General features: G+C 73.0%; 86 protein-coding genes, 7 pseudogenes and 1 riboswitch (2 of these 94 only partly in view). Of the genes and pseudogenes, 57 read left to right on the top strand and 36 right to left on the bottom strand.

All coding sequences use genetic code 11. From position 1 onward, the window contains the following. Positions 1-217: the 3' portion of a PLP-dependent cysteine synthase family protein gene (locus OHS17_RS03435; RefSeq protein WP_330310996.1), read on the top strand. The gene continues 920 nt to the left of window position 1, outside the view; the window shows 217 of its 1,137 coding nt (coding positions 921-1,137); its start codon lies beyond the left edge, outside the window; it ends in the stop codon at positions 215-217. A 4-nt stretch (positions 218-221) separates the two neighbouring features. On the opposite strand, the gene OHS17_RS03430 is transcribed toward OHS17_RS03435, so the two are convergent. Together OHS17_RS03430 and OHS17_RS03425 are read right to left on the bottom strand one after the other, a co-directional pair. Then, a complete protein-coding gene (locus OHS17_RS03430; protein ID WP_330310995.1) occupies positions 222-674 on the bottom strand; it encodes an SRPBCC family protein in 453 nt (150 codons plus the stop codon). A gap of 48 nt (positions 675-722) precedes the next feature. Further along, positions 723-1,556: a DeoR/GlpR family DNA-binding transcription regulator gene (locus tag OHS17_RS03425; protein WP_330310994.1), complete on the bottom strand. Its 834-nt coding sequence runs from the start codon at positions 1,554-1,556 to the stop codon at positions 723-725. Between the two features lie 240 nt (positions 1,557-1,796). Between OHS17_RS03425 and OHS17_RS03420 the strand changes: the two are divergent. Then, positions 1,797-4,069: pseudogene (locus OHS17_RS03420) on the top strand (hypothetical protein); the annotation flags it as partial. Here OHS17_RS03420 and OHS17_RS03415 read toward each other — a convergent pair. The 3 genes from OHS17_RS03415 to OHS17_RS03405 form a co-directional block, all read right to left on the bottom strand. After that, entirely contained in the window at positions 4,042-6,465 is a 2,424-nt protein-coding gene (locus tag OHS17_RS03415; protein WP_330310993.1) for a right-handed parallel beta-helix repeat-containing protein, read from the bottom strand. The pseudogene OHS17_RS03420 and the gene OHS17_RS03415 sit on opposite strands and share 28 nt — an antisense overlap. 174 nt (positions 6,466-6,639) lie before the next feature. Next, positions 6,640-7,239, bottom strand: a complete 600-nt coding sequence (locus tag OHS17_RS03410; RefSeq protein ID WP_073865593.1) for an Rv1733c family protein — start codon at positions 7,237-7,239, stop codon at positions 6,640-6,642. A gap of 224 nt (positions 7,240-7,463) precedes the next feature. Then, a complete protein-coding gene (locus OHS17_RS03405; protein ID WP_330310992.1) occupies positions 7,464-7,940 on the bottom strand; it encodes a DUF6643 family protein in 477 nt (158 codons plus the stop codon). Positions 7,941-8,306: 366 nt separating this feature from the next. Here OHS17_RS03405 and OHS17_RS03400 point away from each other — a divergent pair, with 366 nt between their 5' ends. After that, complete coding sequence (locus OHS17_RS03400) at positions 8,307-9,416, top strand: DUF5954 family protein (protein WP_330310991.1); 1,110 nt, start codon at positions 8,307-8,309, stop codon at positions 9,414-9,416. A 111-nt stretch (positions 9,417-9,527) separates the two neighbouring features. Continuing rightward, entirely contained in the window at positions 9,528-10,883 is a 1,356-nt protein-coding gene (locus OHS17_RS03395) for a TerD family protein (protein WP_330310990.1), read from the top strand. Between the two features lie 21 nt (positions 10,884-10,904). On the opposite strand, the gene OHS17_RS03390 is transcribed toward OHS17_RS03395, so the two are convergent. Then, the gene (locus OHS17_RS03390; protein ID WP_330310989.1) at positions 10,905-12,077 is read right to left on the bottom strand and encodes a glycosyltransferase; all 1,173 of its coding nucleotides are present in this window, start codon (positions 12,075-12,077) and stop codon (positions 10,905-10,907) included. Between the two features lie 58 nt (positions 12,078-12,135). Between OHS17_RS03390 and OHS17_RS03385 the strand changes: the two genes are divergently transcribed. Further along, the gene (locus OHS17_RS03385) at positions 12,136-12,918 is read left to right on the top strand and encodes a glutamate racemase (protein ID WP_330310988.1); all 783 of its coding nucleotides are present in this window, start codon (positions 12,136-12,138) and stop codon (positions 12,916-12,918) included. A gap of 69 nt (positions 12,919-12,987) precedes the next feature. Beyond that, complete coding sequence (locus OHS17_RS03380) at positions 12,988-13,551, top strand: hypothetical protein (protein ID WP_018102770.1); 564 nt, start codon at positions 12,988-12,990, stop codon at positions 13,549-13,551. Here OHS17_RS03380 and OHS17_RS03375 read toward each other — a convergent pair. After that, positions 13,499-14,611, bottom strand: a complete 1,113-nt coding sequence (locus tag OHS17_RS03375; protein WP_330310987.1) for an O-antigen ligase family protein — start codon at positions 14,609-14,611, stop codon at positions 13,499-13,501. The two genes, OHS17_RS03380 and OHS17_RS03375, sit on opposite strands and share 53 nt — an antisense overlap. Positions 14,612-14,805: 194 nt before the next feature. Here OHS17_RS03375 and lnt point away from each other — a divergent pair, with 194 nt between their 5' ends. Together lnt and OHS17_RS03365 are read left to right on the top strand one after the other, a co-directional pair. After that, positions 14,806-16,401 (top strand): apolipoprotein N-acyltransferase, encoded by a 1,596-nt coding sequence (gene lnt, locus OHS17_RS03370; RefSeq protein WP_330310986.1) that lies wholly within the window; start codon positions 14,806-14,808, stop codon positions 16,399-16,401. A gap of 29 nt (positions 16,402-16,430) precedes the next feature. Further along, positions 16,431-16,913: an NUDIX hydrolase gene (locus OHS17_RS03365; protein WP_330310985.1), complete on the top strand. Its 483-nt coding sequence runs from the start codon at positions 16,431-16,433 to the stop codon at positions 16,911-16,913. Positions 16,914-16,985: 72 nt separating this feature from the next. On the opposite strand, the gene OHS17_RS03360 is transcribed toward OHS17_RS03365, so the two are convergent. Both OHS17_RS03360 and OHS17_RS03355 read right to left on the bottom strand, forming a co-directional pair. Beyond that, positions 16,986-18,377 (bottom strand): MFS transporter, encoded by a 1,392-nt coding sequence (locus OHS17_RS03360; RefSeq protein ID WP_330310984.1) that lies wholly within the window; start codon positions 18,375-18,377, stop codon positions 16,986-16,988. Between the two features lie 159 nt (positions 18,378-18,536). Next, entirely contained in the window at positions 18,537-19,133 is a 597-nt protein-coding gene (locus OHS17_RS03355) for a TetR/AcrR family transcriptional regulator (RefSeq protein WP_330310983.1), read from the bottom strand. A gap of 256 nt (positions 19,134-19,389) precedes the next feature. Between OHS17_RS03355 and OHS17_RS03350 the strand changes: the two genes are divergently transcribed. From OHS17_RS03350 to OHS17_RS03340, 3 genes are all read left to right on the top strand, one after another. Beyond that, positions 19,390-20,880 carry a DHA2 family efflux MFS transporter permease subunit gene (locus OHS17_RS03350; protein ID WP_330310982.1) on the top strand — a complete coding sequence of 497 codons (1,491 nt, stop codon included), beginning with the start codon at positions 19,390-19,392 and terminating at the stop codon, positions 20,878-20,880. Between the two features lie 302 nt (positions 20,881-21,182). Next, a complete protein-coding gene (locus tag OHS17_RS03345; RefSeq protein ID WP_330310981.1) occupies positions 21,183-22,370 on the top strand; it encodes a DNA gyrase subunit B in 1,188 nt (395 codons plus the stop codon). Positions 22,371-22,398: 28 nt separating this feature from the next. Then, positions 22,399-24,354, top strand: coding sequence for an acyl-CoA dehydrogenase family protein (locus OHS17_RS03340; protein WP_330310980.1), 1,956 nt, complete (start codon positions 22,399-22,401; stop codon positions 24,352-24,354). 41 nt (positions 24,355-24,395) lie between these two features. Here OHS17_RS03340 and OHS17_RS03335 read toward each other — a convergent pair. Beyond that, positions 24,396-24,506 (bottom strand): annotated as a pseudogene (locus OHS17_RS03335) (SAM-dependent methyltransferase); the annotation flags it as partial. 1 nt (position 24,507) lies between these two features. Between OHS17_RS03335 and OHS17_RS03330 the strand changes: the two are divergent. Next, positions 24,508-24,591, top strand: a pseudogene (locus tag OHS17_RS03330) (acyl-CoA dehydrogenase); the annotation flags it as partial. Positions 24,592-24,632: 41 nt separating this feature from the next. Here the strand turns inward: OHS17_RS03330 and OHS17_RS03325 are convergent. Then, a complete protein-coding gene (locus OHS17_RS03325) occupies positions 24,633-25,457 on the bottom strand; it encodes a class I SAM-dependent methyltransferase (protein ID WP_330310978.1) in 825 nt (274 codons plus the stop codon). Between the two features lie 73 nt (positions 25,458-25,530). On the opposite strand from OHS17_RS03325, the gene OHS17_RS03320 reads away from it, so the two are divergent. After that, positions 25,531-26,127, top strand: coding sequence for a TetR/AcrR family transcriptional regulator (locus OHS17_RS03320; RefSeq protein ID WP_330310977.1), 597 nt, complete (start codon positions 25,531-25,533; stop codon positions 26,125-26,127). Positions 26,128-26,240: 113 nt separating this feature from the next. Beyond that, positions 26,241-26,904 (top strand): annotated as a pseudogene (locus tag OHS17_RS03315) (lysophospholipid acyltransferase family protein). Between the two features lie 9 nt (positions 26,905-26,913). Here OHS17_RS03315 and OHS17_RS03310 read toward each other — a convergent pair. Further along, a pseudogene (locus tag OHS17_RS03310) lies at positions 26,914-27,171 on the bottom strand (chorismate-binding protein); the annotation flags it as partial. A 137-nt stretch (positions 27,172-27,308) separates the two neighbouring features. Here OHS17_RS03310 and OHS17_RS33855 point away from each other — a divergent pair. Continuing rightward, positions 27,309-28,030 (top strand): annotated as a pseudogene (locus OHS17_RS33855) (condensation domain-containing protein); the annotation flags it as partial. After that, a pseudogene (locus OHS17_RS03300) lies at positions 28,027-29,216 on the top strand (MFS transporter). The pseudogenes OHS17_RS33855 and OHS17_RS03300, both read left to right, overlap by 4 nt. Positions 29,217-29,278: 62 nt before the next feature. Here OHS17_RS03300 and OHS17_RS03295 read toward each other — a convergent pair. Next, entirely contained in the window at positions 29,279-30,226 is a 948-nt protein-coding gene (locus tag OHS17_RS03295) for a methionyl-tRNA formyltransferase (protein WP_330310975.1), read from the bottom strand. Positions 30,227-30,474: 248 nt separating this feature from the next. Here OHS17_RS03295 and OHS17_RS03290 point away from each other — a divergent pair, with 248 nt between their 5' ends. The 8 genes from OHS17_RS03290 (at position 30,475) to OHS17_RS03255 (ending at position 50,436) form a co-directional block, all read left to right on the top strand. Continuing rightward, positions 30,475-31,821: a lysine N(6)-hydroxylase/L-ornithine N(5)-oxygenase family protein gene (locus OHS17_RS03290; protein ID WP_330310974.1), complete on the top strand. Its 1,347-nt coding sequence runs from the start codon at positions 30,475-30,477 to the stop codon at positions 31,819-31,821. Between the two features lie 53 nt (positions 31,822-31,874). Next, the gene (locus OHS17_RS03285) at positions 31,875-32,933 is read left to right on the top strand and encodes a FecCD family ABC transporter permease (RefSeq protein ID WP_330310973.1); all 1,059 of its coding nucleotides are present in this window, start codon (positions 31,875-31,877) and stop codon (positions 32,931-32,933) included. Further along, positions 32,930-33,991, top strand: coding sequence for a FecCD family ABC transporter permease (locus tag OHS17_RS03280; RefSeq protein WP_330310972.1), 1,062 nt, complete (start codon positions 32,930-32,932; stop codon positions 33,989-33,991). The genes OHS17_RS03285 and OHS17_RS03280 overlap by 4 nt, the downstream gene beginning before the upstream one ends. Positions 33,992-34,030: 39 nt before the next feature. Next, positions 34,031-34,873 (top strand): ABC transporter ATP-binding protein, encoded by an 843-nt coding sequence (locus OHS17_RS03275; protein ID WP_330310971.1) that lies wholly within the window; start codon positions 34,031-34,033, stop codon positions 34,871-34,873. A gap of 113 nt (positions 34,874-34,986) precedes the next feature. Next, on the top strand, positions 34,987-36,045 hold the full coding sequence (locus OHS17_RS03270) for an iron-siderophore ABC transporter substrate-binding protein (RefSeq protein ID WP_330310970.1): 1,059 nt from the start codon (positions 34,987-34,989) through the stop codon (positions 36,043-36,045). After that, positions 36,042-37,814, top strand: a complete 1,773-nt coding sequence (locus tag OHS17_RS03265) for an ABC transporter ATP-binding protein (protein WP_330310969.1) — start codon at positions 36,042-36,044, stop codon at positions 37,812-37,814. Before OHS17_RS03270 ends, OHS17_RS03265 begins: the two co-directional genes overlap by 4 nt. A 57-nt stretch (positions 37,815-37,871) precedes the next feature. Then, positions 37,872-48,749 carry an amino acid adenylation domain-containing protein gene (locus OHS17_RS03260; RefSeq protein WP_330310968.1) on the top strand — a complete coding sequence of 3,626 codons (10,878 nt, stop codon included), beginning with the start codon at positions 37,872-37,874 and terminating at the stop codon, positions 48,747-48,749. Further along, positions 48,736-50,436, top strand: a complete 1,701-nt coding sequence (locus OHS17_RS03255) for an ABC transporter ATP-binding protein (protein WP_330310967.1) — start codon at positions 48,736-48,738, stop codon at positions 50,434-50,436. The genes OHS17_RS03260 and OHS17_RS03255 overlap by 14 nt, the downstream gene beginning before the upstream one ends. 12 nt (positions 50,437-50,448) lie before the next feature. On the opposite strand, the gene OHS17_RS03250 is transcribed toward OHS17_RS03255, so the two are convergent. Further along, on the bottom strand, positions 50,449-51,570 hold the full coding sequence (locus OHS17_RS03250) for an alpha/beta hydrolase-fold protein (RefSeq protein WP_330310966.1): 1,122 nt from the start codon (positions 51,568-51,570) through the stop codon (positions 50,449-50,451). 103 nt (positions 51,571-51,673) lie between these two features. Between OHS17_RS03250 and OHS17_RS03245 the strand changes: the two genes are divergently transcribed. Both OHS17_RS03245 and OHS17_RS03240 read left to right on the top strand, forming a co-directional pair. Further along, positions 51,674-51,886, top strand: a complete 213-nt coding sequence (locus OHS17_RS03245) for an MbtH family protein (protein WP_018102801.1) — start codon at positions 51,674-51,676, stop codon at positions 51,884-51,886. A 5-nt stretch (positions 51,887-51,891) separates the two neighbouring features. Further along, on the top strand, positions 51,892-52,401 hold the full coding sequence (locus tag OHS17_RS03240) for a GNAT family N-acetyltransferase (protein ID WP_330310965.1): 510 nt from the start codon (positions 51,892-51,894) through the stop codon (positions 52,399-52,401). 45 nt (positions 52,402-52,446) lie between these two features. Here OHS17_RS03240 and argB read toward each other — a convergent pair whose 3' ends face one another. After that, positions 52,447-53,289, bottom strand: coding sequence for an acetylglutamate kinase (gene argB / locus OHS17_RS03235; protein WP_330310964.1), 843 nt, complete (start codon positions 53,287-53,289; stop codon positions 52,447-52,449). 96 nt (positions 53,290-53,385) lie between these two features. Next, positions 53,386-56,760, bottom strand: a complete 3,375-nt coding sequence (locus tag OHS17_RS03230) for a pyruvate carboxylase (RefSeq protein ID WP_330310963.1) — start codon at positions 56,758-56,760, stop codon at positions 53,386-53,388. 265 nt (positions 56,761-57,025) lie between these two features. Here OHS17_RS03230 and OHS17_RS03225 point away from each other — a divergent pair, with 265 nt between their 5' ends. Then, positions 57,026-57,775 carry an IclR family transcriptional regulator gene (locus OHS17_RS03225; RefSeq protein ID WP_330310962.1) on the top strand — a complete coding sequence of 250 codons (750 nt, stop codon included), beginning with the start codon at positions 57,026-57,028 and terminating at the stop codon, positions 57,773-57,775. Between the two features lie 15 nt (positions 57,776-57,790). Here OHS17_RS03225 and ligD read toward each other — a convergent pair whose 3' ends face one another. From ligD to OHS17_RS03190, 7 genes are all read right to left on the bottom strand, one after another. Next, a complete protein-coding gene (gene ligD, locus OHS17_RS03220) occupies positions 57,791-58,759 on the bottom strand; it encodes a non-homologous end-joining DNA ligase (RefSeq protein WP_330310961.1) in 969 nt (322 codons plus the stop codon). A 44-nt stretch (positions 58,760-58,803) separates the two neighbouring features. After that, entirely contained in the window at positions 58,804-59,379 is a 576-nt protein-coding gene (locus tag OHS17_RS03215) for a hypothetical protein (RefSeq protein ID WP_330310960.1), read from the bottom strand. Positions 59,380-59,382: 3 nt separating this feature from the next. Further along, positions 59,383-59,649, bottom strand: coding sequence for a hypothetical protein (locus OHS17_RS03210; RefSeq protein WP_330310959.1), 267 nt, complete (start codon positions 59,647-59,649; stop codon positions 59,383-59,385). Between the two features lie 128 nt (positions 59,650-59,777). After that, positions 59,778-60,410, bottom strand: coding sequence for a class I SAM-dependent methyltransferase (locus tag OHS17_RS03205; protein ID WP_330310958.1), 633 nt, complete (start codon positions 60,408-60,410; stop codon positions 59,778-59,780). A gap of 98 nt (positions 60,411-60,508) precedes the next feature. Next, a complete protein-coding gene (locus OHS17_RS03200) occupies positions 60,509-61,027 on the bottom strand; it encodes an HAD domain-containing protein (protein ID WP_330310957.1) in 519 nt (172 codons plus the stop codon). Between the two features lie 22 nt (positions 61,028-61,049). Next, positions 61,050-61,784, bottom strand: coding sequence for an SDR family NAD(P)-dependent oxidoreductase (locus OHS17_RS03195; protein ID WP_330310956.1), 735 nt, complete (start codon positions 61,782-61,784; stop codon positions 61,050-61,052). Positions 61,785-61,928: 144 nt separating this feature from the next. Further along, on the bottom strand, positions 61,929-62,096 hold the full coding sequence (locus tag OHS17_RS03190) for a DUF6381 family protein (RefSeq protein ID WP_158071815.1): 168 nt from the start codon (positions 62,094-62,096) through the stop codon (positions 61,929-61,931). Between the two features lie 150 nt (positions 62,097-62,246). Here OHS17_RS03190 and OHS17_RS03185 point away from each other — a divergent pair, with 150 nt between their 5' ends. Next, complete coding sequence (locus tag OHS17_RS03185) at positions 62,247-62,933, top strand: ribonuclease H family protein (protein ID WP_330310955.1); 687 nt, start codon at positions 62,247-62,249, stop codon at positions 62,931-62,933. 152 nt (positions 62,934-63,085) lie between these two features. Beyond that, positions 63,086-63,814: a CDP-alcohol phosphatidyltransferase family protein gene (locus OHS17_RS03180; protein WP_330310954.1), complete on the top strand. Its 729-nt coding sequence runs from the start codon at positions 63,086-63,088 to the stop codon at positions 63,812-63,814. Here the strand turns inward: OHS17_RS03180 and OHS17_RS03175 are convergent. Beyond that, positions 63,783-64,229 carry an adenylyltransferase/cytidyltransferase family protein gene (locus tag OHS17_RS03175; RefSeq protein ID WP_073865561.1) on the bottom strand — a complete coding sequence of 149 codons (447 nt, stop codon included), beginning with the start codon at positions 64,227-64,229 and terminating at the stop codon, positions 63,783-63,785. The genes OHS17_RS03180 and OHS17_RS03175 overlap by 32 nt on opposite strands. A 165-nt stretch (positions 64,230-64,394) precedes the next feature. Here OHS17_RS03175 and OHS17_RS03170 point away from each other — a divergent pair, with 165 nt between their 5' ends. The 3 genes from OHS17_RS03170 to OHS17_RS03160 are packed head-to-tail and all read left to right on the top strand — an operon-like array spanning position 64,395 to position 68,622. Then, positions 64,395-65,657 carry a glycosyltransferase gene (locus OHS17_RS03170; RefSeq protein ID WP_330310953.1) on the top strand — a complete coding sequence of 421 codons (1,263 nt, stop codon included), beginning with the start codon at positions 64,395-64,397 and terminating at the stop codon, positions 65,655-65,657. Next, positions 65,654-67,387 (top strand): lipopolysaccharide biosynthesis protein, encoded by a 1,734-nt coding sequence (locus OHS17_RS03165; RefSeq protein WP_330310952.1) that lies wholly within the window; start codon positions 65,654-65,656, stop codon positions 67,385-67,387. Before OHS17_RS03170 ends, OHS17_RS03165 begins: the two co-directional genes overlap by 4 nt. Continuing rightward, positions 67,384-68,622, top strand: coding sequence for a hypothetical protein (locus OHS17_RS03160; RefSeq protein ID WP_330310951.1), 1,239 nt, complete (start codon positions 67,384-67,386; stop codon positions 68,620-68,622). Before OHS17_RS03165 ends, OHS17_RS03160 begins: the two co-directional genes overlap by 4 nt. Here OHS17_RS03160 and OHS17_RS03155 read toward each other — a convergent pair. Beyond that, the gene (locus OHS17_RS03155; RefSeq protein WP_330310950.1) at positions 68,597-70,066 is read right to left on the bottom strand and encodes a hypothetical protein; all 1,470 of its coding nucleotides are present in this window, start codon (positions 70,064-70,066) and stop codon (positions 68,597-68,599) included. The two genes, OHS17_RS03160 and OHS17_RS03155, sit on opposite strands and share 26 nt — an antisense overlap. 114 nt (positions 70,067-70,180) lie before the next feature. Here OHS17_RS03155 and OHS17_RS03150 point away from each other — a divergent pair, with 114 nt between their 5' ends. Further along, a complete protein-coding gene (locus tag OHS17_RS03150) occupies positions 70,181-71,371 on the top strand; it encodes a glycosyltransferase (protein ID WP_330310949.1) in 1,191 nt (396 codons plus the stop codon). On the opposite strand, the gene OHS17_RS03145 is transcribed toward OHS17_RS03150, so the two are convergent. From OHS17_RS03145 to gmd, 4 genes are all read right to left on the bottom strand, one after another. Beyond that, a complete protein-coding gene (locus OHS17_RS03145) occupies positions 71,343-72,170 on the bottom strand; it encodes a glycosyltransferase family 2 protein (protein ID WP_330310948.1) in 828 nt (275 codons plus the stop codon). The genes OHS17_RS03150 and OHS17_RS03145 overlap by 29 nt on opposite strands. Further along, positions 72,167-72,886 (bottom strand): hypothetical protein, encoded by a 720-nt coding sequence (locus OHS17_RS03140; protein WP_330310947.1) that lies wholly within the window; start codon positions 72,884-72,886, stop codon positions 72,167-72,169. Before OHS17_RS03140 ends, OHS17_RS03145 begins: the two co-directional genes overlap by 4 nt. Continuing rightward, a complete protein-coding gene (locus OHS17_RS03135; protein WP_330310946.1) occupies positions 72,883-75,129 on the bottom strand; it encodes a LamG-like jellyroll fold domain-containing protein in 2,247 nt (748 codons plus the stop codon). The genes OHS17_RS03140 and OHS17_RS03135 overlap by 4 nt, the downstream gene beginning before the upstream one ends. Positions 75,130-75,265: 136 nt before the next feature. After that, positions 75,266-76,279, bottom strand: coding sequence for a GDP-mannose 4,6-dehydratase (gene gmd / locus OHS17_RS03130; protein WP_073865552.1), 1,014 nt, complete (start codon positions 76,277-76,279; stop codon positions 75,266-75,268). A gap of 112 nt (positions 76,280-76,391) precedes the next feature. Here gmd and OHS17_RS03125 point away from each other — a divergent pair, with 112 nt between their 5' ends. Next, positions 76,392-77,369, top strand: a complete 978-nt coding sequence (locus OHS17_RS03125) for a GDP-L-fucose synthase family protein (RefSeq protein ID WP_330310945.1) — start codon at positions 76,392-76,394, stop codon at positions 77,367-77,369. A gap of 87 nt (positions 77,370-77,456) precedes the next feature. Here the strand turns inward: OHS17_RS03125 and OHS17_RS03120 are convergent, their stop codons facing one another. Beyond that, on the bottom strand, positions 77,457-78,911 hold the full coding sequence (locus tag OHS17_RS03120; RefSeq protein WP_330310944.1) for a sugar transferase: 1,455 nt from the start codon (positions 78,909-78,911) through the stop codon (positions 77,457-77,459). 465 nt (positions 78,912-79,376) lie between these two features. Between OHS17_RS03120 and OHS17_RS03115 the strand changes: the two genes are divergently transcribed. Continuing rightward, entirely contained in the window at positions 79,377-80,639 is a 1,263-nt protein-coding gene (locus tag OHS17_RS03115; RefSeq protein WP_330310943.1) for a D-arabinono-1,4-lactone oxidase, read from the top strand. Positions 80,640-80,648: 9 nt separating this feature from the next. On the opposite strand, the gene OHS17_RS03110 is transcribed toward OHS17_RS03115, so the two are convergent. Next, positions 80,649-81,644, bottom strand: a complete 996-nt coding sequence (locus OHS17_RS03110; RefSeq protein ID WP_330310942.1) for an MASE1 domain-containing protein — start codon at positions 81,642-81,644, stop codon at positions 80,649-80,651. Positions 81,645-81,717: 73 nt separating this feature from the next. After that, positions 81,718-82,545 (bottom strand): PP2C family protein-serine/threonine phosphatase, encoded by an 828-nt coding sequence (locus tag OHS17_RS03105; RefSeq protein ID WP_330310941.1) that lies wholly within the window; start codon positions 82,543-82,545, stop codon positions 81,718-81,720. Between the two features lie 166 nt (positions 82,546-82,711). Here OHS17_RS03105 and OHS17_RS03100 point away from each other — a divergent pair, with 166 nt between their 5' ends. Both OHS17_RS03100 and OHS17_RS03095 read left to right on the top strand, forming a co-directional pair. Beyond that, the gene (locus OHS17_RS03100; RefSeq protein WP_018102830.1) at positions 82,712-83,011 is read left to right on the top strand and encodes a DUF1876 domain-containing protein; all 300 of its coding nucleotides are present in this window, start codon (positions 82,712-82,714) and stop codon (positions 83,009-83,011) included. 404 nt (positions 83,012-83,415) lie between these two features. Beyond that, a complete protein-coding gene (locus tag OHS17_RS03095; protein WP_330310940.1) occupies positions 83,416-83,907 on the top strand; it encodes a lamin tail domain-containing protein in 492 nt (163 codons plus the stop codon). Between the two features lie 102 nt (positions 83,908-84,009). Here the strand turns inward: OHS17_RS03095 and OHS17_RS03090 are convergent, their stop codons facing one another. Then, complete coding sequence (locus OHS17_RS03090; protein ID WP_330310939.1) at positions 84,010-86,082, bottom strand: SpoIIE family protein phosphatase; 2,073 nt, start codon at positions 86,080-86,082, stop codon at positions 84,010-84,012. Positions 86,083-86,299: 217 nt separating this feature from the next. Between OHS17_RS03090 and OHS17_RS03085 the strand changes: the two genes are divergently transcribed. Next, the gene (locus OHS17_RS03085; protein WP_330310938.1) at positions 86,300-88,189 is read left to right on the top strand and encodes a rhamnogalacturonan lyase; all 1,890 of its coding nucleotides are present in this window, start codon (positions 86,300-86,302) and stop codon (positions 88,187-88,189) included. Positions 88,190-88,243: 54 nt separating this feature from the next. Here the strand turns inward: OHS17_RS03085 and pgm are convergent, their stop codons facing one another. Then, complete coding sequence (gene pgm / locus OHS17_RS03080; RefSeq protein ID WP_330310937.1) at positions 88,244-89,884, bottom strand: phosphoglucomutase (alpha-D-glucose-1,6-bisphosphate-dependent); 1,641 nt, start codon at positions 89,882-89,884, stop codon at positions 88,244-88,246. Positions 89,885-89,930: 46 nt separating this feature from the next. Next, positions 89,931-90,665: a 4'-phosphopantetheinyl transferase family protein gene (locus tag OHS17_RS03075; protein WP_330310936.1), complete on the bottom strand. Its 735-nt coding sequence runs from the start codon at positions 90,663-90,665 to the stop codon at positions 89,931-89,933. A gap of 158 nt (positions 90,666-90,823) precedes the next feature. On the opposite strand from OHS17_RS03075, the gene OHS17_RS03070 reads away from it, so the two are divergent. The 17 genes from OHS17_RS03070 (at position 90,824) to OHS17_RS02990 (ending at position 112,626) form a co-directional block, all read left to right on the top strand. Next, positions 90,824-91,303: a GNAT family N-acetyltransferase gene (locus OHS17_RS03070; protein WP_330310935.1), complete on the top strand. Its 480-nt coding sequence runs from the start codon at positions 90,824-90,826 to the stop codon at positions 91,301-91,303. Between the two features lie 399 nt (positions 91,304-91,702). Next, positions 91,703-95,977, top strand: a complete 4,275-nt coding sequence (locus OHS17_RS03065; protein WP_330310934.1) for a discoidin domain-containing protein — start codon at positions 91,703-91,705, stop codon at positions 95,975-95,977. A 214-nt stretch (positions 95,978-96,191) separates the two neighbouring features. Next, entirely contained in the window at positions 96,192-97,616 is a 1,425-nt protein-coding gene (locus OHS17_RS03060; protein WP_330310933.1) for an extracellular solute-binding protein, read from the top strand. A 91-nt stretch (positions 97,617-97,707) separates the two neighbouring features. Beyond that, positions 97,708-98,667 (top strand): carbohydrate ABC transporter permease, encoded by a 960-nt coding sequence (locus OHS17_RS03055; protein ID WP_330310932.1) that lies wholly within the window; start codon positions 97,708-97,710, stop codon positions 98,665-98,667. 16 nt (positions 98,668-98,683) lie between these two features. Next, positions 98,684-99,643, top strand: coding sequence for a carbohydrate ABC transporter permease (locus OHS17_RS03050; protein ID WP_330310931.1), 960 nt, complete (start codon positions 98,684-98,686; stop codon positions 99,641-99,643). Positions 99,644-99,750: 107 nt separating this feature from the next. Beyond that, complete coding sequence (locus OHS17_RS03045) at positions 99,751-101,376, top strand: glycoside hydrolase family 13 protein (RefSeq protein WP_330310930.1); 1,626 nt, start codon at positions 99,751-99,753, stop codon at positions 101,374-101,376. A gap of 110 nt (positions 101,377-101,486) precedes the next feature. Next, positions 101,487-101,813 carry a cupin gene (locus OHS17_RS03040; protein WP_020207421.1) on the top strand — a complete coding sequence of 109 codons (327 nt, stop codon included), beginning with the start codon at positions 101,487-101,489 and terminating at the stop codon, positions 101,811-101,813. Between the two features lie 41 nt (positions 101,814-101,854). Further along, positions 101,855-102,481 carry a GNAT family N-acetyltransferase gene (locus OHS17_RS03035; RefSeq protein WP_330310929.1) on the top strand — a complete coding sequence of 209 codons (627 nt, stop codon included), beginning with the start codon at positions 101,855-101,857 and terminating at the stop codon, positions 102,479-102,481. Positions 102,482-102,579: 98 nt separating this feature from the next. Next, the gene (locus OHS17_RS03030; RefSeq protein ID WP_330310928.1) at positions 102,580-103,464 is read left to right on the top strand and encodes an ABC transporter substrate-binding protein; all 885 of its coding nucleotides are present in this window, start codon (positions 102,580-102,582) and stop codon (positions 103,462-103,464) included. A gap of 88 nt (positions 103,465-103,552) precedes the next feature. Beyond that, the gene (locus tag OHS17_RS03025; protein WP_330310927.1) at positions 103,553-104,485 is read left to right on the top strand and encodes a carbohydrate kinase family protein; all 933 of its coding nucleotides are present in this window, start codon (positions 103,553-103,555) and stop codon (positions 104,483-104,485) included. 81 nt (positions 104,486-104,566) lie between these two features. After that, the gene (locus tag OHS17_RS03020) at positions 104,567-105,814 is read left to right on the top strand and encodes a beta-ketoacyl-[acyl-carrier-protein] synthase family protein (RefSeq protein ID WP_330310926.1); all 1,248 of its coding nucleotides are present in this window, start codon (positions 104,567-104,569) and stop codon (positions 105,812-105,814) included. Between the two features lie 52 nt (positions 105,815-105,866). Beyond that, positions 105,867-107,711 (top strand): acyl-CoA dehydrogenase family protein, encoded by a 1,845-nt coding sequence (locus OHS17_RS03015; protein WP_330310925.1) that lies wholly within the window; start codon positions 105,867-105,869, stop codon positions 107,709-107,711. Between the two features lie 242 nt (positions 107,712-107,953). Then, positions 107,954-108,193, top strand: a complete 240-nt coding sequence (locus OHS17_RS03010) for an acyl carrier protein (protein WP_018102848.1) — start codon at positions 107,954-107,956, stop codon at positions 108,191-108,193. After that, a complete protein-coding gene (locus OHS17_RS03005) occupies positions 108,190-109,413 on the top strand; it encodes a beta-ketoacyl-[acyl-carrier-protein] synthase family protein (protein ID WP_330310924.1) in 1,224 nt (407 codons plus the stop codon). The genes OHS17_RS03010 and OHS17_RS03005 overlap by 4 nt, the downstream gene beginning before the upstream one ends. Before the next feature lie 37 nt (positions 109,414-109,450). After that, positions 109,451-109,637, top strand: a riboswitch (cobalamin riboswitch). Between the two features lie 60 nt (positions 109,638-109,697). Next, a complete protein-coding gene (locus tag OHS17_RS03000) occupies positions 109,698-110,738 on the top strand; it encodes an ABC transporter substrate-binding protein (RefSeq protein WP_330310923.1) in 1,041 nt (346 codons plus the stop codon). After that, complete coding sequence (locus tag OHS17_RS02995; protein ID WP_383165349.1) at positions 110,735-111,844, top strand: FecCD family ABC transporter permease; 1,110 nt, start codon at positions 110,735-110,737, stop codon at positions 111,842-111,844. Before OHS17_RS03000 ends, OHS17_RS02995 begins: the two co-directional genes overlap by 4 nt. After that, positions 111,841-112,626 carry an ABC transporter ATP-binding protein gene (locus OHS17_RS02990; RefSeq protein WP_330310922.1) on the top strand — a complete coding sequence of 262 codons (786 nt, stop codon included), beginning with the start codon at positions 111,841-111,843 and terminating at the stop codon, positions 112,624-112,626. The genes OHS17_RS02995 and OHS17_RS02990 overlap by 4 nt, the downstream gene beginning before the upstream one ends. 85 nt (positions 112,627-112,711) lie before the next feature. Here the strand turns inward: OHS17_RS02990 and OHS17_RS02985 are convergent, their stop codons facing one another. After that, a complete protein-coding gene (locus tag OHS17_RS02985; RefSeq protein WP_330310921.1) occupies positions 112,712-113,725 on the bottom strand; it encodes a PRC and DUF2382 domain-containing protein in 1,014 nt (337 codons plus the stop codon). A gap of 305 nt (positions 113,726-114,030) precedes the next feature. On the opposite strand from OHS17_RS02985, the gene OHS17_RS02980 reads away from it, so the two are divergent. Both OHS17_RS02980 and OHS17_RS02975 read left to right on the top strand, forming a co-directional pair. Then, positions 114,031-114,690, top strand: coding sequence for an adenosylcobinamide amidohydrolase (locus tag OHS17_RS02980; RefSeq protein ID WP_443066162.1), 660 nt, complete (start codon positions 114,031-114,033; stop codon positions 114,688-114,690). A 50-nt stretch (positions 114,691-114,740) separates the two neighbouring features. Beyond that, positions 114,741-115,343 carry the 5' portion of an NAD(P)-dependent oxidoreductase gene (locus OHS17_RS02975; protein ID WP_330310920.1) on the top strand. 303 nt of this gene lie beyond the right edge of the window, so 603 of the gene's 906 nt are visible here — the first part of the coding sequence; the start codon lies at positions 114,741-114,743; the stop codon falls past the right edge of the window.

Below are 115,343 nucleotides of genomic sequence, written 5' to 3'. Positions count from 1 at the left end.
CACCGGCACCGGGCTGTGGAGCGCCTTCAAGCTGATCGCCGAGATGGTCGCCCGGGGCGAGCGGGGCAGCGTCGTCACCCTGATCTGCGACCCCGGCGACCGCTACCTCGACAAGTACTACTCCGACTCCTGGCTGACCGCGCAGGGCCTCGACATCACCCCGTACACCCGGACCATCGACCGGTTCCTGGCCACCGGCGACTGGCCGGAGGCGTGAGACCTCAGCCGTACCGGCCCGCCGGGCGGTCCAGCATGGCGTCGAGCACCCGGCCGAACACCCGCTTCCCGGCACCGGCCAGCACCGGGTCCGCCCAGCGCGGCAGCAGCCGTACGCTCAGCTCCTCCACCCACACCACGTGCGAGCCGGACCGGTTCGGATACACGTCGATCGACGCACGGCCCAGAACCACCCGGCCGCGCTTCTCCAGCCGGCACATCCCCGCCCGGCTCCCGGCCGGCGGCGACCAGCGGACCACTTCCATCGGATCGTCGAACGCCAGCGGACCCACCCCGGTGCGCGCCACGAACACCGTCCCGACCCGGGTCGGCAGCCCCGTCGGCACCGTGATCACGGTCAGCGGCACCTGCGCGGCATGCCGCTCCCAGTCCGTCACCCGGCGCCAGGACTCGGCTGCGGGCAAGGAGGTGAAACGCTCGATCCGGAACACGGCCACACCGAGATCCTAGGGCGTGAACGCCCTGCCGCGAGCGGAGCGGAATGCTCAGCCCTCGGCGGGCCCGGCGTCGCCCGCCACCAGCAGCCCCGGCAGATACTCCTCGATCTCCGCCCGGGCAGCCGCCGGCAGCCCCGCGTCCGTGACGAACGTGCTCACCTCGTCCAGCGAGGCGAACGAGCTGAGACCGACCGTGCCCCACTTGGTGTGGTCGGCGACCACCACCACCCGGCGCGCCGACTGCACGAACCGGCGGTTCGTCTCCGCCTCCGCCAGATTCGGCGTGGACAGCCCCGCCTCCACCGAGATCCCGTGGACCCCGAGGAACAGCACGTCGAAGTGGAGCGCCGCGATGGCCCGGTCCGCGACCGGGCCGACCAGCGAGTCGGAGGGCGTACGCACCCCGCCGGTGAGAACGACCGTCGCCGCACCCGGCCGGCCGCCCGGAGTACCGGGCCGCTGCGCCGCGTGGAACACGTCCGCGACCCGCACCGAATTCGTCACGACCGTCAGGTCCGGCACGTCCAGCAGATGCTGGGCCAGCGCATACGTCGTGGTGCCTCCGGACAGGGCGATCGCACTGCCGGGCACCGCCATCGCGGCGGCGGCCCGGGCGATGTCCTCCTTGGCGGTCAGCTCCAGCGTCGACTTCGCCTCGAAACCGGGCTCGTGCGTGCTCGCCTCGACCACCGGCACGGCACCGCCGTGCACCTTCTCGATCACGCCCTGCCGGGCCAGCGCGTCCAGATCCCGGCGGACGGTCATGTCCGAGACGTTCAGCTTCCGGGTCAGCTCGTTGACCCGTACCCCGCCGCGCCGGCGCACCTCGTCAAGGATCAGCGCGCGCCGCTGCTCCGCGAGCAGGTTCTGATTCTCGCTCAACGCCGGGCCTCGCCCTTCCCTCTGGCCGTACAGGAGTCCGTATCGACGGAGTCATCCTGCCACGCCCGGTGTCGCGGACCCCTGCCCGGGGGACATTCGTCAGTAACGGTGACCGGCCATCAGCCGCCTTCCCCCTGCGAGAGCGAGACGCACGTGCCCCCTCCCACCCCTGCCCCGCGCAGCCCCGGCCCCGCGCTGGAATTACTGGTCCACGGGGTGGGCGGGACCACCCCCCAGGACATGCTGACCGACCCGCGCACGGTCCGGGTCACCGGCGACACCACCGCGGCCATCTACCGGCGCTCCGCCGACGTCGACGCCGAACAGCACCCCGAGCGGTACCGCGACAAGCCCATCGCCGAGGCGTACTGCTGGTCCAACCTCACGTCCGGCAACGGCTCCCGCGCGCTGTGGCTGGTGCTCCTCCCGTTCATGGTGATCAACCTCGCCCACTGGATGCGCCCCACCGCCCGGCGCCGCCCCCGCGCGATCCGGCTGTACGGAGTCCTCGTGCGGCTCATCGCGCTCAGCCTCACCGTGCTGCTGACCGCCGCCGCCTGCGAGGTCGCCCTCGACCTCACCGCCTGGCAGTGCGCGGGCGTCGCCGCCTGCTCCGAGAAGCGCTCCTGGCTCGGCTTCCTCTCCGCCGAGCAGGGCGGCTGGTGGTCCCAGCCCGGCCGCCGCCTCGCCCTGGCCGCGCTGGTCCCGGCCGCGCTCGTCGGGCTGCTCTGGTTCCTGTCCAACCGCACCTGGAGCGCCTACGAGTCCCAGCGCCCGCTGACCGAGGCGGACCCGGACGACGACGGCCCCGCACCGGCCCCCGAACCCGTCCGTCCCGCACTCGGACGGCCCGGATTCTGGTACGGGCGCCGCCTCGTCGCCCGGCTGCGCGCGGCCCACACCGCGGCCGGTTTCCTCACCGTCGCCGCGGCCGTCTCGGAGGCCGCCGCCCGCCACGACCGCGCCGTCACCGGACCGGTCGCCCCGCTCCTGGGCCGGCTCATCGAGGGGGCCCTCGCCCTCGGGCTCGTCGTCGTGCTCTGGGTGGTCTGCCGCCGGGGCCGCAGCGAACGGCGCCTCGACAACCGGCTCGACCGGGCCGTCATCACCTGGCTGCCCGGTGCCGCGCTGGCCCTCCTCGTCCTCGCCGCCGTCCACGCCGCCTGGTCGCGCCCCGGCTGGACCTCCTCCGGGAGACTCCCCGGCGACACCACGCTGTTCCGGGCGGTCAGCGTCACCGAGGGCGTCCTGGTGGTGCTCCTCGCGGCGATCTCCCGCTACCTGTACCGGCGGTGCCCGGAGCCGCGCACCGTCCTGCGCGGCCTCGGCGGACCGGCCGTCGCGATGCTCGCGTGCGCGCTCGGCGGCGTGATGACCGGCGGCGTCGCCCAGCGCGTCGCCGACTGGCTCGACGGACCCGGCAGCCCGGGCATGGGGCGCAGCGCGCTGATAGAGGGACCGCCGGTGCTGCTCAGCTGGCAGGCGTCGGTCATCCCCGTCCTCCTCGCGCTGCTCCTGGTGCCGGGCGCCGTGCTCGGCCTGCGGACCTGGCTGGCGGCCCGGCGGCTGGAACCCGTGGTCGACGCGGAGTACGGCGAACGCTTCCCGGATCCCTCGCGGACCAAGCGGATCGCCCGCATCCGGGCCACGGCCGCGCTCACCGACGCGGCGCCCCGCGTGGTGGGGATCGTCTCCGGCGCCACCCTGTTCCTGGGCGCCGGGGCGGTCGCCGGGTCCTGGGCCACCGGCGAGGTCCCCGGACTCGCGCTGGACGGCAGCGGCCCGTTCCTCGAATCGGTGGCCGAGGCGGCGCAGTCCACCGGCTCCTGGCTGATCGGCTTCGGCTTCCTCGTCTTCGTCGCCTGCGGCAGGCGGGCCTACCGGGACGCGTCCGCCCGGCGCACGATCGGCATCCTCTGGGACGTCGGTACGTTCTGGCCGCGCGCCGCCCACCCCTTCGCCCCGCCCTGCTACGCGGAGCGCGCCGTGCCCGACCTGGCCTCCCGCATGTCCGGCTGGACCGGCCGCACCCGGGGCCGGCTCGTCATCTCCGGCCACTCCCAGGGCAGCGTCCTCGCGGCCTCCGCGGTCTGGCAGCTGCCCGCCCGCACCCGCTCCCGGGTCGCCCTGCTCACGTACGGATCGCCGATCGAACGGCTCTACGGCCGCTGGTTCCCGGCCTACTTCGGGGCCGGGCAGCTCCACGGGCTGCACCGCTCCGTGCACTGCTGGCGCAATCTGTGGCGGGCCACCGACCCCATCGGCGGCGAGATCCGGCTCGGTGAGGAATCCGGCCCGGAGGTCGACCGGGGCCCGCTCAGGGACCCGCTGGTCTACGGGCGGACACCCGAACACCCGCTGCCCGAGCCGGTGCTCGGCCACTCCGACTACCAGGCCGACCCCGTCTTCGCCGAGGAGCGGGCCGCCCTCCTGGAACGGCTCGACCCCGTCCTGCCCCAGCAGGCGGAGCCCGTCGGCGAGGACGTCAGGGCAGTTCCGGGAGGTCCTCCGGATACAGCAGGGTGAGGTCGTCCGTGCTCGGATCGGCGAGCTGGGCGACCCGGCCGGCGTGCCGCTCGACCATCGACTCGAAGGTCTGGCGAGCGGTGCGCCCATTGCCGAAGGCGGGCCCCTTGGGCAGCTCCGTGAAGTACTTCACCAGCGCCTCGCCGGTGCCCGACGCCAGGCTGTACTCGTGCTCCTGCGACTGCTGCTCCACGATCCGCAGCAGCTCGGCCGGTTCGTAGTCGCTGAAGGTGATGGTCCGCGAGAAGCGGGACGCGACCCCGGGGTTGACGGTCAGGAACCGCTCCATCTCCTGGGTGTACCCGGCGACGATGACCACCACCGCGTCCCGGTGGTCCTCCATCAGCTTCACCAGCGTGTCGATCGCCTCCCGGCCGAAGTCCCGGCCGGAGTCCTCGGGCGACAGCGCGTACGCCTCGTCCACGAACAGCACCCCGCCGCGCGCCCGGTCGAACGCCTCCTGCGTACGGATCGCGGTCGAGCCGATGTGCTCACCGACCAGGTCGACCCGGGACACCTCGACCAGATGGCCCCGCTCCAGCACGCCGAGCGCGGCCAGGATCTCCCCGTACAGCCGGGCCACCGTGGTCTTTCCGGTGCCCGGGGAACCGGTGAAGACGAGATGGCGGCGGACCGACGCGGCCTTGAGGCCCGCCTCCCGGCGCCTGCGCCCCACCTCGATCATGTCCGTGAGCGCCCGCACCTCCCGCTTGACGCTGTCCAGGCCGACCAGCGCGTCGAGCTCGCCCAGGACCTCCCCGGAGGTGCGCGCGGGCTCGGCGGGCGGCTCCGCTTCCACGGGGCGCGGGGCGGGGACCGCGCCGAGCAGCCCGGGCGAGGCCTGGGTGGCCGTCAGGACCGGGGCCGGCGGGGGAGTGGCGGTGCGCAGCCCGCTCTCGTCGCTCGTGCAGTCCTCCACGACCGGCCCGCTTCCCGCGCCGTTCCCGGATCCGGTGCCCTCCGGGAACTCGTAACCACCGCGCGCGCACCGCTCCGTGCGGCACCGGGTGAGCGTCGTCCGGCAGCCCTCCATCACATGGAAGCCGTAGCCTTCGCTGCCCGTGACCCGGCAGCCGTTGAACGTCCCCCGGCCCTCGGCGGACACGTAGAACCCGGCCTCGGCGGGGGAGGTCACCGTGCACCGCTCGATCACCGGGTCGGCGCCCTTGGTGACGATCACGCCCGTCTGCACGGCGTCGACGGTGCAGTTGTTCAGCGTGCCCCCGCTGCCGTGGTCCCGGAACCAGGCGCCGGTCGACGCCTCCCGGATGCGGCAGTCGTCCAGCTGCGCGGTCGCCCCGTCGCTGACCGAGACCGCGGTGTTGCGGACCTGGGAGAGATCGCTGTCCACGACATCGGCCCGCGAGCCCCGGTCCAGGACGAACAGGGCGTCCGGCACGTCGTGGACCCGGCAGGAATCCAGTATCACCGTGGCCCCGTCGCTGACCCAGACCGCCGGGTAGTCGCCCGTACTGTCGTGGATCTCGCACTGGTTGGCGTCCACCCGGGTGCCCGGGTCCCACACCGAGAGCCCGTTGCGGCCGAAGCGGCGCACCGTCGAGCGGGTCAGCGTCAGCACCGCCCGCGAACGCAGGTCCACCGCGTTCTCCGGGATGTCGTGGATGTCGCAGTCGGCGAGCGTGAGCACCGCGTCGGTGTCCAGTGTGACGCCGTCCGCCGAGGTGCGGTGCACCGTGCAGTCGGTGAGATGGGCGGAGCCGCGGGCGGTCACCTGGATCCCGCTGCCCTTGATCTCGTACACCTCGCAGCCCAGCGCCTCCAGGCCGCTGCCCTCGCCGGTGACGGACAGGCCCGCGCCCGAGGCGTGGTGGACCCGGCAGCGGTCGAGGCGGGGGTGTCCGCCGTCGCGCACGGCGACCCCGGACTGCCCGGCCGAGACGATCTCGCACTCCTCGAACACCCCGCCCGCGCCGTCGAGCACGGCGATGCCGACGCCGGCCGGATTGTCGACGGTGCACCGGCGCACGGTGGGCCGGGCCGCGCCGCGCACCTCGACACCGGCCGCCGAGCGGGTCACGATCCGTACGTCCGCTATCTCCGGCGCGCCGTCCTCGACCAGCACCGCCGGGGCCGCCGAGTCCTGCCCCTCCACATGGAGGTCCTGGACGACGGCGGAGGCGCGCAGCGTCAGCGGCACCCCGTCGGCCGGGGCGATGCGCACGGAGCCGACGGACCCCTCGGGGCCGCGCAGCGTGACCGCGCGGGCGATGACCAGGTTCTCCCGGTAGGTGCCGGGCGCGACGGTGAGCACATCACCGTCCGCCGCCGCTTCGAGCGCCGCGGTGAGGGAGGCGTATTCGCCCGTGCGGCGCCGCCACCGCGATGTGCCGGTGTGCGTCACCTGGACCGTGCCCTGTGCCATGGCGCTGTCGTGCCCCCGCCTCGTGCGTGTGTGGTGCCCGTGTCACCGGCCTCGCGGCAGCGACCAGCCGGGGTCCGCCTGCCGGAGAGCGACGGGCGGGCCGGTCCACCGTAGCGCGCGCGGACGCCGGGAGTTGACCCGATGCGCAGGTCCCGGCGGCTGCCCGGACACGCCTCAGCTGCTGCCGGTGCCCGTCCTGCCCCAGTCCGGGCCGACCGCCGCCCAGGCCCGGTCGAGCCGTTGGTACCGCCGCCAGGTCATGCGGCGGAGGATGAGGCGCCGGACGCACTCGATCAGCAGGGCGGACAGCATCGCGGCGCCGAAGCCGGCGAGCGCGGCATGCGTGTGCGCCGTCGGCAGGTCCATCGGCCGGAGCGCCGGGGCGCCTCGGCCGTCGGTCCAGATCCGGACCCGGGCCCCCGGCGACGCGTTGCGCGAGGCCGTCGTCACCCTCGCCGTGCGGGCCGCGCCGTCCGGGGTGTGCCACCGGGCCACCACCTCGGTCCGCCTCATGGAGCCGCCGGATATCTCGGGATCGGAGGCATAACGGGCGCCGGCCACCCGCCGCACCACGACGGCCGCGGTGAGGTGACGGTCCGCCCGCTGGGCGCGCACCGCCGCCTGGAGCGCCGCGTCCGTCCGGGCCCCGCAGAGCCAGCCCACCGCCGGGACCGCCAGCATCAGCATCAGGAACGCGGCCAGGGCCAGCCACGCCTCGCAGCGGTCCGTCGCCCGGCGCAGCGGATTGCGCCGCCAACGCCAGACGCCCGCCATCGCTCGCACAGTCCCCGCACCCCCTTCCGCACCCGTGCCCGCCCGGTACGGTGCCGCCCGAGCGCCGGAGCCGCGCGGTACGGGCGGCCCACCGTGCTCAACGCGCGGCCCGCCCCCGTGAGTTCCCGGCACCCCCGGACCGGTCACGCGGAACGCGGAACGGCGCACGGACCCGTGTTGCCGGGCACCCCGCCCCGGGCCGTGCGCCGCCTGATCCGAAGGGTCTAGTAGCCCCGGCCGCCCTGGTAGGGCCGGCCGTACGGGTCCTCGTAGGGGGACTGCGCCGGGACGGGCCGGGACGCGGCGGGGCGCATCGACTCGTAGCCCGAAGCGGGCGCCGGGCGCTGCTGCTGCGGCGGGGGCGCCTGGTACATGCCGCGGCCGCCGGCGGGCTGCTGTGGGATGTACGGCGCCGGCGCGTGCTGGAGCTGCGCGGGCTGCATCGGTGTGTAGCCCTGCTGCGCCGCCGGCTGGGGGTAGCCGTAGGACTGCTGGGGCTGGGAGGGGGCCGCGGGAAGCGCCGGCAGGGCCGACGGGAGCGCCGGCAGGTAGCTGTTGCCGGTGTCGTAGGCGGCGGGCACTCGGATCGGTGCGATCTGAGGGGTGCCCCGCTCCGCGACGAGGGAGTCGTAGATCGGGGTGTCGGCAAACGACGGCGCGGCGTAGTAGCCGCCGCCGTAGGTGGAGCGGGGGGAGGTCATGACACCTAAGTTAAGCCCACGATGTGCAGATTGGGGAGTCCCAATTTTGTGGTCATCGGATTTACCTTCGTCCTACCTGCCTGACCTGCTGAAACATCGTTGTCATCCCGGGCCCGTACTCCGGGGGAATCGCCCCTCGATTCACTGCCGATCTTGCGCGCTTCGGGTGCCTCGCCGATTTCCAGAGCGCAATTCCGGTGAGCGCCCCCACCGGGCGGCAATGGGATGCGGAGAGGGCCGGGGCCCGGCCCGGGCCTTACCGGCTGTTGGCCGATGGCGGCAACACTTCTGATGGAGACGGCACTTACGGTGGATGATCCGGCGAAAGCCGCGTACAGCGCCGTCCGTTGACGCCAGGATGACGCCATGAAGGAACACGGTGTGCCCCCCGCTGCCCGGCCGGTGCTGGTGAGGATTCCGGTGGAGCCCGTCGAGGCCGCGATCGAGGCCGACGCCTTCGACGCGGCCTCGCGCAACAAACTGGCCGTCCGCGGACCGCTGTTCGGGCTGGCCGCGCAGTCCGAGGCCGACGGACAGCGGTGGCGGGTGATCGGCGCGATCACGAACGGCTGCCCCCAGCAGGCCAGGGACGAACTGCAGTCCAAGCTGTGGTTCCGGGCCAAGGACGAGACGGAGACCGAGGCGGAGCGGCGGGCCCTGCTCGGCGCGGTCGCCCGGCTGGAGACCGGAAAGCCGTCCGAGGTCACCGTCCTCGGCACGCGCTACCGCGTGGTGCGCGCCGAGGAGTACGCGGGCCTGGCCCCCGACGGGGGCGTCGAGCTGCCGCGCCCCACCGACCCCGAGCCGGTCCTGCCCGAGTGGACCCGCACCTCGGAGACCGCCGCGGTCGACGACGGACTGGTCCTGGACCCGGACGCGCCCGTCACGCCCCTCCAGGCGGCGGAGATGCTCACGATGCGCTCCTTCGCGTACAAGGGGAGCCGGTACCCCGGCAACGTCCTGCGCGACTCCGCGCGCGCCGTGCACACCCACCCCGACGTCCTGCTCCTGCCGACCTCCTTCGTCGTCGTGGAACGGACCGGCGACGAGCGGTGGGGCATCGGCGGCGGCCTGCACGCCACCCCGCAGGACGCCCGGCGCGCCCTCGACTTCTCACTGACCTGGTTCCGGCCCCGGCAGGCGGGCGTCATCGAGGTCACCGCCGGGCCGGACGTGGACGCGCGCAGCGTCGTCGCCGAGGGCACTCACCCCGACCTCGCCGAGATGAAGGTCCTGGCCGACGCGGCCGACCGGCTGCGCGCGGGGCGGCTCAACGAGGTCGAGGTCGGTGACACCGTCTGCCGGATCGCCCGCTCGCGGCGCCTGGTGCGCTGGGGGCCCGACGGCCCGGAGAGCCAACGGCCGTCCGACGTCACCATGGTGGAGCCGATGGCCCTCCACCCCCGCCTGGACGCGTACGGCGTCATCCACAACGGCGAGGAGGGCACGCGGCCGGAGGACACCGACGCCGCCTGATCCGGCGAAGAGGCGGCGGGCGCCGCGTCCACGGGTCCGGGCGCCCTCGGTGGGTCCCGCGGCGGGCCTGGCATTAGGTTGACCCGGAAAGGTCTCGGAAGCGGACTCGTGATGGGGGCGAGCATGACCATGCAAAAGGGAACCAATGTCCCAGTGGCGGCCCAGGCCGTGCGTGTCGAAATGGGGTGGCGCACCGCCCCGGGGACACCCGATGTGGACGCCTCCGCGCTTCTTCTCCTCGGCTCGGGCAAGGTGCGCAACGACGGCGACTTCGTCTTCTACAACCAGCCGGCCCACTCCTCCGGCGCCGTGCGCCACGAGGGCAAGCGCAACGCCGGCGGCGCGGCGACCGACACCCTCGCGGTCGACCTGGCACGGGTGGAGCCGGCCATCGACCGCGTGGTGCTGGCCGCCTCGGCGGACGGCGGCACCTTCGGCCGGGTGAGCGGACTGCACGTACGCGTCCTTGACGCGGCGAACGGTGCCGAACTGGCCCGCTTCGACAGCTCGGACGCCACCGTGGAGACGGCCTTCATCCTCGGTGAGCTCTACCGGCGCCAGGGCGCCTGGAAGTTCCGGGCGGTCGGCCAGGGCTACGGCTCCGGGCTCGAAGGGCTCGCCACGGACTTCGGGATCTCCGTGGACGAACCCCAGCAGCCGCAGCCGGCCGCCCCCGCCCCCCAGCCCCACGCGGCCCCCCGGGTCACCGCCACCCCGCCGCCTCCGCAGTACCCGCAGCCGCAGCAGCCGACGCTCGCGGCGCCCCTGGCGTCCCCGATGGCTCCGCCGGTCCCCCCGGCCCCTCCGGCACCGCCCGTCACCCAGCCCGTCCGGCTGAGCAAGGTGACGCTCACCAAGGAGGCGCCGTCCGTCTCCCTCACCAAGCAGGGCGGCACGTCCGGCGCCATGCGCGTCAACCTCAACTGGGAGGTGCGCAAGCAGTTCAAGGGCTGGGGCAGCAAGCTCGGCCGCGCCGTGGCCAACCACTCGGACCTCGACCTCGATCTCTGCGCCCTGTACGAGCTGACCGACGGCCGCAAGGGAGTCGTCCAGGCCCTGGGGAACGCCTTCGGCGCGCTGAACCAGCCGCCGTTCATCCACCTCGACGGCGACGACCGCACCGGTGCCGTCTCCACCGGCGAGAACCTGACGATCAATCTCGACCACAAGGCGCAGCTCCGCCGGGTCCTGATCTTCGTCACCATCTACGAGGGCGCCCGCAGCTTCGCCGACCTGCACGCCACCGTCACCCTCCAGCCGCAGCACGGCGCGCCGATCGACTTCTCGCTGGACGAGTGCACGGTCCCCTCGACCGTCTGCGCGCTCGCGCTCATCACCAACACGGGGAACGACCTCACCGTGCAGCGCGAGGCCCGCTACCTGGTGCCGCAGCGCGGGGTCAGCCCCCAGCGCACCATCGACCACGCCTACGGCTGGGGCATGAACTGGACCCCGGGCCGCAAGTGACCCGGCCCGGGTGCGGCTGAGTCACTGATCCGGTGCGGCCTCGGGACGGGCGTACGTACGCCCCTTCCAGGCCGCACCGCGCCCGCGGTAGTGCTGCACCGCCGAATCGACGGTCATCAGCAGATAGAGCAGCGCGGTGAACGGCAGCAGCGGGGCGAGCCACAGCGACTGCCGGTAGTAGCCCAGCATCGGCATGTACGTCCCCGCCATGACGGCCCACGCGACGCCCCCGGCCCACGCCGCGACCGCGCTCCCGCCGAGCACCCCGGCGACCAGCGTCACCGGCGGCGCGAGGTAGACCAGCGCAAGGCCGAGGACCGTGCCGAGCAGCACCAGCGGATTGTGCCGCAGCTGGGCGTACGCGCTCCGCGAGACCATCCGCCACAGATCGGCCAGGCACGGATACGGGCGCACACTGTCCACCCGGTCCGCGAGCCCCAGCCAGATCCGGCCCCCCGAGCGCCGCACCGCCCGGGCCAGCGACACGTCGTCGATCACCGCCTGCCGGATCGAGTCCGGCACCCCCGCCCGTACCGCCGCCTCCGTCCGCAGCAGCACACAGCCCCCCGCCGCGGCGGCCGTCCGCCCCCGCTTCCGGTTGATCCACCGGAACGGATAGAGCTGCGAGAAGAAGTAGACGAAGGCCGGTACGACGAGCCGTTCCCAGAAGCTCGCCACCCGCAGCCGCGCCATCTGCGAGACCAGGTCGAAGCCGCCCGACTCCGCCGCCGCCACCAGCTCCCGCAGGCTGTCCGGCTCATGCGCGATGTCGGCGTCCGTGAGCAGCAGATACTCCGGCTCCCGGGCCCGGGCCAGCGCGATCCCGTGGCGTACGGCCCAGAGCTTGCCCGTCCAGCCGGGCTCCGGCTCGCCCGGCGACACCACGGTCACCGGCAGGCCCCCGAACCGCACGGACAGGGCGCGGGCGACGTCCCCCGTGCCGTCCTTGCTGCAGTCGTCCACGAGGAAGACCTCGGCGGCCCCCGGATAGTCCTGCGCCAGCAGCGACCGCAGGCTCACCGGCAGCATCGCGGCCTCGTCGCGCGCCGGGACGACGACGGCGACCGAGGGCCAGCGCTGCGGGGCCGCCCGGCTCGGCAGCCGCTGGTCGGTGCGCCAGAAGAAACCCTGGCCCAGCAGCAGCCACACCCATGCGACAAGCGAACCCACGGCGATCCAGGCAACGGCGCTCATTGGCGGAAGTCTGCACCACTGAGCGGGGACCGCAAGGGCGGTCGACTATGGTGACCGGGTGAAGATCGCGCTCATGGACTCCGGAATCGGACTGCTCGCCGCCGCCGCCGCAGTACGCCGGCTGAGGCCGGACGCCGATCTGGTCCTCTCGTCCGACCCGGACAACATGCCCTGGGGCCGCGCCCCCGAGGGCGTGCAGGCCCACGCGCTCACGGTGGCCCGCGCCGCCGCCGCGCACCGGCCCGACGCGCTGATCGTCGCCTGCAACACCGCCTCCGTGCACGCGCTGGAACTGCTGCGGGCCGAGCTCGAACCGGGCCTGCCCGTCATCGGCACCGTCCCCGCCATCAAGCCCGCCGCGGCGGGCGGCGGCTCCGTCGCGATCTGGGCGACCCCGGCCACCACCGGCAGCCCTTACCAGCGCGGACTGATCGGCGCGTTCGCCGGGTCCGCCGCCGTCACCGAGGTGCCCTGCCCCGGCCTCGCCGACGCCGTGCAGTACGCGGACGAGGACGCCATCGAGAAGACGATCGCCGCCGCCGCCGCGCTCACCCCGCCCGACGTGCGGGCCGTGGTCCTCGGCTGCACCCACTACGAACTCGTCGCCGAGCGCATCCGCGAGGCCGTCGGCGGCCCCGCCCGGCGCCACGTCGATCTGTACGGGTCCGCCGAGGCCGTCGCCGCCCAGGCGCTGCGCCGGATCGGTGCCGAACCCGCTCCGTCGGCCGAACCCTCCTCGTCCGTCGCGGTCATCCTCAGCGGACGCGCCTCGGAGCTGCCGACGGCGGCTCTGACCTACCCGGAAGGGCGCGGACTGGCCGCCGTCGGCTCCGTCCGCTGACCTCCCGACGGCCGAGCCCCATCCTGCGCGGCCCTCCCCGGACGCCCGTTCTTCAGTACGCTGCTCGGCATGAGGGAGCACCCCGGAGAACCGAAGCGCACCGGAACCGGCACCCACTCGCAGGTCTGGGTCGGCCGGGCCACCAACCGCACCCAGTGGGTCCTCGCGGCCCTGGGTGCCGCCTGCCTGGCCCTGGGCATCCAGCTCGCCGTCAGCTCGAACTGGACCTCCGGCATCGCCCCGCTGCTGATGTCGGTGATCGGCTGCGTGGCGGCCGGACTGCTCATGCTGTTCGGGACCCTCGCCTTCGTGAACGTGGCCGTCCGTGTCGACGGCGACGCGCTGGAGGTCCGCTGCGGCCACATGGGCCTTCCGCGCCGCCGCATCCTGCTCACCCATGTGGTGGCCGCCGACTTCGCGCCCCATGTGAACCCCCGGCAGTGGGGCGGCTGGGGCTACCGCTGGCGCCCCGAGAAGGGCACGGCCGTGGTCGTGCGCCGGGGCGAGGGCCTGGTGCTGCGGCTCGGCGACGGCCGCACGTTCACCATCACGGTGGACGACGCCGAGGCGGGCGTACGGTTCATCCGGGCCCGGCTGCACCTGCCGTCCTCGGGCTTCCCGGCCGGGGCCTGACCCCGTCCTCGTCGCCGTCCGCCCCATCCGGCCCGCACGGCTCGCCCGCGCCGATCGGCCGCCTGGCCGACGCGAGCCCGGCCAGCAGCCCCGCGCCCGCCGTCACCGGGGTGAAGCTCAGCGCGTTGCCCACGCTCGCCAGCACGGCCAGCGCCGTGAGCGTGGCCCCCGCCGCCAGGACCACCGCCGTGGACCGGGGCGAGCGCCACAGCGCGTACAGCAGCCAGCCGAACGCGGCGCCCAGCAGCACCACCCCCACGACCCCCTGCTCGGCGGCCTGCTGCCACGGCGCCGAGTGCGGTTTCCCGTCCGAACCGAGGCTCTGCTGCGCGGTCGGGCTCAGCTCGGCGAACCGGCCGGGACCGATCCCGAGCACCGGATGCTCCTCCGCCAGCCGCGCGGCGTCCTGCCACAACTCGACCCGGTTCCGGGTGAGCTGCCCCTCCAGCGAGACCGTGAGCCCCTCGGGCAGCACCTCCTCGGCCAGGGCCCACGAGGTGCCGACGACCAGCACGGCCACCAGCGCGAGGCCGCCGAGCCCGAGCAGCCGGCGCCGCGTCCGGACGGCGGCCAGCGAACACCCCAGCACCGCGAGCGCCGCCGCGAACCCGGCCACCGAGCCCAGCGCGAACGAGGCCCCGGCGGTGCTCAGCGCCAGCAGCCGCAGCGCCGTACGGGCCCCCCGGCTCCCGGCCCCCGCCGCCGCGCAGCACGCCGCCCCGGCGGCCAGGACCAGCAGCGCGGCCGCGCCCCCGGTCTGCCCCGGAGCGTGGTCCGCGGTGGCCGTCGCACCGGGCATGCCGTGCCGCCAGACCAGGGCCAGGAGCAGGGCCGCCAGCGCGGCGCCCGCGGCGGTCGCCACCGGCAGCAGCGTGCCGCAGATGCGCCCGCAGGCGAAGCCCGCCGCGACGGCGAGCAGGGCGAGCAGCACCCCTTCGGGCCGGGTCTCCCGCCCCGCCGCGCTGATCAGCGCCCAGACCGCGCAGGCGGCGAGGATCAGCGCACCGGCGGCGTCGGAGGCGTTCCCCCGCTCGGGCCCCCGCCCCACAGATTCAGCCATCACGTCCGTCCCCCGGCCTGTGACCGTCCCGTACGCGAGGGCCGGAGCCGGCCCGTCGGCGGGGGACTGGCGCACAGGTTAACGGCCGCATCGGTCATACGGGCGGAAGATGCGGAGAAATGATGCGGTGGTCGGGATTCCGCCATCGGGACGGGGCTCCCGCGTGGCCCGGCCGTCACCGTAGACTCCGCCGGGTGAGCACCACCATCGCCCAGGTCGGCGAACCGCAGAGCCCCGCCCCCGCCCCTCGCGCAGGCGGGCTGCCGCAGCGCCTCGCGCGGCCCGCGGCCGCCGTCCTCTCCGGCGTGATGCTGTACCTCAGCTTCCCGCCCCGGCCCCTGTGGTGGCTGGTTCTGCCCGGTTTCGCCCTGCTCGGCTGGGTGTTGTACGAGCGCCGGGCCCGCGCCGCGTTCGGGCTCGGGCTGCTCGCCGGGCTCGGCTTCATGCTGCCCCTGCTGCACTGGACCGGCGAGGAGGTCGGCCCGGTGCCGTGGCTGGCCCTCGCCGCCGCCGAGGCGCTGTTCGTCGCGGTCGGCTGCATCGGCATCTCCGCCGTCTCCCGGCTCCCCGGCGGACCGCTGTGGGCGGCCGCGGTCTGGACGCTGGACGAGGCGGTCCGCGCCCGGGTGCCGTTCGGCGGCTTCCCCTGGGGCAAGATCGCCTTCGGCCAGGCGGACAGCGTCTTCCTGCCGCTCGCCGCGCTCGGCGGCACCCCGCTGCTCTCCTTCGCTGTGGTGCTCTGCGGCTTCGGCCTGTTCGAGGCGGTGCGCCGCTTCGCCCGCTACCGGACCACCGGCGAACTGCGGCTCGCGGCCACCGTGGCGACGGCGGCGACCGTCCTCGTCCCCGTGGCGGCGGCCTTCGCTTCGCTGCCGCTCGTGGACGACTCCGCAGAGGACGGCACCGCGACCGTCGCCGCGATCCAGGGCAACGTGCCCCGCCTCGGCCTCGACTTCAACGCCCAGCGCCGCGCGGTCCTGGACAACCACGCGAAGCGCACGGAGCAGCTGGCCCGGGACGTGAAGGCCGGCAAGGTCCCGCAGCCGGACCTCGTCCTGTGGCCGGAGAACTCCTCCGACCTCGACCCGTACCGCAACCCGGACGCGCGGATCGTCATCGATGACGCCGTGAAGGCCATCGGGGCGCCGACCGTCATCGGCGCGGTCGTCGAGCCCGACAGCGGCCCCCTGCGCAACACCCTGATCCAGTGGGAACCGGACAAGGGCCCCGTCGCCACGTACGACAAGCGGCACATCCAGCCGTTCGGCGAGTACATGCCGATGCGCTCCTTCGTCCGCATCTTCAGCTCGGACGTCGACCGGGTGCAGCGCGACTTCGGCCCCGGCAAGAAGGTCGGCGTCTTCGACCTCGGGGGCACCTACACCGGTCTGGTCACCTGCTACGAGGCCGCGTTCGACGACGCCGTACGCGACACGGTCGAGCACGGCGCCCAGCTGATCGCCGTCCCCAGCAACAACGCCACCTTCGGCCGCAGCGAGATGACGTACCAGCAGCTGGCGATGTCCCGGGTGCGCGCCGTCGAGCACAGCCGGGCCGTCGTCGTCCCCGTCACCAGCGGCGTCAGCGCCATCATCCGCCCGGACGGCACGGTGGCCGAGAAGACGAAGATGTTCACCCCGGACGCCCTGGTGGACGAGGTGCCGCTGCGCTCCTCGCTGACCCCGGCGACCCGGATGGGACCGCTGCCCGAGGGCATCCTGGTCCTGCTCGCGCTCGGCGCGCTCGGCTGGGCGGGCGCCCTGGCGGTGCGCGCCCGGCGGGTCCGCTGACCGGGGGTCACGCCACGTAGGGTCGTCACATGGCCATTCCTGACTTCATCCGCGAGATCCGTGCCACCGCCGGGCAGCAGCTGCTCCTGCTGCCCGGTGTCACCGCCGTCGTCTTCGACGCCGAGGGCAGAGTGCTCCTCGGCCGCCGTGCCGACACCGGCGAGTGGTCCGTGATCGGCGGCATCTCCGAGCCGGGCGAACAGCCCGCGACGACGGCGGAGCGCGAGGTGTACGAGGAGACCGCCGTGCGCTGCGTGGCGGAGCGGGTCGTCCTCACCCAGGCGCTGCCGCCCATTCAGTACGAGAACGGCGACCGCTGCCAGTTCCTCGACATCACCTTCCGCTGCCGCGCCACCGGCGGCACGGCCCGGGTCAACGACGACGAGTCGCTGGAGGTCGGCTGGTTCCCCGTGGACGCGCTGCCCGACCTGGCCGAGTTCGCGCTCTTCCGGATCAAGCAGGCGCTGACCGACGGGCCCACCTGGTTCGAGTCCACCGCCCCGCAGGAGTAGACCCGGAGCGGGAGCAGACATGAAGCGGGAGCCGGGCGGACCGCCCGGCTCCCGTGCTTTCCGGACCCCGGATCAGACGGTCTGCGCGGCGTCCCGGGGCGCCTCGGCCTCGGACCCCGACGCGGACGCGGACCCGGGTCCGACCTCCGCGAGGTCCCGGTGACGGGTCTCCTTGGCGCAGACCAGAGCCAGCACCGTGAGGAGCGCGGCGGCTATCACGTACAGGGCGACGGGCGTCGAGCTGTCGTAGTCGGCGAGCAGGGCCGTGGCGATGAGCGGTGCGGGCGCGCCCGCCGCGACGGACGAGAACTGCGCGCCGATCGACGCGCCCGAGTAGCGCATCCGGGTCGCGAACAGCTCCGAGAAGAACGCCGCCTGCGGCGCGTACATCGCCCCGTGGAAGAACAGCCCGACCGTGACGGCCAGCAGCAGGTTCCCGAAGCTCCGGGTGTCGATCAGCGCGAAGAACGGGAACATCCACAGGCCCACGCCGACCGCGCCCACCAGATAGACGGGCTTGCGCCCCACCCGGTCGGAGAGCGCGCCCCACAGCGGGATCACGGCGAAGTGGAAGGCCGACGCGATGAGCACGGCGTTGAGCGCCGTCTGCTTGCTCAGGTCCGCCGCGGTCGTCGCGTAGACGAGGATGAACGCGGTGATCACGTAATAGCTGATGTTCTCCGCCATCCGCGCCCCCATGGCGACCAGCACATCGCGCCAGTGATGCCGCAGCACGGCCACGACGGGCATCTTCTCGGCGGCCCCGGAAGCGGTCTTCCGCTCGTCGGCGCGGGCCAGGGCCTCCTTGAACAGAGGCGATTCATCTACAGAGAGACGAATCCACAGACCGATGATCACGAGCACCCCGGACAGCAGGAACGGAATGCGCCACCCCCACGACTCGAACGCCGCGTCCGAGGTCAGCGCGGTGAGCGCGGAGAGCACCCCGGTGGCCAGCAACTGACCGGCCGGCGCACCGGTCTGCGGCCACGACGCCCAGAACCCGCGCCGCTTCGCGTCCCCATGCTCGGATACCAGCAGGACGGCCCCGCCCCACTCACCGCCGAGCGCGAACCCCTGCACCAGCCGGAGCAGGGTGAGCAGCACGGGCGCGGCGACGCCGACGGTCGCGTGCGTCGGCAGCAGCCCGATCGCGAACGTCGCCCCGCCCATCATCAGCAGGCTCAGCACCAGCAGCTTCTTGCGCCCGAGCCGGTCGCCGTAGTGGCCGAACACCAGCGCCCCGATGGGCCGTGCGGCGAAGCCGACCGCGTACGTCAGGAAGGACAGCAGCGTTCCGACGAGCGGTTCGGAGTCCGGGAAGAACAGCTTGTTGAAGACCAGCGCGGCCGCCGACCCGTAGAGGAAGAAGTCGTACCACTCGATGGTCGTGCCGATGAGGCTGGCGGCGACGATGCGCCGGAGGTGCGAGGGCGGTGGGGGAGCGGATGCTGCGTCGGCCATGGGTACCACTTCCGGGCGGTCGGGGGACGGGGGACGTGTCGCCACACCGTAGGAAGGGGCAGGTCAGGGGCGTATGTGGCGGGACACCACAGTTCTCGGCGGGGGTGTGCGCGGGGGCACCATGGTTTCCCCCGAAGGTGTGAACGGCGCGCCGACGCCTCAGAAGCCCGCCGGGGACGGACTGTTCACCAGGTTCTCGTTCACCGGGCGCCGCGTGCCCGCGCCGTGCATGAAGACCGAGGTGACGGCGGCGGCAGCGGGTTCCACGCCCAGTTTGGCGTGCAGGGCCTGGCCCAGGGCGCCCTGGAGGAGCGCGCTGTAGAGGTCGAGGAGGGTGTCGGGGCCGAGATCCGTGCGCCAGGTGCCGTCGGCGGAGCCGCGTACGAACAGGGCGGTGAGGGGCTCCATGAGCCGGCGGGCGGTGTCGTCGGGCATGGCGGGCTTGCCGTGGATGCACATCAGGGCCTGGTACTTGGCGGCCTGGCCCATCGCGATCCGGCTGACCCGCGCCACGCCCTCGGGCACGGTCACGCGGTCGAGCCCCGCGTCCGCCAGCTTGCCGATCAGTTCGGCGCACGCTTCCTGGGACAGGGCGTCCAGCAGGGTCTCGCGGCTGGGGAAGTGGCGGTACAGAGTGGTGCGGCCCACCCCGGCGGCCGCCGCGACGTCCGCCATGCTGACGCTCTCGCCCCGCCGGGCGAGCAGCATCGCTGCGGCGTCGAGGATCGCGAGCGCGACGCGATCGCGAAGGTGCACGTTTCTTGTCATCAATCCAAAAGATACTGGCCTACCGGCGCTGGTACATTCATGTTCCACAACGGATCGCATGAATCCCGCCCGGTGAGTCGTCCGTCGTGGACCGTGCCCCGGTGGAGCTCCGACCGCCCGATGGAATGGCGGATTCCGTATTCATGCCCGCCGGAGCGCACCGTTGCCACCAGCCGGAGGTCGCGGGGGGTGGACAGATCGAGCGGGCCCCGGGTGGCCCCGCAGCTTCTCCGAAAGGTGAGTCATGACCACGTTGCAGAAGAATGAGTCGAGCCCTCCGGGGGGAGGTGGCGGCGCCTCCAGCGACAAGCTGGACAGCAAGGTCCTCCTCGTGGCCGGAGTGGTCGTGCTCGGCGGGATCATGTCGATCCTGGACATCACCGTGGTCTCGGTCGGACTGCAGACGTTCCAGAAGGAGTTCGAGGCCACCTCGGCCCAGGTCGCCTGGACGATGACCGGCTACACGCTGGCCCTGGCGAGCGTCATCCCGCTCACCGGCTGGGCGGCGGACAGGTTCGGGACAAAACGTCTCTATCTGCTCGCGGTCGCGCTGTTCGCGGCCGGGTCGGCGCTGTGTGCCGCGGCCAACTCGCTGGAGATGCTGGTCGCCTTCCGGGTGATCCAGGGCCTGGGTGGCGGCATGCTGATGCCGCTCGGTATGACGATCCTGACGCGTGCGGCCGGCCCCGAGCGGGTCGGCCGGGTGATGGCCGTGCTCGGCATTCCGATGCTCCTCGGCCCCATCTTCGGCCCCATTCTGGGCGGTTGGCTGATCGACATCGCCTCCTGGCACTGGATCTTCCTGATCAACCTGCCGATCGGCGCGATCGCGCTCGTGTACGCGGCGCTGGTGCTGCCCAAGGACAATGTGGAGCCGTCCGAGACCTTCGACTGGGTGGGCGTGCTGCTGCTCTCGCCCGGCCTCGCGTCCTTCCTGTACGGCGTCTCCTCCATCCCGGAGACCGGCACCGTCTGGGCCGCCAAGGTGCTCATACCCGCGATCATCGGTCTGGTGCTCGTCGCCGCGTTCGTACCGTGGGCGCTGCGGCCCGCCAACATCCACCCGCTCATCGATCTGCGGCTCTTCCAGAACCGTGACCTGAGCGTCGCGGTGATCGCCATGTCGCTGTTCGCCATGGCGTTCTTCGGCGCCAGCCTGCTGTTCCCGCTCTACTTCCAGCAGGTGCGCGGGGAGTCGGCGCTCGACTCGGGCGTGCTGCTCGCCCCGCAGGGCATCGGCGCGATGATCACCATGCCGATCGCCGGGATGCTCGCCGACCGCATCGGCCCCGGCAAGATCGTGATCACCGGCATCGTGGTCATCACCGTCGGCATGGGCATGTTCACGCAGCTCACCGCCGACACGTCCTACGCGTACATCATCACCGCGCTCTTCATCATGGGCCTCGGCATGGGTGCCTCGATGATGCCGATCATGGCCTCGGCGCTGGCCACCCTGAGGGAGCACACGGTCGCCCGTGGCTCGACCCTGATGAACATCGTCCAGCAGGTCGCCGCCTCCATCGGCACCGCCCTGTTCTCGGTGCTCCTCACCAACGGCCTCAAGGACATCACCGCGAGGACCCCGGCCGGCATCAAGGACCAGATGGGCGACGCGTTCGCCTCGGTGTTCCTGGTGGCGGCCATCCTCATCGCGGTCTGCCTCGTCCCCGCCCTGCTGCTGCCCCGCAGGAAGGTCAAGGCGGCGGACCCGACCGCAATGGTCGGCCACTGAGCACACGGCACTGCCCGGCGATTGCCGCCGGGCCGGAACGGCCTCGCGCCGCCTCCGGCCCGGCGGCGTTTTCGTGTCGTCCGGATGAAAAAGGCGCTGCGGCTCCGCGGAGAAAGGCGTCATCCCCGCCCTCGGCGGGCCGGTCGGCGCAGTCTGCGAGGGTTTGGATGCCGCGTTGCGGCGGGTGTGCGGCAGGTGCGTGAGCGGCTGCCTGCGGCCTTTCATTCATGGGTCTGACCTGGTGTTTCATCGTGCAACGGCTAGCGTGGACGCGCCTGTTGGAGAACCCGGGGAGGGGCGTCGTGGACGAGAAGGTCACCACGTACGAGGAGAGCGACATCCAGGTGCTGTACGGGGCGGCCGCATTCCGCAAGCGGCCCGGAATGTACATCGGCTCGACCGGCCCGCGCGGCCTGCACGTCCTGGTCTACGAGATCGCGGACCGGCCGGTGAACGGGACGCCGGCCGGAAGGGCCGCCTCCGTCGACATCACCCTGACCGCGGACGGTGGCGTGCGGGTCGCCGACGACGTGGCGGGGGAGGCCGACGGCCCCGGACTCGAAGCCCGGCTCACCCGTACAGGGCCCGGAACAGGATTCCGGGGCCGTGACCGTGTGCTGCTCGGTGGCTTCGGCGTGGGGCCCGCCGTCGTCAACGCGCTGTCGCGCCGGATGACGGCCGAGGTGCGGTACGACGGGGTCCGGTGGGCGCAGGAGTACGCGCGCGGTGCCGCCGTCACCCCGCTCACCGAGACGGGCACAACGGCCCGGAACGGCACCGTGATCACGTTCTGGCCCGACGCCGACATCTTCGGGTCCGCCGAGTGCTCGGCCGACGCGCTGGAGGAACGGTTGCGGGAACTGGCCTTCCTGAACCCGGGCCTGGACCTCTCCCTGACCGATCGGCGCCGCCCGGACGAGGCCCGTTCGGCGCGTATGTGCTTCCCCGGCGGCACGCGTGACTTCGTCGGCTTCCTCGACGGCCACGAGGCGGCGCACAGCGACGGCCACGAGGCGGCGCACAGCCCCGGCGACACCATCGCCTTCGCGCACGAGGACTCCCGCATGGCCGGGGTGATGGCCCTGGCCTTCCGCTGGTGCGACCGTCCGGGGGAGCGGGTGCGGAGCTTCGCCAACAGCCGGGCGACTCCCTCGGGCACCCATGTGGCGGGCTTCCGTGACGGAGTGGCAGCCGCGGTCAGTGCGTACGCACGCGGGGGCGGGCTCCTCGCGCCCATGGACCCCGACGTACCCGCCGACCGCGTCGGCGAGGGGCTGACGGCTGTCGTGTCCGTGAAGCTCGACCGTCCCGAGTTCCTGGGTGCCATCCGCGAGCGGCTGGGCAACGACGAAGCGCGGGCGTGCGTCGCGCGGGCGGTGCGGGAGCACCTGGGCCGGTGGCTGAGGGAGGATTCCGAACGGGCCGCGGCCGTCGTCGGCCGGATCGTCGCGGGCTCCCGCACCCGGGGCGTGCCCGGCCCGGTCGCTTGATCGTCCCGGGGCGGGGTAGCGAAGGTGCATGGTCACTGAGAACACGCCCGCTGCCGGATACGTACAGCCCGAGATCGACGTACCGGGGCTGACCCGGGTGCTCGACGGGGACTACGCCGGGATCCGGGATCTCGTACGGAGCAATCTGGTCGCGTACGCCTCCGTGCTGGAGGAGGCCGAGGAGCTCGGCATCGACGCGTATCGCGAGCGGGTGCGGCAGATCGTGGTCGAGATGGCCGCGACCGGGCAGACCGGGATGGGGTTCCCGGAGGAGTACGGCGGGGGCGGTGACGTCGGGGCGTCCATCGCCGCGTTCGAGACGCTCGCCTTCGGGGATCTGTCCGTGCTGGTCAAGGTGGGCGTGCAGTTCGGGCTCTTCGGCGGCGCGATCCTCCAGCTGGGCACCGAGCGCCACCACCGGGCGTATCTGCCGGACCTGATCACCGGGCGCCTGATGGGGTGCTTCGCGATGACCGAGACCGGGCACGGCTCCGACGTGCAGTCGCTCGGGACGGTCGCGCGGTACGACCCCGGCACCCAGGAGTTCGTCCTGACCACCCCGGGCGACGAGGCGTGCAAGGACTACATCGGCAACGCCGCCCGCCACGCGGAGCTCGCGGTCGTCTTCGCCCAGCTGGAGGTGGCCGGGAAGGCCGAGGGCGTGCACGCCTTCGTCGTACGGGTCCGGCAGGACGGCGAAGTGGCGCCCGGCGTCCGGATCGAGGACGACGGGCGCAAGATGGGCCTCAACGGCGTCGACAACGGCCGCATCCGCTTCGACGGGGTGCGCGTGCCACGCGAGGCGCTGCTCAACCGGTTCGCCGACGTCACCGCCGAGGGCGTCTACGAGAGCCCCATCGAGAACCCCGGACGGCGGTTCTTCACCATGCTCGGCACCCTCGTGCAGGGCCGGGTCAGCGTCGCCGGAGCCGGAGTCGGCGCGGCCAAGGTCGCCCTTGCCGTCGCCACCAAGTACGCCGTGCGGCGACGGCAGTTCGCGGCCGCCCCGGACACGGAGGAGCAGCTGCTCCTCGACTACGGACTGCACCAGCGCCGCCTGCTGCCGCTCCTCGCCCGTACGTACGCGCTGCACTTCGCGCAGGACGCCGTACGCACCCAGCTGCACGACGTCTTCTCGGGCACCGGGGACGACCCGCAGGCCCGGCGCCTCCTGGAGTCCCGGGCCGCCGGCACCAAGGCGCTCGCCACCTGGCACGCCACCCGGGTCGTCCAGGAGTGCCGCGAGGCGTGCGGCGGCGCCGGCTACCTCAGCGTCAACCGGTTCGCCGCGCTCAAGGCCGACAGCGACATCTTCACCACGTTCGAGGGTGACAACCACGTCCTGCTCCAGCTCGTCGCCAAGGGTCTGCTCACCCATTACGCGAGTGAGTTCGAGGACCTGGACCAGCTCGGGACCGTCCGCCACGTCGCCGGGCTCGCCGTCGAGACGGTCCTGGAGAAGACCTCCGCCCACAAGCTCCTGGAGCGGGTACGGGACCTGCTGCCGGGCGGCGACGAGTGGGACCGGGAGGCCGGGCTGCTCGACCCGGAATACCAGCTCGCCATGGTCCGCTTCCGCGAGGAGCACATGCTCGCCGGGGTGGCGCGCAGGCTCAAGCGCGGAATGGACGCGCACGAAGACCCGGGCGCCGTCTTCTCCCGCGTCCAGGACCACGTCATCGCCGTCGCCCGCGCCCACGTGGAACGGCTCGTCCTGGAGGCGTTCACGGACCGGGTGCACGCCCTGCCCGACGGCGGCGACAAGGAGGCGCTGCGCCTGCTGTGCGACCTCTTCGCGCTCTCCGTCATCGAGGCGGACCGGGCCTGGTTCATGGAGCACGGCCGGCTGACCGTCCAGCGCTCCAAGGCGATCAGCCGCGAGGTGAACGACCTCTGCCGCAAGGTCCGGCCGCTCGCGGTGGACCTCGTGGACGCCTGGGGCATCCCGGACGAGATGCTGCGCGCCCCGGACCTGGTGGGCTAGGGCCTGTCGTCGAACTGCCGTCTGCCGGGCGACGACAGGCCCTAGCTCTTCCCGACGCGCACGGCGGTCGTCGCCAGGGTGACGTACCGCATCGTGAAGCCGCCGCCGAGCGCGTCGATGGCCTCGCCCACGGCCGTCAGGATCTCCGTCAGCAAGGTCCGGCCGCTCGCGGTGGACCTCGTGGACGCCTGGGGCATCCCGGACGAGATGCTGCGCGCCCCGGACCTGGTGGGCTAGGGCCTGTCGTCGAACTGCCGTCTGCCGGGCGACGACAGGCCCTAGCTCTTCCCGACGCGCACGGCGGTCGTCGCCAGGGTGACGTACCGCATCGTGAAGCCGCCGCCGAGCGCGTCGATGGCCTCGCCCACGGCCGTCAGGATCTCCGTCAGCTGCTCGGGGCGGAGCCGGGTGAGGCCGCCCGTCGTCGGGAGCAGGTCCAGCCACTGGTCCCGGGTGTAGGGGCGCTCCCAGTCGAACCGCCACTGCTCCGGTGCGCGGAAGTGCCCGGTCGCGCCGATCTGTTCGGCGGTCTTCGCGTACCCCGCCCGGTACGCGTCCAGCGGGCGCCGGGCCGGCTGGACGCTGAACGGCGAGTCCGGGGCCACCCGGCGGAAGGCTGCCGCGAACGGCTCCGCCACCTCGGCGGGCGGCTCGAAGACATGCCCGAAGACCGCCAGGCGCCCGCCCGGCCGCAGCACCCGGGCCGCCTTCCCGGCGCCCACCGCCGGATCCACCCAGTGCCACGACTGGGCGGCGGTCACCGCGTCGAACATCCGGCCCGCCGGGTCCCACGCCTCGAAGGTCGCCACCTCGACCCCGACGCCGTGCCCGCGCGCCAAGTCCGCCATCCGGGCGTCCGGTTCGACCCCGAGCACCGCGCAGCCGGCCGCCCGGAACTGGCGGGCCGCGATCCCGGTACCGCAGCCGACGTCGAGCACGTCCGGCCCGGGGCTCCCGGCGACGATCCGGGCCACCAGGTCGTCGGGATAGGCGGGGCGGGCCTCGTCGTAGCGCCGGGCGTCCGTGCCGAAGGACTCGGCGGTCCGGCGGGCGTGATGGGGCTGCGACGGGGGACCGGGCTGCTCTCGCGGTAGAGTGGGCATGCGTTCACTTTAGTGGGCAAGCGCCCACATGCCAAGGTGTGGCAGGGACGTGGACGACGTGAGGAGTGGGGACGTGCCGACCGGAGTGCACCTTCGCGACGCCCGGCAGCAGCTGTTCGACGCCGCCGAGCGCGTCCTGCTGCGGGACGGCGCGGGCGGGCTGACCAGCAGGGCCGTCACCGACGAGGCGGGCTGCGCCAAGGGCGTCCTGCACCGGCACTTCGCCGACTTCGACGCCTTCCTCGCCGAGCTTGTGCTCGACCGGGCCGCCGAACTCGACGCGCGGGCGCGGACGCTGGGCGAGAGCGCCGGCACCGGGACCGTGGCCGGCAATCTCACCGACGCGCTGACCGGCCTTTTCGGGCCCGTGCCGGTGGCGATCATCCCCCTGATCACCTTCCGGGACGAGCTGCGCGCGCGGCTGCGGGAGGCGACGCCCGGGGGCGGCATCGCGGTCCTCGCCCAGATCGCGGCCGCCGTCTCCGGCTACCTCACCGAGGAGCGCGCGCTGGGCCGGGTGTCGGCCGGTGCCGACATCGACTCGCTCACCCTGTCCCTGGTCGGGGGCGGGCATCTGCTCTTCGCGGACCGGGAGGACCCCGGGCCGCCGGACGCGGCGGCGGTCGGCAAGCTGGTGGCCACGGTGCTCGCGGACGTCGTACGGGGGTGAGGTGCGGGCGGCAGAGCGGTCCGGGTACCCACGGCGGATGAGTACCACCGCTCAGCCGGACGGGCGCTCGGCGCGGAACGATGGAACTCCGCCCGAACGAACCGGAGATCCCCATGCTCAGCCGTCTTGCCGGTCAACTGGTGCCCGCCTTCGGGCGGTTGACGCTCACCACCGACACGGACGCCGTACTGCCCCCGGCCGGCATCATCGCCGCCAACCACACCTCGCTCGCGGACCCCGCGATCGTCCTGGCGGCGCTCCGCAGCCTCGGCGCCCGGCCCGTCGTCATGGCGGCCGCCGGGCTCTGGCGCGTCCCCGTACTCGGCCGCGCCCTCGCCCGCGAGGGGCACATCCCCGTCCACCGGGGCGACCCCCGCGCCGGCCGGGCCGTCGTTCTCGCCCAGGAGGCGCTGGAACAGGGCCGGCACATCCTCATCTACGCGGAGGGCGGGCTGCCGCACCGCGGGGACGCGGCCGAGGCGGCGCCGGGCGCCTTCCACCGAGGCCTCGCCCGGCTCGCGCACCGCACCGGCGCGCCGGTCATCCCGGTGGGCCAGGCCGGGGGCCCGCCGGGTCACCTCCGGCTCGGCCGCCAAGCAGCTCGCGGGCCTGGCCACCGCTCCGCTGCGCCGCCCCCGGCTGCACGTCCACGTCGGGCCGCCGCTGCGACTCGACGGCGACGGCCCGACGGCCACCGCCCGGGCCAGGTGCGCGGTCACCGCCGCCTGGCGGACGGCGGCCGCCCGGCTGGGCGAGCCCGCCGCCCTGACCGCGTAGAGCGGCGGCTCAGAGCTCGGCACCCACCGCGCTCAGGAAGGTGCGGAACTTCGCAGCCGTCTCGGCGGTCTCCGCCTCGGGCTCGGACGCCGCGACGACGCCCGCCCCGGCGTAGAGGCGCAGCGTGCGCTCCTCCGCCTCGGCGCAGCGGATGGTGACGACCCACTCCCCGTCGCCGCTCGCGTCGCCCCAGCCGACCATGCCCGCGAAGTAGCCCCGGTCGAAGGGCTCGGTCTCGGTCAGCACCCGCCGGGCGGTCGCCGTCGGCGCCCGTCACGCCCAACGGCAAGCTCGACCGCGCCGCGCTGCCCGCGCCCGTCCTGCCCGGCGGCGGCCGGGAACCGAGCACCGAACGCGAACGGCTGCTGTGCACCGTCCTCGCCGACGCGCTCGACGTCGAACGGGTCGGCGTGGACGACGACTTCTTCGCCCTCGGCGGCGACAGCATCACCGCCATCACCGTCAGCAGCAGGCTGCGCGCCCTCGGCCTCGGGCTGCGCCCCAAGGACCTGCCGGCCCGCCGCACCTTCGCCGCGCTCGCCGCCCGGCTCGCCGCACGGCGCGGGCTGACCCCGAACACCCTGGTGCAGGGCGCCTGGTCGGTACTGCTGGCCCGGCGCTCAGGGCGGCGGGACGTCTGCTTCGGCGCCATGGTGTCGAGCCGGCCCCGGCCCTGGACGGCGTGGAGGAGATCATCGGCCTGCTCGCCAACACCGTGCCGGTACGGGCCCGGCTCACCGGCACCCTGGCCGCCGCGCTCACCGGTCTCCAGGCCCGCCAGCGCAATTTGGTCGAGCACCACCACGTGGCCCTGTCCGACCTGGAACGGCTCACCGGACGGCGCAGGCTCTTCGACAGCATGGTCGTTTTCGAGAACTACCCGGTCGACCCGGACCGGCTGCGCGAACCCGCGCCCGGACTCACCGTGCTCGCCACGCGCTTCCGGGAGTCCACCCACCACCCCGCCACGCTGACGGTCATGCCCGACGGCGACGGCTGGACCGGAGTGCTCGCCCACCGGGGCGGCACCGACACCGACGGGCTCGCCGCCCAACTGACCGACCTGCTGTGGAACATGGAGCAGCACCTGGACGCCGATGTGAGCGCCCTCCTGGAGGACCGATGACCGAGGCACCCGCCCCGCCCCCCGAACGCGTGGACCGGGAGCTGCTGCGGATCGCGTTCATTCTGGTCCTCGGCACGTTCATGGCCACGCTCGACGCCACCATCGTCAGCGTCGGACTCGACCGGCTCACCGAGGAGTTCGACGCCTCGGTCGCCGAGATCCAGTGGGTCTCCAGCGCCTACCTGCTCGCCGTCGTCGCCGCCGTCCCCGCGTCCGGCTGGCTGGCCGGGCGCTTCGGCGGCCGGCGGGTCTGGCTCGCGGCCATCGGCGTGTTCCTGATCGGCTCGGTGCTGCGCGCCTCGGCCTGGTCGGCGACCAGCCTCATCGTGTTCCGCGTCATCCAGGGCCTCGGCGGCGGCCTGCTCCCCGCGACCGGGCAGGCGCTGCTCGCCCGGGTCGCGGGCCCCGGCCGCACCGGCAAGGTGATCAGCATCGTCGCCGTGGTCCCGCTGCTCTGACCGAGGTCGCCCACGACCGCGCGGTCCCGGCCACGCTCGGCATCGTGGCCGGGGCGGTCATGCTGGCCACGTTCACCGCGCACGGGCTGCGCACCCGGTCGACGCCGCTGGTGGCCCCCCGGCTGTTCGCCCGTCCGCCCTTCGGTGCCGCCGCCCTGGCGCTGGTGGTGCTCGGGGCCTCGGTGTTCGGCACGACGTTCCTGCTGCCGCTGTACTTCCAGTCGGGGCGGGGGATGTCGGCCTGGGAGGCGGGGCTGCTGCTCGCCTCCCAGGGGCTGGGCGCGGCCGCCGGTTCGGTGCTCGTCAACCGGACCATCAGCAAGGTCGCGCCGAGGACCCTGGTGGTCACCGGCATCGTGCTGATCGTCGCCGGGACCGCCCCGTTCACCCTGCTGGAGCACGGGGTCCCGGACGCGGTGGTCGTCTCGGCGCTGGTGGTGCGGGGCTTCGGGATGTCGATGGTCGGCGCGCCCGTGATGAACATCGTCTACAGCCGGATCGAGCCGGAGCCGCTGCCCCGGGCGGCCGGGGCGCTCAACCTCCTGAACACCGTGGGCGGTTCGGTCGGCACGGCGGCGGTGGCGGTGATCCTGGAGAACCGGCTCGCCGCCACGGGCGCGGACGTCCCCGCGGCCTTCGGTGACACCTTCTGGTGGGTGCTCGGCTTCTGCCTGTTCGCCGCGGCGGCGGCGACCCGGCTGCCCCGTACCCGGCCCCGCAAGGGCTGACCGGCAGGACACATGGGTGTGCCCCCCCCGGCCCTCGGGCCGGGGGGCACACCCATGCGGGGTCAGGGGCGGCTGGTCAGGTAGCCGCCCATGGAGGTGAAGTACTCCGTCGCGGGCAGCTCGCGGCCGTCCTCGGTGCGGACCCGGGTGACGGCCAGGCCGTGATTGCGGCCGGTGCGGGCGTCGGCCCCGGCCACGATGACCACGCCCTCGCCCTCGCGGTAGAAGATCCGGCCCGGCGTTCCGCCGTAACGCGCCTCGGAGACCACACTGGCCAGGATCTCGATCCGCTTGCCCCGGTGGTGGGTGAAGGCGCTGGGGTACGGGGCCGACTGGGCGCGCACCAGGCGCTCCAGGTCCTCGGCCGGCCAGTTCCAGTCGATGCGGATGTCCTCCTCGGCGCGCTTGTGGAAGAAGGTGGCCTGCGAGCGGTCCTGCGGGGTGAACTCCGTCTGCCCGTCCGCGATCAGGGCCAGCGCCTTGGTGGTGACGGGGGCGATGAGGTCGACGGTCTTGTGGAAGAGGTCGGTGGTGGTGTCCCTCGGGCCGACCGGGACGGACTCCTGCCGGACGATGTCGCCGGCGTCCAGCTCGTCGTTCATCATGTGCGCGGTGACGCCCACCTCGGTCTCGCCGTTGATGAGGGCCCAGATGAGCGGCGAGAAGCCCGCGTACTTCGGCAGCAGCGAGTCGTGGACGTTCAGGGTGCCCCGGCGGGGGAGCGCGAAGATGCGCGGCGGGATCCACGTACGCCAGTTGTTGGCCACGATGACGTCGGGCTCGGCGGCTTTCAGGGCCTCGTACAGCTCGTCGTCGTCCGGGCGGTTGCGGATCAGGACCGGGACGCCGTGCTCCTCGGCGAGATCCGCGACGGAGTCGCTCCAGATCTTCTCGTAGGCGTGCTCGCTCCTGGGGTGGGTGACGACCAGCACCACGTCGTGCTCGGAGTCCAGGAGGGCTTGCAGGGTGCGGTGGCCCCAGGTCTGGTAACCGAACATGACGACCCGCATGGGGTTCCTCCTCGACGCAGAAACAAGGACAGGTAAGTAAAGCAAGGCTTACCTTATCTTGCAACGGAGGCGTGGGGTGCCCCAGTTGGGGCGGTCTCATGTCTGGGGTGTCCGAATCGCACCCATCGACAAGTGTTGACGGATTAGCTTAGGCTCACCTAAGTTCATCGGGCCGCTGTTCCGGCGTGCCCGTCCTACGCCCGTTTCCCCACATCCGACAGGCGGCTTCCCCGCACGATGGGAGTGACATGTCACAGGCTCGTCCTGGCGACGCAGCACCGGTCCACGACCTCATTGGTATCGGCTTCGGCCCGTCCAATGTGGCCATGGCGATCGCGATCAGCGAGCACAACGCGCGCTCCGGAACGCGGGAAGCGGTGACCGCCCAGTTCTTCGAGCAGCAACCGGCCTTCGGCTGGCACCGGGGAATGCTCATCGACGACGCCACCATGCAGGTCTCGTTCCTCAAGGACCTGGTGACACTCCGCAACCCGTCCAGTGAGTTCAGCTTCCTCTGCTACCTCAAGAGCAAGGGACGCCTGATCGACTTCATCAACCACAAGAACCTCTTCCCGCTGCGCGTCGAGTTCCACGACTACTTCGAGTGGGCCGCCGCCCAGGTGGACGACCTCGTCTCCTACGACCACGAGGTCGTCGGGGTGACCCAGGTGGTCGAGGACGGCGTCGTGGAGTACCTGGACGTCACCGTCCGGTCGGGGGAGGGGCTGACGGTCCACCGCGCCCGCAACCTCGTCATCGGCACCGGACTGCGCCCGCTGGTGCCCGAGGGCATCGAGCGCGGCGACCGCGTCTGGCACAACTCCGAACTGCTGACCCGGGTCGGCGAGCTGGACGGCACCTCGCCCTCCCGCTTCGTCGTCGTGGGCGCCGGGCAGAGCGCCGCCGAGAACGTCGCGTATCTGCACCGCCGCTTCCCCGAGGCCGAGATATGCGCGGTCTTCTCGCGCTACGGCTACAGCCCGGCCGACGACAGCAGCTTCGCCAACAAGATCTTCGACCCGGACGCGGTGGACGAGTTCTACGCGGCGCCCGAGAACATCAAGCGCCGGCTGATGGACTACCACGGCAACACCAACTACTCCGTGGTCGACATCGATCTGATCGACGACCTGTACCGGCAGATGTACCAGGAGAGGGTGCTCGGCACCGAGCGGCTGCGCTTCCTCAACGTGTCCCGGCTCACCGCGGCCGAGGCGACCCCGGACACGGTGCGCGCCACCGTGACGTCCCTCGTCACCGGCGAGGAGACCGTGCTCGACGCCGACGTCGTGGTGTTCGCCACCGGCTACAGCCCGGCCGATCCGCTGGGCCTCCTGGGCGAGGCCGCGGAGTACTGCCTGCGCGACGAGGAGGGCCGGGTCCGCGTCGAGCGCGACTACCGCATCGCCACCGACGCCGCGCTGAACTGCGGCATCTACCTCCAGGGCGGTACGGAGCACACCCACGGCATCACCTCGGCCCTGCTGTCCAACACCGCGATCCGGGTCGGCGAGATCCTGGACTCGCTGCTGGACCGGAGCGTCAAGGACGCGCCCGACGCCGTCCGTCCGGTCGCCGGGGACGGCTCCCGCTAGACAGCCCGACCACCGTCCGGGCCCGGCGGGCCAGAGAGATGACGTACGCGGACATGAGCACAACTGCAGTGGAGCGCCCCATAACCAGGGGCGTTACGGTGACCCGTCGCAGACGGGTCACCGGCCTGACCGCCCTCGCGGTGGCCGTCCTGGCCGTGGCCGCCCTCTCCCTGGCCGTCGGGGCGCGCGCCCTGACGCCCGCCGAGGTGTGGCACGGCCTGTTCGCGGCCCCGGAGTCCGATCAGCGGCTCTCCGAGATCCGGCTCATCGTGCAGACCGTGCGCGTGCCCCGCACGGTGCTCGGCATCGTGGCGGGCCTGGCCCTCGGGGTCGGCGGCGCGCTGATCCAGGGGTACACGCGCAACCCGATCGCCGACACCGGGCTGGTGGGCGTCAACGCGGGCGCCTCGTTCGCCGTGGTGTCGGTGATCGCCGTGTTCGGGCTCACCGACCCGCTCCAGTACGTCTGGTTCGGGTTCCTGGGATCGGCGGTCGCCGGAGTCGTCGTGTTCGGCCTCGCCAGCATCGGCAGGGGCGCCGGGAACCCGCTGACCCTGGCCCTGGCCGGGCAGGGGGTCACGGTGTTCCTCGCGGCGATGACCACGGCCGTCGCCCTGTCCGACGTGAAGTCCCTGAACGTGCTGCGGTTCTGGAACGCGGGCTCGGTGGCGGGCGTCGGCTACGACGTCATCTGGCCCGTCACCGCGTTCGTCGCGGTCGGGCTGGTCCTGGCGGCGGTCATGCTGCCCTCCCTGAACCTGCTCAACCTCGGTGACGACGTGGCCCGCGGACTCGGTGTCAACATCGCGCTGAGCCGGACGGTCGGCATCACCGCCATCACGCTGCTGGCCGGCGCCGCCACCGCGGCCTGCGGCCCCATCGCGTTCATCGGGCTGATGGTGGCCCACGTCGCCCGGTATCTGACCGGGCCCGACTACCGCTGGCTGGTGCCGTACGCGGGTCTGCTCGGCGCGGTCGTCCTGCTGGTGTGCGACATCGTCGGGCGCCTGGTGGTACGGCCGGGGGAGCTGGACGCCGGGGTCGTCGTCTCGCTGCTCGGCGCGCCGTTCTTCGCGGTCCTGGTGTGGCGTGGAAAGTTCAGGAGCGCATGAACGGAACGGAGTTGAAAGCATCGGTCACGGCGGGCATCCGCGCCGGGGGCGTCTCGTTCGTCTGGCGGCCCTGGCTCGTCCTGGTCACCCTGCTGCTGGCGGCGGCCACCTTCCTGGTGTTCTGCCTGTCCATCGCGGTCGGCGACTTCCCGATCGGCCTGTCGCGGGTGATCGCCACGATCCTCGGGGGCGGCGAGCAGGTCGACCGGTTCGTCATCATGGATCTGCGGATGCCGCGCGCCCTGGCCGGCGTCGTCGTCGGCGTCGCGCTCGGGGTGTCCGGCGCGATCACCCAGTCCGTCGCCCGCAACCCGCTGGCCAGCCCCGACGTCCTCGGCATCACCGGGGGCGCCAGTGCGGTCGCGGTGTTCCTGGTGACGGTCTCGGGCGGGGCCGCCACGGCGGTCACCAACTCCGTGGGCCTGTCGGCGGCGGCGCTCCTGGGCGGTCTCGGCACGGGGCTGCTGGTGTACTTCCTGGCCTGGCGGCGCGGGATCGACGGCTTCCGGCTCATCCTCATCGGCATCTCGGTGAGCGCGGCGATGGAGGCGATCACGACCTGGCTCCTCACGTCGGCCGACATCCGGGACGTGGCCCGGGCCCAGGCATGGCTGGTCGGCTCCCTGGACAACCGGTCGTGGGGCGAGGTCCGGGTGGCGCTCTGGTGCACCCTGGTCCTGCTGGCTGTAGTGCTCTGCCTCGCCTTCCAGTTCAAGCCGCTGCACCTCGGGGACGAGGTCGCCGCGGGGCTCGGGGTCCGGTTCAACCGGGTGCGGGCCGTCATGCTGCTGTGCGCGGTGCTGCTGGCCGCCTCGGCGGTGAGCGCGGCGGGCCCCGTGCCCTTCGTCGCGCTCGTCGCACCGCAGGTGGCGATGCGGCTGGCGAGACACCCGACGCCGCCGATGGCCGCCTCGGGACTGGTCGGCGCACTGCTGCTGACCGGCTCCGACCTGATCGCGCGCACGGCCCTGCCCGTCGGCCTGCCGGTCGGTGTGGTCACCGCCGCGATCGGCGGACCCTTCCTGGTGTATCTGCTGGTCCGGGCGAACCTCAGGTAAATGACAGACGAGTCGGACAACCCGAGCAGAGGAGGGCCAGTGGCCGCGCATCTCACCACCACGGAAACCAAGGCGCCGGGCGGCGGCGCTCCACGGCTCGCCGCCAGGGGCATCAGGGTCGGCTACGGCGGGCGGACCGTCATCGACGGCCTCGACGTCGAGATCCCGTCCGGCGTGGTCACCACCATCATCGGCCCCAACGGCTGCGGCAAATCGACGCTGTTGCGCACCCTGACCCGGCTGCTGAAACCGGCCGGCGGCGCCGTCGTGCTGGACGGCGAGGACATCGCCTCGCTCCGGACCAGGGACGTGGCGAAGAAACTCGGCCTGCTGCCCCAGGCGCCGGTGGCGCCCGAGGGGCTGACGGTCTCGGACCTGGTCGCCCGAGGGCGCCACCCGCACCAGAGCTGGCTGCGGCAGTGGTCGTCGGACGACGCCGACATCGTACGGAAGGCGCTCGCGCTGACCGGGGTCGCCGACCTCGCGGACCGGCCCGTCGACTCGCTGTCGGGCGGTCAGCGCCAGCGGGTGTGGATATCGATGACCCTGGCTCAGGGCACCGATCTGCTGCTGCTGGACGAACCCACCACCTATCTGGACCTGGCGCACGCGATCGACGTGCTCGACCTGGTGGACGACCTGCACGAGTCCGGGTGCACGGTGGTGATGGTCCTGCACGACCTCAACCTCGCCACGCGTTACAGCGACAACCTCGTGGTGATGCGTGACGGTTCGGTGCTGGCGCAGGGCCACCCGCGCGACGTGATCACCGCCGAGCTGCTGGAGGAGGCGTTCGGGCTGCGGGCCATGGTGATCGACGACCCGGTCGGCGACCGGCCGCTCATCGTGCCCATCGGCCGTACCCACGTACGCCTGAAGTAGTTTCAGGTTCAAGGAAGTGCCCAGGTAAGGCTAGGCTGGCCTCACCTAGTCGGGGTAAGGTTTGGCTGCCCTTATGCAAGGCCCAAGTGACAGTGTGAAAGCAAGGGATTCGGATGCTCCTCGACAGAACCACGCCCACCAGGTCGCGGCGGCGGCTCGCGGCGGTCATGACCGCGGCGGCCCTCGGCGTCGGCCTCCTCGCGGGCTGCGGCTCCGACTCCGAGGACAAGGCGGCCGACAAGGCCCCGGCGGCCTCGGCGGACGGCGCCTTCCCTGTCACCGTGGAGCACGCCTTCGGGTCCACGAAGATCACCAAGGCTCCGAAGCGGGTCGTCTCTGTCGGCTACACGGACGACCAGGACATCCTGGCGTTCGGAATCAAGCCGGTCGGCATGGTCGACCAGTACCCGAACCCCGAGGGCAAGACCCCCGACATCAACACCCAGTGGCCCTGGACCAAGGACAAGTGGGGGGACGCCCGCCCCGAGGTCATCATGAAGAACGGTGACTCCGGCCCCAACTACGAGAAGATCGCGGGCCTGCGCCCCGACCTGATCGTCGCCGTCTACTCCGAGATCGACCAGGCCGCCTACGACAAGCTGTCGAAGATCGCCCCAACGGTGGCCCGCACCAAGGGCGAGAAGGAGCCCTTCAGCGCTCCGTGGCAGGACAACGCGCTGCACATCGCCAAGGCCCTCGGCAAGGAGAAGGAGGGCAAGGAGATGGTGGACGGCATCCAGGAGCAGTTGGACACCGCCAAGAAGGCGCACCCCGAGTTCGCCGAGCAGACCGCCGTCGCCCTGTCCTGGTACGACAACTCGGTGGCGCCGTTCACCACCACCGACGTGCGCGGACGCCTGCTGACCGGCATCGGCTACCAGGGCGACACCGAGATCGACAAGATCGCCGGCGGCAAGTTCTACACCAAGCTCTCCCCGGAACGCATGGACCTCGTGGACGTCGACCGGGTCTTCGTCATCAACGACAAGGCCGACACGGACGCCCTGAAGAAGTCCGAACTCTTCAGCAACCTCAAGGCGTTCAAGGAGGGCCGGGTGACCTACCTCCTCGACAGCGAGGGCCCGGCGGTCGGCGCCGCCATCTCGCAGGGCACGCTGCTGTCCATGCCGTACGCGGTGGACGAGCTCGTGAAGGCGGCGGCCGCCAAGTGACCCTCGCCGCCCCCACCCTGCGCACGGCGACGGGCGGTGAGGCCACCCGCTGGCTCCTCGCCCACTGCCGCGCGGTGCCGTGGCTGACCGCCGCGACCCTCCTCACGACCGTGGCGGGGGCGGCACTCCAGGTGCTCCCCGTGCTGCTGCTCGGCCAGGTGGTCGACGGGGTCGTGGACGGCGAGTCGCGCACGGTGCTGGTCAGGGTCGGGGCGCTGATGGTGGCCGCCGCGCTGCTCGGCGCGGCGGCCACCGCGGCATCGACGTATCTGATCGGACGGCTCGGCGCCGACCTGCTGGCGACGCTGCGGGAAGGCGCCGTCCGTGCGGTGCTCGGCATGCCGAGCACCCGGCTGGAACAGGTCGGCCGCGGCGATGTGCTCTCCCGGGTCGGCGACGACGTCGCCGTGCTCTCGCGGGGCATCAGGAGCGCGATTCCCACCGTGTTCTCGGCGGGGGTGCTGGTCGCCATCGCCACCGTCGGCATGTTCGGCCTGGACTGGCGGCTCGGTCTCGCGGGCGCCGGCGCGCTGCCCGCGTACGCGCTGGCCCTGCGCTGGTACCTGCCGCGCTCCGCCCCGCTCTACCGCAAGCAGCGCGCGGCCCAGGCCGACCGGGCCCAGGCGCTGATCAGCGGCCTCAACGGGATCGACACGGTCCGGGCGTACCGCCTGGAGGGCGCGTTCCGCGAGAAGGTCACCACCGAGTCCTGGCGGGTACGCGATCTGGGCGTCGAGGTGTTCCGCTTCTTCGGCCGGTTCGTCGGCCGGGAGAATCGCGCGGAGTTCATCGGGCTGGTCCTCATCCTCCTGGTCGGGTACGCCCTGTTGGAGGGCGACGCGGCCACCCTCGGCGAGGTCGCGGCCGCCCCGCTCATGTTCCACCGGCTGTTCACCCCGCTCGGCGCGATCATGTTCACCTTCGACGAGGCGCAGAAGTCGGGCGCCAGCCTGACCCGTCTGGTCGGGGTCCTGGGGGAGGACGCCGAGGAGAGACTGGTGGGCGACCCCGGCGTGACGCCCGCTCAGGACGTGCCGTACCGGGTGGCGGTGGAGGGGCTGACGTATCGCTATCCCGGCTCGGAGGAGCCGGTCCTGCGCGAGGTGAGCCTCACCATTCCGGCCGGCGGCTCCCTCGCCCTGGTGGGGGCGACCGGCGCCGGGAAATCGACCCTGGCCGCGCTGATCGCCGGTATCGGCACCCCGCAGTCGGGTTCGGTGCGCATCGGGACGACCGATCTGGCCGAGGTGGACGAGGCGGGCGCGCGGGCCCTGGTGAGCATCCTCACCCAGGAGACCCATGTGTTCTCCGGCCCGCTCGCCGACGACCTCCGGCTGTCCGCGCCCGGGGCGAGCGAGGCCCAACTGCTGGACGCCCTGCGGACGGTGGGCGCCGCCGACTGGGTGGAGGCGCTTCCCGAAGGGCTGCACACCGCGGTCGGCGAGGGCGGCGAGCGGCTGGACGTCACCAAGGTGGCCCAGATCGCCCTGGCCCGCCTGGTGCTGGCCCGTTCACCCGTGGTGGTGCTGGACGAGTCCACCGCCGAGGCGGGCAGCGAGGGTGCCGCGGAGCTGGAACGCGCCGTCCTGGCGGCCTGTGCGGGACGCACGACGCTGTTCGTGGCGCACCGGCTGACCCAGGCGATGGCGGCGGACCGTATCGCCGTCCTGGACGCCGGGCGCGTGGTGGAACAGGGCTCCCACCAGGAGCTGGTCGCCCTCGGCGGCCGCTACGCCCGGCTGTGGCGAGCGTGGCGAGAAGGAAGTTAGGCCGTGCTTACTTAGGTTAGGCTCAGCTAAATGCCTCGGAGAGAAGCGGAGTCCTCGATGTCGGAACCGAGCGGTCACCACGTACGGCTTTTTCCCCGGGGACTGGCGGAGTTGCGCCGCCGGACCGGCGACCGCGACGACCGGACCCTGACCGAAGCCTGCGCCATCGGCCTGGCGTACTGGGCGAGTGGCCGGAGCCCGGAGGGCATCGACCTGACGCCCGCCACCCTCTTCGCCGACGTGCTCGGCTGGGCCGACAACGGCGGTACGGCTCCCGCCGGCTGGGAGACCGGCACGGACGGCTTCATCGCCCTTCCCGAGGGCGTGGACCGGGACGAAGCGCAGCTCGCCCTGGACGACCTCGCCGCCTTCCCCGACCGGCCGCTCGGCACCATCGCCCCCTCCGGGCCCGCCACGCGCATCGAGGAACTGGCCCGCTGGAACGACACCGGCGCGGACCGGGACCGCCCCACGATCGTGGAGATGTTCCGCGAGCAGGCACGCCTGCGGCCGGACGCCGTCGCGATCGTGGACGAGCACCGCTCCCTGACGTACCGCCAGACGGCGCGGCTCAGCGCCCAGCTGGCCCACCACCTCGCCGGGCGCGGCCTCGCCGCCGAGCAGGTCGTCGGGATATCCCTCGGCCGCTCCGCCGAGATGGTCATCGGCCTGCTCGGGGTCCTCCAGGCCGGGTGCGCGTTCGTTCCGTTCGACCCGCTGTGGCCCGCCGCCCGGCGTGCCGTCGTCGCCGAGGACGCCCGGATCGCGCTCCAGCTGGGCGGCTCGGGGGAGCAGACCCCGGGCGAACCGGAGGCGGTGCGCGTCGACCTCGACGACTGGGCGTTCGCCGCCCACCCCACCGACCCGCCCGCCGTGGCGGTCGCGGGGGAGTCCCTCGCCTATGTGATCTTCACCTCCGGCTCGACCGGCCGCCCGAAGGGCGCGATGATCCGCCACGAGGCCATCAGCGAACGCCTGTTGTGGCAGTCCCGCGAGATCCTGGGCTTCGGCCACGACGACGCCTCGCTGTTCAAGGCGCCGCTCTCCTTCGACATCTCGATCAACGAGATCTTCCTGCCGCTGGTCACCGGCGCCCGGCTGGTGGTCCTCCGTCCGGGCGGCGAACGCGACCCGCACCACCTACTGGACGTCATCGCCGGGCACCGGGTCACCTTCACCTACCTGGTCTCCTCCATGCTCGACGTACTGCTGGAGATGACCGGCGACTCCGGCCGGCTCGACAGCCTGCGCCATGTGTGGTGCGGCGGCGAGCTGCTGACCCCCGAGCTGTACGAGCGGTTCCGCGCCCGCCTCGGCATCCCCCTGTACCACGGCTACGGCCCCGCCGAGACGACGATCGGCGTCTCGCACGTCATCTACCGGGGCGAGGCCGAGCGCCTGTCCACCTCCATCGGCAAGGCCAACCCCAACACCCAGCTCTACGTGCTGGACGACGAGCTGCGCCCGGTCCCCGTCGGCGTCGGCGGCGAACTCTACGCGGGCGGGCTCCTGCTCGGCCGGGGCTACGTCAACGCGCCGGGGCTGACCGCGTCCCGCTTCGTGGCCAACCCCTTCGCGCGGGACGGCTCCCGGCTCTACCGCACCGGTGACCTCGCCCGGTTCATGCCGGACGGCTCGCTGGACTTCCTGGGCCGCGCCGACAACCAGATCAAGATCCGCGGCATGCGGCTGGAGATCGAGGACGTGGAGGCCGGCCTCGCCGAGCACCCCCGCGTCCGGCACACCTGTGTCGTCGCCCGGAAGAACACCGCGGGCGGCACCTACCTCGTGGCGTACGTGATCCCCGCCGCCGGACACGAGGAGCTGACCCCGGAGGACGTCCGGGCCTGGGCCGAGGCGCACCTGGTGGAGTACATGGTGCCCGCCCGCACCGTCGTGCTCGACGCCTTCCCGCTCACCGCCAACGGCAAGACCGACCGGGCCGCCCTGCCCGAACCGGTGCTGACGAGCGGCCCGGTGACCGCGCCCGCCACCGACGAGGAGCGCGCCGTGTGCGCGGCGGTGGCGGAGGTGCTGCGGCTGGACGCGGTCGGCACCGACCAGGACTTCTTCCGCCTCGGCGGCGACAGCATCCTGGCGATCTCCCTGCTGAGCGCGCTGCGCAAGACCGGTCTCCATGTCACCGCACGCCAGATCTTCACCCACAGCGTCATCGGCGAACTCGCCGCGGTGGCGAGCCGCGAGGACGTCTCCACGGCCCGGGACGACGACGAGCCGACCGGTCCCGTCGCCGGCACGCCCATCGTGCGGTGGCTCGGCGAGACCACCGACGCGATCGACGGATTCGTGCAGTCCGTGGTGGTGAACACCCCTGCGGACCTGACCGCCGGAGCGCTGGACGACCTCCTCACCGCCCTCGTCCGCCGCCACGACATGCTGCGCGCCCGGCTGGTGCGCGGCGAGCGGTGGAGCTTCGACATACCCGGGGCGGACGACGCCGTCGCCGCCTGGGAGGAGAGCGGCGAACCGCTCGACGCCTGCGTCGCCCGCGCCACCGCCGGACTCGACCCGGACAACGGCGTCATGCTGCGCGCCGTCTGGCGCAGCGAGGCCCGCCAACTCGTCCTCGTCGCCCATCACGTGGTGGTCGACGGCGTCTCCTGGCGCGTCCTGACCGAGGACCTGGCCACCGCCTGGGAGCAGTCCGTCGCGGGCGCCCCAGTCGCACTGCCCCGCGAGGGCACCTCGTTCCGCCGCTGGGCCGGACTCCTCGGCCACGCCGCCTTCGACGCCGACCGGGACCACTACGCGCGCCCCCTCCCGGGCCCGGACGCGCCGCTGGGCCGCCGCCCCCTCACCGAGAACGACACGGTCGCCCGGGAGCGCGTGCGGACCTTCACGCTCGGCCCCGCCACCACCTCCGCCCTGCTGGGCGAGATCCCCGCCAGGTTCCACGCGGGCGTCAACGACGTCCTGCTCACCGGGCTCGCCGTCGCCCTCGCCCGGTGGCGGCGCGACCTCGGCCAGGACCAGACCTTCGCGCACATCGAACTCGAAGGCCACGGCCGCGAGGGCCAGGCGGTCGCGGGCACCGCCGGATTCGAGCCCGACCTGTCGCGGACCGTGGGCTGGTTCACCACCCTCTTCCCCGTGACCGTGGACCCCGGCCCGGCGGCCGACCTCGCCGCCGCCCTCAAGGCGGTGAAGGAAGACCTCGCCCTCGTACCGCACAACGGCCTGTCCTACGGCGCCCTGCGCCACCTGCACGGCGCCCTCGAAGCACCGCCCGCGCCCCAGGTGCTCTTCAACTACCTCGGCCGGTTCGACGCGGGCACCGGCGGGGACTGGCAGCTCGCAGGGACCACCGGCCGGCTGGGCGAGAAGCGCGACCCGCGGATGCGGCTGCCGCGCGCCCTGGAGTTCAACGCCATCGCCGAACCCGACGCGAGCGGCGCCTACGGCCTCGCCACCACCGTCTCCTGGCCCGAGGGCATGTTCACCGACCAGGACATCGACACCCTCGGCGGGTACTTCCAGGACGCCCTGACCGCCCTGGCCGCCCTCGACGGCGGCGGCCACTCGCCCAGCGACTTCGCGCCCGTCCCGCTCACCCAGGCCGACGTGGACGCGCTCGACGGACCCGCCCTGCGCGACATCCTGCCGCTGACCCCGCTCCAGGAGGGCCTGTACTTCCACTCGGTCTACGACGACGAGTCGGCGGGCAGCTACGTCGAACAGCAACTCCTCACCCTGGACGGCGAGGTGGACCCCGGACGCCTCGCGGCGGCCGCCACCCGGCTGCTCACCCTGTACCCGAACCTGGCCGCGCGCTTCACGGCCCTTGCCGACGGCCGGGTCGTCTCCGTCCTGGAGAGCGGCACCGAGGCCCCCTTCACCGTCCTGGACCGCCCCGGCATCACCGACGACGAGATCCGCGACCTCGCCGAGCGGGACCGCCGCGCCGGGTTCGACCTGGCCTCCGGACCCCTGATGCGGTACACACTCGTGCGGGGCGGCCCCGGACGTACCGTGCTCGTGCAGACCGTGCACCACATCGTCGCCGACGGCTGGTCCGTGCCGCCGATGCTCCGCGCGCTGCTCGCCGAGTACCACCGGCCCGGCGCGGCCTACCGGGCGGGCGGCTTCGCCGACTACGTACGCCTGCTCGCCGCCCGCGACGACGAGGAGAGCGACCGGGTCTGGGGCGAGCAGCTGGCCGGACTGCCCGGCCCCTCCCTCGTCGCCGAGGGACACACCCCGTCCGACACGTTCGCCGACACGGCCGTGGAGCCCGCCCACGACATCGACACCGCCACCCGCGAGGCCGGGGTGCCGCTGAGCGTGGCCGTGCACAGCGCCTGGGCGGTGACGCTGGGCGGTCTGCTGCACCGGGAGGACGTGGTGTTCGGCTCCACCGTCTCGGGCCGCGACGCCGATGTGCCCGGCATCGCGGACATGGTGGGTCTCCTCATCAACACCATTCCGGTACGCGCCCGTTGGACCGCGTCCACCACCGCGGGGGACCTGCTCACCTCCGTACGCGATCACCAGAGCGCGGTCCTGGCGCACCAGCACGTCTCCCTGGCGCGGATCGGCCGCCTCGAGGGCGCCGCCGCCCGCTTCGACACCCTGGTGGTGTTCGACGTCGCCACCGATGTGACCGCGCTGCGCAGCCCCGGTGACGAGCTGGTCGTCTCCGGCATCGTGAACGAGGGCGCCCCGCACTACCCGCTGACCCTGGTGGTCGAGCGCGCCCCCGACGGCCGCCCCCGCTTCAACCTGATCTACGACGGCGCCCTCCTGCGGGAACCGGGTGCCCGGCGCATCCTGGACACCTTCACCCGCACCCTCACCGGCCTCCTCACCCGGCCCGGCGCCCGGGTCCGGGAGCCGGCGGCCGAGGACACCGCGCGCCTCGCCCCCGGCACCGCCCCGACCACGCTGGACGCCCTGTTCGACACCGCCGCCCGGCGCGACCCGGCCGCCACCGCCGTCACCCGGTGCGGCCTCGACGGCACCACCACCTCCCTGACGTACGGCGAACTCGCCGCCGCCAAGGACCGGCTGGCCGCGACCCTGCGCGCCGCCGGGGTCCGGCCGGGCCTGCGCGTCGCCGTCGCCGTACCGCGCTCCCTGGAACAGGTCACCGCGCTCATCGCCATCGTCTCGGCGGGCGGCGCCTACGTCCCGCTCGACCAGGCGTACCCCGACGAGCGGCTGGAGTACATCCTCGGCGACGCCGCCCCGCAGGCCGTCCTGGTCGGCCCGGACGAGCGCGAGCGCTTCACCCGGCTCCTTGAGCGGGCGGGCGTCCCGGCCCGGGTGCTCGTCCTCGACGAGGAACCGGCCGGGACCGGCGAGGCACCGGCGGCCCCGACGGGCCCCGCCCCGCACGACCCGGCGTACGTCATCTACACCTCGGGTTCGACCGGCCGCCCCAAGGGCGTCGTCGTCCCGCACCGCAGCGTGGCCGCGCTGCTCGCGAACACCCGCGCCGACATGGACTTCGGGCCCGACGACGTGTGGGTGCAGTTCCACTCGTACTCCTTCGACTTCGCCGTCTGGGAGCTGTGGGGCGCGCTGGCGCACGGCGGGGAGCTCCTGGTCCCGGACTACGGGCTGACCCGCTCCCCGGTCGACTTCCACCGCCTGGTGCGCGAGCGCGGGGTCACCGTCCTCAACCAGACCCCGTCCGCCTTCTACCAGTTCATCGAGGCCGACCGGCACGCCGGGGAACGGGCCACCGCGCTGCGCCGGATCATCTTCGGCGGCGAGGCGCTGGACCCGGTCCGGCTGCGCGGCTGGGTCGAGCGGTACGGCACCGGGTCGCCCGAGCTGGTCAACATGTACGGCATCACCGAGACCACCGTCCACGTCACCCACCGGGTCCTCACCGACGAGGACTTCGGCGCCGACGTCAGCCCGATCGGCGGCCCGGTCCCCGGCCTGACGACTTATCTGCTGGACGACCGGCTCCGCCCGGTCCCGCCCGGCCGGGTCGGCGCGATCTACGTGGCGGGCGACCAGGTCTCCCTCGGTTACCTGGGCCGCCCGGGCCTCACCGCCGGGCGCTTCGTCGCCAACCCCTTCGCGGACGACGGCTCCCGGATGTACCACACGGGCGACCTGGCCCGACGCACGCTCGACGGCGAGCTGGAGTTCGCCGGGCGCGCCGACGACCAGGTGCAGCTCAAGGGCTTCCGGATCGAGCTCGGCGAGGTCGAGGCGGCGGTCCGCGAACTGGACGGCGTGGTCGACGTGGCCGTCACCCCGTCGGCCGACGGCGACCAGCTCGTCGCGCACGTCGTGGGCCGGGTCCCCGGCGACCTCGGCGTCCTGCTCGCCGCGAAGCTGCCCGTGCACATGGTGCCCGGCCGGGTGCTGACGGCCGACGCGCTGCCGCTCACGGTCAACGGCAAGCTCGACCGCAAGGCGCTGACCGCCCGGGCCGCCACACAGCCGGCCACCGCCCCCGCCCCGGTGGACGGCTCCGCGCTCCCCGCGCTGACCGCGATCTTCGCGGAGGTACTGCCCGGTGCGGCCGTCGACGAGGACACCGACTTCTTCATGGCGGGCGGCGACAGCATCGTCGCGATCACCGTCATCAACCGGGCCCGGGCACGCGGTCTGGCCATCGCGCCCCGGGACGTGTTCCTCTGCAAGACCCCGCGCGCCCTCGCCGAGGAGCTCCGCTCGCGCGCCCCGCAGACCGCCGCGCCCGAGCACAGGCGCCGCGACGACGGGCCCTTCGCCCCGACGCCGGTCATGCTGCGCAGGCGCGAACTCGACGGCCCGCTCGACGGGTTCGCCCAGGCCCGGACGATGGTCACGCCCGAGGGGATCACGCCCGCCGACATCGAGCGCGCCGCGAACGCCGTCGTGGCCGCCCACCCGGCCCTGCGGATGAGCCTGGACACCCGGCACGGCGTGTGGACGCCGCGCACCGAGCCCGCCCGCGAGGTCTCCCTCGTCCACGCGGACTTCGGTGACCCGGCGCTCGCCGCCAACGCGGCCGCCGCACACCTGAACCCGGAGAACGGCGAGGTCGTCGCGTTCACCTGGCTGGCCGCCACCCGGACCCTGGTCGTCACCGCGCACCACCTCGCCGTCGACACGGTGTCCTGGCTGATCGTCCTGGACGACCTGGCCACCGCCCTGCGCGGCGAGGCCCTGCCGCCCGCGACCACCTCCTACGCCGAGTATGCCGACGCGCTCACCGCCCGGGCCGCGCACACCACCGAGGACCTGGGCGACTGGATCACGGTGCTCGACGCCCCCGCCGCGCTGCCCGCCGACGGGGAGCTGCGCGAGACGACCGTGGTCCTCGGCCCCGAGGTGAGCGACCGGGTCACGCGGACCGCGCCCGCCGCCCTGGGCATCGGCCTCACCGAACTGCTCTGCGGCGCCCTGCGCACCGCCCTGACCCGCGTCCAGCCAGAGCCCACCGACCTCGCGGTCGACCTGGAACGCCACGGCCGGGTCCCCGCCCTGGACGGCCACGACTACACCCGTACCGTCGGCTGGTTCACCTCCATCGCACCGGTACGCCTCACCCCGCACACCGACCCCGTCGCCGCCGCCCGGGAAGTCGTGGCGCGCCAGCCCGACGAGCACGGGCACGTCGCCTACGGCCGGCTCCGGTACCTCAACCCGCAGACCGCACCCCTGCTCACCGCCCGTCCGCAGGTGCTCTTCAACTACCTCGGCCGGGGCGGCGAGTCCGACGTCCCGCGCATCACCGGCGGCGAGGGCGACAGCCCGTACGCCATCGAGGTGAACGCCTGGACCGACGCGGCCACCGGCAGCCTGCACGCCGAGTTCCTGCTCGCCGAAGGCGTCCCCGACGCGCTCACCGGCCACTGGCGCGCGGCGCTGGAACGCCTCGCAGACACCGCCGCGACCGCCGAGCGCACCGCACCGGTCACCCCGCTCCAGCGCGGCCTGTACTTCCAGGCCGAGCTGACCGGCGCGACCGGGCACTACGTCGCCCAGAGCCACTTCACCTTCGACCGGCGCCTCGACACCGGCGCCCTGGCCGACGCGATGGCGTACGTCATCGCCCGGCACCCCGTCGTCGGCGCCGGGTTCACCACCGACGAGGACGGCAACCCGGTCCAGATCCTCCGGGCCGGGACCCGCGTCGGCGTCCGCACGGTCGAGGTCGCGTCCGAGGCGGAGTCCGACGCCCTGCGCGCCCGGGACCGCGACACCGGGTTCGACCCCGGGGAGCCGCCGCTGATCCGGCTGACCGTGCACCGCCTGCCCGACGGCCGCGACGGGCTGCTGCTCAGCTACCACCTGCTGCTGTGGGACGGCTGGTCCCGGGAGATCCTGCTGCGGGACCTCTTCGACGCCTATGCGGCCCTCGTCGCGGGCGAACCCCTCACCGACGCCACGCCCCGGACACCCGGCTTCGAGGACCACGCCCGCGAGCTCGCCGCCAAGGACCCCGCCGTGGCGGAGCGGTTCTGGGCGGAGCACCTGACCGGGCTCACCGGCCCGACGCTGCTCGCCGGGGCGCAGCCGCCCCGCACGGACGAGCTGCCGCGGGCGCTCCTGCACACCCTGTCCGCCGAACTGTCCGAGCTGCTGCGCGGCGCGGCCAAGGCGCACGGGGTCACCCTCAACACCGTGCTCACCGGCGCCTTCGGCCTGCTGCTGGGCGCGCACACCGGGCGCGGCGACGCGGTGTTCGGCGTGACCGTCTCCGGGCGCGAGGGCGAGGGCCTGGGCGACATCGTGGGCGTCCTGCTCAACACCGTGCCCATGTGGACCCGGGCCCGGCCCGGCGACACCGTCCGGGAGTACCTGGCGCGCGTGCAGGCGGCCCGGGTCGAGGCCATGGAGCACGAGCACCTGGGACTCGGCGAGATCCAGCGTGCCAGCGGCCACGACACCCTCTTCGACAACCTCTTCGTCCTCCAGAACTTCCTGGACCCGGACGCCCTCGCCGGGATCAACGCCCGCCACGGCATCACCTCGGTGCGGGCCGACGACTCCACGCACTACCCGTACACCTGGGTCGTCACCCCCGGCGACCGGCTCACCGTCAAGCTGGAGCACCGCGACGACGACCCCGCCGCCGCCCGCCGCCTCCTGGACGGCTACGTGCGGCTCCTTGAGGACCTGGCCCGGGCCACCGGCCCGGTCGGCGCCCTCCCGGGACCGGGAGCCGCACCCGGACCGGCCGTGCGCACGGACTTCGGCACGGACACCGTCGTGGACCGATTCGACCGGGCGGCCGACCGCCACCCGGACCGCGTCGCCCTCGTCGCCGACGGGGCGGCCATGACCTTCGGGCAGCTCCGGGACCGCAGCCGTGAGGTGGCCGGGGTGCTCGCCGGACGGGGCATCGGACCGGAGAGGGCGGTGGGCATCGCCGTACCGCGCTCCCTCGACTCGATCGTGGCGCTGTTCGCCGTGCTGCGCACCGGTGCCGCGTACGTCCCGCTGGAACTGGACCACCCCGACGAGCGGATCGCGGCGATCGTCGCGGACGCCCGGCCCGATGTGACCCTCACCGTGAGCACCGTCGCACCCCGGCTCACCGGCGAACTGATCGAGCTGGACCGTCCGTTGCCCGCCGCCGAGCCGTACACCACCTTCGCGCCCGGCGACCCGGACCGGCTGCGGCACCCTGCGTACACGATCTACACCTCCGGCTCCACCGGCCGGCCCAAGGGGGTGGTCACCGAGTACGCCGGACTCACCAACATGCTCGTCAACCACCAGCGCCGGATCTTCGAACCGGTCCTGGCCGAGCACGGCCACCGCACCTTCCGGATCGCCCACACCGTGTCGTTCGCCTTCGACATGTCGTGGGAGGAACTGCTCTGGCTCGCGGACGGGCACGAGGTGCACATCTGCGACGAGGAGCTGCGCCGCGACGCGCCCCGGCTCGTCGCGTACTGCCTGGACCACGGCATCGACGTCATCAACGTGACCCCGACCTACGCGCGGCAACTGGTCGCCGAGGGCCTGCTCGACCACCCCGGGCGGCGGCCCGCGCTGGTGCTGCTCGGCGGCGAGGCCGTCACCCCGGGCCTCTGGCAGCGGCTCGCGGACACGGAGGGCACGGTCGGCTACAACCTCTACGGGCCCACCGAGTACACCATCAACACCCTCGGCGTCGGCACCTTCGAGTGCCAGGACCCGGTGGTCGGTGTGGCCATCGACAACACCGAGGTGTACGTCCTGGACCCGTGGCTGCGACCGCTGCCCGACGGCGTGCCGGGCGAGCTGTACGTCTCCGGCGCCGGCATCGCGCGCGGCTACCTCGGGCAGCCCGCCCAGACCTCCCACCGCTTCGTCGCCTGCCCGTTCGGGGCCCCCGGCGAGCGCATGTACCGCACCGGGGACCTGGTCGTCCGGCGGCCCGACGGCAACCTCGCCTACCTCGGCCGCACCGACCAGCAGGTCAAGATCCGCGGCCACCGCGTCGAACCCGGCGAGGTGGAGGCCGCGTTCGCCGCGCACCCGGCGGTCCGGTTCGCCGCGGCCGTCGCCCAGCCGGACCCCCAGGTGGACGGGGCCCACCGGCTCGCCGCCTACCTCGTCCTCGACCACGGCGACCTCGCCGCCGTCGCCGCCGAAGTGGGCGCCGCGCTGCCGGACTTCCTGCGCCCGTCCCACTACGCCGAGGTGGACAGCATCCCGCTCACCGTGAACGGCAAGGCCGACACCAAGTCGCTCCCCGAACCCAAGCCGCTCGGCGTCCTGGCCGGGGCGGGGGAGCGCGCCCCGGAGACCGACACCGAGATCACGGTGTGCGAGTTCTTCGCCGAAGCACTCGACCTGGACGACGACGAGGTGAGCGCGGTCAGCGACTTCGTCTCCCTCGGCGGACACTCCATGCTGGCGGTCCGGCTGACCGGGCTGCTCCGGCGGGAGTACGGTCCAGTGATCACCATCCGCGACCTGTTCACCCTGCGAACCCCCGAAGCGATTGCCGGCCACCTCGATGAACACTCCTGACACCCCCCGGCCCCGCCAGGGCGCCGCCATCCTGCGCACCGCCCTGCGGCGCAACATCGGCGCCATGGCCTGGGGCACCGTCCTCATGGGCCTCTACCAGGCCGGGGAGACCGCCTTCCCGATCGCGCTCGGCCTGATCGTGGAACACACCCTGCAGCACCGCAGCCCCACCGCGCTCGGCCTGTCGATCGGCGCGCTGGCGGTGATCATCACGACCGTCTCGCTGTCCTGGCGGTTCGGGATGCGCGTCCTGCAGAAGGCGAACACCACGGAGGCGCACCGGTGGCGGGTCCGGGTCGCGGCCTGCGGACTCCAGCCGGTGGCCCGGGACGTGGACCTGAAGTCCGGCGAGGTGCTGACCATCGCCACCGAGGACGCCGACCAGACCGCGGACATCATCGAGGTGGTGCCGCTGCTGATCAGCTCGGTGGTCGCGGTCCTGGTCGCCGCCGTCGCGCTCGGGCTCGCCGACCTACGGCTCGGGCTGCTGGTGATCGTGGGCACCGTGGCGATCCTGTCCGTGCTGAGCGTGATGTCCCGGCGGATCGGCGCCAGTACGCAGGAGCAGCAGGCCCGGGTCGCGCGCGCCGGGGCCAAGGTCGCCGACCTCATCACCGGTCTGCGCCCGCTGCACGGCTTCGGCGGCAACCACGCCGCCTTCGGCTCCTACCGCCGGGTCAGCACCGAGGCCAAGGAGCAGTCGATCACCGTCGCCCGGGTCAACGGGGTGTACGCGGGCACCGCGCTGGCCCTGAACGCGGCCCTCGCCACCGCCGTCACCCTCACGGCCGGATACCTGGCCTTCGCCGGGCACATCAACATCGGGGAACTCGTCATGGCGGTGGGCCTGGCGCAGTTCATCATGGAACCGCTCAAGCTGTTCTCGGAGATGCCCAAGTACGTGATGATGGCGCGCGCCTCGGCCGAGCGCATGGCCCTGGTGCTCTCCGCGCCCCCGGTCACCGAGCCGGGGACCGGGAGCCCGGCGCCGGGCGGAACGCTGGAGATCGACGGTCTGCGCCATGGTGTGCTGCGCGGCGTGGAGTTCGAGGTGGCCGCCGGGGAGTTCGTGGCCGTCGCCGCCTACCAGCCGCGCGCCGCCGCAGACTTCGCCGCGGTCCTCGCGCTGTCCGTGCCCCCGGACACGTACGGGGGAGTGGTGCGGGTCGGCGGCCGGGCGCTCGCGGAGCTGTCGGCCGAGGCGGTCCGGGAACACCTGCTGGTGAACCCGTACGACGGGGAGATCTTCGCGGGCACCCTCCGGACGAACATCGACCCCTCGGGCACCAGCACCATGCTCCCCGACGCCGTCGAGGCGTCCATGCTGACCGACGTCGTCGCCCTCCACCGCGAGGGCCTCGACTACGCCATCCGCGACCGGGGAGCGAACCTCTCCGGCGGCCAGCGCCAGCGGCTCTCGCTGGCCCGCGCGCTGGCCGCCGACGCGGAGATCCTGGTGCTCCACAACCCGACCACGGCCGTCGACGCGGTGACCGAGCAGCTCATCGCCCGCAACATCGCGCGGCTGCGCCGGGGCCGGACCACCGTGGTCATCACCAGCAGCCCGGCCGTCCTGGACGCCGCCGACCGGGTCCTCGTCCTGGACGACGGCCTCATCACCGCCGAGGACACCCACCGCAACCTGCTCTCCACGGACGAGGCGTACTGCCTGGCCGTGGCGCGGTGATGCGGCGGTGACTCAGCCGAGCGCCCAGGCGACGTCCCGCAGCATCGCGTGCCGCCAGCCCGCGCGGTCGTGATCCGAGGGGGAGCGCGACACCCGTACGGCCGCCCCGGCCTGCTCGGTCAGGGCCTCGACCGCCGTGCAGTGGGGCAGCATCCGCGTCTCGTGCTCCCCCAGGTCGAAGGCGATGCGGAGGCCGGAGAGACCGGGCCGCTTCCGGAGCCGGTCGGCGAGGGCGCCGCCGGCCGGGCCGTCCAGCAGGTCCGTACGATCCGCGCAGTCGGGCGCCCACCAGAACGACCCGGACTGGCAGGCGACCCGTGTCACCAGCTCCGGGAACTCCACGGCGGCGTACAGCGCGCTGAGCCCGCCGAGGCTCTGCCCCGCGACCACCAGCGTGTCCGGGTCGGCGGGCACCCCGGACTCCGCGACCAAGGGCAGCAGTTCGTCCCGGACCGCCTCCCACAGCTCCGGCCGGCACCCGAACTCGCCCATCCGGTCCTTCGACGGCAGGAAGACCAGGGTGACCGGGGGCAGCGCCCCGTCCGCGACGGCCGCCTCGAACGCGGTCATGGCCGGGTGCAGATACAGCCAGTCGTCCCCGTCGAGCAGCAGCACCACGGGCCCGCCGCCCGCCACCGGATGCACCCGCACCGTGCGGCGTCCGCCGAGCCGCGTCGACGCCCAGCGCATCCGGGTGCGCGGCACGGGCAGGACGTCGTCCGCGCCGACGAGCGGCCAGTAGGGCTGCGCCGGGGCGTCCGGAGTGGCCGCGATCGAGCGGTCGCCACCGGCGGCGGACGGGTTGAACGGGTCGGCGTGCGCCCCCTCATCCGTGATGAACCGGTAGGTCACCCGCAGCCGCGCGGGCATCTCCACCTCCGCGTACCAGCAGTCCGTCGCCCCCCACCGGCGCAGCGGCAGCGGCTCCCGCGTCCAGCTCTCGAAGGAGAGGTCGGCCGCGCCGCCGCGCCACAGGAAGAGAACGGTCCAGCCGCCGCCCCCACCGGGCCGCGGCACGGGTGTCCGGGCCGCCGCCCAGAACGCCTCGGTGCCGGGTTCGCCGGGCAGCCCGAAATCGGCGAAGGGGCTGCCGGTGGCGGCCGGGAGCTGATCCGTGCGATCACCGGAGGGCATGAGGGGTCTCCTTGTGCAGGGGGAAAGGAAAAGGCTAAGCTCACGAATTGTTAGGCGAGCCTAACCTAAGCTTGTTTGTCCTTGATGAGGAGGCACTGCCCGCATGAGCACCAACCCGTTCGACGACCCCGAAGGCCGTTTCCTGGTTCTGGTGAACGACGAGGGCCAGCACTCCCTGTGGCCGTCGTTCGCCGAGGTGCCCGGCGGCTGGACGGTCGCCTTCGAGGAGAACACGCGCGAGGCGTGCCTGGAGTACGTCGAGGCCAACTGGACCGATCTGCGGCCCCGTTCGCTCGCCGCGTCGATGGACGCCTGACCCCCGTGACCACGGTCGCACCGCGCCCCGTACCCCTGCCCTGCCCGTCCCGTCCGCGGGCGACGCGCGTCCGGACCGCCGGGTCCGGCGACGCCGCCGCGCTCGCGGAGCTGTCTTGGCCGTTCGCCCGCTCGGGCGCCCTGCGCGAACGGCCCGACTCCCTCTACGCGGCACGCGCGGCCGAATTCCTCGTGGCCGTCGGCTCCGACGGCGGGATCGAGGGCTGTGTGGGCCTGCGGGTGCACGAGGGGGAGGGTGCCCACGCGGGTGTCCTGTACAACTTCTGCGTGGCGGGCCACCGGCAGGGGCGCGGGGTCGGCGGCGCCCTCCTGCGGACCGCGCTGGCCCTGGGGCGCACCCAGGTGCTCGGCGCCCTCTTCACCGCGACCACCGGGGACGGCCGGCTGTTCCGCCGGTACGGCTTCGCGCCCGCGACGGCCCGTCAGGCGCCGCGCGTCTGGGCCGAGTCCCTGGACCCCCGGCGCAACGCGCTGATCCTCGCCCGCGCCCTGTGAACGGGCGCCGGGCCGACCGTGAGCCCGGCCCGGCGCCCCCACACGTCAGGCCGGGCTCACCGCGTGGTCCTCGTCCGGCACCACCGTGGTCCCCGCGCCGGCCCCGCCGAGGACGCACCGCAGCACCGCGTGAGGCACCCGGCCGTCCAGCACGTCCGCCCGGCCGACCCCGCCCCGTACCGCCCGCAGGCAGCCCTCCATCTTCGGCAGCATCCCGCTCGCCAGGCCCGGCAGCAGCCCGTCCAGGGCGTCCGCCGTCAGGCGCCCGATCACCTCGGTGCTCGCCGGCCAGTCCGCGTACAGCCCCGCCACGTCCGTCAGGACCACCAGCCGCTGCGCGCCGAGCGCCACGGCGAGGGCGGAGGCGGCGAGATCCGCGTTGACGTTGTACACCTGGCCGTCCGCGCCCCGCGCCACCGGCGAGACCACCGGTATGTGACCCTGCGTCAGGAGGGCGCGCACCATGCCCGGGTTCACCTCCACGACGTCCCCGACCTGGCCGATGTCCACCGGTGCGCCGTCCACCCAGGCGGGCCGCCGCACGGCCGTCATGGTGTGCGCGTCCTCGCCGGTCATGCCCACGGCGTACGGACCATGGCTGTTGATGTGGCCCACCAGCTCGCGCTGGACGCGGCCGGACAGCACCATGCGGACGACTTCCATCGTCTCCGCCGTGGTCACCCGCAGGCCCGCCTCGAAGCGGCTCTCCAGCCCGAGGCGGTCGAGCATGGCGCTGATCTGAGGGCCGCCGCCGTGCACGACGACCGGGCGCAGACCCGTGCGCCGCAGCTCAACTACGTCTTGGGCGAAGGTCTGTTGCAGCTGTGCGTCGACCATGGCGTTGCCGCCGAACTTGATGACGACGACCGGTCCTGAATCCTCTTCCATTTAGCTTAGCCTAACCTTAATTGGCTTGGTGTTGGTCAAGAAGAGGCCCGCCGGTGGAGGAAGCGCTCCTCCACCGGCGGGCGGCCCCGCGCGTGGTCAGCCGATCTCGATGAGGAGGTCGCCCGCCTCCACCTGCTGGACCCGGCCGATGGCCAGGCGGCGCACCACACCGGCGGTCTGGGCGGTGATCGACGCCTCCATCTTCATCGCCTCGATCGTGGCGACCGTCTGCCCGGCCGACACCGACGCGCCCTCCTCCACCTGGAGCGTCACCACCCCGGCGAACGGCGCCGCGACATGCCCCGGGTCGGTCCGGTCCGCCTTCTCCGCCGCCTTCACCTCGGTCGCCACGGACCTGTCCCGCACCGAGACCGGCCGCAACTGCCCGTTGAGCGTGGCCAGTACGCTCCGGAAGCCGCGTTCGTCCGCCTCCGAGATGGCCTCCAGCTCGAACAGCAGGGTGACCCCGGGCTCCAGCTCGACCGGGTGCTCGGTCTCCGGCTCCAGCCCGTACAGGAAGTCCGGCGTCGGCAGCACCGACGTGTCGCCGTACGCCTCCCGGTGCGCGGTGAACTCCTTCGTCGGGCCGGGGAACAGCAGCCGGTTCAGCGTCGCGCGCGGCGACTCGCGCAGCGCCTGACGGTCCTCGTCCGACAGGTGCGGCGCCTTCGCCTTGTCCGGGCGGCCCTTGAGCGCCCGGGTGCGGAACGGCTCGGGCCAGCCGCCGGGCGGGTCGCCCAGCTCACCGCGCAGGAACCCGATCACCGAGTCCGGCACGTCGAACTTGCCCGGGTCCGACTCGAAGTCCGCGGCACTCACGCCCGCGCCCACCAGGTGCAGCGCCAGGTCCCCGACCACCTTCGAGGACGGGGTCACCTTCACCAGCCGGCCCAGCATCCGGTCGGCCGCCGCGTAGCAGTCCTCGATCAGTTCGAAGCGGTCGCCGAGGCCCAGCGCGATGGCCTGCTGCCGCAGGTTGGACAGCTGACCGCCCGGGATCTCGTGGTGGTAGATCCGGCCCGTCGGCGAGGCGAGCCCCGACTCGAACGGGGCGTACACCTTGCGGGTCGCCTCCCAGTACGGTTCCAGGTCGCCGACCGCCTGGAGCGAGAGGCCCGTCGCGCGCTCGGTGTGGTCCGTGGCCGCCACCAGCGCGGACAGCGGCGGCTGGCTGGTCGTCCCGGCCATCGACGCGACGGCCGCGTCCACCGCGTCCACCCCCGCGTCGATCGCGGCGATCAGCGTGCCCAGCTGGCCGCCCGCCGTGTCATGGGTGTGCAGGTGCACCGGCAGGTCGAACCGCTCGCGCAACGCCGTGACCAGGGTGCGCGCGGCCGGCGGACGCAGCAGCCCCGCCATGTCCTTGATGGCGAGCACATGGGCGCCCGCCTCCACGATCTGCTCCGCCAGCCGCAGGTAGTAGTCCAGCGTGTACAGGGTCTCGCCCGGGTCCGACAGATCGGCGGTGTAGCAGAGCGCCACCTCCGCCAGCGAGGTCCCCGTCGCGCGCACCGCGTCGATCGCCGGACGCATCTGCGACACGTCGTTGAGCGCGTCGAAGATCCGGAAGATGTCCATCCCGGCCGAGGCCGCCTCCGAGACGAACGCCTCGGTGACCTCCGTCGGATACGGCGTGTAGCCCACCGTGTTGCGGCCGCGCAGCAGCATCTGCGTACAGATGTTGGGCACCGCCTCACGCAGCTTGACCAGCCGCTCCCACGGGTCCTCCGCGAGGAACCGCAGCGCCACGTCGTAGGTCGCGCCGCCCCAGCACTCCAGGCTCAGCAACTGCGGCACGGTGTGCGCCACCTGCGGCGCGACCGCCAGCAGGTCCCGGGTGCGGACCCGGGTGGCCAGCAGCGACTGATGGGCGTCGCGGAACGTGGTGTCGGTGACCGCGACCGCCGACTGCGCCCGCAGCTCGGCGGCGAACCGCTCCGGACCCAGCTCCGCCAGCCGCTGCCGCGAACCGGGCGGCGGCGTGCCGGGCGGCAGCGCGGGCAGCTTGTCCGCCGGGTCGATCACCGAAGGGCGGGGACCGTAGGGCCGGTTGACCGTGGTCTCCGCCAGATAGCTGAGCATCCGGCTGCCCCGGTCGGCCGACGGGCGGGCCCGGATCAGCTCCGGGTGCTCGTCGATGAACGAGGTCGTGATGCGCCCCGCCCGGAACTCCGGGTGGTCGAGGACCGCGCCCAGGAACGGCAGGTTCGTCGCCACCCCGCGGATGCGGAACTCGGCGATGGCCCGGCGCGCGCGGCGGGCCGCGTTGGCGAAGTCGTGGCCGTGACACGTGAGTTTGACGAGCATCGAGTCGAAGTGCGCCGACACCTCCGCACCCGTGTGCACGGTCCCGCCGTCGAGGCGCACACCCGGGCCGCCGGGGGAGCGGTACGCGGAGATGGTCCCGGTGTCCGGACGGAAGCCGTTGACCGGGTCCTCCGTCGTGATCCGGCACTGCATCGCGGTGCCGTTGAGGGAGATGGAGTCCTGGGACAGCCGCAGCTCGGGCAGCGTCTTGCCGGCCGCGATGCGCAGCTGCGCGATCACCAGGTCGCGGCCGGTGACCTGCTCCGTCACCGTGTGCTCGACCTGGATGCGCGGGTTCATCTCGATGAAGACGTGGTTGCCGCGCTCGTCCACCAGGAATTCGACGGTGCCCGCGTTCACGTACCCGATGTGCCGGGCGAAGGAGACCGCGTCGGCGCAGATCCGCGCCCGCAGCTCCGGGTCCAGATTCGGGGCCGGTGCGATCTCCACCACCTTCTGGTGGCGGCGCTGCAGCGAGCAGTCCCGCTCGTAGAGGTGCACCACATTGCCCTCGGCGTCGGCCAGGATCTGCACCTCGATATGGCGGGGGTTGATCACCGCCTGCTCCAGGAACACCGTCGCGTCGCCGAACGCGGACCGCGCCTCGCGCATCGCCGCGTCGATCGCCTCGCGCAGCTCACCGGCCTCGGCCACCCGCCGCATGCCGCGCCCGCCGCCCCCGGCGACCGCCTTCACGAACACCGGGAAGCCGATCTCCTCCGCGGCCGCGACCAGGGCGTCCACGTCCTCGGACGGCTCCGACGACTTCAGCACCGGCACCCCGGCCTCGCGGGCCGCCGCCACCGCACGCGACTTGTTGCCCGTCAGGTTCAGCACCGACGCCGGGGGCCCGACGAAGGTGATGCCGGCCTCCGCGCACGCCGCCGCCAGGTCCGGGTTCTCCGACAGGAAGCCGTAACCGGGGTAGATCGCGTCCGCCCCCGCCTTGCGGGCCGCCTTCACCACCTCGTCCACCGACAGGTACGCCCGCACCGGATGCCCCGGCTCACCGATCCGGTACGCCTCGTCCGCCTTGGCCCGGTGCAGCGAGTTGCGGTCCTCGTGCGGATACACGGCCACCGTGGAGATGCCCAGCTCGAAGGCCGCACGGAACGCGCGGATCGCGATCTCCCCGCGGTTGGCGACCAATACCTTGTCGAACATCAAACTCCCCAGTCGTGTCGCGGCTGTGTGGCGTCGAGGACGGGCGGTACGGCACGGACACGCTGCTCCGCGTCGGAGACCGTACGGCGGTGGCGAGGTGCTCCGTGACCCGCCGGGTACGGAGCGTTCGACACCGTACCGGAGACTTCCCCCGAGATCGCGAGCGCAAAAGATGGCTTGCGTCACGCCCCAAAACGTCCCCCGGACGCACCCCCGCCACCACGATGTTTTGCCGGTTCTTGGCAGCGGGGCCATGCTGGTGGGCATGGCCGACCACGCCGGCCCCGAACCCGTCGCCACCGTCCGGCGCGCCCTCCGCCTGCTGGAGGCCGCGGGCGCCCACGGGGGCGAGGCCACCGCGCAGCAGCTGGCCCGGGAGGCGGGGCTTCCCCCGGCCACCGTGCACGAGCTGCTGCCCGTGCTCATCGGCGACGGCTACCTCAGGGAGCTGGAGGACCACACCTACGTCCTCGCCGACGACGCCCCGGGCGGCGGCCTGGGCACGCAGCCGGTGCCCGCCCGGGTACGGCCCGCCCTCACCGCCCTGCGCAACGACCTGGGGGCCGCCGCCTATCTCACGCTCTACGTGGACGGCGAGGTCCGGGTCATGGAGATCGTGGACAGCGCGCGCACCCCGCGGGTGGACCTGTGGGTGGGACTGGACGATGCCGGGCACGCCACGGCGCTCGGCAAGAGCGTGCTGCGGGAGCTCGACGACGAGGCGCGGGACGACTACTTCTCCCGGCACGACCTGGCCGGGCTCACCCCCCGGACCATCACGCACCGCGAGGAGCTGGTCCAGCAGCTCGACGGCTCGCCCGCGCCGGTGGTCATGGACCGCGAGGAGTACGTACGCGGCACGACCTGCGTCGCGGTCCCGGTCTACAGCGGCGAGCAGATCGGCTCCCTCGGCATCTCCTTCCGGTCCGACCGGATGTACCGCACCTCCCGGGTCCGCGCGGAGCTCCTGTCGGCCGCCGTCAGCGTGTCCCGCAGGCTCACGCTGCCCGGCTGAGGGGCCGCCCGCCGTTCAGTCCAGCCGGGTCAGGTCAGGCCGCAGTCGCTGCCACACCGGATGCCGCAGCCTTCCTGCCGCCGTCCACTGCGACGCGCTGACCTCCGCCACCAGCCTCGGCTCCACCCAGTGCGCCCCGGCCACGTCGACCGGCCCGGTGAACGGGGACTCCGGACGCGCGATCACCCTCAGGTAGTCCCTCAGCTCGCCCAGCTCCCGGTCCGACATCCCCGACCCCACGGACCCCGCGTACCGCAGCCCCGCCGGGTCGTCCAGCCCGACCAGCACCGCCCCGGGGACACCCGCGGGCGCGCCGTTGCGCTGGGTCCAGCCGCCGATGACCACGTCCAGCGTCTCGACCCGCTTGGTCTTGCGCCAGTCGGGTGAACGGAGACCCGGTGTGTACGGAGAGGAGAGCCGCTTGGCGACCACCCCCTCCAGCCCCCCGCGCACGACGGTGTCCCACGCCTTCGCGCCCTGGCCGCGCACATAGGACGGCACCGACCAGTGCGGTCCCGCGGACAGCACACCGGACAGGATCGCGCGGCGCTCCTCGTACCCCAGCGCCGACAGCCTCCGGCCGTCCAGGTACAGCACGTCGAAGACCACCAGGTGCGCGGGGACGTCCAGCGCCAGGCGGGCGGCGCGGCGCGCGTTCAGGATGCCCATCCGCCGCTGGAGGAGCCCGAAGTCGGACCGCCCCGCCCCGTCCAGGGCCACGATCTCGCCGTCCAGCACCACGCTGCGGCCGCGCAGCACGTCACCGAGCGCGTGCAGCTCCGGATAGGTCGGGGTCACGTCGTTGCGCGCCCGCGAGGTCAGCCGCAGGGTGCCGTCTCCCGGTGTCGCGGCGACGCACCGGGCACCGTCCCACTTGGCCTCGAAGGCCCATTCCGTGTCCGGCACGGGAAGCGGACCGGGCACGGCCAGCATCGGTGCGATCCACGGGGGTGCCCCGGAGGCGTCGGCGGGGATGGGGGCCATAGCCTCCATGATCGAACGGCCGGCGGATCCCCGCAGTCCGAGTCCTACGCCGCCCAGGCGGACACGGTCAGGGTCTGGGCGAGGACCTGCCACAGGCCCCAGGCGCCCGCGCGGCTCGCCGCGCCGCACAGCACCTGCCTGGTGCAGTCCGTCTCCCGGTCCTGCCACGCCGCGACGTCCAGGTAGTGGAAGCCGAGGGAGCGGGTGAACGTGAACCGGATGTGCAGGCCCTCGCCCAGGTCGTGGCCGGGGAGCGTGGCGATCTGGAGGTGGTCCCCGGCGGCGGACTCCACGCGCACCGGATTGCCGCCCAGCAGATCGCAGGTGTCGCCCGTACGGACGCGGCCCGGGCAGCTCCCGCTCACCGGGAACAGCCGGAAGTTGTCGGTGAGCTGCCGGCGTACGGCCTCCGGCGTCGTGAACGGGTGTACGCCGAGCCCGTAGTCGTACCAGTACAGCAGGCGCCTGCCGTCGAGGCAGCGCCCGCGCTCCTGGTCGCACGCGACCGCGCGCCCGGCCCCGGCGTCCGCGCGGGCCGCCGGGGCGGCGAGTGCCAGGGCGAGGCACGGGGCCACCGCGAGCGCCAGGACGCGCCGGGCGGCCCGGCGCTCACGGGACACGGCTCAGCCCGGTGACTCGTCCGGCACCGGATGCTCCGGGTGCACTCCGGCGTTACGGGCGGAACCGCGTCCCGACCCCGACTCGTCCGGGTCGGGCAGGGCCTCGTCCTCCCGGCCGTCGTCCCCGGTCCGCCCGGTGCGCGGCGGGGCCGGCACGTCCATCGGGTCCTCGCCCTCCTGGACCTGCTGGTCGGGCATGTCCGCGGGCACCGGAGGGGGACTCGGGGACGCGCCCTCGTGGATGGGGCCCTCTGGTCTGCGGTCGGTCATGGAAGATCCTCCGTCGTCGTCCCCGCGGGCAGGCGGCGGGGCATGGGCAGCCTCGCGGTGCCGGGTACCCACGGAGGTCCGGCCAACTCATTGTGAGCCGGTGCGGACCGCACGGCACGTCCGCCCGCTCAGCGCCGCCGGGCGAGCAGGAACATCTGCGGTTCGGGCACGGCCGCCGGGACGGCGGGCACGAACATCGTGCTCTCCCGGGCCAGCACGGTGAACCCGGCGTCCTCCACCAGCGCCGCGAACGCGTCCTCGCCGAAGCTGGTCACCTCGACCGGCTGGCCCATGAACGTGCCGCTCACGCCCTCCACGTCGAACGGCACCGTCGCCACGGCCAGATGACCCCCCGGCCGCAGCACCCGCGCGGTCAGCCGCAGCACCTCGCCCTGGTCCGCGCGCTCCATCTGCAACAGCGCGAAGTACAGGCACACCGCCTCGAAGGAGCCGTCCTCCAGCGGAAGCGTGCGGATGTCGGCGCAGCGGAACTCCGCCCCCGGAACCTGGCGCGTGGCGATGTCCACCATCACCGGCGAGACGTCGACCCCCAGCACCTCGTGCCCGGCGTCCACCAGGGTCTGCGCCGTCGGCCGCCCCGTCCCGCTCCCCACGTCCAGCACCCGCGCGTGCGGCGGGAGCACCCGGAGAAGCCGTTCCAGCGAGGCACGGTGCGCGGCCGAAGCGGCGAACGCCGCCTCGTAATCGGTCCCGAGAGCGTCGAACACGGCTGCGGCGGTGCGACCTCGTCCCGCTGACATGGCAGGCCCCTTCCTGTCCTGTTCCGGTGCACCACCACTTCTACTGCAACAGGCACACCCCCGCCCCGAAACCACCGGAAACCGGTGTGCCGTGGCCCTCACACCGACCGCAGCCACGCCTCGATCAGCCGAAGGTCGGCCCCGGTCAGGCCCAGGACGGGATCGACGCGGTGGAGCAGGGCCGGCCCGCCGTGGTGACCGGCGACCCAGCGCCGGTCGGGCTCGCCGATCTCGTCGTCGAGCCAGGCGAACGCGTGCCCCGCCGCCCACTTCACGAGCGGGCGCGTCTTCCAGTGCAGCCCCGCCCGGGCGTCCCGCGCCTCCTGCTCGGGCGCGTCCGGCCAGGCGACCACGTCCAGGACGGGCAGATCGAGCCGGGGCGCGACGACCGTGTTCGCCTCGTCCTCCCAGGTCGTCGCCCAGACCAGCGTGCAGGGCAGTGCGCCGAGCCGGGGTCCGAGCGACGGGTCGATCCTCGCCAGCAGCGGGTGGGCCGCCGCACCGGGCGGCACCGGCCCCATCGGATACGTGCGGTGGCCGCCGGGCCGCGCGCCGAACGGGATCAGGGGGCCGTCGACGTCGAGGAAGAGCAGGGGGAGTGGGTCCGGGGCGGTCACCCCGGCACCGTACCCACCGCCGTCAGCGCCCGCCCGACACCCGCAGCACCGTCCCCGTCGCGTACGAGGCGTCCGGGGAGAGCAGCCAGGCGACGGCGCCCGCGATCTCCTCCGGTTCGCCGGGGCGGCCGAGCGGGGTGGCGGGGCCCAGCTTGTCGGGGCGGGCCGGGTCCGCGTGGAATTCGGTGCGGATGACACCGGGGGCGACCGCGTTGACGCGGATGCCGGACGGGCCGGTCTCCTTGGACAGGCCGACGGTCATCGTGTCGACGGCCCCCTTGGCGGCGGCGTAGTGCACGTACTCGCCGGGGCTGCCCAGCGTGGCGGCGGCCGAGGACACGTTGACGATCGCCCCGCCGCCCGAGGCCGTCATGTCCCGGACCGCGCGGCGCGCGCAGAGCAGGTAGCCGAGGACGTTGACCTCCAGGGCGCGCCGCATCCCGGCGGCGTCCGCGTCGGCCAGAGGGCCGACCGGGCCGCTCATGCCCGCGTTGTTGACCAGGCCGGTGACCGGGCCCAGCTCGGCGGCGGCGGTGTCGAAGAGGCGGTCCACGTCCGTCTCGTCCGCCGTGTCGACCCGCACCGTCACGCAGCGGCGGCCCGTTGCCCGTACCGCCTCGGCGACCTTCTCGGCCGCCTCGGCGTCCGAGTGGTACGCGAGTGCGATGTCATGGCCCTCGTCCGCCAGGCGTACGCAGACCGCCGCACCGATGCCCCGGCTGCCTCCGGTGACCACGGTGACCGGTTGACCGTTCATGGCAGGCCCCACTTTCCTCGTACTCGCTTGCGGAGCCATCGTAGGCGCGGGTGATCATCCACCCCGGAGGGGGCCGGGAACGCGGCAGTGGACTGTCACCCACTCATGGAAGAGTGACAGTCCACCGGTCTTTGCGGCCCCGCCTCAGACGGGCATGCCGTCCTGGCGGTCGCTCTGCTCCTGGAGCTTGCGGGCCTTCTCCTGGAGGCGGCTGCGCTGCTCCGGGTCGCTGGTGCGCTCCGCGGCCTCGGTCAGGTGCCGCGCCTTCTCGCGCATCTGCTGGGCTCGGTTCACCTCTCGTGCAACGCTCATCGTCACTCCTCGGGGACGCTAGGGGAGAGCGGGCCCCTTCAGGGAAGCAGCGCCCCGTCACCGATGCACGCCGAAGCATCACCCACCGTGAAGACCGCAGGTGGGGGCGGGGGGACGGAACCGGTCCCGCGCGCTGGCATGATCGAGGGTATGAACGAGCGCATGATCGCCGCGTGTGACGGGGCGTCGAAGGGTAATCCGGGACCGGCCGCCTGGGCCTATGTGGTGGCCGACGCCGAGGGACGTCCCCAGCGGTGGGAGGCGGGGCCGCTGGGCAACGCCACCAACAACGTCGCCGAGCTCACCGCCCTCCAGGAGCTCCTGGAGTCCGTGGACCCCGCCGTGGCGCTCGAGGTCCGGATGGACTCGCAGTACGCGATGAACGCGGTCACCAAGTGGCTGCCCGGCTGGAAGCGCAACGGCTGGAAGACCTCGGGCGGCAAGCCCGTCGCCAACCGCGAGCTGGTCACCCGCATCGACGCGCTCCTGACCGGGCGCGCCGTGAGCTTCGTCTACGTGCCCGCCCACCAGGTGGACGGCGACCCGCTCAACGCGCTCGCCGACCAGGCCGCCAGCGAGGTCGCCGTCTCCCAGACCGCGGCCGGCACCGCGCACGGCTCGGCCACCCCCGTACCGGCTCCGTCCCGCGCGACCGAGGGCCGCCGGACCGGCGCGACGGCGAAGAAGGCCGCTCCGCGCAAGTCGGGGGGCGGGGCCACCATCCGGGCCAAGTTCGCCGGCCGCTGCCACTGCGGACGGCCGTACGCGGCCAAGGACATGATCGCCAAGAACGACCACGGCTGGGGCCACCCGGAGTGCCGCACCGCCTCCGCCTGAGGGCGGCTGTTCCCGGCCAACTGCCCCCGTAAGCCCACCAGATGGGGCGATCCACCCGCGCGGAGGGCGTCCCCGTGCCATGATGCGGCTCCGGCGGCGCGCGGGGAGCGCCGCCGGGGGAGCGGTGGCGACACCAGGATGCTGGGGGGCGCATGGAAACGACGACGGTGCTCGGGCGGCTGCGCGGGGCGCAGAAGACGGCCAAGGGGGTCTCGCTCTACTCGCGGTACGTGAACCGCCCGGCCGGCCGGGTCTTCGCCGCGGCCGCGTACCGGCTCGGCATGACGCCCAATCAGGTCACCCTGACCAGCGCGGCGTTCACCTTCGCCGCCCTCGCCTGCGTGGCGCTGGTGCGCCCGGGCCCCGGGACGGGCGTCCTGGTCTACCTGGGGCTCGCCGTGGGCTTCGCCCTCGACTCGGCCGACGGGCAGCTCGCCCGGCTGACGGGGCGGGGCGGGCCCGACGGCGAGTGGCTGGACCATGTGGTCGACTGCGCCAAGATGATCCTGGTCCACACCGTCGTACTTATCGCCTTCTACCGGTACTTCGAACTGCCCGGCGACGTCTGGCTGCTGCTGCCGCTCGGCTTCCTGTTCGTCGCCGTGCTGACCTTCTGCGCGGGGCTGCTGCGCGAACAGCTCGGCAAGGCGGCGGCGCACGGCGCGGCAGGTGTGCCCGGGCCCGCCGCGCCGCCGTCCCGGCTGCGGGCCGTGGCGCTGCTGCCCGCCGACTACGGGGTGTTCTGCCTGGTCTTCCTGCTGCTCGGCGACGAGACCGCGTTCCGGACCGGATACGCCGTACTCGCCGCCGTGCACGCGCTGTTCCTCGTCCTGTTCCTGACCAAGTGGTTCAGGGAGCTGAAAGCGCTCCGGGTGCGCTGACGAGCGTGTCCAGCGCCCGGCGCAACTGGGTGCTGGAGGTGTGCACGGTGTACGGGAAGTACACGACCTCCACCCCCACCTCGGCGAAGTCGCGTTCGAGCTTCCTGCCCTTCTCCGTGTCCCGCCAGTCGTCCCCCTTGAAGATGACGTCGAACCTGACCTGCTGCCAGGTCTCGACCTTCTCCGGCACGGTCTCCACGAAGGCGGCGTCCACATACCGCACGCTCCGCACGATCTCCAGCCGCTCCGGGAGCGGGATCACCGGCCGGTGTCCCTTGGCGAGCGTGGCCATCTCGTCGGAGACGACCCCCGCCACCAGGTAGTCGCACTGGCTGCGCGCATGACGAAGGATATTGAGGTGTCCCACATGGAACAGGTCGTAGACCCCCGGCGCGTAACCGACCCTGTGCACCATCCGTTCTCTCCCCCCACGGTGAACGCGATGTCCGCGATAGTCCAACGACCTTACTGTGAAGACCACTTGCTCATCTCATGAACGGATAAGCTCGCTTTTGGGGCTGTTCCTCGGTGGACACAGTCGGTGGAACACAGGTGGCTCCGGGGGGAAGGCGATCGTCCGATGGCAGACGAAGAGCACCACAGACCGTTCGAGCGGCACCGCCTGCTGGTGGTCTCCACGAACTACGCGCCGGAGCTGACCGGCATCGGCCCGTACGCCGCCCAGCTCGCCGAGCACTGGGCCGCGTCCGGCGCCGACACCCATGTGCTCACCGGCATGCCGCACTACCCGGCCTGGCGGACCGACGCGGCCTACCGGGGGGTGTGGCGCACCGAGGAGCGGCGCGCGGGCGTCACCGTGCACCGCAGGCGCCACTACGTACCGGCCCGCCAGAGCGCCCTGCGCAGAGCCGCCTTCGAGGCCAGCGTCCTGGCACACGGCCTCGTCGCGCCGCCCGGCATCCGGCCCGACGCGGTGGTCTCCCAGATGCCCAGCCTCGCCGGCGGGGTCATCGGCGCCCGCCTCGCCCGCCGCCACCGGGTGCCCTACATCCCCGTCGTCCAGGACCTGATGGGCGCCGCCGCGGCCCAGAGCGGCATCCGGGGCGGCGACGGGGCAGCCGCCCTCGCGTCGAAGGCCGAGCGGTTCGCCCTGCGCGCCGCGACGGTCGTCGGTGTCATCCACGAGACCTTCGTCCCCCGGGTCACCGCCTACGGGGTGGACCCGGACCGCATCCGCGTCGTGCCCAACTGGAGCCACGTACAGGCCCCTTCGGCCGACCGTGCCGCGACCAGGGCCCGGCTCGGCTGGCGCGAGGGCACACCGGTCGTCCTGCACTCCGGCAACATGGGGCTCAAGCAGGGCCTGGAGGTCCTGGTCGACGCGGCCCGGCTCGCCCCCGAGATCCGGATCGTCCTGATGGGCGACGGCAACCAGCGCGAGGCCCTGCGCGCCCGCGCCGCCGGGCTGCCCAACCTCGACTTCCTGCCCCCGGCCGGTGCGGAGGAGTTCACCGACGTCCTGGCCGCCGCCGACGTCCTCGCCGTCACCCAGCGCGCGTCGGTGCTCGACATGAGCGTGCCCTCGAAGCTCACCTCGTACTTCGTGTCGGGGCGCCCCGTCGTCGCCTCCGTGGCCGAGGAGGGCGGCACCGCCGCGGAGGTGCGGCGCTCCGGGGCCGGGCTCCTCGTCGCGCCCGAGGACCCGGCCGCGGTGCTCGGCGCCGTACGCAAACTGGTCGAGTCACCCGCCGAGGCCGACGCGCTCGGCGCCAACGGGCCGCGCTACGTGGCCGGCCACCTGGGCCGGGAGGCGGCGCTGGCCCGCTTCGACGCCCTGCTCACCGAGGCCCTGCGGGACGGCCGGGGAGGCCCACGCCGATGACCGAACCGATCCGCGCCCTGGACGAGCAGGACGAACCCGCCCTGCTCCGGGACCAGTTCCGCCAGCTCCTGCGCTACCGCACCCTCCTCGTCACCGGTGTGCTCCTCGGCCTCCTCGGCAGCGGCTGGCTCGCCCTCAGCGGCGAGGACACCTACGCGGCCACTGGCGAGGTCTCCGTACGGTCCGCCACCTCCGACCCCTTCGCCGCCGGGGCCTCCGCCGACAAGGGCATCAACATCGGCTCCGAACGCCAGACCGCCGTCAGTGACGCCGTGGGCACCATCGCCGCCGGCACCCTCGCCAAGCAGGGTGACACCGTCGAGGTCGGGGCCCTGCTCTCCGGGCTCCAGGTCACCAACCCGCCCAACACGCTCGTCCTCAAGTTCGCCTACACCGGCCGCACCCCCGAGCAGGCCAGGGCCCGGGCCCAAGCCCTTGCCGAGGCCTACCTGGAGATACGCCGGGAGCGCACCGAGGACAGCATCGACAACATGATCGACGGCTACCGCGCCCAGCTCAAACCCCTCACCGAGCAGCGCGACCGGCTCGCCGAGCAGGAGACCGGCGCCGGCGACGACGTCTCCAGCGCGCGCGCCAACCTCATCGTCGCCATCTCCGCGCTCAACCAGAAGGTCTCCGAACTCCGCGCCCTGGACACCACACCGGGCTACCTCAACAAGAAGCCCGTCGCCCCGCGGCACCCCACCGGGGCCGGACTGCCGCTCCTCCTCGGCCTCGGCGGTGTCGTCGGCCTCGCCCTCGGGCTGCTGCTGTCCTGGGTGCGCCTCGTCTTCGACCCGGCCGTCCGCTCCACCAGGGAGCTCGTCCGTTCCCTGGGCGCCCCGCTGCTCGGCACCCTGCCCAGGGAGCGCGCGACCGCCGGCGCCCTGCTCGCGATCGGCCGCCCCGGCAGCAGGCTCGCCGAGGAGTACCGGGCGGTCGCCTTCCGGCTCGCCTACGACCCGTCTTTCGGCGAACGCCGCCGCCTCCTGGTCACCGCGCCCCGCGGCGACAACGACATGGCGCGGGCCGCCGCCGCCAACCTCGCCGCCGCCTTCGCCGAGATGGGCCGCGACGTCCTGCTGGTCGAGGCCGACCTGCGGACCCCGTCCCTGGCCGGCGACCTCGGCGCCGCCCACCCGGGCCGCAGCCCCCGCTGGGCGACGGGCGGCCAGGACCGCGGCTGGCCGTCCGACAGCCGGGCCAACGTTGACGTGCCCGGGTCGGGCGCCTTCACCCTGGTCGCGGGCCGCCGCACCGACAACGTGCCGCGCGCCCTGACCTCCGCCCCCGTCAGCCGCCTCATCGCCGAGGGCGGCAGGCCCGGCGCGGTCGTCATCGTGCTCGCCCCGCCCGTCCTGTCGTACGCGGACGCCGTCGCCCTCGTGGACCGCGTCGAGGACGTCGTCATCGTCTGCCGGCCGCGCGAGGTGCACCGCAGCGACCTCGAACGCATCCGCGAGGTCATCGGCGCGGCGGGCGGCTCGGTCCTCGGCACCCTGCTCCACCCGGGCTCCGGCCGGCTGGACCGGAGGGCCCGGAAGAAGTCCGGCGCCGTCCGGGCGCCGGGGCGACGGCCCGCCGGACAGGGGCCCGCCGCCCCGGGCGGCAGATACGGCGACCCCGACGTGACGGGCCGCACCGGCGACCCCGCCGAGACGCTGGGCCTGCGCACCGTGGACGGCGGCCACGGACGCGACGGCCACAACAGCGCCGCCGGACACCGATGAGAGCCCGGACCGCGATCGTCTGCTCGGTCGCGGACCAGGGGGTGGCCGCTCTCACCAACATCCTGGTGCTGGTGGCCGCCGCCCGGCTCTCCACCGTGTCCGGCTTCGCCCGGTTCTCCGCCGTCTACCTCGTCTTCACCGTCCTGCTCGGCGTCTCCGGCGCCTTCACGGGACAGCCCCTGGTGCTGCGCAGGGGCGGCGGCGAGGACACCCGGTCCGCGTGCCGGTCCGCCGTCTGCTTCACGCTGCTCGCCGCCACCACTCTCGGCACCCTGCTCGCCGCCGTCTGCCTCCTGCTGCCCGGCTCCACCGCACGGGCCCTGCTGACGCTGGGCCTGGTGCTGCCGGTGGTGCTGGGACAGGACATCGCCCGGTACGCCTTCGCCACTCTGCACGCCCAGCATCTGGCCCTGACCGCCGACACCCTCCGGCTGGTCTGCGTCATCGGCGCCCTGGCCGTACAGCCGCACGGGGCACCGGCTGCCCGGCTGGTCGCCGTGTGGGGGCTCTCGGCCCTCCCCGCGCTGCTGCTCTCGGCGGCCGCCCTGCACCGCAGGACCAAGGGCGCCCCGGTGGCGCTGAGGCCGATGCTCGGGAAGGGGCACCTCGGGCGGCGGTTCGTGGTCGAGTTCGGCGTGGGCAACGCCACCTCCCAGCTCTCCGTGCTCGGGCTCGGTGCCGTCGGCAACCCCCTCGTCGTGGGCGCCCTGCGCGGCGCCACCACGCTCTTCGGCCCGCTCAACGTGCTGTTCACCTCCGCCACCGGCTTCGGCCCCCCGCTCCTCGGGCGGCTCGCGACCGACCGGCTCCGGGTGCGCGCGACCGCCGCGCTGGCCGCCGTCCTGGCCCTGACGGCCGCCGCCTGGGCCACCGTCCTCGCCCTGCTGCCCGGCCCGGCCGGCCGCCACCTGCTCGGCGCGACCTGGCCCACGGCGGCGGCGCTCCTCCCGGCGACCGGCAGCCAGTACGCGGCGATGGCCGTCGGCACCTGCGGACTGCTGGCCCTCCGGCTCCTCGACCCGCGCACCACGCTCTCGATCCAGGTGGTGTTCTCGCTCGCCGCGGTCGCCTTCCTCGCCACGGGTTACGCGCTCGGCGGGGTGACCGGGGCCGCCTGGGGCCTGTGCCTGGGCTCCGTCTGCAAGGCCGTCGCGACCTGGACCCGGGTGGCCCGGCTGACCCGGGCGGGCGCGCGGGACCCGGCGCCGGTCAGCGCGGACGCCGCCCGGACCTGAAGCTCGTCACCAGTGCCAGGCACAGGGCCGCGATCGCCAGCTTCCCCGCTGCCTGCAACAACGGGCCGCGCAGCAGGATGAACGTGTACCCGGCGATCAGCGGTGCCGCGATGGCCAGCACACTGCCCGGACCCGGCCCGTCGCGCGAGACCGCCCGCGCGTAACGCCGGTCGGTGCGCGCGGCCCCGTACCCCGTCAGCGCCAGCCCGCCGACCAGGCCCACCGCCCCGAAGTCGACCCACAGCTCCGTCCACAGCGGCGCGGAGAGGTTGGTCATGTTCATCCCCATCCACTGCCCGACGCGCACCCCGGTGTCCTCCGGCTTCCCGCTCCACGCCGCCCTCGGCACGAAGAAGAACGCGGACCCCGCCAGCTGCCGCCCGTAGGTGTGCCCCCGGGTGCCGACCCAGGTGACGGTGTTGGCGAACATCACCGTCTGGTCGTAGTCCTTGGTGGCCAGCGGCTCGAACACCGACGACGACTGGACCGGTCGGTACCCCTCGTCGTCGTACCGGAACCGGTCCGCGTACGGGAACAGCACCAGCGCCCCGATCACCCCGAGCGCCAGCACCGACCGGTACATCGCCGCGCTGCGCGGGAACGCCGTGAACAGCAGCGAGACCAGCACCGTGAGGAACCAGTAACGGGCGTTGGAGACAGGGTTGTTCACGACCAGGTTGACGGCCGCGAGGCCGCACCAGACCAGTACGGTCGACGGTGCGCGCCTGGCCCGGCGCGAGGTCACCAGCCTGCGCGTGTAGAACAGCAGCGCCAGCAGCGCCGGGACCGTGCCGAAGCCCTTCAGGAAGGCCGAGCCCACATTGGACTCGCCCGACGCCACCCCGCTCTCGGCGACCGAGGCGCTGATCTCCTGCCTGCTGGAGAAGAAGACCGCGGGCCCGCCCAGCTTCAGCACGTAGTACCCGCTCGCCGCGAACGCCACCAGCACCAGGAGCCGCAGCCGCACCGGGTGCGCGGTGGCGCCGTGCCCGTCCCCGCGCGCCGTGCGACGGCGGCGCAGCGGGCGTCGCGACGCCAGCAGCGCCCCCAGGTCGAAGGCCGCGCACCCCACGAGGACCAGGGCGACGGCGGTCACCAGATCGGCGCGCGGCCCGACCGCGGGCGTCGGCGTCTGGCCGATGACCACCTGCGCGAACGGCGCCACCCCCATCGCGATGTACACGAACATCCAGAAGACGCCCTGGAGGAGCCGCCGCCGCGTGGACAGGATCATCGTCGCGAGCCGCGCCCCCGCGTAACAGGTCAGGACGAGCTGAAACCAGTACGCGGTGTCCCGCACCCCGGTCCCGGGCTGGGCGGCGATCAGCGCGGGCAGGAAGCACACCAGGCCGAGGATCAGCGGCACGGCCAGCGCCCGCGACAGCATCGCCCAGGACAGCGGGCGGGCGGGCGCGGAGGTTGCGCCCTCGTTCACGGATGCCATCAACTCCCCGTCCCCCGAAGCGCGGTTGTGTGGCTACACATTAACGAATCACCACACGTGAGGAGATGTGACGACTAGTCTGGTCAGGGCCGGACGAGGGCGAGGGGGACCCTGGTGAAGATCCTGCACATCGTCACGCTGCACACCCCGGACCACGCCTTCGGCGGTCCGACCCGGGTGGCGCTGAACCTCTCGAAGGTCCAGCGCGCCGGGGGCGACGACGCGCGGATCATGGCGCTCGGCGACGGCTTCGACGGACCCCTGCCGCGCGAAGTGGAGGGCGTCCCCGTCCACCTCTTCCAAGCCCGCCACCTGCTGCCGGTGTTCGAGGTCAGCGGGATCACCTCCGCCGCCCTGCTGCGGACCGCCCACCGCATGATGCGCGGCGCCGACCTCGTCCACGTCCACCTGATGCGCGACCTGGTCACCCTGCCCGCCGCCCTCCTCGCCCTGGCCTCCGGCACCCCCCTGGTCGTCCAGACCCACGGCATGGTCGACCCGACCGAGAAGCGCGTCGCGCAGCTCACCGACCTCCTGGGCGTCCGCCGGGTGCTGCGCGGCGCCGACGCGGTGCTCCACCTCACCGAGGCCGAGCGCGCCGACGTCAACGCCGTCGCCGCCCCCGTGCCGCTCACCCGGACCGTGCGCCTGGTCAACGGGGTGCGCCCGCAGCCGTTCAAACCGGCCCGTGAGCCCGGCCGCCCGCCCACCGTGCTGTTCCTCGCCCGCATCCAGGAGCGCAAGCGCCCCGAGGACTTCGTCGCCGCGATGCCCGCCGTCCTGGCCGAGCACCCCGACGCCCGCTTCGTCCTCGCGGGTCCGGACACCGGCGCCCTGCCCGGCACCCTCGCACTGGCCCGCCGCCTCGGCGTGACGGACGCGCTGGACCACGTGGGGCCGCTGGGCCACGAGGAGGTGCTGGCGGCCGGCCGCGAGGCCGATGTGTATGTGCTGCCGTCCATCGAGGAGCCCCTGGGCGTCTCGGTCCTGGAGGCGATGTCCGTCGGCACCCCGGCCGTCATCACCCGCACCTGCGGACTCGGGCCCGATGTGGCGCGGGCCGGGGCGGGCCGGGTCATCGACAGCCGCGTCGGGGAGGACGCCGCCAACGCGGACAAGGTCGCGCGGGCGGTCCTGGAACTGCTCGAACCGGACGCCAACGCGGTTGCCGGGAAGGCCGCCTGGGAGCTGGTCAACGAGCACTTCACCATCGAGGTCGTCACCCGCACCCTCCGGCGGACCTACGAGGATGTGGTCCGCCGGAGGAGCAAGGGCGTCAAGAAGCGGGCTTCTCCCGCGACTTGAGGGCGATCTGCCAGCGGTAGAAGCTCATCGCCAGCGCGAAGTCGAACCCGGCGCGCCCGTCGAGGAACCCCCGCCGGTAGACGTACATGTAGGCGAAGGACATCAGCGGTTTGAACGGCGCCCTGTGGAACAGCTGCCCCTGCCGCGACTTGGCGCGGCGCACCTGCTCCTTCACCTCCGGATGGTGGTTGAGCCACGCCTCCCAGTCCGAGTAGCGGTTGTGCCGCTCGAACCAGGCGGTCACCGGGTCCAGATCCTGGTGCTCGATCGGATGGCGCAGTGCCGCGGTGCTCTGCGCGACCGGCTGGTAGTGCCCCTCCACCTCCCCGATGCCGGGCGCGTCCAGATCGCCGACCTCCGGGTAGTGGCAGCGGGTCCGGTCGGTCAGCGAGCGTTTGCGGATGGTGTAGCCGTGCCGCAGCCGCTTCCCGGAGAACCAGTAGCCGAGCGGGATGTCGTACGCGGCGGGCTTCGGCGTGTCCGGAGCGGCGAAGATCCCCCGCAGCTCGGTCAGCAGCGCGGGGCTCAGCCGCTCGTCCCCGTCGAGCAGCAGGATCCAGTCCAGGTCCGTGCGCACGTGGTCCAGGCACCACTGCTTCTTCCGAGGATGCCCGCCGTCCCAGGTGTACAGGACGACCTCGGCGCCGCACTCGGCGGCGATCTTCGCCGTGTCGTCGGAGCTGTGCGAGTCCACGACGACCACCGCCTCGAAGTGGTCGATGACCGACCGCACGGCCTCCGCGATGTTCAGCCCCTCGTTCTTCGTGGGGATCGCCACGGCTATCGGCAACTTCTTCATCCGTTGTCCCCTTCGGGCAGCCAGGCCCAGCAGCCTGTGGAGGTGAAGGCGAGCGCCGCCTCCGGAATCGTGATCGTGGTCCGCTTCCCGCCGTGCGAGGAGCCGGAGGCCAGCACCTTCCCGCCCGGGCCGGTGACCTCCCAGGTGCAGTTCGGGGTGGGGGAGACGTCCCGGTAGCGGCCGGGCCGCACCTTCCCGTCCCGGTACGCACCGTCGGCGTACCCGTGCGAGGCCCGCTCCACCAGGTCCTTGTGCCGGGGGCACAGATGGGCGACGGCGGGCTCAGCGCCGGTGATCTCGCCCGTCACGACGGCACCCACCGCGGTGTCCCGGTCCACCTTGACCAGGTAGTCGAGCCGGTCGCAGGTCTCCTGCCCGGTCTGGAGCACAGCGGCCGGGTCCATGCCCACGGGCACCCGGTCGGTGAGGTACTCCTTCTGTTTCTTGGTGAACGTGCCGGTGGCGGGCGTCAGCCGGTCGGTGGGGATCTTGGGCGGCTCGCTGCTGCGGGTCACCTCCGGGTCGGCGGGCTCGGTGGGGTCGGCCTCCGCTCCGGCCGCGGGCACGGACGGCGCCGCGCTGCTCGAAGCCGCGGGTCCCGCCGCCCTGCCACCGCCCTCTTGGTCCCCGCCCCCGTCACCCGAGGACGAGCCGCAGGCGGCCAGTGCCGCCGTCGCGAACACGACGGCGGCACCGGCCAGGAGGGCGTGCCTCATCCGCTGTTCCTCAGCGCGTAGTGGGCACTGACCTGGGCAGCGGTCAGCGCGGCCGGGTACACGGCGGTCTCGTCGATCTGTCCGGCGAAGAAGTTGCTCGTCGGCCGGTTCGGCCAGGTCGCGAGGTTGTCCCCGCCCACCCGCCAGTAGCCGGTGTAGCTCTGGTTCTGGGTGTAGCGCGAGTTCGAGGCGCGCAGCTGCCCGTCCACGTACAGGGCCATACCGCCGGAGCCCTGGGTGGCGACGACATGGTGCCAGGCACCGTCGTTGTACGCCCCGGTGGTGCTGACGGTCTGACCCCCGCCGTTGGAGGTGCCGAAGGTCAGCCGCCCGTTGTTGAGCATGTACACGTGCTTGTCGTACTTGCCGCTCAGCTCCATGGTGTTGCTGCCGAAGCCGATGATCTTCCCTCCCCGGGTCGTCGTGGTCTTGATCCAGGTCTCCACGGAGAACGCCTTGGGCTGGGGCCGGCTGCCGTTGCTGTACGCGTACTGGGTGGACCCGTTGAACCCGATGGCGGTCGAGGGCCCGGCCACGGCCGCCGGGGTCTGCCGGTACGAGGGCGAGTTGCGCAGGAAGCCGTTGTCCAGCCCCGCCCCGGTGTCGGCGGCGAACGTCGAGGTGCCCTCGTCGTAGCGCCAGTACAGGCTCGCCCCGTCGGAGAGCACCTTCGCCGGATAGCTCTCCGCCTTGGACGCCACGGTCGCGCTCACCGCGGGCGACTTCGCGCTGGTGTTGGTGCCGTCGCTCGCGGTGATCCGGTACGTGTGGGTCTCACCGGGTGCCACGTCGGTGTCCGTCCACCGCAGCTGCGGACGGTCCCAGAACACGGAGTACCCGGTCGTCGTGTGGACCGGGGTGGTCGCCCCGTCCTTGTAGATCCGGTACGTGAGCACCCCGTCGTCGGTGTCGAAACTGGTCTGCCAGTTCACGTCCACCTTGCCCGGGGCGATCGTGGAGACGCTGACGTTCGGTACCCAGGGGGCGCCCGTGTCCGGGCCGTCGGCGAACCGGGTGAGCCCCTGCTGCGCCTTGCTGTTGACCGTGGTGAACTCGCCGCCCACCCACAGGTAGTGGTGGCCGCCCTTGTCGGTCTGCGCCATCACGCGCGGGCCGACCGGCTCACCGATCCCGTCGTTGGTGTCCGGGAACCACGGCAGCAGCTTCGGGTCGTCCACCGACTGGGCCAGCAGGTGCTTGCGCGGCTGGTCGGGGAACTCGCCCATGGACGCGCAGTCGTGCGCGTGACTGCCGCTGTAGAGCACCCCGTTGTGCACCAGCAGCGCCTGGGTGGCGCCCAGGCAGGTGTCCCGCCACACCTGGTTGAAGGTGCCGAGGTCGAGGGCGATCCGCCCGTCGAACACCCCGCCGCCGGTGCCCTCGTTGGCCGTGTAGAACTGCTTGGTGTCGCTGGTGAGGTCCTGCACCGTGGAGGTGTTGGGAATGAAGCCCGGGTAGCTCTTGGACAGCGCACCGGTGGTGGCGTTCACCACCGCCAGCGCGTGCGAGCTGGTGCCGTTCATGGTGAAGAAGTCACCGCCGAGCACCACGTGCTGCCCGTCCGGTGTGACCTCCACCGCCCGGCCCACCTCGTCCGCGTTCGCCGTCCACGGCTTCAGCGCGGCACCGGTGGTGACGGCCGCGAAGAAGGTGCGGGCCTGCCCGGCCACGCTCTTGAAGTCGCCCCCGAGGTACACCGTGTCGTCGGTGACCGCCAGCGCCCGCACGGTGGCGGAGACCGCGACCTTGAAGTTCTGGCGCGGGGTGCAGGTGGCGGTGTCGATGGCCGCGAGGTTGCTGACGCCCACCCCGTTCACCGCCCCGAACTGCCCGCCCGCGTACAGGGTTTCACCGTCCGGGGACAGGGCCAGCGCGCGCACGGTCGCGGTCCCCGAGGAGAGCGTGAACGACAGCGAGCAGCCGGTGGGCGCACCGGTCGCGGTGTCGAACGCGGCGAAGTTCACCGCGGGCTGCTCGGAGGTCCCGGCGGCCGCGCCCGGCGGCCGTACGGTGGAGAAGGTGCCGCCCGCGTAGACCACACCGTCGTCGGACGCGGCCATCGACCAGACGATGCCGTTGGTCTGCCAGGTGGACAGGTCGTCCGCGGTGATCGAGATGGGCGCGGTGAGGGCGGCGGCCTGGGGACTGCCCGCGGCGGCGGCGCTCAGGGCGCCCGCGAGCAGGCCGAGCGCCGCGGCCGCGGCCCGCGTCCGGCCGCGTCGGCGCCCTGTGGTTCGGTTCATCATTCAGCTCCGAAGGTGAGAACGAGCTTGCGGCCCCTTGGCCGCGGTCGAGGAGGCGGAGCCGGGGCCCCGCCCGAACCGGCGCGTGCGGCCCCACCGCGTGACCGGTGGGGGTGGGGGTGCGCGCCGGAGTCCGTTATCTGTCCACGCGCACGGCGGCCCCCGCGAGTTCGTCGGAGAGGCGGCGCACATCGGCGTCGACCATGATCCGGGCCAGCTCCCGGGCGCGTACGGCCGGTTTCCAGCCCAGCAGCTGTCCGGCCTTCGAGGCGTCCCCGATCAGCGCGTCGACCTCGCTGGGCCGCTCGTACTTCGCGTCGTAGCGGACGTACTCGCGCCAGTCCAGGCCCGCGTGCTCGAAGGCGTACTCCAGGAACTGCCGGACGCTGACCCCCTCCCCGGTGGCCACCACGTAGTCGTCCGGGGTGTCGCACTGGAGCATGCGCCACATCGCGTCCACGTACTCGGGGGCGTAACCCCAGTCGCGCACCGCGTCCAGGTTGCCCAGATGCAGCCGGGACTGGAGACCCGCCTTGATCCGGGCCACGCCACGGGTGATCTTCCGGGTCACGAAGGTCTCCCCGCGCCGGGGCGACTCATGGTTGAACAGGATGCCGTTCACCGCGAACATCCCGTACGCCTCGCGGTAGTTGACCGTCGCCCAGTACGAGTACACCTTGGCGACGCTGTACGGGCTGCGCGGGTGGAACGGCGTCTGCTCGTTCTGCGGGGGCGGGCTCGCGCCGAACATCTCCGAGGAGGACGCCTGGTAGATCCGGGTGTCGATGCCACTGGCCCGGACCGCCTCCAGGAGCCGGATCGTGCCGAGGCCGGTCACATCACCGGTGTACAGCGGCGCGTCGAAGGAGACCCGCACATGCGACTGGGCGCCCAGGTTGTACACCTCGTCGGGCCGGATGTCCCGCAACAGGTTCACCAGCGCGACCCCGTCGGCCAGGTCCGCGTGATGCAGCACGAAGGACCGGTGCTCCTGCTCCGGGCCCTGGTAGATGTGGTCGATCCGCTCCGTGTTGAAACTGGACGAGCGGCGGATCAGGCCGTGGACCGTGTATCCCTTCTGGAGCAGCAGCTCCGAGAGGTATGAACCGTCCTGTCCGGTCACCCCGGTGATGAGCGCGGTCTTCGCCACGTTTCCCCCTTCTGCGGTCGCCCGTAAGGCAGTTGGTCATGGAATGTCAAGGTCTGAGGGATCCGGTGCAAAACATCACTGTTTCGCCCGGCTGCTGGCACAATCCGAAAACATGACGACTGATCTCCCCGGCCCTCCCCGGGAACGAGTCCCCTCCCTGCTACGCCCCGGCGCACGCGTGTTCGTCGCCGGTCACCGGGGCCTGGTCGGGTCGGCGGTGCTCCGCCGCCTCACCGCCGACGGCCACGAGGTGATCACCCGCGGCCGCGACCTCCTCGACCTCCGGGACGGCGAGCGCACCGCCGCCTTCCTGCGCGGCATACGCCCGGACGCCGTGGTGCTGGCCGCCGCCCGGGTCGGCGGGATCATGGCCAACAGCACGTATCCGGTGCAGTTCATCGAGGACAACCTGCGCATCCAGCTGAGCGTCATCGCGGGGGCGCACGCGGCGGGCACCGAACGGCTGCTCTTCCTCGGCTCGTCCTGCATCTACCCGAAGCACGCCCCGCAGCCGATCCCCGAGAGCGCCCTGCTCACCGGGGAGCTGGAACCCACCAACGAGGCGTACGCGCTGGCGAAGATCGCCGGCATCGTGCAGACGCAGTCCTACCGCCGCCAGTACGGCGCCTCCTACATCAGCGCCATGCCGACCAATCTCTACGGCCCCGGCGACAGCTTCGACCTGGAGACCTCGCACGTCCTGCCCGCCCTGATCCGCCGCTTCCACGAGGCCCGCGAGTCGGGCGCACCGGCCCTCACGCTCTGGGGGTCCGGAAACCCCCGGCGCGAGTTCCTGCACGTGGACGACCTCGCCGCCGCCTGCGTACTCCTGCTGGAGCGCTACGACGACGACGCACCGGTCAACGTCGGCTGCGGCGACGACCTCACCATCCGCGAACTCGCTTCCATGGTCGGTGAGGTGACGGCCTATCAGGGTGAAATCCGCTGGGACACCGCAAAGCCCGACGGCACCCCGCGCAAACTCCTGGACGTGTCCCGGCTGACCTCCCTCGGCTTCGCACCGCGCATCCCGCTGAAGGAGGGCATCGCGGAGACGTACTCCTGGTGGCTCCGGCAGCAGGCCGCGTAGCCGCCCCCGCCCGGCCGGGCGGCCCGGTCCCGTCCACGACGGGCGGACCACCCGGCCCCTCCTCCCGGTGCTCATCGGCCCCCGCACTCAGTACGCTCCGCGGCCGTCGGTGACGGCACGCAGTGTCCGGGCCATCAGCCCCATGTCCGTGGCCACCGACCAGTTGTCGACGTACCAGAGGTCCAGCGACACCGTCTCCTGCCACGAGAGGTCGGACCGGCCGCTGACCTGCCACAGCCCCGTCAGCCCCGGCTTCACCGCGAGCCTGCGCAACTCCCGCTCGTCGTACCGGGAGACCTCGTCCGGCAGCGGCGGACGCGGGCCGACCAGGGACATGTCACCCTTGAGTACGTTGATGAGCTGGGGCAGTTCGTCCAGTGACGAGCGGCGCAGCAGACGGCCGAGCCGGGTCACCCGGGGATCCCGGCGCATCTTGAACATCGGGCCGTCGTTCTCGTTGGCCTCGGCCAGCCGCGCCTTGTGCCGCTCGGCGTCCACCACCATCGTGCGGAACTTCCACATGACGAACGGGTGGTTGTGCTGCCCCTGGCGGACCTGCCGGTGGAAGACCGGGCCCGGCGAGGTGAGCCGGACCGCCACCGCGATCAGCAGCAGCAAAGGAGACAGGGCGACCAGCCCGCAGGTGGCACCCGCCCGGTCCACCGCCGCCTTCAGGGCCGGCTGAAGCCCCCGGCGCAGCGGCGGCACGATGTGCAGCAGGGTGAGCCCGGCCGCCGACGAGGGCCGGATCCGGTCCGCCGCGGTCTCCGAGAGGTGGGAGAGCACCGACACCTCGAGCCCGCCGTCGTGCAGTCCCCAGGTCAGCCGCCGCAACCGCTCCTCGGCCAGCCCCGGCCCCGGCACCACCAGCGCCAGGTCCGCCTCGTGCGCGAAGGCCGCGCCCAGCACCGTCGAGGCGTCGTCCCCCGCGGGCGCCGGAGCCAGCCGCCCCGGCACCGGGACCTCGCAGCTCAGCGCCGCCGCGCCCACCGGCAGCGCGGCCACGACCAGATAGCCGTGGTCCTCCCGAGAGGTGAGCAGCCGCACCGCCCGGTCCACCCCCGCGGCCTCGCCGACCACCAGTACCCGGCGCGCCGTCCGGCGCCTCCCGGACCGGGCCAGCCGGCGTGCCCACGAGGTGCCCGCCCCGGCCAGGAGCCCGGGGATCAGGGCGACGACGGCCGCCGCCGGGTCGATCGGCGCGTCGAGGACGGTCCACAGCACCGCCAGCACACCGATGAGCAGTAACCAGTCCCCGGGCGTGGTCAGCGCCCCGGGCGGGCGGCCCGGTACACGTAAGACGTAACGCCCCCGCGCGGCCCGGACCCCGCACCACACCAGGGTGGCCGCGAGCGCCCCGGCCAGGGCCTCGGGCTGCCCTCCGGCGCGGAGCACCAGCCAGGCGGGCAGGCCCAGTCCGGCGGATTCGGCACACACCACCAGGGGCAGCAGGCCCGGGCGCCTGCCGGGCGCCCCGGCGCCGCGTTCGTACGGTACGCGCGGGAGCTGCCGCGGCCGGCCGATGTCCTGGCCGCGCGGCATTCCTGAAGAGGTCCGCGGACGTGGCGCTCCCGCCAGTCCCACGGGCCTCGGTATATCGGATTCGGGTAGCTCGACATGCCCCATGAACCCCCCAGTCACAGTCGCATCGCCACAAACGGGGCGCATCCGCCGATCCAGTGGACTGACGGACGCGCCCTCGCTCGGTGCACGATATCCACACACATGGCATTTCGCTGGAGTTCCGGTGAAGTTCAGACAGGTGCGGTGTTCCCGCACTCGTCCCGATCCGTACCGGATCTCTGGTTCTGTGTGCACCTGTTGGTATGTGTGACATGTGCCAAACGGTTGTGTGCGGATATGTACCTCGGTCTGCCAACTACCGTACGTGCTCGCGTGGTTGCGCGGGTGGTATTCGGCCCGCTCGGTTCCGGCCGCCACCGGGAGGTCTGGGAGAATGCGGTGCCGGGAGCACGTGCCCGGCCCTGAGTGGAAGAAGGACGCACGGTGACCCCCGCGGAGAAGAACTGGGCCGGCAACATCACCTTCGGGGCGAAGCGGCTGTGTGTGCCGCGATCCGTCCGCGAACTGCGCGAGACGGTCGCCGCCTCCGACACCGTCCGCCCCCTGGGCACCCGGCACTCCTTCAACACCGTCGCGGACACCTCGGGCGACCATGTGTCGCTCGCCGGCCTCCCGCGCGTCGTGGACATCGACGTCCCGGGCCGGACCGTGTCACTGACCGCGGGACTCCGCTTCGGCGAGTTCGCCGCCGAACTCCACGAACGCGGTCTCGCCCTGGCCAATCTGGGCTCGCTCCCGCACATCTCGGCCGCCGGAGCCGTCGCGACCGGCACCCACGGATCCGGCGTGGGCAACCGCTCACTGGCGGGCGCGGTGCGCGCGCTCACCCTGGTGACGGCCGACGGAGAGACACGCACCCTGCGGCGCACCGACGAGGACTTCGCGGGCGCGGTCGTCTCCCTCGGCGCCCTCGGCGTGGTGACCTCGCTGGACCTGGATCTGGTGCCCGCCTTCGAAGTGCGCCAGTGGGTGTACGAGGATCTGCCCGAGGCGACACTGGCCGCGCGCTTCGACGAGGTCATGTCCGCCGCCTACAGCGTCAGCGTCTTCACGGACTGGCGTCCCGGCCCGGTCGGCCAGGTCTGGCTGAAGCAGCGGGTGGGCGACGAGGGTGCGAGGGAAGCGATGCCCGCCGCGTGGCTGGGCGCCCGGCTCGCCGACGGCCCCCGGCACCCGATCCCCGGGGTGCCCGCCGGGAACTGCACCGCACAGCAGGGTGTGCCCGGCCCCTGGCACGAGCGGCTGCCGCACTTCCGGATGGAGTTCACCCCGAGCAACGGCGACGAGCTCCAGTCGGAGTACTTCGTGGCCCGCGCGGACGCCGTCGCCGCCTACGAGGCCCTGGCCCGGCTGCGGGACCGGATCACCCCGGTGCTCCAGATCTCCGAGCTCCGCACCGTCGCCGCCGACGACCTGTGGCTGAGCCCCGCCCACGGCCGGGACTCGGTGGCCTTCCACTTCACCTGGGTCCCGGACGCGGCGGCCGTCGCTCCGGTGGCCGCGGCGATCGAGGAGGCCCTGGCCCCGTTCGGCGCCCGCCCGCACTGGGGCAAGGTCTTCTCCACGGACCCGGAGGTGCTGCGCACGCTGTACCCGCGTTACGCGGACTTCGAGGCGCTGACGCGCCGCTACGACCCGGAGGGCGTCTTCCGCAACGCGTTCCTGGACCGGTACTTCCGCCGCTGATCCGCGGGCTCAGCGGCTGCCGCGTTCGTCCTCGGCCCGGGACGGCCAGGCGGCGGCCGAGCGACCCGGGGCGAGCTGGTCGACCACCTCGGCCAACTCCTCGCAGGCGCGCTCGATGCGGTGCCGGACGTACTGCTGCTCGGTGACCATGGCGGCCAGCAGGAGGGCGGTGAGAGCGACGGCCCCGTTGAGCACCGCGAGGTTGATCATCACCTCCACGATGGTGTGCCCCGCGAACGGCCCCGCCCCGTCCGTCCCCGCCACGACCGCCAGGACGGATACCAGCAGGGCGCACGGCGCGCTGCCCCCGAGCCGGAAGCGCAGGGCGGCCCAGATGACGATCGGAAACACCAGATAGAGCATCGACAGCGAGCTCCGGGTGGCGAACAGCGCCCCGACGACCGCGACCGCCGACAGCGCCAGGGCCTCCGCCCAGCGGTCCGTGAGCCTGGGCGGCCGCACGCGGCCGAGCACCAGCACGACCGGCACGACCACCAGGACCCCCATGACGTCACCCGCCCACCACGCCGCCCAGACGGACCAGAAGTTCCGGGCGGGCACCTTGCCGTCCACCACGAGCATCGCCGTCCCGGCGGTCGCGCTGATCACCATGGCGGCCATCGCCCCCAGGAACACCAGCACGATGCCGTCGCGCAGCCGGTCCAGCTCCCGGCGGAAACCGGTCCGCCGCAGCAATGCGTACGCGCACAGGGGGGCGAGCGTGTTGCCCGCCGCGACGACGAGCGTGGACGGCGTCACCGTACCGCCCAGCATGCCCACGACGACCAGCGAGCCCACCGCGATCCCGGGCCACACGCGTAATCCGAAATACAGCAGGCAGCCCAGCGCGATCCCGGTCGGCGGCCACAGCGGCGTCACCACCGCGCCATGGACGGTCAGCTCCCTCAGCAGGCCCAGCCGGGCCGACCCGCAATAGACGGCGGCGACGCCCACGACACGCAGGACCGCCACCAGGTACCGGCGGTTCCTCTCGCTGTGGATCACGCCTCTCATGAGACACCGGCCCCGGGGCGGACGGCGGTCTGACACGCACGGGCGGCCCGGGTCCGCCGCACCCTCAGCCGGAGCCGGGGCGCCCGTGGCGCAGGACGAGCACCGCCGCGTCGTCCTGGTGCCCCGTCCGCTCGGCGGACCCCATGACCGCGTCGGCCAGCGCGTCCGCGTCCTCGGTCACCCGGGAACGTACGAGCCGCACCACCGCGTCCAGCCCTTCGTCCAAGGCGTACGAGGGACCCTCGACCACCCCGTCGGTCAGCAGCACGAACGCCCCCTCGCCGCTGAGCGGGCGCGTGGTGACCGGGTACTCCTCGCCCGACTGCACCCCGAGCGGCAGCCCGCCCTCGTCGTCCGTGGTGCCGGCCCGGCCGTCGGCGGTGGCCCAGACGGCGGCCACATGTCCGGCCCGGGCACTGCGCAGCTCCCGGGTGGCCGGGTCGAGACGTACGAAGGTGCAGGTGGCGAGCAGCCCGGTGTCGGCGGCGAGCAGCAGGTCGTTGGTACGGCTCATGACCTCGCCCGGGTCCTCCGCCGTGAGCGCGAAGGCGCGCATCGCGATCCGGATCTGGCCCATGAAGGCGGCGGCCTCCACATCGTGCCCCTGGACGTCCCCGATGGCGAACGCGAGCGCCCCGTCGGGGAGCACGAACCCGTCGTACCAGTCGCCGCCGATGTCCAGGCCGTTGCGCGCCGGGTCGTACCGGGCGGCGGTCCGCAGACCCGGTGGCGAGGGCAGGTCGGGGGGCAGCATCTCCCGCTGGAGTGCCTCGGCCAGCTCCACCCTGGCCTGGTGCAGTTCCACCTCGCGGCGGGCCCGGGAGGTGAGGTCGTGAAGGGTGGTGAGCAGTTCGTCGGAGCTGGCCGACCGGGAAGGACGACGCCGGTTCATGGGCCGCTCCGCGGGACGGGGGTTGGCGGGCCGGGCCCCTGCATCCTATTTCGGCGGGGGACCGGGCGCAGTCCGGGCGGGCGGCGGCGGCCGGTCGGGTGGATGCTGGAGGAGGACCCGTGCGTCGGCCCGCGCCCGCCGGCCGGTGCGGGCCGGGAGGTATGCGATGAACCGCACGCTGGAATGGACGGTGCGCGTCGAGCTCTCCGAGGAGAGCGGGACGACCAAGGCGGAAGCGGTGCTGGACACCGGCACCGCGAGGCTCACCGGCCAGGGGATCGCCCGGCTGAGCCCCCAGGACCCCGACGTCCCCACCATCGGCGACGAGGTCGCGGCGAGCCGGGCCATGCACGATGTCGCCGGGCAGCTGATGAGCGTGGCCGACCGCGCCATCGGCGAAGCCGGCGCCGGCCGGCCCGACGGCCCGGTGCCACCGCCCTACGCCTGGTCGGACGCCACGGCCTGAACGCGGCGAGCGCATCCAGCCCGGCGTTCGAGGGAACATTCGTGCGCCCGTTCCGACGGTAACGGAACGGGCGTTCAACAGGGCTCGCGGTCTGTTTGTTACGAACCCGCAGGCCCCGTGCACAGGCCCGCCCGCGGGGCGCCCGGCGGCGTCGCCCGCACGGTCGACCCCGTCAATCCGGCACCGTACGGCTGGTTGCAGCGGACAGGAATTGACAGGTACCCGCAGCTTTCCCTACATGCCGACTACAGGCGTGTGTGACGGAAATGTCCGCACTTCGTAACACGCCCCGATGTGGTTCCCGCCGGGCCGCCGGCGGGTCCAAGGTGTGGCTCCCGGCAGGACGCCGGGAACGTTGAACCGCCCGGACCCCACCGGTCCGGGCCCGCACCTGAGGGGTCTTCATGTCCCGTTCCGCACGGCGGATCACCGCCGCCGTCCTCGCTTCCGGCGCACTGGTCGCCGCCGCCGCCCTCCCGGCGGTCGCCGACGGCCGTGACCACGGCCGTGACCACGGCCGGGGCCACCACGCCCCGCGCCCGACCGTCGTCCTGGGCAAGATCCAGTACGACAGCCCCGGTCGCGACAACGGCTCCAACCGGAGCCTGAACGGTGAGTGGGTCACCGTCACCAACACCGGCCGGCACACGGTGAACCTGCGCGGCTGGACGCTCAGCGACGAGAGCCACCGCACGTACAAGTTCGACCTGCGCCTGCCCGGCCGCTCCTCGGTGCGCGTCCACACCGGTGTCGGCCGCGACACCCGCCACGACGTCTACCAGGACCGGCGCAGCTACGTCTGGGACAACAGCGACACGGCAACCTTGCGCGACGCGCACGGCCACAAGGTCGACTCCAAGTCCTGGGGGCACCGCCACCACGGTCCCCGCCGCTGACCCACCGGCGGCGGCCCGCTGGACCCGTGCCGCCGCCCGTGGCCTCTCCTCGCGGCGCATCCCGGCCCTCCCGGCCGGGGTGCGCCGCACCCGTATGCCCGGTCAGGAGTCCTCGTCCCGGATCTCCTGCTCCGTCCACAGCGCCTTGCCGTTCGTGCCGTAGCGGGTGCCCCAGTGGCTGGCGAGCTGCGACACGATGAACAGCCCGCGTCCGCCCTCGTCCACCGTCCGCGCATGCCGCAGATGCGGGGCCACCGGGCTGGTGTCGTGCACCTCGCAGGTCAGCGCGCGGTCGAGGAGCAGCCGCAGTTGCAGCGGCGGCGTCCCGTAGCGCACCGCGTTCGTGATCAGCTCGCTGACGATCAGCTCGGTCGCCTCGATGGTGTCCTCGTCGAGCTCCCAGCCCTCCAGCCGGTCCCGGACGAGCGTGCGGGCGACCGCCGGAGTGGTCCGGTCGTGGGCCAGCTCCCAGGTCGCCACCCGGTCCGGCGGCACCACGCCCGTCCGGGCGAGCAGCAGCGCCGCCCCGTCCGGATCGGCCTCGGCCGGCAGGTTGTACACGATCGCGTCGCACAGGTCCCGCAGCCGGCGCTCCGGAAAGGCCAGCGCCTCCCGCACCCGCTCCACCGACCGCTCCTCCGGCAGCAGCGAGCCGGTGAGGAACGCCAGCACACTGCCCTCCTCCAGCCGCACCGAACCCGTCGCGAAGGGCGCGCTGTCCGTCGAAAAGAGCGCCGGTCCCTCCGGCACATCCAGCACCAGCGGGCGCCCGTCCGGCCCGACGGCCACCGGAGCGGGATGCCCGGCCCGGGCCACCGTGCACACCTGCGTGAACGGGTCGTACACCGCGTACAGGCAACTCGCGGTCAGCGGCTGGCGGTGCAGCGAGTCCCCGGGCGGCAGCGACCGCCGCTCCTCGACCAGCCGGTCCGCCGTGTCGTTGAGCCGGGCCAGCACCTCGTCGGGCTCCAGGTCGAGGCCCGCCAGCGCGTGGATGACGGTGCGCAGCTGCCCCATCGTGATGGCCGTCTGCAGTCCGTGTCCGGCGACATTGCCGATGATGAGCGCCGTCCGGGCGCCGGAGAGCCCGATCGTGTCGAACCAGCATCCGCTGTTGCGCCCAGGCAGCAGGACGTGCGCGGTCTCGATCGCGACCCGCTCGCCCTCGTGCTGGGGGAGCAGCCGGCGCTGGACCGTCGAGGCGATCACGTGCTCGCGGGCGAAGCGCAGCGCGTTCTCGATGCTCAGCGCCGCGTGCGCGGCGGCGTTCAGCGCGAGGGTGAGGTCGCGTTCGTTGTACGGATCGCCCCGGTGCCGGAACAGGCTCACCAGGCCGAGGACGGAGCCATGCAGCTTCAGCGGCGCCACGATCATCGAGTGGGCCCCGGTCGCCTCGATCATCCGGCGCGTCGCCGGGTCGGCGTCCAGCCAGGGCGTGTCCGGGCCCAGCTGGACCAGCCGGGGGCGCAGATCCGTGACGGCCAGGGCGAACGGCGTCGCCTCCGGCAGCCGGCGCAGCTCGCCGACCAGGTTGTCCGACGCCGTCTCCGTGCCCCGGACCGCCGCACGCCGCAGCGGGACGTCCCGGCCCAGCGGGCTCAGCGGCGGATCGGCCCCGCGCAGCACCTCGTCCACCACCTCGACCACGGCCAGGTCGGCGAACGGCGGCACCAGCGCGGACGCCAGCCCCTCGCAGGTCGCCGCCACATCGAGGGAGTGGCCCGCGCCCCGGCGCACCGCCGCCAGCACATCGGCCCGGACATGGGCCTTGTCCCGCTCGTTGACGTCGACCACGGCCGCGAGCAGCCCGAGCGGCCGGCCGTCGTGGGCGTCCAGCCGGTGCACGGTGACGCTCAGGTTGCGGTCGGGGCCGGCAGCCCGGGCGACGCGCCCGCGCACCGCGTAGTCGACCACCGGCGCACCCGTCTTGAGGACCTGGCGCAGCAGGTGTTCGGCCTCCTCCGGGTCGTCCAGCCGGTAGGCGTCGGTGAAGTGCAGGCCGACGATCTGCTCCGGGTCCACCACCTCGGTCAGGGCGTTGACGCGGACCACCCGGAGATCCAGGTCCAGGACGTGCAGACCGACCGCGGACTGGCTGAACAGGGTGTCGAGCAGCGCCCCCGCCATCTCGTCGCCCGGGTCCGCACCAGGGGCCGTGGTACCGGTGTCCGACACGTCGCACCCCCAACGGGCTCCGCCGCCCCTGGCGATCGGCAGCTCTCCGGACAGCCTGCGCGCCGCCGCGACGCGCCCGCCACCGCGCGGAGCCGAACGGGTGAGCGCGTACGGGATTCCCCGGGGCGGCAACCTCATTCCCCGGGGCGGCAACCTTTCGGCGTCCGGCGGCCACTGAGGAGTACCCCACCCACCCCCACTCCGGAAGGCTCGTACCGTGGCTCTCGCGCATGTCCGCACCTCCCGCAGACGCCGCACCACCCGGACCCGCACCCTGCTCGGCGCCGTCACCGCCGGAATCCTCGCCGCCGCCGGACTGGTCGTCACCGGCCATACCTCGCACGCCGCGACCGCACGCCAGGTGGAGGCGCTGGACCGGGGCGTCGTCAGCGTGCACACCGACTCCGGCAACCTCGTCAGCTGGCGCTGGCTCGCCACCGACCCCGACTCCGTCGCCTTCAACGTCTACCGCGCCGGTACGAAGGTCAACGCCTCGCCCGTCACCGGCTCCACCAACTACTTCCACTCCGGCGCCCCCAACTCCGCCGACTACACCGTGCGCGCGGTGGTCGACGGCGTCGAGCAGGCCGACTCCGTGCACGCGGTCCAGTTCCGCGCCGGCTACAAGGACGTACCCATCACCCCGCCCCCGGGCGGCACCACCCCGGACGGCGTCGCCTACACCTACGAGGCCAACGACGCCTCCGTCGGCGACCTCGACGGCGACGGCGCGCTCGACTTCGTACTGAAGTGGCAGCCCACCAACGCCAAGGACAACTCCCAGTCCGGGTACACCGGCAACACCGTCGTGGACGGCATCCGGCTCGACGGCACCCGGCTGTGGCGGATCGACCTGGGCCGCAACATCCGCTCCGGCGCGCACTACACCCAGTTCCAGGTGTACGACTACGACGGCGACGGCCGGGCCGAGGTGGCGATGAAGACCGCCGACGGCAGCGTCGACGGCCGGGGCACCGTGATCGGCAGCGCATCGGCCGACCACCGCAACTCCGCCGGCTACGTCCTGTCCGGCCCCGAATACCTCACCATGTTCAACGGCCTGACCGGCGCCGCCATGGGCACCGTCGACTACGTCCCGGCACGCGGCACCGTCTCCTCCTGGGGCGACAGCTACGGCAACCGCGTCGACCGCTTCCTCGCCGGCACCGCCTACCTGGACGGCGGCAGGCCCTCGCTGATCATGGCGCGCGGCTACTACACGCGTACGGTGATCGCCGCCTGGGACTGGCGCGGCGGGGCCTTCACCCGGCGCTGGACCTTCGACACCAACAGCTCCACGAACACCGGCCGGGGCTACGACGGCCAGGGCAACCACCAGCTGTCGGTGGCCGACGTCGACGGTGACGGCAGGGACGAGATCGTCTACGGCGCCATGGCCGTGGACGACAACGGCAGCTCCCTGTGGACCACGAGGAACGGCCACGGCGACGCCATGCACGTCGGCGACCTGGACCCGGCGCGCCCGGGCCTGGAGGAGTTCAAGGTGGACGAGGACGGCTCGAAGCCCTCGTCCTGGATGGCCGACGCGAAGACGGGCCAGATCATCTGGTCGACGCCCGCCGGCGGTGACAACGGACGCGGTGTCAGCGACGACATCTGGGCGGGCAGCCCGGGCGCCGAATCCTGGTCGTCCGCCGCCTCCGGGATACGCGACCCGCACGGCACGGTGGTCGCGAGCCGCAAGCCCTCCAGCACCAACTTCCTGGCCTGGTGGGACGGCGACACCACCCGGGAACTGCTGGACGGCACCCACATCGACAAGTACGGCACCTCCGGCGACACCCGCCTGCTTACCGGCGCCTCCGTCCACTCCAACAACGGCACCAAGGCCACCCCGGTCCTGTCCGGCGACCTCCTCGGCGACTGGCGCGAGGAGGTGGTCTGGGCGACCACCAACAACACCGCGCTACGGATCTACTCCACGCCGTACGAGACCACCACCAGGATCACCACCCTGCTCCACGACACCACCTACCGCACCGCACTGGCCTGGCAGAACACCGCGTACAACCAGCCCCCGCACCCCGGTTTCTTCCTCGGCGACGGCATGACGACCGCCCCGAGGCCGACGGTGTGGACGCCGTGAGCTGAGGCCCGTCCTCCCGGTGCCGGTACCGGGAGGACGGGCGGCCCCGCCGGGTCAGGCGTCCAGTGCCGCCGAGACCACGGCCTTGGCCTCTTCCTGGACCTGTGTCAGGTGCTCGGCGCCCCGGAAGGACTCCGCGTAGATCTTGTACACGTCCTCCGTGCCGGAGGGCCGGGCCGCGAACCAGGCGTTCTCCGTGGTCACCTTGATCCCGCCGATCGCGGCCCCGTTGCCCGGTGCCGTGGTCAGCACGGCGGTCACCGGCTCACCGGCGAGGGTGTCCGCGGCGACCTGATCGGGGGAGAGGCGGGCCAGCACCGCCTTCTGCTCGCGGTCGGCGGGGGCATCGATCCGCGCGTAGGCGGGCTCGCCGAAGCGGGCGGTCAGCGCGGCGTAGTGCTGGGACGGGGACTCGCCGGTGACCGCCTGGATCTCGGAGGCCAGCAGGGCGAGCAGGATGCCGTCCTTGTCGGTCGTCCACACCGAGCCGTCCCGGCGCAGGAACGACGCCCCGGCCGACTCCTCGCCGCCGAAGCCCAGCGAGCCGTCGGACAGCCCGTCCACGAACCACTTGAAGCCGACCGGCACCTCGACCAGCTCCCGGCCGAGATCGGCGGCGACCCGGTCGATCATCCCGGAGGACACCAGGGTCTTGCCGACGCCCACCCCGGACGGCCAGTTCTCCCGGTGCGCGTACAGGTAGTTGATGGCCACGGCGAGGTAGTGGTTCGGGTTCATCAGCCCGGCGTCCGGGGTGACGATGCCGTGCCGGTCGGCGTCGGCGTCGTTGCCGGTGGCGATCTGGAAGCGGTCGCGCCGGCCGATCAGCGAGGCCATCGCGTGCGGCGACGAGCAGTCCATCCGGATCTTCCCGTCCCAGTCCAGCGTCATGAACCGCCAGGTGGGATCGGTCAGCGGGTTGACCACCGTGAGGTCCAGCCGGTGCTGCTCGGCGATCCGCCCCCAGTACGCGACCGAAGCGCCGCCCAGCGGGTCGGCACCGATCCGGACACCGGCCTCGCGCACCGCGTCCAGGTCCAGGACGGAGGGCAGATCCGCCACATAGGTCCCGAGGAAGTCGTACCTGCCGGTCGTGTCGGCGGCGAGCGCCCGCGTGTACGGCACCCGGCGGACGTCCTTGAGCCCGTTGGCGATGATCTCGTTGGCCCGGTCCTGGATCCAGCCGGTCGCGTCCGACCCCGCCGGACCGCCGTTCGGCGGGTTGTACTTGAACCCGCCGTCGCCCGGCGGGTTGTGCGACGGGGTGACCACCACGCCGTCCGCGAGGCCGGAGGCGCGGCCTCGGTTGTACGTCAGGATGGCGTGCGAGACCGCGGGCGTCGGGGTGTACCCGTCCTCGGTGTCGATGAGGACGCGCACGTCGTTGGCGGCGAACACCTCCAGGGCGGTGACCCGGGCCGGCTCCGACAGGGCGTGGGTGTCCGCGCCCAGGAACAGCGGCCCGTCGGTGCCCTGCCGGGCCCGGTACTCGCTGATGGCCTGGCTGGTCGCCGCGATGTGGTCCTCGTTGAACGCGGTGGCCACCGACGAACCGCGGTGCCCGGAGGTGCCGAAGGCCACCCGCTGGCCGGGCTCGGCCGGATCGGGGTGCAGCGCGTAGTACGCCGTCACCAGCCGTGCCACATCGGTCAGATCCTCGGGGCGCGCCTGCTGTCCGGCTCGTGCGTGCGGCATCTGCCACTCCTCCGTATCGGTCGGTCGGTGCGATGTGCCCGTGCGGTCATTTTCGCCGGTCGTCGCCCTCGGCGGGCGACCGCCCCGCCGCTCGCACGGCCACCGCCGCCGCGTACCCGGCGGGGACGGCGACATCGGTGACGGCCCAGCCCGGCGGGCCGACCGGGCGCGGGCCGGTGCCGACGTGCTCGCGGTGCAGTCCGCCCGCCAGGCCGGTGCCCTCCCCCTTGAGGTACGCCTCCTTGCGGGTCCACACCCGGGCGAAGGCGGCGGGCCGTTCCTCCGGCGGCAGCTCGGCCAGCTCGGCCGCCTCGGCCGGGTGCAGCTGCGCCGAGACCTCCTGGACCACCCGCGCCTCCGGGACCCGCTCCACGTCCACCCCGACCGGGGCGCCCGCGAACGCCAGCAGCGCGACGCCCCGGGTGTGGGAGAGCGAGAAGTGCGTGCCGCCGCCCGTCGCGGGCCGGCCGTGCGGGCCGTCGCAGGACGGGCAGCGCTCCCGCGTCAGCCGTACGGCCTCCGGGGCGACGCCTTGGCGCGCCCCGAGCAGCAGGCGCAGGGCCAGGTGGGCGGCGGTGTAGCACGCCCGGTCCGCGGGGAACGCCAGCCGCTCCGCCCGGGCGAGCTCCGAGGCGTCGAGGATCTTCGGTGCCAGCAGCAGGGCGGCCTCGGCCGCGCGGTCCGTGTCCACCAGCCACAGGGAGGGGACGCCGGCGCTCCAGGAGGGCGCGGGCCCCCGGTAGCCGTCCTCGGTCAGCGTGAACACATGGGGCTGGTACACCGTTACGTCGTTTCCTCGGCGGGGTCGGGCGCCCCGGGCGGGCACCGGTGGGGCAGGGGCGCTCTTATCCTATGGAGATCCGGAACGCGTCCGACGTATGTTCGATCACCGTGTGCCCCGCGCCCCTGGCGGCGGCCACCCGGAACAGGAGATCGCGTATGCCGTTGGACAGCCGCCCCGCCGTGCTCCGGAAGGCCCGGGCGGACGACGCCGGGCCCCTGACCCGGCTCTTCCTCGCCTCCCGCGCCGCCGCCCTGCCGTATCTGGCGCGGGTGCACAGCGACGAGGCGACGCTGGCCTGGCTGACCCATGTGGTGCTGCCCGGCACTGATGTCCGGGTGGCCGAGATCCACGAGGGCGGGGAGGCGCGGATCGCCGGCTTCCTCTCGCTGGACGGCTCCGAGCTGGAACAGCTCTACCTCGACCCCGGTCTGCGCCGCCGGGGCATCGGCTCGCTCCTGCTGGCGGCGGCCAAGGAGGCCAGCCCCGGAGGGCTCACGCTGTACACCTTCCAGCGCAACACCGCGGCCCGGTCCTTCTACGAGCACCACGGCTTCACCCCGGTCGCCTTCGACGACGGGAGCCGCAACGAGGAGAACGAGCCGGACGTGCGGTACCGGTGGGCGCCCGGCGTGTGAACCGCCCCGGCTGAGAAACGGGAAACGAGCGAGGGCGGGGTCCGCGACGGCGGACCCCGCCCTTCGTCGTGCCCGGGTGCCCCGCGGCGACCCCCTCCGAGCTGGCACCTTTCACCGGCTTGCGTATTCACGCAAATTCCTTGCGGGCTCGGCGGCGTCGGGGCGCCTGGGTGGTACTGCTAGCAAATGCCCTTCTTGTCAGGGCAGTTGGCCCCTATGGGTGACGCCTAAAGCGTTGCTTACTTCTGCCGGAGTGGTGGACTCCGCGTCAATTCTCTGCAACTCTCTGACCGCAAAACGCAAAAGGTCATCCCACCGGTGCAGAAACTCATGTACCGGCGGGGTCGCAGACTGAGCCGCGCCTCGGCCCCCTGCGCCGAGGCAGCAGATCGGGGACAGATGAGAACGCGACGCTGGAGATGGCGGATTCTTTCCGCGACGGTCTCCACCAGCCTGATGATGGTCGCCTGGCCGGCGCTGAACGCCTCGGCCGCCGGTGGCCCGAACATCGCCGCCGGCCACCGCGCCGCCGCGAGCAGCGGGAAGTCCGCCGGGAACATCGCCGACGGACAGCAGTCCACCTACTGGGAGGGGTCGGGCAAGTCCCTGCCCCAGTGGGTGCAGAGCGACCTGGGCAAGGTCACCCGCATCGACCAGGTCACCCTGAAGCTCCCCGCCGACTGGTCGGCCCGCCGCCAGACGCTCTCCCTCCAGGGCAGCGTCGACGGCACCAGCTTCTCCACGCTGAAGACCTCGGCCTCCTACTCCTTCGCACCGGGCAGCTCCAACAAGGTCACCATCAGCTTCCCGGCGACCCGGACCCGCTTCGTCCGGGCCGACATCACCGCGAACACCGCGTCCGACAACGGCCAGCTCGCCGAACTTGAGGTCCGGGCGGCCGCGGAGTCCTCGGTGAACCTCGCCACCGGGCGCCCGCTCACGGCGAGCAGCAACACCCAGACGTACATCGCGGCCAACGCCAACGACGGCAACCGGGCCAGCTACTGGGAGAGCCGCAACAACGAGTTCCCGCAGTGGCTCCAGGCCGACCTGGGCTCCTCGGTGCGCGTCGACCGCGTGGTGCTGCGGCTGCCCGACGGCTGGGAGACCCGCAGCCAGACGCTGAAGATCCAGGGCAGCGCCAACGGCTCCGACTTCACGGACCTGACCCAGGCGAGGGCGTACACCTTCAGCCCCGGCTCCGAGACGGCGACGATCACCTTCGACGCCACCACCACCCGCTACGTCCGCGTCCTGGTCACCGCCAACAGCGTCCAGCCCGGCGCCCAGGTCTCCGAGCTGGAGGTCTATGGCCCCGAGACCGGCGACACCCAGGCACCGAGCGCCCCGACGCAGCTGGCGTACACCGAACCGGCCACCGGGCAGATCAAGCTGACCTGGAAGCCCTCGACGGACGACACCGCCGTCACCGGGTACGACATCTACGCCGACAACACCCTGCTGACCAGCGTCGCCGGTGACGTCACCACGTACACCGACACCCGCCCGGCGAGCTCCACCGTCTCGTACTACGTACGGGCCAAGGACGCGGCGGGCAACGTCTCGGGCAACAGCAACACCGTCACCCGCAAGGGGGACTCCGGTGACACCCAGGCGCCGACCGCACCGTCCAACCTGAGCTTCACCGAGCCCTCCTCCGGCCAGATCAAGCTGACCTGGACGGCGTCCACCGACAACAAGGGCGTCACCGGGTACGACATCTACGCCAACAACGTGCTGCGCAAGACCGTGGCCGGCGATGTCACCACCTACACCGACACCCAGTCCGCCGGCACCACCGTGTCGTACGTCGTACGGGCCAAGGACGCGGCGGGCAACGTCTCCGGCGACAGCAACACCGTCACCCGCAACGGCTCCACCGGCGCGGCCTCCAACCTCGCCGTCGGCAAGCCCATCACCGCCTCCTCCGTGGTGCACACCTTCGTCGCGGAGAACGCCAACGACAACCAGCTCTCCACCTACTGGGAGGGCGCGGGCGGCAGCTACCCCAACACGCTCACGGTGAAGCTGGGCGCCAACGCCGACACCCAGAGCGTCGTCGTGAAGCTCAACCCGGACAGCAGCTGGGGGGCCAGGACCCAGAACATCCAGGTCCTCGGCCGCGAGCAGAGCGCCTCGTCCTTCACCAGCCTGGTCGCCGCCAAGGACTACGCGTTCAGCCCGGGCAGCGCCAACACGGTGACGATCCCGGTCGACGCCCGGGTCGCCGACGTCCAGCTGAAGTTCACCTCCAACACCGGCGCGCCCGCCGGGCAGGTCGCGGAGTTCCAGGTGCTGGGCGCCCCGGCCCCCAACCCGAACCTCCAGGTCAGCGGCATCACCGTGAGCCCGGCCGCGCCCGTTGAGTCGGACCCGGTCACGCTCACCGCGACGGTGCGCAACACCGGCGCCGTCGCCGCCCCGGCCGGCAAGCTCGCATTCCGGCTCGGTGACACCAAGGTCGCCACCGCGAACGTGGGCGCGCTCGCCGCGGGGGTCTCCGCGCAGGTCAGCGCGGACATCGGGGCGCGCGACGCGGGCACGTACACGCTGAGCGCGGTCGCCGACCCGGACAACCAGATCATCGAGCAGAACGAGACCGACAACACCTACACCAGCGCCTCCGGCCTGGTCGTGAAGCCGGTCGCCAGCTCCGACCTGGTGCCCGCGGTCGCCACCTCGCCGTCCGCCCCGGCCCAGGGCGACAACGTCGCCTTCTCCGTCGCCATCCGGAACCAGGGCACGGTCGCCTCGGCCTCGGGCGCTCACGCCGTCACCGTGACCCTGCTCGACTCCAAGGGCGCCACGGTGAAGACCCTCACCGGAAGCTACAACGGCTCGATCGCCGCGGGCGCCACCGGCTCCCCGGTGAACCTGGGCTCCTGGACTGCGGTCAACGGCTCGTACACCGTGAAGACGGTCGTCGCGGACGACGCCGAGGAGCTTCCGGTCAAGCGCGAGAACAACACCGTCAGCAGCTCCCTCTTCGTCGGGCGCGGCGCCAACATGCCGTACGACACCTACGAGGCGGAGGACGGGGTCACCGGCGGCGGCGCGAAGGTCGTCGGGCCGAACAGGACCGTCGGCGACATCGCGGGCGAGGCGTCGGGCCGCAAGGCGGTCACGCTGAACAGCACCGGCAACTACGTCGAGTTCACCACCCGGGGCGACACGAACACCCTGGTGACCCGCTACTCCATCCCGGACTCGGCGGGCGGCGGAGGCATCGACTCCAAGCTCAACATCTACGTGGACGGCACCTTCCTCAAGGCGATCGACCTCACCTCGAAGTACGCCTGGCTGTACGGCGCCGAGACCGGTCCCGGCAACTCCCCGGGCTCCGGTTCACCCCGGCACATTTACGACGAGGCCAACGTGATGCTGGGCAAGACCGTCCCGGCGGGCAGCAAGATCCGGCTCCAGAAGGACGCGGCCAACACCAGCACCTACGCGATCGACTTCATCAGCCTGGAGCAGGCCACCCAGATCGCCAACCCGGACCCGGCCGCCTACGCCGTTCCGGCCGGCTTCACCCACCAAGACGTCCAGAACGCCCTGGACAAGGTGCGGATGGACACCACGGGGAAGCTGGTGGGCGTCTACCTGCCCGCGGGCGACTACGAGACCGCCAGCAAGTTCCAGGTCTACGGCAAGGCCGTCAAGGTGATCGGTGCGGGGCCCTGGTACACCAGGTTCCACGCGCCCTCGACGCAGGACAACACCGACATCGGCTTCAGGGCCGAGGCGAGCGCCAAGGGCTCGACGTTCGCGAACTTCGCGTACTTCGGGAACTACACCTCGCGCATCGACGGACCGGGCAAGGTGTTCGACTTCTCCAACGTGTCGGACATGGTCATCGACAACATCTGGAACGAGCACACGGTGTGCCTCTACTGGGGCGCCAACACCGACAACATCACCATCAAGAACTCCCGAATCCGCGACACGTTCGCCGACGGCGTCAACATGACCAACGGCTCGACGGACAACCACGTCGTCAACAACGAGTCGCGGGCCACCGGTGACGACAGCTTCGCGCTGTTCTCGGCGATCGACTCCGGCGGCGCGGACATGAAGAACAACGTCTACGAGAACCTCACCTCGCTCCTGACCTGGCGCGCGGCCGGTGTGGCCGTCTACGGCGGCTACGACAACACCTTCCGGAACATCCGCATCGCGGACACCCTGGTGTACTCGGGGATCACCGTCAGCTCGCTCGACTTCGGCTACCCGATGAACGGCTTCGGGACCGGCCCGACGACGGTCGAGAACGTCTCCGTGGTCCGCTCCGGCGGCCATTTCTGGGGCACGCAGACCTTCCCCGGCATCTGGCTGTTCTCCGCCTCCAAGGTCTTCCAGGGCATCCGGATCAACCACGTCGACATCGTCGACCCGACGTACAGCGGCATCATGTTCCAGACCAACTACGTGGGAGGCCAGCCGCAGTTCCCCATCAAGGACACCATCCTGACCGACATCTCCATCTCCGGCGCCCACAAGAGCGGGGACGCCTTCGACGCCAAGTCCGGCTTCGGACTGTGGGCCAACGAGATGCCCGAGGCCGGCCAGGGACCCGCCGTCGGTGAGGTCACCTTCAACGGGCTCAGGTTCAGCGACAACGCCCAGGACGTGAAGAACACGACGTCCACCATGAAGATCAACATCAATCCGTAGCAACCACCGCACACAGGGGCGCCGTCCGGTTCGCCGGGCGGCGCCCCGTGCTGCGCTCACGCCGTGTTCCGCATGCGGCGTACTCATGGCTGTCAAACTTTTACGAAAACTGCGCGAGATATTGCGTTCACATGTCGACGCTGGTTGAGTGTGCCTCGCCCCGGCAGTCAGTCGGCCGAGGGCCATCCACGCTCATGCCCGAAGGGGACCATCGATGAGAAGTGCTGGGTTGCGCCGCACACGCCGTATCAGCCGTGCCTCCGCGGCTGCCCTTGTCACCGCACTTGCCCTGACCTCGCTCGCGTCCTGCGGCACGAGCAGCAGCAAGGACGACGACTCGAGCAGTTCGTCCAAGGGTTCGTCCGACCCCTCGGCTCCGCTGGACCCGAAGACCAAGGTGACGATCTCCATCGACTGCATGCCGCCGGCCGCCAAGGCCGCGGAGCTGCGGGAGTGGAAGGAGGACATCAAGACGTTCAACGAGAAGTACCCGAACGTCACGATCAACGGCAAGTCCACCCCGGGCCAGTGCAACGAGCCGCCGCGGTTCACCGCCATGCTCAAGGGCAAGTCCCAGCCCGACGTCTTCTACGCCTACTTCAGCGACCTCCAGCAGGTCCTGGACAACGACGGCGCCGAGGACATCTCCGCGTACGTCAACGACAAGACCGTGCCCGCGCTGAAGGACATCCAGCCGCAGGTGGTCGACGTGGCCCGCAAGGACGGCAAGCTCTACGGCCTGCCGACCAGCAACTACACCATGGGCCTGATGATCAACCGGAAGCTGTTCAAGCAGGCCGGTCTCGACCCGAACACCCCGCCCGCCACCTGGGACGAGGTGCGCGCCGCCGCCAAGAAGATCGCGGGCCTAGGCAAGGGCATCTCCGGCTACGGCGAGTACAGCGCCGGCAACAACGGCGGCTGGCACTTCGCCGCGACGCAGTTCGGCCTCGGCGGGGACATCGTCGACGCCTCCGGCAAGAAGGCCGCCTTCAACAACGAGACCGGCAAGCAGGTCCTCCAGCAGCTGCACGACATGCGCTGGGAGGACGACAGCATGGGCAAGACCCAGCTGCTCAAGTGGGGCGACCTCCAGAAGCAGATCGCCAGCGACAAGCTGGGCATGTTCCTCGCCGCCCCCGACGACATCGCGTACATGGTGCAGCAGCTCGGCGCCCAGTACGAGACCTTCGGGCTCGGCCCCATCCCCGGCGGCAAGGGCACGCTCTTCGGCGGCAACAACTACCTGATCAAGAAGGGCAGCTCGCCCGACCAGATCAAGGCCGCCATCGCCTGGCTGAACTTCAAGAACCTCACCCCCGGCAAGGGCCAGTTCGACTGGGCCCGCACCAAGGCCGACAAGCTCCCCGTGGGCCTGCCGCAGCCGAACTTCTTCCTCGGCGAGAGCAAGACCACGGACGACGCCGCACGCGCCCAGAACGCGACGATGCCCGTCGAGAACTTCAAGGCCTTCATGGACAACCCCGTCCCCGGCAAGGCCGAGCCGCCGAAGGCCCAGGAGATCTACAAGATCCTCGACAACGCCATGTCCGGTGTCCTGACCAACAAGAACGCCGACGTCGACAAGCTGCTCTCCACCGCCGAGCAGCAGGTCAACCAGGTTCTGGCGAACCAGTAACGGACGCGCGGGGCCGGGTCACGCGGACCCGGCCCCGCATCCGGACCCCGTCCGCTACGCGCTCGTCGTACACCGGCACCGAGGAGACACCATGTCGGCCCCAACCCTGTCCCCCCGCAAGGCGACCCGGCCTCGCCCAGGACACCGAAGCTCCGCCCGCCCGGACTCCGCCCGCGAGGAGTTCCTGCGCGCCCTGCGCCGCAACATCTCGGCGCACGGCTTCCTGATCGGAGCGGTGCTCTGCTTCTCGCTCTTCTCCTGGTATCCGATGGTCCGGGAATTCATCCTGGCCTTCCAGAATAACGAGGACGGCACCACCACCTGGGCCGGCTGGTCCAACCTCACGTACGTCTTCAACGACCCGGCCTTCTGGCAGGCCTGGCGCAACACCCTGCTGTTCACGGTGCTCGCCCTGCTCCTCGGCTTCGTCGTCCCGTTCGCCGTCGCCGTCGTGCTCAACGAGTTCCGGCACGGCCAGGGCTACCTGCGGCTGCTCGTCTACCTCCCCGTGATGCTGCCGCCGGTCGCCTCCGTCCTGCTCTTCAAGTACTTCTACGACCCCGGCTACGGGCTCTTCAACCGCATCCTGGGCATCTTCCACCTGCCCGAACAGCAGTGGCTCCAGGACACCAGCACCTCGATGCTCTCCGTCGTCATCGCGGCGACCTGGATGAACATGGGCGGCGCCACCCTCATCTACCTCGCCGCGCTCCAGGGCATCCCCGGCGAGCTCTACGAGGCGGCCGAGCTCGACGGCGCCGGGCTGCTGCGCAAGATCTGGCACGTCACCATCCCGCAGACCCGCCTCATCCTCTCGCTCCTGCTGCTCATGCAGATCATCGCGACGATGCAGGTCTTCACCGAGCCCTTCCTGCTGACCAACGGCGCCGGACCCGAGGGCTCCACCACCACCGTCGTCTACCTCATCTACCAGTACGCCTTCAACTTCAACAACTACGGCAGCGCGGCGGCACTCGGCCTCGTCCTGCTCGTCGTCCTCGCGGGATTCTCCGCGGTGTACGTACGACTGAGCCGCAGCAGCGAAGACTAGGACGGGAGCCAGGACCATGGCATCGAACACGCTTGTCTCCCGGCGCGGGAGCACCTCACGCAAGTCCGCACGGCGCAGGTCCGAGGGCGCCGCCGAACGCGCCCGCCAGCGCACCCTGATCTCGCCGGCCCAGCTCGGCCGGCCCCGCGGCAAGGCCGTCTACTGGATCGTCTTCGGCCTGGTGATGGTCCTGTTCACGGCGGTCTTCCTCGGCCCGCTGTACTGGATGGTCACCGGCGGTCTCAAGACCACCCAGGAAGTGGTGCAGAGCCCGCCCACGGCCTTCCCCAGCTCCATCCACACCGAGAACTACAGCCAGGCATGGACGGTCATGGACCTGTCCAAGCTGCTGTTCAACACCCTGTACTACGCCTTCGGCGCGCTCGCCTTCCAGCTGATCTTCGACGTGGCCGCGGCCTATTCGCTGTCCAAGCTGCGGCCGATCTTCGGCAAGGTCATCCTCGGCATGATGCTGGCCACCCTGATGATCCCGGCCACCGTGCTCGTCGTCCCGCAGTACCTCACGGTCCTGGACGTGCCCCTGGTCCAGCGCAACCTGGTCAACTCGCCCTGGGCGATCTGGCTGCCGTCGGTCACCAACGCCTTCAACATCTTCCTGCTGAAGCGGTTCTTCGACTCCATCCCCGGCGAACTCCTCGACGCCGCGGCCATGGACGGCGCCTCACCCCTGCGCACCCTGCGCTCGATCATCCTGCCCATCTCCCGGCCGATCCTCGGAGTCGTCTCCATCTTCGCCGTCGTCGGCGTGTGGAAGGACTTCCTCTGGCCGATGCTCACGCTGCCCGACCCGGGCAAGCAGACCCTCAACGTAGGCATCTACTCACTGGCCAGCGGCGTCCCCGAGAACGTCCTGATCGCCGCGCTCACCATCGCTTCGATCCCGACACTGCTGATCTTCCTGCTCTTCCAGCGCAACATCATGAGCGGTCTCACCGCGGGCGGCCTCAAGGGCTGACGCCCGCTCCCCGAACCGCTTCCCCTCAGCGCTCCGCCGCCGGCTCACCCATCCTGCCCCGCTTGCCGGGCCGGCGGCGGAGTCCCACCTGCCCGAAAGGAACGTCAGTGGCAGCCAACCGTCCGTCCGAGGCCACCGCACAGTGGTGGCGCGACGCCGCCATCTACCAGATCTACGTACGCAGCTTCGCCGATGGCGACGGCGACGGCACCGGCGATCTGGCAGGGGTACGGGCCAGGCTGCCCTACCTCGTGGAGCTGGGCGTGGACGCCCTCTGGTTCACCCCCTGGTACCTCTCGCCGCTGGCCGACGGCGGCTACGACGTGGCCGACTACCGTACGATCGACCCCGCGTTCGGCACCCTCGCCGAGGCCGAGAAACTCATCGCCGAGGCCCGCGAGCTGGGCATCCGCACCATCGTGGACATCGTGCCCAACCACGTCTCCGACCAGCACGCGTGGTTCCGCGCCGCCCTCGAGGCCGGCTCCGGCAGCCCCGAGCGCGACCTCTTCCACTTCCGCAAGGGCCGCGGCGCCAACGGCGAGATCCCGCCCAACGACTGGGTCTCCGAATTCGGCGGCACCCCCTGGACCAGGCTGGACGACGGCGAGTGGTACCTCCACCTCTTCGCCACCCAGCAGCCCGACCTCAACTGGGCCCACCCCGCCGTCCGCCGCGAGCACGAGGACGTCCTGCGCTTCTGGTTCGAACGCGGCGTCGCCGGCGTACGCATCGACTCCGCCGCCCTGCTCGCCAAGGACCCCGCACTCCCCGACTTCGTCATCGGCAGCGACCCGCACCCCTTCGTCGACCGCGACGAACTCCACGACATCTACCGCTCCTGGCGCGCCATCGCCGACGAGTACGGTGGCGTGTTCGTCGGCGAGGTCTGGCTCCCCGACACCGAGCGCTTCGCCCGCTACCTGCGCCCCGACGAGCTGCACACCGCCTTCAACTTCAACTTCCTGGCCTGCCCGTGGGAGGCGGAGAAGCTGCGGACCGCCATCGACGACACGCTCTCCGAGCACGCCTCGGTCGGCGCCCCCGCCACCTGGGTCCTCTGCAACCACGACGTCACCCGGACCGTCACCCGCTACGGCCGCGAGGAGACCGGGTTCGACTTCGCCGCCAAGACCTTCGGCACCCCCACCGACCTGGCCCTCGGCACCCGCCGGGCCCGCGCCGCCGCCCTCCTCTCGCTGGCCCTGCCCGGCGCGGCCTACCTCTACCAGGGCGAGGAACTGGGCCTGCCCGAGGCCGACATCCCGCTCGACCGCATCCAGGACCCGATGCACTTCCGCAAGAACGGCGCCGACCCGGGCCGGGACGGCTGCCGGGTGCCCATGCCCTGGGCGGCGGGCGAACCGTACGCCGGGTTCGGGGCCACCACGGAGACCTGGCTCCCGCAGCCGGAGGGCTGGTCCGGCTACGCCGCCGACATCCAGAACGGCGACCCGGACTCCATGCTCAACCTCTACCGCGAGGCCCTGCGGCTGCGGCGCTCCGAACCGGGCTTCGGAACTGAGGGCGAGCCCGGCATCCAGCGGCTGAGCTGGCTCGACGCCGCGCCCGGGGTGCTCGCCTTCGCCAGGACCGGCGGACCGCTGTGCGTCGTCAACCTGGCCGCCGAGGCCGCGGAGCTGCCCCCGCACAGCGCGGTGCTGCTCACCAGCGGACCCCTGGACGAGGTGGGGCGCCTCCCGCAGGACACGGCGGTGTGGCTGCGCGCCTGACGACGGCATGAGGGGGCCGCACCGGGCCGCACGGGCCGGGACGTGTGGGAGCGCGTCCAGACCCGTGCGGCACGTTCGCGGGCGGGGCGGGGCTGCGGCACAGTGGGCATATGGACGCTCCGAACGACTTGAATGCCCTCGCCGCCGAGCACCTGGCCGCCGCCCGCGACGCCCCGCACGGCCGCAGCGCCCACCTCCTGCTCCACCAGGACCCGCTGCGGCAGACCGTCATCGCACTCACCTCGGGCTCCGCGCTGGACGAGCACAACGCCCCGCCCGCCGCCTCGCTCCAGGTCCTGCGCGGCTCCGTCCGGCTCACCGCCGCCTCCGGCGACGTCGAACTGACCCCCGGACGACTGCACCCGATCCCGCAGGAGCGGCACGGGCTGCTCGCCCTGGAGGACGCGGTCGTCCTCCTCACCGCCGTCAACCCCTGAATCCTCTTGTGGGAGCGCTCTCCCAGTCGCAGGATGGGCCGGTGACCTCGCATCCCGGCCTCCGGCCCTACCGCCCCGAAGACAGCGCCGCGCTCTCCGACATCTGCATACGCACCGCCGACGGCGGCGGCGACGCCCGGGACATCTACCCGGACCACGAGCTGGTCCCGTCCATCTTCGCCACGCCCTACGCCGAGCTGGAACCGGACCTCACCTTCGTCCTGGACGACGGCACGGGCCGCGCGGTCGGCTACATCCTCGGCACCTCCGACACGCCCCGCTTCGTGAAGGAGTACCGCGAGAGCTGGCTGCCCCGGGTCGCCGACCGCTACCCGCTGCCCGAGGGCCCGCCGCGGAGCCCCGCCGACGAGATGACCGCCCTCCTGCACAACCCGGAGCGCATGGTCCTGCCCGAACTCGCCGCCCACCCCGCCCACCTGCACATCGACCTGCTGCCCGACTGGCAGCGCAAGGGGTACGGGAAGGAGCTGATGCACACCTTCCTCGCGGCGCTGAACGCCAAGGGCGTCGAGGGCGTCCATCTGTCCATGCTCACCTCCAACACACCGGCCAGGGCCTTCTACGACCGGCTCGGCTTCACCGAGATCCACGTCCCCGATCCGGGCCCCGTCAGCTACCTCGTACGCGGCACCAGGACGGACCGGTAGGAACCGTCGCCCCTCCGGAGGGTGCGGCCCGCTCCCGCTGGGCAGGTACTGGTCGACCGCCGTCGCCGGGCGGCGGATCCGGCTGGGAGGCGTGTGACGTGAACGAGCGGAGCGTGTGGCAATTCACCGACGATCGGGGGCAGTTGTCGGCAACCGGCGAGATCCCGCAACGGGTGCTCGCCTACATCCAGGCCGGCGCGACCCTGTGGGACCACGGGATACGCCCGGCCGGGCTTTTCGGCTCCGGCCACGACGACCCGGCCGCACCCGACCCCGCGAAGACCGGGTCGCTCCCGCTGGACGGGGTCGCGTACGCCGGTGCCGGGACCACCCTGGACGTGGACGCCTTACTGCGCTGCGCACCGGACCTCGTCGTCGCCGTCAGCTACGGCGGCGGCCAGGTCTACGGCCTCGACCCGGAGACCGCCAAGCACCTGGAGGGCCACGTCCCGGTCGTCGTCATCGACGTCGGCCAGGCGCGCACCCTCGCCGAGATCGGCGACCGGTTCGCCGAACTGGCCCGCTCGCTCGGCGCCGAGGAACCGGCGTCGGCGACCCGCGAACTGGACGCCGCCCGGGACCGCCTGCGCGCGCTCACCACGGGCCCGGACCGCGCGAGGGTCCTCGCCCTGTCCCCGGCGGACCAGGACCAGGCCTACCTGGCCCGCCCCCGCATGTGGCCCGAGCTCCGGGTCCTCGCCGACCTCGGCGTCGGCCTGATCGAACCCGCCGAGGGCCCCGGGGCCAACTGGTCCACGGCCGGCTGGACCGAGGCCGCCGCCCTGCGCCCCGATGTCGTCCTCGCCGACATCCGGGTCAACGCGGTCCCGCTCGCCGAGCTGCGCGACAACGCCGAGTGGGCGGCCGTCGCCGCGACGGCCCGCGTGGTCCCGTGGAACCCGGAACCGGTGTGCAGCGCCCACGCCCACGCCCGGTTCCTGGAGCTGGTCGCCGACGCGCTGGACGCTCCGGACACGGCCTGAGGCCCCGGGGCGGCCGGGGCGGCCGGGGCCGTACGGTGGGCCGGACGTTCCGTCAGCCCTCCGTCGCACCCCGGGAGACCCCGCCCTCATGCCCGACCGCCCCGACTTCCTGGTCATCGGTGAATGCGTCGCCGACATCGTCCGCGTCCCGGCCGCCCCCGACCGGGTGCACGCCGGGGGCAGCCCCGCCAACCTGGCGTACGGCCTGGCCAGGCTCGGCCACGACGCGGCGCTGCTCACCCAGCTGGGCCGGGACGACAACGGACGGCTGATCCGCGCGCATCTCACCGGGGCGGGGGTCGAGGTGCTGACGGACGGGGCGCCCGGCCGCACCCCGTCGGCCGTCGTCACCCTGGACGGCGAGGGCCGCGCCGCGTACGCGTTCGACATCGCCTGGACGCTCGGCCGGGTCGCGCTCGACCGGCAGCCCCGGCACGTCCACACCGGGTCGATCGCGGCGGTGACCGAACCGGGCGCGGCCACGGTGCTCGCCGCCGTCGAGTCGCTGCGGACGGCCGCCACCGTCAGCTACGACCCCAATGTGCGGCCCGCGCTGATGGGCGACCACACCACCGCCGTGCGCCGGGTCGAGCGGTGCGTGGGCCTCAGCGACGTCGTCAAGGCCAGTGACGAGGACCTGGGCTGGCTGTACCCGGGCCAGGACCCGGCCGAGGCCGCCCGGCGCTGGCTGGCGTCCGGCCCCGCGCTCGTCCTCGTCACCCGGGGCGGCGACGGCGCCACGGCGGTGCTGCCCGGCGGTCAGGTGGAGACCGGCGCGCTCCCCGCCGACGTCGTGGACACGGTGGGCGCGGGGGACGCCTTCATGTCCGGCACCCTGCACGCGCTCGCCGCCCACGGCCTGCTCGGCGCGTCCGGCCGCGAGCGGCTGCGCTCCCCGGAGCAGGGCGCGGTGAGCGACGTACTGCGCCACGCGGCGGCCTCGGCGGCCGTGACGGTCGCCCGGGCCGGGGCGAACCCGCCGGACGAGGCGGAGTTGCGCGGGGCGCTCGGGCCGGCCTGACATCCGGCCCCGCCCGCACCCTCGACGGCCTCCGGCGCGTTCCCCTTCCGAAGGACCGACGACGCAGGGGAGGGCCGGGGCATGGCGCGGGACACCGGGACGGCGACCGTGGTGACGGGGCTGGGGGTGGTCACCCCCGCGGGCGACGACGAGCGCGCCTTCTGGGCCGGGCTGTGCGCGGGGCGGTCCACGGCCCGGCACTGCGCGGAACTGGCCGGGCTGCCCGCCGACTTCGCCTGCCGGGCCGACCGGACCGATCTGGACGAGGCCATCGGGGGCCGCGCCGCCTGGCGGATGGCGCGGTTCGCGAAGATGGCCCTGGTGGCCGCGCGCCGGGCCGTCGCCGACGCGGGGCTGCGCCCGGACCGCTGGGACGGCGGCCGGGTGGGCGTCGTGCTCGGCGTCGGCGTCGGCGGGGTCTCCGCGCTCGTGGACAACGTCCGCCGGTTCGACGGCGGCGGCGCCCAAGCCGTCTCGCCGCTGCTCGCGCCGATGATGATGCCCAACGCGGCGGCCGGCGAGATCGCCATCGACCTGGGCGCCCACGGCCCCAGCCTGGCCCCGGCCACCGCCTGCGCGTCGGGCGCCACCGCCCTCGCCACCGCGCACGACCTCCTCGCCACCGGCCGGTGCGACCTCGTCGTCGCGGGCGGCGCGGAATCCGTCCTGACGCCCCTGGTCGCCGCGGCCTTCGCCCAGCTGGGCGCGCTGTCCACGCGCACCGGCGACCCGGCCGCCGCCTCCCGCCCCTTCGCACCCGACCGCGACGGCTTCGTCCTCGGCGAGGGCGCCGGGGTGCTCGTCCTGGAGCGGGCCGCGCACGCGGCGGCCCGGGGCGCCCGGGTACGGGCCGTGCTCGCCGGGACCGGGGCCGCCACGGACGCCCACCACCCCACCGCGCCCGACCCCGGCGGCCACGGCGCCCGGCGCGCCGTCGAGGCCGCCCTGGACGCGGCGGGCTGGGCCGCCCACGAGGTCGGCCACATCAACGCGCACGGCACCTCGACTCCGCTGAACGACGCGATGGAGGCCGAGCTGATCGCCGGTCTCTTCCCGCACCGGCCCCCGGTCACCGCCCCGAAGGGCGTCCTCGGGCACACGCTCGCCGCCGCCGGCGCGATCGAGGCCGCCGCCACCGTGCTCACCCTCGAACATGGGGTCGTCCCGCCGGTCGCCAACCTGGACGCCCCGCCCGCCGACTGGGACATCGACTGCGTCACCAAGGCGCCGCGCCGCCTGCGCGTCGAGCGGGCCGTCAGCCACTCGTTCGGCTTCGGCGGGCACAACGTCGCCCTGTGCTTCGAACGGCTTCGCCCCTCCGGCCGGTGAACATCTGCACGAGCGCGGTGTCCTGACCCGTACGCCGGTCGTTCAGTCTTGTATGACCACCATGCTCACCGGCGCCGATCCCCTCGCGCGCCCGCTCACCTCCGTACTCCTCGGCGCCGACGCCCGCCGCGAGCACGGATTCTGGCGGCGGCTCGTCGCCACCGACCCGTTCCGGCTGCCCCCCGGGCCGGCGGCCGGCGGCACCCCGGACGAACGGCTCGCCCGCGCGTACGCACGACTGCGCACCCTCAACGACTCCCTGGACAGCGCCGCCCGCCCGGCCTCCGACTTCCGGGCGCTGGCGGCCCTGCACGAGTGGCTGGCCCCCGTCGACCCGGCGCTCGCCACCATCGCGGGCATCCACTACAACCTCTTCCTCGGCAGCCTCCTGGACCACATCGCCGACAGCCCCCGCGACCTGTCGGACTTCCTGGCGCTGCGGCGCACCGGAACCTTCCTGTGTACGGAGGTGGCGCACGGCAACGACGCGGCGGCCGTCGAGACGACCGCCTCCTACGACCCCGTACGCGACGGATTCGTGCTGCACACCCCGCACTGCGGGGCGCAGAAGTTCATGCCCAACACCGGGCAGCCCGGCGGCCCCAAGACGGGTCTCGTCGCCGCGCGGCTGCTGGCCGGCGGGGCCGACCAAGGGGTGTTCCTGCTGCTTGTGCCGCTCACCGATGCCACCGGGCCGCTGCCGGGCGTTCGGGTGCGCGGGCTGCCCGCCCGCATGGGCAGCCCCGTCGACCACAGCCTGACCTCGTTCGACCGGGTCTTCGTGGGACGCGAGGCGCTGCTGACGGGCCCGCAGGGGTGGATCGACGGGGACGGGGAGTTCCGCAGCGTCATCGAGGGTCGCAGGCGCCGCTTCCTCGCCTCCATCGCCCGGGTCGTCACCGGCAGGATCTCCATGAGCGCCAGCGCCGTCGGCTCGGCGCGCGCCACGCTGGCCGTCGCGGTGCGGTACGGCGGCCACCGCCAGGTCTCCGCCGGACGCGGGGCGCGGCTGCCGGTGCTCGCGTACCGCACCCACCACGGGCCGCTCGCCGAAGCCATGGCCACGGTCTTCGCCATGAGCCTGCTGCACCGCCGCGTCCTGGACCGCTGGGAGACGGCCCAGGCGGGGCCCGAGTCCGGGCGGGAGGCGGCCGAGCGCCTGGTGGACATCGCCAAGGGCTGGATCACGTGGCAGGCCAGGGCCGTGATCGTGGAGTCCCGGGAACGCTGCGGCGCCCAGGGCCTCCTGGAGAACAACGGGATGGCCGCGCTCGTCACCGGCGTCGAGGGCGCCATCACCGCCGAGGGCGACAACCTCGCCGTCCACGCCCGGGCCGCCGCCGCCCTGCTCGCCGACCGCGCCCCGGACGAGCCGGCCGCCCCGGCCGGTGGCGACCTCACCGACCTCCGGTTCCTGGTCGGGCTGCTGGGCCGCGCCGAGGAGCTGTGGTTCGCGCGCGCCGGGGCCCGGGCGGCCCGGACGGCGCCCGGCGACCCGCTGGGCCGGTGGAACGCGGCGGCGGGCCCGGCGCTGCGCGGGGTCGAGGCGCACGCCTGCCGGCAGGCGGCCGAGGCGTACGCGGAGGCGGTCGAGGCGCTGCCCGCCGGGGCGGACCGGGACCGGCTCGGCGAGCTGGCCCGGCTGTTCGCCCTGGGCCGGGTCGCGCGCGACAGCGGGAACCTCCTCGCGGCCGGGCACCTGAGCGCCGGTCAGGCGGAGGCGCTGACGGACCACACCGAACGGCTCATCGAGGCGGTGGCCCCCCACCTCCCGGAGCTCGCCGACGCCTTCGCCCTCCCCGAGGAGATGCTCGCCGACTGGCCGATCACGCGCGCCGGATACGCCGAGGCGTACGACGATCCGGACGCCCACTGGCACACGGCGGCGGGCCGGTGAGGGGCACCCGGGCGCACCGCGCGGCACGGGCCGTACAGGGGCTCGGGGCGGGGACCGTCCTCCTCGTCTACTGGACGAGCGTCGCTCTGTTCGCGCGGTGGTGCGGGGCGCCCCGGACGGGCGTTGGTGAATCGGTTCGCCGCAAGGCGTAACCGGAGCGACGCTGCTCAGTTGTTCCGGCGTCGGGGCCGTGCGCGCCGACGCCGGACACCCCACCGGATGGACCTGAGGAAAGGAAGACCATGAGCACGATCCACCCCCACATCACCGACGTTCTCAGCCGTACCTTCAAGGTGCCCGTGGCCGAGATCCTTCCGGATTCCACGTTGGACAGCCTGGACATGGACTCCCTCGCGGCCGCCGAGTTCGCCGTCGTCCTCCGGGAGACCACCGGGGCCGAGCTGGACACCGGCACCCTCACCCGGGGCACCACCCTCGCCGAGCTCACGGCGCACCTCCACGCGTCGGCCGGCGCCCGATGAGGACCCCGGCCATCGCCGTCACCGGGCTCGGCATGATCACCCCGGTCGGCAACGACACCGAGTCCACCTGGGACGGGGTGTGCGGCGCCGTGAGCCCGGCGCGCACCATCCCCGCGCTCGCCGGGTGCGCGATCGACTTCGCCTGCGTGGTAGACGGCATCGACCTGGACGCCGAGATCGGCCGCCGTACGGCCTTCCGGATGGGCCGGTACGTCAAGTTCGCGGTCCTGGCCGCCCGGGAGGCCGTCGCCGACGCCGGGCTCGACCCGGCCGGCTGGGACGGCAGCCGGGTCGCGGTCGTCGTCGGCACCAGCAGCGGGGGCTCCGCGCACCTCACCGACCAGGCGCTCGTGCTGGAGCGGCGGGGCCCCGAGGCGACCTCACCGGCCGGGGTCCTGCTGACGATCCCCAACATGCCCGCCGCCGAGATCGCGATCGAGATGCGGGCCACCGGCCCCAGCATGGCGCCCTGCACGGCCTGTTCGTCCGGCGTCACCGCGCTCTCCGTCGCCCGCGACCTGCTGGCCACCGGGCAGTGCGACGTGGCCATCGCGGGGGCGACCGAGTCGACGGTCTTCCCGATCGCCATGACCGGCTTCGCCCGGTCCGGGGCCGCCGCCCTCGCGGACGGCGACCTGTCCCGGCTCAGCCGGCCCTTCGCCGCCGACCGGGCCGGACTCGTCATGGGCGAGGGAGCCGCGGTCATGGTGCTGGAACGCGCCGCCGACGCGGAGGCCAGGGGCGCCGAACCCCGGGCCCTGCTCGCCGGGACCGGCGCCACCACGGACGCCCACCACCCCACCAGCCCGCACCCCGACGGCCGGATCGCCCGGGCCGCCGTCGAGGCCGCCCTGCGCGACGCGGGCTGGCGGGCCGACGAGGTGGAGCACGTCAACGCGCACGGCACCGCGACCGTACGCAACGACGCCGCCGAGGCCGCGCTGATCAGCCGGGTGTACCCGCACCGTCCACCCGTCACCGCGCCCAAGGGCGTGCTCGGGCACTGCATGGGCGCGGCCGGGGCGATCGAGGCGGGGCTGACGATCCTCACCCTCCAGCGCGGGGTCGTCCCGCCGGTCGCCAACCTGGACGCGCCCGCGCCCGGGTTCGACATCGACTGCGTCACGAAGGTGCCGCTGGTCCGGCCGGTCCGCCGGGCCGTCAGCCATTCCTTCGGCTTCGGCGGGCACAACGCGGTGGTGGCCCTGGAACGTCCATGAGCCCCTGGGGGCGGCTCTGAGCTGCGCGGACGCCCGTGATAGCTTCCCGGGAGCCAGTCGAACTCCACGTAGGGGTCAGGGAATCCGGTGCGAATCCGGAACTGACGCGCAGCGGTGAGGGGGACGGGCGGGGCCACGGCCACTGGGAGACCCGGCGTCTCCCGGGAAGGCGTCCCGCCCGAACGAACCCGAGTCCGAAGACCTGCTGGCGACCGCCGCCCGGGACCGGGCGGCGGACCGTACAGCGGGCCCCGCGCATGGGCCCAGAGACGCCGAGGTACCCCGTGCCGCCGATATCCGGCCCCGCCCGTTCCGCCGCCCTGCTCACCGCCGCGCTCCTGCTGCTGACGGCCTGCGGGGGACCCCCCTCCGGCAAGGCCGACGCGGCGGGCAGGGCGGACGGCTATCCGGTCACCCTCAAGAACTGCGGGCGCACCGTCACCGTGGACGCCGCACCCCGCCGCGCGGTCTCCGTCGACCAGGGCACCACGGAGATCATGCTCTCGCTCGGCCTCCAGGACCGGATGGCGGCCACCGCCACCTGGACCGATCCGGTGATGAAGGGCCTGGAGAAGGCCAACGCGGGCGTGGAGCGGATCGCCGACAACCGCCCCTCGTCCGAGAAGGTCCTCGACCAGGAGCCCGACTTCGTCGCCGCCGACTTCGAGTCGACCCTCGCCAAGGGCGGCGTCGCCCCGCGCGAACAGTTCGAGAAGCTGGGCGTCCCCACCTATGTCGCGCCCGCCGACTGCACCGCCAAGGACAACACCAAGGACGGCGACGGCGTCCGCACCGGCGCGCTCACCATGGACAGCGTGTACGCCGAAGTGAACGACCTGGCCCGCGTGTTCGGCGTGCCCGAGCGCGGCGAGAAGCTGGTCGCGCGGCTCCGCGACCGTATCCGGAAGGCCACCGACGGCATCGACGGATCCGGCACCTCCGTCATGTACTGGTTCGCCAACTCCGAGTCCCCCTATCTGGCGGGCTGCTGCGGGGCGCCGGGCATCATGACCCGGGAGCTGGGCCTGAAGAACGTCTTCGACGACACGCGCGACGAATGGCCCCAGATCAACTGGGAGACCGTCGCCGACCGGAACCCGGACGTCCTCGTCATCGGCGACCTCACCCGCAAGTCGCAGACCGCCGAGAGCGCCGCCGGGAAGATCGCCTTCCTGGAGTCCAACCCCGTCACGAAGAAGATGGACGCCGTACGCCACAAGCGCTACGTCCTGCTCAGCGGCCAGGCCATGAACCCGACCATCCGCACGGTCGAGGGCATCGAGCTGGTGGCCGCCGGGCTGCGCGACTTCGGACTCACGGGGTGACGGCCACCGACCGGCCCACCGCCCCGAGCAAGAAGGCCCCGGGCGAGAAGGCTCCGGGCGAAAAGGTCCCGGAAGCCGCCCGCCCCCGGGCGCGCGGCCTGCGCGACGGCCTCCTGTGGACCGGCGGCCTGCTGCTGCTCGCCCTCTCCGTCGCGGTCGCGGTCACCATCGGACCGGCCCGGATCTCCGTCGTGGACGTCTGGTCCGCCGTCGCCGCCCACCTCGGCATCGGCGAGGCCCGGCTCAGCCCGATCCGCGACGGCATCATCTGGAACCTGCGCATGCCGCGTACGCTGCTCGCCGCCGTCTGCGGGGCCGGGCTCGCGGTCTGCGGGACCGTCATGCAGTCCCTGCTGCGCAACCCGCTGGCCGACCCGTTCGTCCTCGGCGTCTCCTCCGGCGCGTCCACCGGCGCGGTCCTGGTCGTCGTGCTCGGCGTCGGCGGGGGAGCGGTGACGCTGCCGGCCGGGGCCTTCATCGGGGCGCTCTGCTCCTTCGCCCTGGTGATGCTGCTCAGCCACACCCTGGGCGGCTCCACCGACCGGGTCGTGCTGTCCGGGGTCGCCGCCATGCAGCTGTTCTCGGCGCTGACCTCCTTCGTCGTCATGACGGCCGCCGACGCCGAGCAGACCCGCGGGGTGCTGTTCTGGCTGCTGGGCTCGCTCGGCGGGGTCGGCTGGACCGACGTCTGGGTCTGCTCCGCCGTCCTCGCCGTCAGCCTGCTCATCTGCCTGGGCCATGCCCGTACGCTCGACGCCTTCGCCTTCGGGCAGGACGCGGCCGCCGCCCTCGGCGTGAACGTCGCACGCGTCCGGACCGTCCTGCTCTGCACGACCGCGCTGCTCACCGCCGCGCTCGTCAGCTCGGCCGGGGCCATCGGCTTCGTCGGGCTGGTCCTGCCGCACGCCGCCCGCGCCCTCACCGGCTCGGGCCACCGCAGACTGCTGCCGGTCACCGCGCTCACCGGGGCCGTCTTCCTCGTCTGGGTCGACACCCTCGCCCGGACCGTCCTCGACCCCCAGGAGGTCCCGGTGGGCGTCGTCACCGCCCTCATCGGCGTGCCCGCCTTCGTCGCCGTCCTCTACCGCACCAGGCGGCCCGCATGACCGGGACCGGAACGACGGCCGAGGGCCTGCGGGCCGAACGGGTCGTCCGGGAGGCAGGCGGACGCCTCCTCCTGGACGGGGTCACCCTCGCCCCGGAACCCGGCACCACCGTGGGCCTGATCGGCCCCAACGGCTCCGGCAAGTCCACGCTGCTGCGCATCCTCGCCGGGGTCCTCGCCCCGCACACGGGCGTCGTCACCCTGGACGGCGAACCGCTGCCCGCCGTCGGCCGGCGCGCCGTGGCCCGGCGCGTCGCGGTCGTGGACCAGCACGCCGCCACCCAGGACGAACTGAGCGTCCTGGACGTCGTACGCCTGGGCCGCATCCCGCACCGCCGCGCCTGGGCCGCCCCGACGGGCGAGGACGCTGCGGCGGTGGACGAGGCGCTGGAACGCACCGGGCTCACCGGCCGCCGCGACCAGTCCTGGCACACCCTGTCCGGGGGGGAGCGCCAGCGCGTCCAGATCGCCCGCGCGCTCGCCCAGCGGCCGCGCGAACTCCTGCTGGACGAACCGACCAACCACCTGGACATCCAGCACCAGCTGGAACTGCTCTCCCTGGTCGCCTCGCTCCCGCTGACCGCCGTCGTCGCCCTGCACGACCTCAATCTGGCCGCCATGTTCTGCGACCGGATCGTGGTGCTGAGCGGTGGCCGGGCGGTCGCGGGCGGGACTCCCGCGCAGGTCGTCACCGAGGAACTGATCGAGGAGGTCTACCGGGTGCGGTCGGTCGTCACCCCGGACGGCCCGCAGGGGCGGCCCTCGGTGCGCTTCCTGCCCTGACGGGCCCGGGCACACGAGAGGGCGGGCCCGTCGGCGGGCCCGCCCTTCGCCTGTGGTGCGGTGCGGCAATCATGCCGACGGGGGGTCAGCGGTGGCGTCCTCGGCCCATGTCGCCGCCGGTGTCCTTGCCACCCATGTCCTTGCCGTCCTTGGTGGTGCCGTCCGCGTAGTCGATCTGCTCCTTGCGCAGCTCGGCGGAGACCTCCTTCTGCTCCGTCACCCTCTGGGTTTCCATCCGGACGCGCTCGACCGGGACGGTCTCCTTGCGCATCGTGGCGCGCTCCGCGTGCAGGGTGACCTCCACGTCCTGCTCCGTCAGGTCGCCCGCCCGCGTCGTCTTGTCGCCCGGCTGCAGCGGCTCACGGACCACCCGTACCTCCTCGTGCGAGACCGGCACGCTGCGCGTGACGTTCTCGGTGACGACGTACTTGTGCAGGCGGGCCCTGCCGCTCTCGTACTCCTCGGTGCCGATGTGCAGCTGCTCCTCGGAGCGGATCATCTCCTCCTTGCCGCCCAGGTCGGCCCCGGACCGCTGGGCACCCGCGCCGGCCCCGGCCAGCGGACGTCCCGCGCCCGTGCCCGTGGCCTCGGTGTCCCGGTGCCTGCCGGTACCGGCCGTCTGCGTGCGGTCCTTGCCGGAGGTGCCGGCCGCGCCCATGGCCCCGGCCCCTGCTCCGGCGCCGGCCGCCGCGCCGGTCCCGGCCGCGCCCATGGTGCCGGTGCCCGTGGTGGTCGGTGCCCCGGTCCCGGAACTGTCGCCCAGATTGCCCCGGGTGTTCCTGGTCAGGCCGTAGTGCCGGTACAGCTCCTCCTCCTCCGACACGGACAGATGTGCGTCCGCGTCCACCCGGGGGGCTTCCTTGACCTGGTCCTTGCCGTGGGAGATGTGCAGGTCGGAGCCCACTCGACGGGCTCCGGCGAGAGGCACGAAACTCTCCTTCATGCCGAACAGGCCGGTCTTCACCGTGATCCAGTCCGGGCGGCCGGTGCTGTCGTCGACATACACGCGGCCCACGTTGCCGATCTTCTCGCCCTCGGTGTCGTACACCGTCAGGCCGTCGAGCTCTCCGGAATCCGTGAAACCGTCAGCGGCTCCCATATCCGAATCCTCCTCGCCCGGGCGCGTCCTGTGGGTGGGTCCAGCAGAGAAGGCGCGTCCGGATTCCATCGCGCCTCACCCGGATGGACGCTGCAACCGCCCGGCCACCGGGCGCGGCGCGCGGCATCTGCCCCGGACCGCTGCAGCCCCCGCCTCACACGGCTGCGCGGCTCTCGCGCCCGTTACGCCATCCGGGTGAACGGACCGGGCCCCGGACGCCCCGGTCCCGGCACATATGATCAACAGGACCACGCCGACCGGCGTCCAGCCGCGCCACCCGGGGGTGCCCCATCCGTTCCGTACGCATCCGGCTCCCCGCCCAACGCGGCGAACTGCTCGCCCGGCGCGAGGACGGCGCGGAGCTGCACCACCTCGTGTGGCGGCTGGGACCCGGCTGGCGGGTGTGCAGCAGCGCGGTCCTGGGCGGCGGCATCGGCCCGCGCGAGTGGATCCTCAACGCGCAGGTCCCCGGCGGCTACCCCCGCATGGACCCCGACCGCCACCTCGCCGAGATCGCCGCCGCCACCCGCCTCACCGGCCCCGGCGCCGGCCTCATGACCGCCGCCGATGTCACCGCGTACACCACCGCCGACGACGAGGACGTGCACGCCACCGCCACCTGCGGTCTGGGCGTACGCGGCTGGGCCGCCGCACCGGCCGAGGGCACCGGCGGACCGCCGCGCCCCGGCACCGTCAACATCGTGGTGACGCTCCCGGTCCCCCTGTCCGACGCCGCCCTGGTCAACGCCGTCGCCACCGCCACGGAGGCCAAGGTCCAGGCGCTCCTGGACGCCGGACTCGACTGCTCCGGCACCCCCACGGACGCCGTCTGCCTCGCCGCGCCCGAACCCGGGCCGGAGACCGGCGCCGCCGAGCCGTTCGCCGGTCCGCGCTCCCGCTGGGGCGCGCGACTCGCCAGAGCCGTACACGCCGCCGTGCTGGAAGGCGCGCTGCGGCAACCCTGAGAAGCCGAAGCCGCCGCGCCCTCCGGAGCGCGGCCGACGAAGGGAACCCCATGACCTCAGCAGTCCCCGCCGCACCCCAGCAGCCGGTCGTCGCCGTACTCGGCGCCGGGATCATGGGCGCGGCCATGGCCCGCAGCCTGCTCCGCGCCGGTCTGGAGGTCCGGGCCTGGAACCGGACCCAGGCCAAGGCCGCCCCGCTCGCCGCCGACGGCGCCACCGTCACCGGCACGGCGGCCGAGGCCGTGCGCGGCGCCCATGTCGTGCTCACCGCGCTCACCGACACGACCGCCGTCGCCGCCGCGCTCACCGCCGCCTCCGACGGGCTGCACCGGGGCCAGGTGCTGCTCCAGACCTCCACGGTCGGCCCGGACGGCGCCGTCGAACTGGCCCAGCGCGCCGCCGACCTCGGGCTGATCCACCTCGACGCCCCGGTCGTCGGCACCCGGCAGCCCGCCGAACAGGGCGCGCTGACCGTCCTCGTCTCCGGCCCGGAGGCCGCCCGCGCGGTGGTCGGACCGGTGCTGGACGCGATCGGGCAGCGCACGGTGTGGGCCGGTGAGGAGCCGGGAGCGGCGTCCCGGCTGAAGCTCGTGGTCAACGCCTGGGTCGTCAACATGGTCGGCGGCGTCGCGGAGTGCCTGAACCTCGCCGAG

It is taken from the genome of Streptomyces sp. NBC_00523 (assembly GCF_036346615.1).
In the GTDB taxonomy this organism is placed as follows: Bacteria; Actinomycetota; Actinomycetes; order Streptomycetales; family Streptomycetaceae; genus Streptomyces.
Note: the sequence above shows the minus strand (reverse complement) of the source record. Positions and strands in the feature narration are given on the sequence as shown.

Bases quoted from the DNA above. Each gene is read 5' to 3' on its own strand.
- OHS17_RS03415 (WP_330310993.1), bottom strand. From the start codon at position 6,465: ATGGCACAGGGCACGGTCCAGGTGACGCACACCGGCACATCGCGGTGG.
- OHS17_RS03410 (WP_073865593.1), bottom strand. From the start codon at position 7,239: ATGGCGGGCGTCTGGCGTTGGCGGCGCAATCCGCTGCGCCGGGCGACG.
- OHS17_RS03405 (WP_330310992.1), bottom strand. From the start codon at position 7,940: ATGACCTCCCCCCGCTCCACCTACGGCGGCGGCTACTACGCCGCGCCG.
- OHS17_RS03400 (WP_330310991.1), top strand. From the start codon at position 8,307: ATGAAGGAACACGGTGTGCCCCCCGCTGCCCGGCCGGTGCTGGTGAGG.
- OHS17_RS03395 (WP_330310990.1), top strand. From the start codon at position 9,528: ATGGGGGCGAGCATGACCATGCAAAAGGGAACCAATGTCCCAGTGGCG.
- OHS17_RS03390 (WP_330310989.1), bottom strand. From the start codon at position 12,077: ATGAGCGCCGTTGCCTGGATCGCCGTGGGTTCGCTTGTCGCATGGGTG.
- OHS17_RS03380 (WP_018102770.1), top strand. From the start codon at position 12,988: ATGAGGGAGCACCCCGGAGAACCGAAGCGCACCGGAACCGGCACCCAC.
- OHS17_RS03375 (WP_330310987.1), bottom strand. From the start codon at position 14,611: ATGGCTGAATCTGTGGGGCGGGGGCCCGAGCGGGGGAACGCCTCCGAC.
- OHS17_RS03365 (WP_330310985.1), top strand. From the start codon at position 16,431: ATGGCCATTCCTGACTTCATCCGCGAGATCCGTGCCACCGCCGGGCAG.
- OHS17_RS03360 (WP_330310984.1), bottom strand. From the start codon at position 18,377: ATGGCCGACGCAGCATCCGCTCCCCCACCGCCCTCGCACCTCCGGCGC.
- OHS17_RS03350 (WP_330310982.1), top strand. From the start codon at position 19,390: ATGACCACGTTGCAGAAGAATGAGTCGAGCCCTCCGGGGGGAGGTGGC.
- OHS17_RS03340 (WP_330310980.1), top strand. From the start codon at position 22,399: ATGGTCACTGAGAACACGCCCGCTGCCGGATACGTACAGCCCGAGATC.
- OHS17_RS03325 (WP_330310978.1), bottom strand. From the start codon at position 25,457: ATGCCCACTCTACCGCGAGAGCAGCCCGGTCCCCCGTCGCAGCCCCAT.
- OHS17_RS03295 (WP_330310975.1), bottom strand. From the start codon at position 30,226: ATGCGGGTCGTCATGTTCGGTTACCAGACCTGGGGCCACCGCACCCTG.
- OHS17_RS03290 (WP_330310974.1), top strand. From the start codon at position 30,475: ATGTCACAGGCTCGTCCTGGCGACGCAGCACCGGTCCACGACCTCATT.
- OHS17_RS03285 (WP_330310973.1), top strand. From the start codon at position 31,875: ATGAGCACAACTGCAGTGGAGCGCCCCATAACCAGGGGCGTTACGGTG.
- OHS17_RS03280 (WP_330310972.1), top strand. From the start codon at position 32,930: ATGAACGGAACGGAGTTGAAAGCATCGGTCACGGCGGGCATCCGCGCC.
- OHS17_RS03270 (WP_330310970.1), top strand. From the start codon at position 34,987: ATGCTCCTCGACAGAACCACGCCCACCAGGTCGCGGCGGCGGCTCGCG.
- OHS17_RS03260 (WP_330310968.1), top strand. From the start codon at position 37,872: ATGTCGGAACCGAGCGGTCACCACGTACGGCTTTTTCCCCGGGGACTG.
- OHS17_RS03255 (WP_330310967.1), top strand. From the start codon at position 48,736: ATGAACACTCCTGACACCCCCCGGCCCCGCCAGGGCGCCGCCATCCTG.
- OHS17_RS03250 (WP_330310966.1), bottom strand. From the start codon at position 51,570: ATGCCCTCCGGTGATCGCACGGATCAGCTCCCGGCCGCCACCGGCAGC.
- OHS17_RS03245 (WP_018102801.1), top strand. From the start codon at position 51,674: ATGAGCACCAACCCGTTCGACGACCCCGAAGGCCGTTTCCTGGTTCTG.
- argB (WP_330310964.1), bottom strand. From the start codon at position 53,289: ATGGAAGAGGATTCAGGACCGGTCGTCGTCATCAAGTTCGGCGGCAAC.
- OHS17_RS03230 (WP_330310963.1), bottom strand. From the start codon at position 56,760: ATGTTCGACAAGGTATTGGTCGCCAACCGCGGGGAGATCGCGATCCGC.
- OHS17_RS03225 (WP_330310962.1), top strand. From the start codon at position 57,026: ATGGCCGACCACGCCGGCCCCGAACCCGTCGCCACCGTCCGGCGCGCC.
- ligD (WP_330310961.1), bottom strand. From the start codon at position 58,759: ATGGCCCCCATCCCCGCCGACGCCTCCGGGGCACCCCCGTGGATCGCA.
- OHS17_RS03210 (WP_330310959.1), bottom strand. From the start codon at position 59,649: ATGACCGACCGCAGACCAGAGGGCCCCATCCACGAGGGCGCGTCCCCG.
- OHS17_RS03205 (WP_330310958.1), bottom strand. From the start codon at position 60,410: ATGTCAGCGGGACGAGGTCGCACCGCCGCAGCCGTGTTCGACGCTCTC.
- OHS17_RS03195 (WP_330310956.1), bottom strand. From the start codon at position 61,784: ATGAACGGTCAACCGGTCACCGTGGTCACCGGAGGCAGCCGGGGCATC.
- OHS17_RS03190 (WP_158071815.1), bottom strand. From the start codon at position 62,096: ATGAGCGTTGCACGAGAGGTGAACCGAGCCCAGCAGATGCGCGAGAAG.
- OHS17_RS03185 (WP_330310955.1), top strand. From the start codon at position 62,247: ATGAACGAGCGCATGATCGCCGCGTGTGACGGGGCGTCGAAGGGTAAT.
- OHS17_RS03180 (WP_330310954.1), top strand. From the start codon at position 63,086: ATGGAAACGACGACGGTGCTCGGGCGGCTGCGCGGGGCGCAGAAGACG.
- OHS17_RS03175 (WP_073865561.1), bottom strand. From the start codon at position 64,229: ATGGTGCACAGGGTCGGTTACGCGCCGGGGGTCTACGACCTGTTCCAT.
- OHS17_RS03170 (WP_330310953.1), top strand. From the start codon at position 64,395: ATGGCAGACGAAGAGCACCACAGACCGTTCGAGCGGCACCGCCTGCTG.
- OHS17_RS03165 (WP_330310952.1), top strand. From the start codon at position 65,654: ATGACCGAACCGATCCGCGCCCTGGACGAGCAGGACGAACCCGCCCTG.
- OHS17_RS03160 (WP_330310951.1), top strand. From the start codon at position 67,384: ATGAGAGCCCGGACCGCGATCGTCTGCTCGGTCGCGGACCAGGGGGTG.
- OHS17_RS03155 (WP_330310950.1), bottom strand. From the start codon at position 70,066: ATGGCATCCGTGAACGAGGGCGCAACCTCCGCGCCCGCCCGCCCGCTG.
- OHS17_RS03145 (WP_330310948.1), bottom strand. From the start codon at position 72,170: ATGAAGAAGTTGCCGATAGCCGTGGCGATCCCCACGAAGAACGAGGGG.
- OHS17_RS03140 (WP_330310947.1), bottom strand. From the start codon at position 72,886: ATGAGGCACGCCCTCCTGGCCGGTGCCGCCGTCGTGTTCGCGACGGCG.
- OHS17_RS03135 (WP_330310946.1), bottom strand. From the start codon at position 75,129: ATGAACCGAACCACAGGGCGCCGACGCGGCCGGACGCGGGCCGCGGCC.
- OHS17_RS03125 (WP_330310945.1), top strand. From the start codon at position 76,392: ATGACGACTGATCTCCCCGGCCCTCCCCGGGAACGAGTCCCCTCCCTG.
- OHS17_RS03120 (WP_330310944.1), bottom strand. From the start codon at position 78,911: ATGCCGCGCGGCCAGGACATCGGCCGGCCGCGGCAGCTCCCGCGCGTA.
- OHS17_RS03105 (WP_330310941.1), bottom strand. From the start codon at position 82,545: ATGAACCGGCGTCGTCCTTCCCGGTCGGCCAGCTCCGACGAACTGCTC.
- OHS17_RS03100 (WP_018102830.1), top strand. From the start codon at position 82,712: ATGAACCGCACGCTGGAATGGACGGTGCGCGTCGAGCTCTCCGAGGAG.
- OHS17_RS03095 (WP_330310940.1), top strand. From the start codon at position 83,416: ATGTCCCGTTCCGCACGGCGGATCACCGCCGCCGTCCTCGCTTCCGGC.
- pgm (WP_330310937.1), bottom strand. From the start codon at position 89,884: ATGCCGCACGCACGAGCCGGACAGCAGGCGCGCCCCGAGGATCTGACC.
- OHS17_RS03070 (WP_330310935.1), top strand. From the start codon at position 90,824: ATGCCGTTGGACAGCCGCCCCGCCGTGCTCCGGAAGGCCCGGGCGGAC.
- OHS17_RS03065 (WP_330310934.1), top strand. From the start codon at position 91,703: ATGAGAACGCGACGCTGGAGATGGCGGATTCTTTCCGCGACGGTCTCC.
- OHS17_RS03060 (WP_330310933.1), top strand. From the start codon at position 96,192: ATGAGAAGTGCTGGGTTGCGCCGCACACGCCGTATCAGCCGTGCCTCC.
- OHS17_RS03055 (WP_330310932.1), top strand. From the start codon at position 97,708: ATGTCGGCCCCAACCCTGTCCCCCCGCAAGGCGACCCGGCCTCGCCCA.
- OHS17_RS03050 (WP_330310931.1), top strand. From the start codon at position 98,684: ATGGCATCGAACACGCTTGTCTCCCGGCGCGGGAGCACCTCACGCAAG.
- OHS17_RS03040 (WP_020207421.1), top strand. From the start codon at position 101,487: ATGGACGCTCCGAACGACTTGAATGCCCTCGCCGCCGAGCACCTGGCC.
- OHS17_RS03025 (WP_330310927.1), top strand. From the start codon at position 103,553: ATGCCCGACCGCCCCGACTTCCTGGTCATCGGTGAATGCGTCGCCGAC.
- OHS17_RS03020 (WP_330310926.1), top strand. From the start codon at position 104,567: ATGGCGCGGGACACCGGGACGGCGACCGTGGTGACGGGGCTGGGGGTG.
- OHS17_RS03015 (WP_330310925.1), top strand. From the start codon at position 105,867: ATGACCACCATGCTCACCGGCGCCGATCCCCTCGCGCGCCCGCTCACC.
- OHS17_RS03010 (WP_018102848.1), top strand. From the start codon at position 107,954: ATGAGCACGATCCACCCCCACATCACCGACGTTCTCAGCCGTACCTTC.
- OHS17_RS03005 (WP_330310924.1), top strand. From the start codon at position 108,190: ATGAGGACCCCGGCCATCGCCGTCACCGGGCTCGGCATGATCACCCCG.
- OHS17_RS02990 (WP_330310922.1), top strand. From the start codon at position 111,841: ATGACCGGGACCGGAACGACGGCCGAGGGCCTGCGGGCCGAACGGGTC.
- OHS17_RS02985 (WP_330310921.1), bottom strand. From the start codon at position 113,725: ATGGGAGCCGCTGACGGTTTCACGGATTCCGGAGAGCTCGACGGCCTG.